This is a genomic window from Pantoea sp. 9140 (assembly GCF_000745295.1).
GTDB lineage: Bacteria > Pseudomonadota > Gammaproteobacteria > Enterobacterales > Enterobacteriaceae > Pantoea > Pantoea vagans.
Map to the genome: position 1 here is coordinate 1,024,599 of NZ_JQNO01000001.1, position 115,343 is coordinate 1,139,941.

A 115,343-nucleotide genomic window follows, 5' to 3' on the forward strand; every position below is an offset into this window, starting at 1 on the left:
CTGGGCCTATGGTCTGCGTAATCCGCAGGGACTGGCGCTCAACCCCTGGACCGGCACGATATGGGAAAATGAACATGGCCCGCGCGGTGGCGATGAAGTGAATATCATGAGCCGTGGCAAGAACTACGGCTGGCCGCTGGCGACATACGGCATTGATTACAGCGGCGATAAAGTGCCGGAATCAAAGGGCACCCATGCTGCAGGCACCGAACAGCCGCTTTATCACTGGAAGGATTCTCCGGCCATCAGCGGCATGGCGTTTTATAACAGCGCCCGTTTTCCGCAGTGGAAGAATTCGGTGTTTATCGGGGCACTGAAAGAGAAAAACCTGATCCGTCTGAGTCTCAACGGTGAAAAAGTGGTGGAAGAGCAGCGACTGCTGGGCGATCAGAAGGCGCGAATCCGCGATGTGCGGCAGGGACCGGACGGCTGGCTCTATGTGCTGACCGATGAGGCCAATGGCAAGCTGCTGAAAGTGGGATTAGCGCAGGACGCTGGCGCGTCCCGCGGCTAAGGAGCTGGCCTGGCAGACGATTTTATTTGTCAGTCTGGACCTGAGCCGTGCTCACAATCTTCACGTACTCCATGTATGCGCCGGTTGCTGCGCGCAGACCGTGTCCCAACTGCCCGAAATAATGATGCCTGCCGGTAAAGGCGCTGAGTCAGCGTGCCCAGTGGTAAACCTGCCAGCCGCGGTTTAGCGCTTCCTGGTGCAACTGTTCATCCGGGTTGATAACGTGGGCATGATCGGCCTGCTGGAGGAGCGGCAGGTCGTTCATGGAGTCGCTGTAAGCCCAGGTGCGGTCAAAGTTCTCCTCCTGCTGCAGCGCTTTCCAGTCACCCAGGCGGGTCACTTTACCCTCTTTGTAGGTCATGGTGCCGTAGGTGTTGCCGCTGTAGCGCTCATCCACGATCTCAACGCCAATCGCCAGCGCGCCGCAGGCACCCAGCTTCTCGGCAATCGGCACCACCAGATGTTCGCCACTGGCGGAGATGATCATCACTCTGTCACCGCGTGCCCGGTGCCACTCAATGCGCTCGCGGGCGGCCGGATAAACGCGTGGCATGATGTCGCGATGAATGAAGCGGCGCACCCAACCTTCAACGGTCAGTGTTGCCATGCCTGCCAGCGGGGAGAGGGTTTTATTCATGTACTCTTCAATCGACAGCGTGCCGGCATAGTACTGGTTCATCAATGCCTGTTCCTGATCAATCAGTTCGCTGGGGGCGAATCCCTGTGATACCAGCCAGCGCAGCCACAGGCTGGTGCTGTCTTCACAAATCAGTGTTTCATCAAGATCAAAAAGGGCTAAGTCCATGGTCGGTCTCCTCGGCTGACTGGCTTTCAGGTTAGCCGATAATTGTGACGGGCTTAACTCTTCTGCGAAAAATCGGAATTTCACGCAGTTTTGAAAGTGACAGACGCGGGGAAAAGCGGCACGCGCGCGGCGCTTATGCCAGGGTTACTCTACTAAACTCTAAAAAACTTTACGATTCGACGGTTTTTTTCGCTGCCGGCAACGGTTAGCGTTTGAGTGAGAATTTTCTGCCCCTGGAATTTCGATTTAACAAGGACAATCCGGCCAAGCCCATGACAAACACTCGCTTCTCATCTCGCCTGCGGCACCTTGCTGCCACCTCACTACTGATTCTTGCCCCCATCAGCGTTTTTGCTGAGCAGGCGCCCGCCGCGCCCGGCATTGACGCTAAAGCATGGATCCTGATCGATTACGCCAGCGGTAAAGTGTTAACCGAATCCAGTGCCGATCAGCGTCTCGATCCCGCCAGTCTGACCAAGATGATGACCAGCTACGTGGTCGGTCAGGCGATTAAAGCGGGCAAAATCAAACCGGATGACCTGGTCACCGTGGGACAGGATGCCTGGGCGACCGGCAATCCTAAGCTGCGCGGCTCTTCGCTGATGTTCCTCAAGCCGGGCGATCGGATACCGGTTCATGAGCTGAATAAAGGGATTGTGATCCAGTCCGGTAATGACGCCTGTATTGCGCTGGCGGACTATGTGGCGGGCAGTCAGGATTCGTTTATCGGCCTGATGAACAACTATGTGAAGGCGCTGGGACTGCAGAATACCCACTTTATGACGGTGCATGGTCTGGATGCAGAAGGGCAGTACAGTACCGCGCGTGATATGGCGCTGATTGCCCAGGCGCTGATCCGCGATGTGCCCGAAGAGTACGCACTGAATAAAGAGAAAGAGTTCACTTTTAATAAGATTCGCCAGATTAACCGCAACCGCCTGTTGTGGAGCACCAACCTTAAGGTGGATGGTGTCAAAACCGGTCACACCTCCGGCGCGGGCAATAACCTGGTGGCTTCCGCGACCGAAGGCGACATGCGTCTGATCTCGGTGGTGCTCGGCACCGCCAGCGACGCGATTCGTTTCCGCGAAAGTGAAAAGCTGCTGACGTGGGGCTTCCGTTTCTTTGAAACGGTAACGCCGATTAAAGCGGATGCGCCGTTTGCGCAGCAGCGGGTCTGGTTTGGTGACAAAAGTCAGGTGAATCTGGGCGTGGCGAAAGATGCCGCGCTGACCATCCCGAAAGGGCAGATGAAGAACCTGAAGGCGAGCTTTAAACTCACGACGCCACAACTCGAAGCACCGCTGAAGAAGAATCAGGTGGTCGGCACCATCGACTTCCAGTTAGACGGTAAGACGATTGAGCAGCGTCCGCTGGTGGTGCTGCAGGATGTGCCGGAAGGCGGCTTCTTCAGCCGGATGATTGACTTCGTAATGATGAAGTTTAACGGCTGGTTCGGGAAGTGGCTGTCATAAGTGAGCAGGGACGCTGATGCGTCCCTGAGACAGTTGATTAGTGTGTTCCGTAAGCTGTAAGACAGAGCCTGCTCAGGGAACACGGTCAGATCGGAAAGACGCAAAAGCCGTCATCCCTGACATGCTCTGCCCGCGCCATCCATGGCGCGGGACGCTTTCCTCCTCTGCCCGTGTTCCCTTCGGGTTAAGCTTATCGATCGCTGTGAGATCCTGACTCAGGCTTATGAGCAGTCCCTTTCTTAATTCTGTGTCCAGCCCTTACGAATAGGCAAAGCAAACAGCGCCCGATAGAGCGGGTTTATCACCGCCAGCATCCGCTCGCCATAGAACTGCCACGCCAGATGCGACGCCAGACAACTCAGCAGACCCACCAGGAACCCACCCAGCATATCCATTGGCCAGTGAACGCCCAGGTAGACCCGCGACCAGGCGATAGCACAACCCGCTACCATCAGCACCACACCCGACCAGAGGCGATGCCAGAAAATAAATGCCAGCGCAAAGGTGAATATTGTCGTGCCGTGATCGCTGGGATAAGAGTCATCAGCGGCGTGATGCAGGAACTGATAACCGTAGCCAATAGCGAAAGGGCGGGGATGCGGCAGCAGATGACCCACACACCATGAGATCGCCAGCGCATAGATCAGCGCCATACCCGTTTTCAGTACCAGCACCCGCTGCGAAGAAACCTGATCGCGCGGTCCCCAGAGCCACATCGCGACGATTAACAGTGGCACGATGGCGATCAAATCTCTGGCAATAAAGGTCGCCAGCTGCAGCAACCAGGCGGGTGATGCCGGTGTGGCATTGATGGCAGTAAACAGTGCGTGGTTCAGCTCTTCCATATCGGGATAAATTCCTCAGCAGACAGGCCGGTCATCAGCTTCAGGCAACATCCGGTCACCCAGGCACGATAACAGCGGCAAATAAACGTTCAGCGACAGCGCGCCCGACCAATCAATCAGCACAATTTGCTAACTTAACAGAGCGCTATCCTGCTTTTTGCCGGGCAGTTCGTCTACGGAAAGGCTCTTAATCTCATAATGAGTTGCACAACTGTTTAAGTTTTATGACGGTTTGAAAGGTGATTTCAGAGTGGAAGCGCGGGATCGGACGAAAAAAAGGCATAAAAAAACCCGCCGGGAAAAAGACCAGCGGGCTCCACAATTTGGGGATTTCAAAGAAAAGCAGTGGCACTTATTAGGACTATCGCTTAACAATAAAGTTCTGGACGTCAGCAAAAAAATTTTATAGGGGCAGTATCGGCCAGATAATCACAATCAGCGTCCCCGCCAGCGTCAGTAACACGTTGGCGATCGCATAGGTCCCGGCATAGCCCAGCGCCGGAATATTACTGCGTGCCGTATCGCTGATGATCTCCATGGCCGGTGCGCAGGTTCGCGCGCCCATGATGGCTCCAAACAGCAGGGCGCGGTTCATCCGCAACACATAGGCACCAAACAGATAGCAGATGATCACCGGAATCAGGCTCACCAGCAGACCGCACAGCAGCATCAGCGCACCATCACTGCTCAGGCCGTGATTAATCCCGCTGCCGGCACTTAATCCTACGCCCGCCATAAACACCATCAGGCCAAACTCTTTCACCATGGTAAGCGCGCCCTGCGGAATATAACCAAAGGTCGGATGGTTGGCGCGCAGGAAGCCGAGCATGATACCGGCGAACAGCAGACCCGCCGCGTTACCGATTCCAAAACTGAAATTGCTGAACTGAAACGTAATCAGCCCAATCATCAGACCCACGATAAAGAACGCGCAGAAGGCCAGGAGATCGGTCATCTGACTGTGAATCGCGATAAAGCCGATGCGATCGGCCACGCTTTTCACCCGTCGCGCCTCGCCGCTGACCTGCAGCACATCACCTTTGTTAAGCATGATGCTGTCGTCGATCGGCATCTCAATCTGACTGCGTATCACCCGGTTCAGGAAGCAGCCGTGATCGGTAAGGTTTAACTTGCTGAGGCGTTTGTTCACTGCGTTGTGGTTCTTCACCACGATCTCTTCGGTGACGATGCGCATATCCAGCAGATCGCGGTCAAACACCTCTTTGCCGTTACGGAAACTGGGGTCGAGCCGGGCATGTGCATCGGGATAGCCCACGAGCGAGATATCATCACCAAGCTGCAGCACCGCATCACCATCGGGACTGGCGAGAATACCGTTGCGGCGGATACGCTCAATGTAACAACCTGTCTGACGATAGATACCCAGCTCGCGCAGGTTTTTGCCACCGCTCCACGCCACCAGTTCCGGGCCCACGCGATAGGCGCGGATCACCGGCAGGAAGACTTTACGCTGGCTGTCGGCATCCAGACCGCGTTCCCGCGCAATCTGCTGCGCACAGGTCGGCAGATCCTGATGTTGCAGACGGGGCAGGTAGCGTGCGCCGAAAATCAGACTGACCAGGCCGATCAGATAGGTCACAGCGTAACCGAGGCTCAGCTGATCCTGCATCAATCCAAGCTGCTTTGGATCGCTGATGCTTTGCCGCAGGGTATCACCTGCGCCGACCAGCACCGGCGTTGAGGTCATCGACCCAGCCAGCATGCCGGCGGTGAGCCCAATATCCCAGCCAAAGAGTTTACCCAGCCCCAGTGCCAGCAACAGCGCGCTGACCACCATGACGATGGCGAGCATGAAATAGTTTTTGCCGTCGCGAAAGAAAATAGAAAAAAAGTTGGGACCCGCTTCAACACCAACACAAAAAATAAACAGCATAAAGCCCAGACTCAACGCATCGGTATTGATCGCGAAGTGCTGCTGCCCTAATAAGAGCGAAACCACTAATACGCCAATCGAATTTCCCAGCTGAACCGAGCCAAGACGCAACTTGCCCAGACAGAGGCCGAGCGCCAAAACGACAAATAATAACAAAATGTCATTTCCGCTTAACAATCCTGCGACGTTAATATTCACTGTTTAACTTCTTGTTTACGTGTAACCTGTTGAAGAGTGGCCTGTTTTTCGCTATCGTGATCAGGCCGTTGAGGTTCTGTTGTATCAACACTGCAAATGGAACCGTTATCGCGGCGCTATTCTAATCACAAATATCTTATACAGCTATTAGCTGTTTTCATTCGTTGCCATAACGAACTGTTTCTTTTTATTTCCACCAGAACGTATCAGGGATATCAGCAGGTTATTGTCGGGGTTACTTTTAATCAGTGGGGTGGTATGCCGCAGCGTTCTTATCTCTGGACTACCCGCCTGTGCGGCGTGGTGTTGTACAGTCTGGTGTTTGTTTTTACCTGTCATTTCTGGCAGGTCGGTCCCGGCCCGCTTCGTGGTCAGCCCGAATTACTGCTCTTTATGTTACCTGGCATTGTGATGGCGTTGATGCAGGTGGAAAGCCCGTTAAAAAGCACGCTGCTGATGGGGCTCTGGGGAACGTTGCTGGCAGCACTGCTGCTCAATAACAGCCTGTTTATTCACAGCAGTGGACTGTTTGCCATCGCGTGGAGTCTCAGCGCGCTGTTCTGGGCTGGCTGCGGGGCGTTGCTGGTGCGGTTAATGCAGATTGTGATGGCGTCACTCAACTAACACGGTGCCTGATGGCTGACGTCAGCCATAAAGCAAAAAGGCGAGACAGGAAAATCCTGTCTCGCCTTTTTCATTCCGGTTATCTGCGCTTACGCGACAAATCCCAGATTCTCTTTGGTCCAGGCCGCAAACTCGGTGTAACCACCGATATGTTTTTCGTCCACGAAAATCTGCGGTACGGTGCTGACCGGTTTACCGGCGCTGGCTTCCAGGTCGGCTTTAGTAATGCCTTCTGCATTAATATCAACATACTGATAGCTAAAGTCATCGCGCTCCGCGGTCAGTTTGTCGGCCAGTTCATGGGCACGGACACAGTAGGGACAGCCCGGACGACCAAAAATAACAGCAATCATTGAGAACTCCTTGCAGCGACGATTATGTGATGTGTATCACATAATCAAACAGAGAATGGCAACCATCATGCCCGCTCGTATCGCTTAAGGAAAGCAGGATTTGCCTGTTAGTCTGATGCCCGCACGCTATTGCCGCCGTTCAGGAAGCGTCTGAAACAAGGGCTTTTTCACGACGGCAGCCCGTGTAACCCGCGCAATTTTTGGGTTGTTGACCATAATTGACGCTCAGTAAGCCGCAAAGGCAGGAGGATATGATGCAGAGTGTGGCCAGATTACCCCGGTTTATCGTGGTGCTGGAAGCGGCTGGCGGCCTGTTAATTCTGGGTGCGCTGCTGCTGATTAACCACTGGCTGCCGCTGCCAGATCAGGTGGATGCCAGAACGCTGGCTACCGTGCTGTTCATCGCTGGCGTGGTGCTGATGCTGCCTGCTGCCTGGCTATTGATGTGGCGCACCGCGAAAGCTATCGCGCCACAGCTGTTCAATCAGATTGATAAAAAAAGATAATGTTGCTGGAGACTTTATGACACCGACCATTGATTTACTGTGCAGCCACCGTTCAATCCGCGCCTTTACTGACCAGCCGGTCAGCGAAGCCCAGCGTGAAGCGATTATTAATGCGGCGCAATCGGCGTCCACATCCAGCTTTTTACAGTGCTCTTCTATTATCCGTATCACCGACAAAGCGCTGCGTGACAAGCTGGTAACGCTGACTGGCGGACAGACGTGGGTCGCAGATGCGCCTGAGTTCTGGGTTTTCTGCGCGGACTTTAATCGCCACCTGCAGATTTGCCCGGATGCGCAGCTGGGCCGTGCCGAGCAGCTGCTGCTGGGCTGCGTCGACACCGCCCTGATGGGACAGAACGCGATGGTCGCAGCAGAGTCGCTGGATCTGGGTGGCGTCTTTATCGGCGGAATTCGTAACAGCATCGCAGAAGTGACCGAACTGCTGGGCCTGCCGAAATTTGTGCTGCCGCTGTTTGGTTTCTGTCTGGGGCATCCGGAGTCAAAGCCGGACGTTAAACCGCGTATGCCGCATGCGATGCTGGTGCATGAGAACCGCTATCATCCTCTGGATCCGGCGGTGCTGGCAGAATATGACAGCCGCACAGAACTCTACTATCAGCAGCGCGACAGCAACCAGCGCAGCGAAACCTGGAGCGAGCTGATCCAGCGGCTGATCATTAAAGAGACGCGTCCGTTTATGCTTGATTATCTGCATCAGCAGGGCTGGGCCACGCGTTAATTCACAAAGGGAGAGCTGCGATGAAGATAGCCATTCTGTCGCGCGATGAGACGCTCTACTCCAGCCGGCGATTGCGTGACGAGGCCGCCGCGCGCGGCCACGTGGTACAAATCATCGATCCGCTCTCCTGCTATATGAATATCAATCCCGCCTCACCGGCGGTTCACTACTGTGGTGAACCGCTGGGCCATTTCGATGCCGTTATCCCGCGCATCGGCAACGCCATTACCTTTTACGGCACGGCAGTGCTGCGACAGTTTGAGATGTGCGGCAGCTATCCGCTGAATGAGTCCGCCGCCATTACCCGCACCCGGGACAAATTGCGCTCGCTGCAGCTGCTGGCACGGGAAGGCATCGACATGCCGGTCACCGGCTTTGCCTCCTCGCCCGATGATACTGACGATCTGATCGCCATGGTCGGCGGCGCGCCGCTGGTGGTTAAGCTGGTGGAAGGGACGCAGGGCATTGGCGTGGTGCTGGCGGAAACGCGTCAGGCGGCAGAGAGCGTCATCGATGCCTTCCGCGGCCTGAATGCCCATATCCTGGTGCAGGAGTTCATTAAAGAAGCACAGGGTCGTGATATTCGCTGTCTGGTGATCGGCAATCAGGTAGTGGCTGCGATTGAGCGGGTGGCGAAAGAGGGCGATTTCCGCTCTAATCTGCATCGCGGCGGCAAAGCGTATCCGGTAGCGATCACGCCACAGGAGCGGCAGATCGCCGTGAAAGCAGCGGCCACGCTCGGGCTGGAAGTCGCCGGTGTCGATATTCTGCGTGCCCATCGCGGTCCGCTGGTGATGGAAGTGAACGCCTCGCCCGGGCTGGAAGGCATCGAAACCAGCAGCGGCCTTAACATTGCTGCGCTGATGATTCAGTGGATTGAGCAGCAGGCCATCCCCGGGCTCCGTCCTAAAACCGCTGGCTGACACGCGCTTTTCAGCAGTTTTCATGGCATCGCCGCGCATTTTTCCGTAAGCTAAGTCGCCTGTTTATCACCCCACTGGGATTTTACGATGGATTCTCTTGTCGTTCCGGATATCGACCTGCTGCGTCGCTGGCTGGATCAGCAAAATATCACCTGGTTCGAATGCGATGCCTGTCAGGCACTTCATCTGCCGCACATGCAAAACTTCGATGGGGTGTTTGACGCCAAAATCGATCTGGTCGACAACGTCATTCTGTTTTCGGCGCTGGCTGAAGTGAAGCCGACGGCGCTGATTCCGCTGGTCGGCGATCTGTCGCAAATTAATGCCAGTTCACTGACGGTGAAAGCCTTTATCGACATTCAGGATGATAATCTGCCGAAGCTCATTGTCTGTCAGTCAATGACCACTACCGCCGGATTAACCTTTGGTCAGTTCTCACACTTTATGAAACAGAGTGAAGAGCAAATCTCCATGGTGATTCTGGAGGCCTTTGCCAATAATCTGCTGATTGTGGGTGAAGAAGAAGAGCATGTTCCGGTGACCAGCGTTCATTCTGTGCTGCACTAAGCCCGATAGGGTCGCCCACTAAGCCGTCCCTGAGACGGCTTTTTTATGCCCGCGATTTGCCTCCGCCTTTTTTTATTCTGCATTTTGCCCTTTACCGCCAGATATTTGTCGTGGTTTATGCCATGAAAGCCGAACCTCATAGCTCAGACATGCATAAAATATCGCTTTCAGGCGTTTTTTACGCTGGGGTCTGGTGAAGCCTGAGCGGGGGGGCTATGCTTGCGGGTCTGTAACAGACGTGTAACTGCGTCCCAGCTATAGGATTTTGCTATTAAACTCCCGCTGAATAATGATTCATTGTGTCACTGACGTCTTGTACAGAACGCAATGCAGGGATCTCAGGTTTGCAGCGTTGAAATGACCCGCTCAGGAGGATGGAAAAATATGTTCAACTCACGTCAGAAATGGCTGTCAGCTGTGGTAGCTGCTGCGCTGATGGCCGCGTCGGCCAGCAGTATGGCGGAAGATAAAACGCTGCACGTCTACAACTGGTCCGATTATATTTCGCCAGATACCGTGCCGAACTTTGAAAAGCAGTCCGGCATTAAAGTGGTCTACGATGTGTTTGACTCCAACGAAGTGCTGGAAGGCAAACTGATGGCGGGCAGCACTGGCTACGATGTCGTGGTGCCATCTTCCAGCTTCCTGGCGCGTCAGCTGCAGTCCGGCGTATTCCAGCCACTGGATAAGAGCAAACTGCCGAACTACAAAAACCTCGATCCGGCGCTGATGGAAAAAGTGGCGCAGCACGATCCGGGTAATAAATATGCCATTCCTTATCTGTGGGGCACCACCGGTATCGGTTACAACATCGACAAGGTTAAAGCCGCACTGGGCGCCGATGCGCCGGTCAACAGCTGGGATCTGGTGCTGAAGCCGGAAAATCTGGAGAAGCTGAAAAGCTGTGGCGTCTCCTTCCTGGATGCACCGGAAGAGATCTTCGCCACCGTGCTCAACTATCTGGGCAAAGATCCGAATACCTCGGATGCTAAAGAGTATTCCGGCGCAGCGACCGACCTGCTGCTGAAACTGCGTCCGAATATCCGCTACTTCCATTCGTCGCAGTACATCAACGATCTGGCTAACGGCAACATCTGCGTCGCCATCGGCTGGTCGGGCGATATTCTGCAGGCGAAAAACCGTGCCGATGCGGCGAAAAACGGCGTGCATCTGGGCTACAGCGTGCCGAAAGAGGGAGCTCTGGCCTTCTTCGATATGATGGCGATCCCGAAAGATGCCAAAAACCTCGACGGTGCCTACGCCTGGCTGAACTACATCATGGATCCGAAAGTGATCGCTGATGTCTCCAACAAAATGAACTACGCCAACGGCAACAAAGCGTCGCTGCCGCTGATCAATGCCGACGTCCGCAACAACCCGGGTATCTTCCCGACGCCAGAAGCGATGTCGAAATTGTTCGTGCTGAAAGTCCAGGATCCGAAACTGGATCGTGTGCGTACGCGCGCATGGACTAAAGTAAAAAGTGGTAAGTAGTTCGTCCCTAACGGATTGACCTGTCACGCATCAGCAACAGAGGCGCAACCCCGGCCTCTGTTGTGCCATTTTTAGCGGCGGATTTTGCCGCCATGTTCCGCCTGGCTCCGGAGAGAACCCTTTGTGAACGATGCCATTCCCCGCCCTCAACATAAAACCGCAAAGGCTTTAACGCCGCTGCTGGAAATTCGCAATCTGACCAAATCCTTTGACGGCCAGCACGCCGTGGATGATGTCAGCCTGACTATCTATAAAGGTGAAATCTTCGCTCTGCTGGGCGCATCGGGCTGTGGCAAATCCACGCTGCTGCGCATGCTGGCCGGTTTTGAGCCGCCCACCAGCGGCCAGATTGTGCTGGATGGACAGGATCTGTCGCACGTTGCTCCCTATCAGCGTCCGATCAATATGATGTTCCAGTCCTACGCGCTGTTTCCGCACATGACGGTGGAGCAGAACATCGCCTTTGGTCTGAAGCAGGATCGGCTGCCGAAAGGGGAGATCACCAGCCGCGTCGCCGAAATGCTGGCGCTGGTGCATATGCAGGAGTTTGCGAAACGCAAACCGCATCAGCTTTCCGGTGGTCAGCGTCAGCGTGTGGCGCTGGCCCGCAGCCTGGCGAAACGGCCCAAACTGCTGCTGCTGGATGAGCCGATGGGCGCGCTGGACAAAAAACTGCGCGACAGGATGCAGCTGGAAGTGGTCGATATTCTGGAGCGAGTGGGCGCGACCTGCGTGATGGTAACGCACGACCAGGAAGAGGCGATGACCATGGCGGGCCGTATTGCGATTATGAATCGCGGTAAGTTCGTGCAGATTGGCGAGCCGGAGGAGATTTACGAGCATCCGACCAGCCGCTACAGCGCCGAATTTATCGGGTCGGTTAACGTCTTTGAAGGCTTATTGCGTGAACGTCAGGCAGATGGCCTGGTGATCGACAGTCCCGGCCTGATGCATCCGCTGAAAGTCGACTCCGATGTTTCGGTGGTGGATAACGTGCCGGTGCATGTCGCGCTGCGTCCGGAAAAAGTGATGTTGTGCGACGAAGTGCCTGCCGATGGCTGTAACTTTGCGGTGGGCGAAGTGGTTCACATCGCCTATCTCGGCGACCTCTCGATTTTCCATGTCCGTCTGCACAGCGGGCAGATGATCAGCGCACAGTTGCAAAACGCGCATCGCTACCGCAAAGGGTTGCCGACCTGGGGTGATGAAGTCCGCCTCTGCTGGGAAAGCGACAGCTGCGTGGTGTTGACGGTTTAAGGAGCGGCTATGAGCCAGATTTTCCAACGCGCTAAAGCGCCCGCCCGCCTGGTCGGTACGCCGCTGCAACGCTGGGCCACGCGTGTAAAAATGCAGCATGGCCGCAAGCTGGTGATCGCACTGCCTTATGTCTGGCTGGTGCTGTTATTCCTGCTGCCGTTTCTGACGGTACTGAAGATCAGCTTCGCGGACATTGCGCGGGCGATCCCCCCTTACACCGAGCTGGTGAGCTGGGCCGACGACCAGTTCAGTATTGTGCTCAACTTCGGCAACTACCTGACGCTGACCGACGATCCGCTCTACATCGACGCCTATCTGCAGTCGCTGAAAGTGGCGGCGATCTCCACGGTAATCTGTCTGCTTATTGGCTATCCGCTTGCCTGGGCCGTGGCGCACAGCAAGCCGTCGATGCGCACCATTCTGCTGCTGCTGGTGATCCTGCCGTCGTGGACCTCGTTTCTGGTGCGCGTCTACGCCTGGATGGGCCTGCTGAACAACAACGGTATTCTGAACCGCTTCCTGCTGTGGCTGGGCGTGATCGATCATCCACTGGTGATCCTTTACACCAACACCGCGGTCTATATCGGTATCGTCTACTGCTATCTGCCATTTATGGTGCTGCCGATCTACACCGCGCTGACCCGTATCGACTACTCGCTGGTGGAAGCCTCACTGGATCTGGGGGCGCGTCCGCTGAAGACCTTTTTCAGCGTGATTGTGCCGCTCACCAAAGGCGGCATTATCGCCGGATCGATGCTGGTGTTCATTCCGGCGGTGGGGGAGTACGTGATCCCTGAACTGCTGGGTGGCCCGGACAGCATCATGATCGGCCGTATCCTGTGGCAGGAGTTCTTTAACAACCGCGACTGGCCGGTGGCCTCCGCGCTGGCGGTGATTATTCTGCTGATCCTGATTCTGCCGATCATCTGGTTCCATAAGCATCAAAACCGTGAAATGGGAGAGAAGGCATGAATAATCTGCCAACCATCCGCTCGCCCTGGCGTACCGGCATTCTGGTCTGCTGCTTCCTGTTCCTCTATGCGCCGATGCTGCTGCTGGTGGTTTACTCCTTCAACAGCTCACCGCTGGTAACGGTGTGGGACAGCTTCTCATTCCACTGGTACAAAGTGCTGTTTGAGGACAGCGCGATGATTGACGCGGTGCTGCTGAGTCTGAGCATTGCCGGGCTGTCGGCCACCATGGCGGTGGTGCTGGGTACGCTGGCGGCGGTGATCATCGTGCGCTTTGGTCGCTTCCGCGGGCACAACGGTTTTGCTTTTATGCTGACGGCGCCGCTGGTGATGCCCGATGTGATCACCGGCCTGTCGCTGCTGCTGCTGTTTGTGGCCATGGGCAACGCTTTTGGCTGGCCGAGTGAGCGCGGTATGCTGACCATCTGGCTGGCGCACGTCACCTTCTGTACCGCCTATGTGGCGGTGGTGATTAACTCGCGTCTGCGTGAACTGGACCGCTCAATCGAAGAGGCGGCGATGGATTTAGGTGCGACGCCGCTGAAGGTCTTCTTCGTCATTACCGTGCCGATGATTGCGCCGGCGATTGTGACCGGCTGGCTGCTGGCATTTACCCTGTCACTCGACGATCTGGTAATCGCCAGCTTTGTGACCGGTCCGGGCGCCACCACGCTGCCGATGGCGATCTTCGCTACCGTACGCCGCGGCGTGAACCCGGAAATCAACGCGCTGGCTTCCCTGATCCTGTTTGTGGTCGGTTTAGTCGGTTTTATCGCATGGCGATTCATGGCGCACGAAGAAAAACAGCGTTTAAGCGATATTCAGAAAGCTAAACGTGGCTGAAATACGTAACCTTTGCCACTATATGAACGGGCCGGTTTAACCGGCCCGTTTTTCGATCGGGTGGAGTCAGGGACTATGTCAGAAATCTTCAAAAGCAGTGCAACGCTTTCAGACGCACCGGTTCCGGTGACGGTTGCGGGCATTGCCATTATTGCGACCCGCTGCCTGAGCGTACTGATGCTGGCCAATGAGCTGGGTTACAGTGAAATCGCCAACTTTGTTCACCGCAGCGCCCAGTCCTGGGACTCGACGCTTATCTTTATCGCCAGTCAGCTGATCTTCCTGTTCGAACTGCGCTGCGCCTTTACCCTGATGCGCGGCAGTAACCGTGGCCGCTGGGGCTATGTAGCCACGCAGGGGGTTGTGCTGATCTATATGCTGTTTGCCTCGCTGGGCGGGATCTACCCCGAGATTTTCAGCATTGATGGCGACAACAACGTCCAGATTATCCACCATACGCTGTCGCAGAAAATCCCCGATCTGGTCGTGTTGATGCTGCTGTTTCTGCCTGCCAGCAGCCGCGCTTTTTTCAGAAAGCGGTGATACAATCGCGCTCCGCCCGACCCCATCGTTAAGGCTTTACCATGCACTGCGCGCTTTATGACGCTAACCGTTGCCGCTCCTGTCAGTGGCTGGAAAAACCCTATCCCATTCAGCTGAACGACAAACAGTCGCAGCTGGAACAGCTACTGGCTGAACAGCCGGTTGCGGACTGGTTACCGCCCGTCACGTCAGCGCAGCAGGCATTTCGTAACAAAGCCAAAATGGTGGTCAGCGGTAGTGTGGAGCGTCCGGTGCTGGGTCTTGTTCACCGTGATGGTGAGCCTGTCGATCTCTGCAACTGCCCGCTCTATCCCGCCAGCTTCCAGCCGGTGTTTGCAGCGCTTAAGCCTTTTATCGCCCGCGCTGGCCTGACGCCCTACAACGTGGCGCGCAAACGCGGCGAACTCAAATTTCTGCTGATCACCGAGAGCCAGCAGGGCGGCGTGATGCTGCGTTTTGTCCTGCGCTCAACCGCCAAACTGGAACAGCTGCGCGCGGCATTGCCGTGGCTGCAGCAGCAGTTGCCGCAGCTGGCGGTGATCTCCGCCAACATTCAGCCGGTGCATATGGCGATTCTGGAGGGGGAAGAGGAGATTGCGCTGACGCCCGATCAGTCGCTGGCAGAGAACTTCAATGGCGTGCCGCTGTGGATCCGCCCGCAGAGCTTCTTTCAGACCAACCCGCAGGTTGCCAGCGCGCTCTATGCCACTGCGCGCGACTGGGTGCGTGCGCTGCCGGTTAACAGCATGTGGGATCTCTTCTGCGGCGTAGGCGGTTTTGGCCTGCACTGCGCGACACCGGAAATGGAACTGACCGGCATCGAGATTAGCGCTGAGGCGATTAAATGCGCCCGACGCTCTGCTGAGATGCTGGGGCTGGAAAAAGTGCAGTTTGCGGCGCTGGATTCGACGGCGTTTGCCACCGGACGCGACGCAGTGCCGCAGCTGGTGCTGGTGAATCCGCCACGCCGTGGGATGGGTGAGGCGCTGTGTGACTATCTCAGCCAGATGGCCCCGGATTATCTGCTCTATTCAAGCTGTAATCCGCAGACCATGGCGCAGGATATTGCCCGGCTGAATGACTATGAGGTTACAAAAGTGCAGCTGTTCGACATGTTCCCGCACACCGCGCATTTTGAAGTGCTGACGCTGTTAACCCGACGTCAGCACTAAGTCCGGAGCTTCAGCCGGTCATTACTCCGGGAACCATTTCTGATTGAGCTGCTGCCAGCTGCCGTTGGCTTTCAGTTCAGTCAGTGCCTGATTGAACCGATCGCGCAGCGCCGTATTGCCTTTGCGCACGGCAATGCCGAGGCCGGTACCAAAGTAGTCTGCATCCGTGACATGTTCACCGACCGTCGCGAGATCCGGATTGGCCTTTAGCCACTGATTCACTACCGCGCTGTCGCCAAACACGCCATCCAGCCGGCCACTCTTCATATCCAGAATCGCATTCTGATAGCTGTCATACGCCACCACTTTCACTTCCGGATGCTTATCCTGCAGGTACTTCTGGTGGGTGGTGCCGTTTTCAACGCCGATGCGCTTTTCTTTCAAATCACCGAAGCTGCTGAACCGGCCTTTCGGCGCGATCACGATGGCGGAATTAGCGTAATAGGGCTGGGTAAAATCGACCTGCTTGCTGCGCTCGGTGGTGATATCCATACCGGAAATCACGGCGTCATAGCGGCGAAATTTCAGTGAGGGAATCAGGCTGTCGAAGGCATTGTTAGTGAAGGTACACTCCGCTTTCATCTGCTGGCACAGCGCTTTAGCCAGATCGATATCAAATCCGACGAGGTTATTTTCCTTGTCCAGAGATTCAAAGGGCGGATAGGTTGCTGAAGCAGCGAAACGAATCGTTTCCGCGGCCTGCGCGGTCACCGCTAGCGAAGCCAGCGCAGCAGCGATAATCCATTTTTTCATTTTATGATTCCTGTGATGTGGTCAGCCAGAGAAGGCGATACCCTGCCATAAAATGAATTTTTATGCAATTAGTGTGATTTTTCAGGCGAAAAAGGCGAGGGGCTCGCCCGGTATTCAGTTACGTCGTTCAAAGGCCAGGGCGCGTTTTTCGATCAGGCGCATCATCAGCGTCAGCAAACCGTTAACGCAGAGATAAATCAGACCCGCCGCGGCATAGACCGTAATGTCATAGGTGCGACCATAGAGCAGCTGGCCGTGGCCCATGACTTCCATCAGGGTGATGGTGTAGGCCAGCGAGGTGCCTTTAAACACCAGCACCACTTCATTGGAGTAGGAGGAGAGGGCGCGTTTAAATGCATAAGGTAGCAGAATGCGCAGGGTGTCTTTGCGGCTCATTCCCAGTGCCGCGCACGACTGCCACTGTCCGGAAGGAATCGCCCGGACCGCACCGTAAAATAGCTGCGTGGTGTAAGCCGCACTGTTCAGCGATAGCGCCAGCATCGCGCACAGCCACGGCTGCGACAGTAAATGCCACAGCCAGGGAATCTGCTGGATCGAGGGGAACTGTCCCGGACCGTAGTAGATCAGGAAGATTTGCACCAGCAGCGGCGTACCGGTAAACAGCGTGATAAACCCTTTTACCAGCGGATTCAGTACCGGCGTCTTCAGCGACAGCACCACGGTGAAGAGCAGCGCGAGCAGCAGTGCTACCACCAGCGAGGCCGCCGTCAGCGTCAGGCTGGTGTGCAGCCCTTTCATGAGTTCGGGCAGATAGGCCAGCATTAGCTGTTCCCCCGTTCAAAGCGGGTGGTGCGCAGTTCGATGCGGCGTAACACCGCCTGGCTGAACAGCGTAATCACTAAGTAGATCGCGGCCGCCACCAGGAACCAGGTAAACGGCTCCTGGGTACGTGTTGCGATACTTTTGGTTTGCAGCATCAGGTCATTAACGCTGATTAGCGAAACCAGTGCGGTATCTTTCAGCAGTACCAGCCACTGATTACCCAGACCGGGCAGGGCATGACGCCACATCTGCGGCATAATCAGCCGGAGAAAAATGGCCGACTTTTTCATGCCCAGCGCCTGCCCCGACTCCCACTGACCGACCGGCACCGCTTTGAGTGCGCCGCGCAGCGTCTGTGAGGCGTAGGCGGCATAGAGCATCGCCAGCGCAATCACACCGCACAGGAACGGACTGACATCGAAGTTCTCAATCTGCATCTGAACCGGCAGCGTAAACAGCCCGAAGTTCAGCGTGAAACCGTCAGAGAGGGTGAGCAGCAGCTGTGAGGCGCCAAAATAGATAAACAGCACCACCAGAATTTCCGGCAGGCCACGGATCAGCGTCACCAGACCGGTGCCAATCCACGCCAGCGGTCTCAGGCGCAGTGACTCCCAGCCAGCGAATATCATCGCCAGCACCAGGCCTGCGATGAGAGCACAAACAGCAAGGCCGACGGTCATCCCGGCGGCGCTTGCGAGGGTCATCATTTCATTCATCAGAGATTACTGCTGGAACCATTTGCTGTAGATGGTTTTGTACGTGCCATCTGCTTTGATCTTATCCAGCGCGCCATTGAATTTAGTCTGCAGATCGGTGTTACCGGTGCGTACCGCAATGCCCAGGCCAGTACCAAAGTAGGCTTTATCCGTCACTTTGTCGCCGACGGCAGCCAGCGCAGCATTCTGCTTCAGCCACTCGTTAACCACGGCGGTGTCACCGAAGACAGCATCAATACGGCCGTTTTTCAGATCCAGCACCGCGTTCTGATAGCTGTCGTAAGGCACGATGGTGATGTCGCTGTGTTTATCCGTCAGGTATTTCTGGTGAGTGGTGCCATTCTGAACGCCAACCCGCTTGCCTTTCAGCGCTTCAACACTGGCAACTTTGCCTTTCTGAGCAACAAACAGCGCCGAGTTGTCGTAGTAAGGCTTGGTGAACAGGACCTGTTTCTCACGATCCGGCGTGATATCCATGCCCGCCATCACCGCATCAAAACGACGGAACTTCAGGCTTGGGATCAGGCTGTCGAACGCCTGGTTAGTGAAGGTGCAGGTTGCGTCGATCTCTTTACACAGCGCGTTAGCCAGATCGACATCAAAGCCCTGAATTTTGTTGTCCGCATCCACAAACTCAAAAGGAGGATAAGAGGCTTCGGTCGCAAAACGAATTGTCTGAGCCGCGGTAGCGCTCAGGCTAAAACCGGCAAGCAGTGCAGCAAGTACCATTTTTTTCATTTTTAGCATCCTGACTTAGTGCGAAAGATAGTGAGCAAACGCCTCGGTTTGCGGCTGTGTAAAGCGGCTGGCATCGCCCTGTTCCACAATGTGACCGTTCTCCATGTAAACAACGCGGCTGGCCGTTTTACGTGCCACCTCCACTTCATGGGTCACAATCACCTGGGTAATGCGGGTCTGCGCCAGTTCGCGAATGATACTGACAATCTGTGCGGTAATTTCAGGGTCCAGCGCGGCCGTCGGCTCATCGAACAGCAGCACCTGCGGCTCCATCATCAGCGCGCGGGCAATGGCCACACGCTGCTGCTGACCCCCGGAGAGATGCAGCGGAAAGCGATCGCTATAGGGCGTCAGGCGCAGTCGGTCAAGCAGCTTATCGGCACGGGCACGGGCGTCGCTTTTACTGAGGCCCAGAACCCGGCAGGGCGCTTCGATCAGATTCTGCAGCACGGTCAGATGTGGCCAGAGATTATATTGCTGAAACACCATGCCGACGTTCTGACGCAGTTCGCGAATCGCGGCATCAGACGGTTTCTGCGTGAAGTCGAACTGATTGCCGGCAATCTGCAACTGACCTGAACGTGGCTGCTCCAGCAGGTTAAGTACCCGCAGTAACGAACTCTTGCCCGCACCGCTGGGCCCCAGCAGCACCAGAGTCTCGCCTTGCGGACACTCAAGGTTGATGTCGAACAGCGCCTGATGAGCACCGTAGAAGCAGTTTATTGCGTTTAGTTGAATACTCATGCGCCAGATTTGAATAGCTATTAGTGTCGCGGATTTTAACGTCACCAGAATAGTTATGCAATTAAGGTGGGTTAAAATTTGTAAAACAGCAGGTAAACAGCAAAAGCTTAGCACAATATCATGCGCTGTCTGCGGTCAGTGAAAGGCCTTGTGGCGGGCAGCGGCAATAAAAAAAGCGCAGTCACCTGCGGTGGCTGCGCTTTTCATAACCGTTGAACCTTAATTATTTTTTTGTTTTTTCAAGCATCTGGCTCAGGCTGCCACCCTCGGCATGCGCAGGGTTCGCCATGTAGCGCACGTCATCAACGACCCAGCAGGTACCCTGGTGGATCATCAGCACTTCATCCTGCCACTGTTTGCCATCGCGGCTCAGATCGACCCGCAGCGGTATGTTGCGTGCATCACGGTTCGGAATGGTGGAGGCATCGGCAACGCTGGCAGCCGTCGGACCCTGTGACAGGCTGGAGAAGAGATCGCCATTGCGCCACTGTGAGCCGGCATTGCTGCCGCTGGCCGCCTGCAGGGAGTGATAAAGCGCATCACTCAGGTAAGGGCGATATTTTGCCAGCGTGTTGCTGTCGGGCAGACCCTGCACAGGCTGTTCGACGCGCAGGTCGTAAAACTTCTGGGCTACCTGGTCAGGACCGCCGTCAATGCAGGGGGCGGTTCGCGGGCCATTATCCTTAATGACTGGCTCAACGGTGGTACAGGCGCTGAGCAGCAGGGCCGCCGGGATCATTAGCGCAAACGCGTTGTTTCTCATCTCGATTTCCTTATGGTTCTCTGGCAAGGTGCCCTTTTTAGCATAGAGTATAGCCGTGCTTTTTAGTCGAAAGAGCCTTAGCCCGGTTTTCAACAAGGAGAATGCGATGAAATTTTCAACAACCCCAACGCTGGAAGGTCACAGCATCAGTGAATATTGCGGCGTGGTTACCGGAGAAGCGATTCTTGGGGCCAACATCTTCCGCGATTTTTTCGCGGGCATCCGTGATGTGGTCGGTGGCCGTTCCGGCGCGTATGAGAAAGAACTGCGTAAAGCGCGGGAGATCGCGTTTGAAGAGCTGGAAGAGCAGGCAAAATCACTGGGTGCCAACGCGGTGGTCGGTATCGACATTGATTACGAAACGGTCGGCAAAGATGGCAGCATGCTGATGGTCAGCGTCAGCGGTACGGCGGTGATCATTCGTTGAAACGCGGGCTGCTGCTGATACTGGCACTGCTGCTGGCGGGCTGTCACTTCGGTATGGAGTCCCGTGACGGCTACTGGGCCGATCTGCGGCATCCGGCGCAGGGCGCACGACCACGGGTGAAGGTGATTGTGGTCCACTACACCGCCGAAGATTTTTCTTCGTCGCTGGCGACGCTCACCGATCGGGAAGTCAGCGCCCACTATCTGATTCCCCGCCAGCCGCCACAGCGCGCCGGTAAAGGCGTTATCTGGCAGCTGGTGCCAGAGCAGCAGCTTGCCTGGCATGCCGGTCCCAGCTTCTGGCGTGGAGCCACCCGCATCAATGACACCTCAATTGGCATTGAGCTGGTGAACCGGGGTTATCGCCGGACGCTGACCGGCCTCGAATGGCAGCCCTTTACCGCCGCGCAGATCACTACGCTGGAGGCGCTGGTGCGGGATATTGCACAGCGTTATGGCATCCCACCAGAAAACATTGCCGGTCACAGTGATATCGCGCCGCAGCGTAAGCAGGATCCTGGCCCACTGTTCCCGTGGCAGCAGCTCGCACAGCGCGGACTCGGTGCCTGGCCCGATGCCGGACGGGTGCAGTTTTATTTAGCGGGTCAGGATCCGCATGCGCAGGTACCTGTACAGCCGCTGATGGAAAGTCTGCAACGCTACGGTTATGCAGTGACAGCGGGGATGAGTGCGCGTGAACAGCAGAAGGTGATTACCGCGTTTCAGATGCATTTCCGGCCTGCGGATTATCGCGGTCAGCCCGATGCCGAAACCGCCGCGATAGCTGCCGCGCTACTGGAGAAGTATGGCGCGGCGGAATAGCGGATTACTGTTGGAGAAACGCCTTCCAGTGGGCGACAACCTGCTCCAGCGCCGCACGGTCCGCATCCAGATGAGTAACCAGTCGGGTGCGTGTTCCCACGCTGATTAACACGCCGCGTGCCTTCATCCACTCACCTAAGGGTTTGACCTGGGCTTCCGGCACCGCCACAAACAGCATGTTGGTCTGCTGATCGATGACGCTGACGCCCAGCTCATGCAGCTGCTGACCCAGCCAGGCGGCATTGTCATGATCTTCCTGCAGTCGCGCCACGTTGTGTTGTAACGCGTAGAGACCTGCCGCGGCCAGAATACCGGTCTGGCGCATACCGCCGCCGGTCATTTTACGCCAGCGACGGGCGCGCTCAATCAGCGCCGTGTCGCCGCACAGCAGCGAACCGACGGGCGTGCCCAGACCTTTAGAGAGACAGATGGTGAGGGTGTCGCAGTAGCGGGCAATCGCCACCAGCGTGGTCTTCTGTGCCACCACCGCGTTGAAAATGCGTGCGCCATCAATGTGCAGCGCCAGCTTGTGCTCGCGGGTAAAGGTCCAGGCCTGCTCCAGGTAATCCAGCGGCAGCACTTTTCCGTGATGGGTGTTCTCCAGACACAGCAGGCGGGTGCGGGCAAAGTGAATATCATCCGGCTTAATGGCCGCTGCCACCACATCGAGCGGCAGGGTACCATCGTCGGCGGCCAGCACCGGCTGCGGCTGAATACTGCCCAGCACCGCTGCGCCGCCCGCTTCATATTTGTAGTTGTGCGCCTGCTGACCGACGATATATTCATCGCCGCGCTCGCAGTGGCTGAGCAACGCCACCAGGTTTGCCTGGGTGCCGGTCGGGAAAAACAGCGCTGCGGCTTTGCCGCTCAGGCGTGCGGCTTCCGCCTCCAGCGCATTCACGGTGGGATCGTCACGGTAGACGTCATCACCGGTTTCGGCTGACATCATCGCGCTTAACATGGCGGCGCTGGGCCGGGTCACGGTATCACTGCGTAAATCGATCACCTTATGCTCCTGAACGTGGCGGAAGACAAAAAAAAGGCGGGCATCGCGCCCGCCTGGATGGAACCTCTGTTTTACCGCAGCCAGTTGGTTTTCGCCAGTTCTACCACCTCATCCCCGCGACCGTTCATGATGGCGCGCAGCATGTAGAGGCTGAAGCCTTTGGCCTGCTCCATTTTGATCTGCGGCGGCATCGCCAGTTCCTCTTTGGCGGTAATGACATCCACCAGCACCGGGCCATCATGGGCAAACGCCTGCTCCAGCGCGCCATTCAGTTCCGACGCTTTTTCTACCCGGATGCCACGGATGCCGCAGGCCTGGGCGATAGCGGCAAAGTCAGGATTCTCCAGCTCGGTGCCGTCAGTGAGATAGCCACCGGCCTTCATCTCCATCGCCACGAAGCCCAGTACGCTGTTGTTAAAGATCACCAGTTTTACCGGCATTTTCAGCTGCGCCAGCGAGATAAAATCGCCCATCAGCATGCTGAAACCGCCGTCGCCGCACAGCGCGACGACCTGACGGTTGCGATCGATCGACTGCGCGCCCAGCGCCTGTGGCATCGCATTCGCCATTGAGCCATGGTTAAACGAACCCAGCAGGCGGCGTTTGCCGTTCATCTTCAGGTAGCGCGCCGCCCAGACGGTCGGGGTTCCGACATCGCAGGTAAAGATAGCGTCGTCGCTGGCGTAGTGGCTGATCTGCTGTGCCAGATATTGCGGGTGGATCGGCTGCTTATCGTTGGGCTGCGCCAGTTCGTCCAGACTTTTGCGCGCCTCGCCATAATGCTTAACCGCGCTATCCAGATGTTTGCGATCGCTTTTGGGCGTCAGTTGCGGCAGCAATGCCTGTAGCGTGCTTTTCACATCACCGACATAAGCCTGATCGACGTGACAATGTGATCCCAGGCTGCCCGGATTGATATCGATCTGGATGATCCTAGCCTTTTCGGGATAGAAGGCGCGGTAGGGGAACTGGGTGCCGAGCAGTACCAGCGTCCCGGCATTCATCATGGCGTGGAAACCGGATGAGAAGCCAATCAGGCCGGTCATGCCGACATCATAAGGGTTGTCATACTCGATGTGCTCTTTACCGCGCAGCGCATGGACGATAGGCGCTTTCAGCGCTTCGGCCAGCGCGACCACTTCCTGATGCGCACCGGCGCAGCCACTGCCGCACAGCAGCGTAATATCGGTGGCGTCGTTCAGCGTCTGAGCCAGCCGCGCCAGTTCGGCGGGCTGCGGCAGGACCTGCGGCAACTGCGGCGGATACCACTCAGTGCTGGCGCTTTCCGGTGCCAGTTTCAGCGCCACGTCACCAGGCAGTACCACGACCGAGACGCCACGATTCAGAATCGCTTTACGCATGGCGATGCCCAGCACCTGGGGTAACTGCTCAGGATTCGAGACCAGCTCACAGTAGTGGCTGCATTCGCGGAACAGCTCCTGCGGATGGGTTTCCTGGAAATAGCCGCTGCCGATTTCGCTGGAGGGGATATGCGCCGCGATCGCCAGAACCGGGACGCGGTTGCGATGGCAGTCAAACAAACCGTTGATCAGATGTAAATTGCCTGGCCCGCAGGAACCGGCGCAGACCGCCAGTTCGCCGCTGATATGGGCTTCCGCGCCCGCCGCAAAGGCAGCCACTTCTTCATGGCGCGTCGGCATCCATTCGATGGTGCCCATGCGATTGAGACTGTCGCTCAGGCCATTAAGGGAGTCCCCGGTGACACCCCAGATGCGTTTGACGCCCGCGCTTTCCAGCGTTTTGGCGACCAGCGCCGCCACGGTTTGTTTCATGCTCTTCTCCTTTGTCGGCCCGTACTAAAGAGTGACGTGACCAGAACCGAAAAAAGAAGCGTAGACGACACGGCAGAAAAACAAACGTGAAAAAATGCGCTGGCAGAGCTCAGCGCATCTCAGACAGGATTCAGGCAGAGAAGAGGGCGATCAGAATCGGGGCCAGCAGACTCATGACAAAGCCGTGCACAATGGCGGCCGGGACAATCTCATTGCCGCCCGCCCGCTGCAGTACCGGCAGGGTAAAGTCCATTGAGGTGGCTCCGCACAGGCCCAGTGCACTTGAACGATGACGGCCAATCAGTGCCGGGATCAGCATGATGGCCACCAGTTCACGCACCAGATCGTTGAAGAAGGCGGCGCTGCCGATGACCGGGCCAAAGGCTTCGGTCATCAGAATGCCGGAGAGGGAGTACCAGCCAAAGCCGCTGGCCAACGCCAGACCGGTCTTCAGAGGGATGCCCAGTACCAGCGCGGCAAGCATGCCGCCGATCAGCGCGCTGACCAGCACGACAACGGCCACCAGCATGCCACGACGGTTCAGGATGATTTGCCGCAACGTCATGCCGCTGCCGCGCAGCTGAATGCCCACCAGAAACAGCAGGAAGATCAGCGCATATTCGCTTGCGGTTGAGGCGTGATGCAGCAGTGGCCACTGGGTCAGCCCAAGCAAAAAACCAAGGACAACGACGCCGCACAGCTTCAGGGAGTCCAGCGCCATATGCAGTCGCGATGGAAGTTTCTCCTGTCGGTGCGCATGATGCCAGGGGGCATACTTTTCCAGTCCGCGCAGTGCCAGCAGATTGCACAGCAGAATACAGAACGCCGCCACCAGTGCGGTGTAAAAAACCGCCAGCAGGTTGCTGCTCAGATTGTCGAGAAAGGCCAGACTGATGCCCATAAAGAAGAGGATCACGTAAACCATCCAGCCCAGCAGCTGATTTACCCGGCGCAGGGTGTCGGTTTTGCGGAAAGGTAGCAGCCAGCCGGCGATCAGCGGCAGCAGAATAATCAGAAGTCCGGAGTACATATCAATGCCATCCATGGGGGAAGAGGCAACACGCTAGCGAAAAAGCGTATCGGAGTAAACCCCATCGCAGCTTGACCGGTTCGCTGGCGGCAACCATGCTGTTTATAACCTGAGGACGGACGCCTATGATTCTGGAACATATCGATATTCGCGGTTTCCGCGGCATCAACAAACTCTCACTCCCTCTAACCCGGACCAATCTGCTGATTGGTGAGAATGCGTGGGGGAAATCCAGCCTGCTGGATGCCCTGAGCCTGCTGCTTTCGCCCCATGAACCAGCCTATGATTTTACCCAGGCTGATTTCCATTTCACGCCAGGCGATGTGACCGATCCTATGCGCCGTCTGTCAGTAGTATTTCATTTTCGCGATGACGGCAGCGACCCGGATGCGGTGCTCTCGGCCTTCTGGCAGCACGATGCTCAGGGTCAGCGTCGGCTTTATTACAGTGTTAGTGCCACCTGGCGTGACAGCGGCATCGAGACCCGACGCCGTTTCGTTGATGTGAACGCACAGCTGTTGCCTGAGCAGCACTGCGCGGCGGCCATTGATCTGCTGCTGAAACGCTATCCGGTGCTGCGACTGCGCGATGCGCGCTTTAGTAAGCGGACGCAAAACAGTGCGCCGGTGGCGACTCCCCATCCTGAGCTGCTGGCGGGCATGGAGTCGCTGGCGCGCGATCTGGAGCATCATCCCCAGCAGCTCAGTGATGAGGTGCTGCGACAGGGGCTGAAGACCATGCAGCAGCTAATGCAGCACTACTTTCTGGTGCAGTTGCCCGATGCGGGCAACGAACTCAGGTCACGGGATGCGCAGACACGCGACGGGGAAAAGGGATGGCGGGCGCTGGATCATCTCAATCAGCTGATTGCGGGAACCGACTCCCGCAGCCGTCAGCTGATCCTGCTGCAAATGTTTACCCTGCTGATTGAGGCGCGAGGCGATGTCCCGCTGGCCGCTGATGCCCGGCCGCTGCTGCTGATTGAAGATCCTGAAACCCGGCTGCATCCGATTATGTTGTCGGTAGCATGGAACCTGCTGAAGCTGCTGCCGTTGCAAAAAATCGCCACCACCAATTCCGCTGAGCTGCTGTCTCAGGTGCCTGTAGAGAACGTCTGTCGTCTGGTACGCGGCCCCTCGCGCGTGGCCGCCTGGCGTATTGGTCCGGAGGGATTGAGTGCCGAAGAGAGCCGACGCATCGGCTTCCATATTCGTGTCAACCGGCCTGCAGCGCTGTTTGCCCGTTGCTGGCTGCTGGTGGAGGGGGAAACCGAAGTCTGGATCATGAATGAGCTGGCACAGCAGTGCGGTTACAACTTCGCGGCTGAAGGGGTAAAAGTAATTGAGTTTGCTCAGTCGGGCTTAAAGCCGCTGCTGAAGTTTGCCCGCCGCATGGGCATTGCCTGGCATGTGCTGACAGACGGCGATCAGGCGGGTAATAAATATGCCAGCACCGCACGCACACAGTTACAGCCCGGCGATCCTGAGCCGCGTTTTCTGACGCAGCTACCGGCGCTGGATATGGAGAATTTTCTCTATCACCAGGGTTTCCAGGATGTCTATCATCAGATGGCGCACCTGCCGTTAAACGTTCCGATGAGTTCCAGGCGTATTATTACTAAAGCGATTCACCAGAGCTCCAAGCCAGAACTGGCAATCGCAGTGGCGACGTCGGCGGCGGAACGCGGGCCGGAGGCCATCCCGCCGTTAATACGGCAGATGTTTGCCCGGGTGATTGGGCTGGCGCAGCGCCAGGCAGATTAAGTCTGCTTCGGAAAGAAAAATGCCAGCGGCACTGGCTGGCATTTTTGCGTCACTGTTCAGAGGTGGGGTAAGTATCACGCCACGGCCTGTATCTCAACCGGCACGATGAGGCTAGCGTGATTGCCTTTCGGACCTTCATGAACGTCGAACTGAACCTGCTGGCCTGCCTTTAGCGTGCGGTAGCCTTCCATCTGGATGGTGGAGTAGTGTGCAAAAATATCGTCGCCACCGCCAACCGGACAGATAAAGCCAAAGCCTTTGGAATTATTGAACCATTTAACTGTGCCCGTCTCCATGCTTTTACTTCCCTCGCAAGACATTTTATAAGTAGGTGAGGTCTTACAGGCTGTGAGTCGGATTTGATTAAAACTCAATCAGCGTGTGCAGGTAGAATGTAGAGAAAGCGCCGCTGGCGTCAAGCAAACCACCGGGCCAGGTGGGGAAAAAATCATCAAAATTTGAGGTAGTTAACGCTATTGCAAATTTTGTGATGCAGGTCGCGCAAGGGAATTTCTGAATAAATTTTCAGCAGCGACCAGGAGCTTGACAGGCATGTTAAACTCTCAACATGTAGCCATTAAAAGGCTCAAAGCAAAATCTCAACGGAACACTATGGCAAACACAAACGACTGGCTTAACTTTGAACATCTGGCCGAAGACAAAGTACGCGAAGGGTTAAAGCCGCCTTCTATGTATAAAGTCATTCTGAATAATGACGATTATACACCTATGGAATTTGTTATTGACGTCGTACAAAAGTTCTTTTCTTATGATGTTGAACGTGCAACGCAGCTGATGTTGAAAGTTCACTATCACGGCAAGGCGATCTGTGGTGTATTTACTGCAGAAGTCGCCGAAACAAAAGCGGCCCAGGTGAACAACTATGCGCGGGAAAACCATCATCCGTTGCTGTGTACGCTGGAAAAAGCCTGAACCCGTCTCCATATAGGAAACTGGTAAGGGCGATAATTGGGGGAGGTGCCTAATGCTCAATCAAGAACTGGAACTCAGTTTAAATATGGCTTTCGCCAGAGCGCGTGAGCACCGTCATGAGTTTATGACCGTCGAGCATCTGTTACTGGCGTTGCTCAGTAACCCGTCGGCCAGAGAGGCACTGGAAGCCTGTACGGTGGACATTGTGGCTCTGCGGCAGGAACTCGAAGCCTTCATCGAACAAACCACGCCGGTGCTGCCCGCCAGTGAAGAGGAGCGCGATACACAACCGACGCTCAGCTTCCAGCGCGTCCTGCAGCGTGCGGTTTTCCATGTCCAGTCATCCGGTCGCAGCGAAGTCACCGGGGCAAATGTGCTGGTCGCCATCTTCAGCGAGCAGGAGTCGCAAGCGGCCTATCTGTTACGCAAACATGAAGTCAGCCGCCTTGATGTGGTGAATTTCATCTCTCATGGTACGCGCAAAGACGAGCCGGGCCAGGCGCCAGGCGCTGAAAATCCGGTTAACGAAGAGCAAGCAGGCGGGGAGGAGCGTATGGAAAACTTCACCACCAATCTTAATCAGCTTGCTCGCGTCGGTGGTATTGATCCACTGATTGGTCGCGATAAAGAGCTGGAACGTACCATTCAGGTGCTGTGCCGTCGTCGTAAAAACAACCCGCTGCTGGTGGGTGAATCGGGTGTGGGTAAAACCGCCATTGCAGAAGGTCTCGCCTGGCGTATCGAGCAGGGCGATGTACCGGAAGTGATGAAAGACTGCACCATCTACTCGCTGGATATCGGTTCACTGCTGGCGGGCACTAAATACCGTGGTGACTTTGAAAAACGTTTCAAAGCGCTGCTGAAGCAGCTGGAACAGGACGAACACAGCATTCTGTTTATCGATGAGATCCATACCATCATCGGTGCGGGTGCCGCGTCCGGTGGCCAGGTTGATGCCGCTAACCTGATCAAGCCACTGCTTTCTTCGGGCAAGATTCGCGTGATGGGTTCCACCACGTATCAGGAATTCAGCAACATCTTCGAAAAAGATCGTGCTCTGGCGCGTCGTTTCCAGAAGATCGATATCACGGAGCCTTCTGTTGAAGAGACCGTGCAGATCCTGAATGGCCTGAAAACCAAGTACGAAGCGCATCACGATGTGCGTTATAACGCGAAAGCGGTGCGTGCAGCCGTGGAACTGGCGGTGAAATATATCAACGATCGTCATCTGCCTGACAAGGCGATTGATGTGATTGATGAAGCCGGTGCGCGTGCGCGCCTGATGCCAGCCAGTAAGCGTAAGAAAACTATCAATGTCTCTGACATTGAAACCGTGGTGGCCCGTATTGCCCGTATCCCTGAGCAAAGCGTGTCGGCAACCGATCGCGATACGCTGAGAAATCTGGGTGATCGCCTGAAGATGCTGGTGTTTGGTCAGGACAACGCCATTGAGGCGCTGACGGAAGCGATCAAAATGAGCCGCGCCGGTCTGGGTCAGGATCGTAAGCCGGTCGGGTCCTTCCTGTTTGCCGGACCAACCGGTGTTGGTAAAACGGAAGTCACCGTGCAGCTGGCGAAAGCACTGGGCATTGAGCTGCTGCGCTTTGATATGTCTGAGTATATGGAGCGTCATACCGTCAGTCGTCTGATTGGTGCGCCTCCGGGTTACGTCGGATTTGATCAGGGTGGCCTGCTGACGGATGCGGTAATCAAGCATCCTCACGCGGTCGTGCTGCTGGATGAGATTGAGAAAGCGCACCCGGATGTCTTTAACCTGCTGCTGCAGGTGATGGATAACGGCATGCTGACCGACAACAACGGTCGTAAAGCAGACTTCCGTAACGTGGTGCTGGTGATGACCACCAACGCCGGTGTGCGTGAGACAGAACGTAAGTCGATTGGCCTGATTCATCAGGACAACAGCACCGATGCGATGGAGGAGATCAAAAAGATCTTTACGCCAGAGTTTCGTAACCGTCTCGACAACATCATCTGGTTCAGTCACCTGTCACCAGAGGTGATCCATCAGGTGGTCGACAAGTTTATTGTCGAGTTGCAGGCGCAGCTGGATGCGAAAGGCGTGTCGCTGGAAGTCAGTGATGAAGCGCGTGACTGGCTGGCTGAGAAGGGCTACGACAAAGCGATGGGCGCACGTCCGATGGCGCGCACCGTGCAGGACAGCCTGAAGAAACCGTTAGCTAATGAACTGCTGTTTGGTTCGCTGGTGGATGGCGGCTCAGTATCAGTCGCGCTGGATCGTGAGAAGGGTGAACTGACCTATCACTTCCTGAGTGCTGAAAAACGCAAAACCGAAGGCACTGTGCATTAATCACCTGCTACAGATGTGAAAAAGGCCGGATTAAAATCCGGCCTTTTTTTTCGCTGCAATATGCAGAGCGATGAGATTACTGCAAATTAGCGACTACGGAAGACAATGCGGCCTTTGCTCAGGTCGTACGGGGTCAACTCAACGGTCACTTTGTCACCCGTCAGGATACGGATGTAGTTTTTGCGCATTTTACCGGAGATATGAGCAGTGACCACGTGTCCGTTTTCAAGTTCTACGCGGAACATGGTGTTAGGTAACGTATCCAGTACGGTACCTTGCATTTCAATATTGTCTTCTTTGGCCATCGAATCCTCTGGGTGTACTACCTTTCAGTTGAACCGGCAAGATAATGCCCAATTCAACGATTTATGTAAAGAACCGTCGGCGATTTTGCCAACGCTTTGCTGGGGTGCACGTCAGTTGCGCGCATCCGGTAAAATTAGGGTGTTTAAGGTGACGTCTGCAGGGGATTAGCGGGCTAAGAATCTGAATCAACCGGTTACATGCGCACGATTGAAAACAGTTCCGAGAGTGCGTTGAGATTCCCAGCCTGGCAATTCCGGCTCGTTATAGCGAAGCGCGGACGACATACCAAACTCGACTATTATACCACTTATGCGCCTTTATGTGTGCAAAACATCTCTGCACGGCTAAAAAAGCGTTTGTGTCTGCCAGCAGCCATCGCTGACCGGCTGGTCAGCAAGGCGTTGTACATATTGCAGATAATCAGCGCGCGGGATCTCCTGCGCGCCCAGCGAGGCAGTATGGGGATTAAGTACCTGACAATCTACCAGTCGGCCCTGATGCCGGATGAAATGCTGACAAAAGACCCATAGTGCGGTTTTGGATGCATTCTGCTGACGACTGAACATCGACTCACCGCAGAAGATTTGTCCCATCGCCAGCCCATACATGCCACCCACCAGTTGATGTTCATCCCACACCTCGATGGAGTGCGCGTGGCCAAGTTCATACAGTCGCAACCAGGCACGCTTCATCTCAAAGGTAATCCAGGTGCCTTCCTCGCGACCGCTGGCGCAGCCCTCAAGCACCTCGGCAAAGGACTCGTTCATTGTCACCCGATAGGGTGAGCGATTGTGAAAACGCTTCATGCTACGGCTGAGATGAAACTGCTCTGGTAACAGAACGGCCCGGGGGTCGGGCGACCACCAGAGAATGGGATCGCCGGGCGAAAACCACGGAAAAATACCGTGCTTGTAAGCGTTAAGTAACCGGGCAGGGGAGAGATCACCGCCCATTGCCAGCAGGCCGTTTGGCTCACGCAGTGCCATCTCAGGCGGGGGAAAGAGCAGAGATTCCCGTGACAGTTGTACCAGTCTCATCGCGTTATGTTACTCATCGGCATTTCGCTAAGACTATAACGCAATACGCTGCCGGAAACGCCAGTAGCGCCCCGCTTTTGAGATTAATTCCGTATGACTGCCCTGTTCAACAATCGCGCCATTATCCATCACGCAGATACGATCCATGCGCTCCAGGCCACTCAGCCGGTGAGTAACCATGATCGTGGTTTTTCCGGCGGTCAGCCGTTGCAACAGGGCGAGAATATGTTGCTCGGTGGTCGCATCAAGCCCTTCGGTGGGCTCATCCAGCAGCCAGAGATCGCCGTCGTGCAGTAACGCACGCGCCAGCGCCAGCCGGCGCAGTTCGCCGCCGGAAAGCGGGCGACCCCCTTCGCCCATCCAGGCGTTTAATCCTTCCTGGTTCTCAAGCAGGCGCTGCAGGCCAACATCGTTCAGTACGCGGCATAGCTGTTCATCAGTGGCATCGGGACGAGCCAGCAGCAGGTTATCGCGCAGGCTCTGACTGAAAAGATGAACCCGCTGCGTCACCACGCTGATACGCTGGCGCAACGCGGACTCTGACCAGGCGGTAATCGGCAGATCATTCAGGATGATGACACCGTGCTGGCTCTCCCTGGCGCGGGTCAGCAGCGCAAGCAGCGTCGATTTTCCGCAGCCGGTCGGTCCCAGTAGCGCGATATGTTCACCTGCGGCGACCTGCAGGGTACAGCTGTTGAGTACCTTATCCGGACGGTCGGGGTAGCTGAAGTCGAGCCGATCGATACTGACGTTGAGCGGTCCTGACCGGGCATCTGACTGTGCCGGAAAGGTGATAGCGGGTGACTGATCGATAATGTCATTGACCCGTTGCGCGGCGGTTGTCACCTGCGACATAGGCAGAAAAGCGCCTGCAACCGGTGCCAGCGCCTCAAAGGCGGCCAGGGCGCAGAACACCACCAGCGCAATTAGCGACCCGGGTAACTGCTGTTCACTGATTGTCGCAGCACCAAGCCAGAGCAGCAGGGTTACGGTTACGCCACTGATCAGCAGCAGCAGGCTCTGGGCGGCGGCCTGTAAACGCTGTTGCTGGCTTTGTGCCTGCTGCCAGCGCTGTTCATCCTGGTCAAGTTGCTGACGCCAGCTCTGCGAGGCACCATATAACGTCAGTTCAGCCTGCGCCGCCAGCCACTGCATCAGCTGCTGACGCCAGCGAGCGCGTCCATGGGCAATTGCAACGCCTGCCGGTGAGCCCAGACGATAAAACAGCGACGGCATCAGAACCAGCGTACTCAGCATGATACCGCCGAGCGTCAGTGCCAGCGAAACATCAATAAAACTCATCCCAAGGGTAACGACCACTATCATCACAAATGCGCCGAGCAGCGGCGAAATGACGCGCAGATACAGATGGTCCAGCGTATCAACATCGGCGACAAAACGGTTGAGCAGGTCCGCCTGGCGCAACTGTGACAGCTGTCCCGGCGAAAGTGCCATCAGGCGGCTGAAGGTGTGGACACGCAGATGCTGAAGCACCCTGAACGTCGCATCATGGCTGACCAGACGTTCAGCATAGCGTGCGGCAGTGCGGATGATCGCAGCGCCACGGACGCCTGCCGCGGGCAGCATATAGTTGAAGGTATAGAGGCCCGCTACGCCTGCCACTGACGATGCGGCGAGAAACCAGCCTGACAGGGTCAGCAGGCTGATGCTGGCCAGCAGGGTAACAATCGCCAGCACAATGCCCAGCGCAAGACGGAATGGGTGGCGCAGCCAGAGACGAAGAAAAGGACGCAAGGCTGACATCAGCGGATCTCCTGTTGACGATGCTTCAGCATCTCGCTGAAGGCACCCGGCTGTTGCGATAGCTGCTGCCAGTTACCCTGTTGCACCAGTTTACCCGCCTCCATTACCCAGAGGGTCTGCCAGCGACTCAGCGTATCAATCTGATGGGTAATCATCAGGGTGGTCTGGCGGGCAGCCGCCTGGTTCAGGGCCAGCATCACATGACGGTCGCTGAGTGCATCCAGGCTGGCTGCCGGCTCATCAAGCAGCAATAAATGTGAGGATTTATAGAGCGCGCGTGCGACCGCGACCCGCTGTGCCTGACCCACTGACAGCTGATTACCATCATCGCCGGGCTGAGTTTCAATCCCCCTGGGCAGACGAGGCATGAACTCGTTAATGCCACATGATTCCAGCAGCATCGCAAAGCGCTCGCTATCCCAGACCGCATTCATCACGATATTGTCGCGTAAGGTGCTGGCCGGTAACTGAGGATTCTGTCCTACCCAGCTAAGCTGCTGATGCCAGTCACTCCGCCGTATATCACGCAGTTCGACGCCATTCGCTTTCAGCGAGCCCTGATAAGGCAGGAAGCCAAGCAGGGCGTTCATCAGTGCCGTTTTCCCGGCTCCGCTTTGACCGACCAGCGCAATCTGCTCGCCATGGGCAATAGTGAAAGTGAGCGGGCCACACAGCACCTGACCATCAGGCGCGCAGACCCGCAGATCATCGGCGACAAGCGCGATGGAGCGGTCGGCTGTGAAAGGTAACCGACCCTCCTGCGGCGCGGCGTCAGGTGTCGCCTGCATAAATGTTTCAAGTGCATCGGCACCGCCGACCGCCTGGGCTTTGGCATGATAGAACGCGCCGAGATCGCGCAGTGGCTGGAAAAACTCCGGGGCGAGGATCAGTACCAGGAACCCGGCAAACAGCGTCACGCCGTGGCCATAATCACCGAAATGTAATTCGCCCAGATAGGAGAAGCCAAAATAGACGGCTACCACAGCAATGGCTAACGAGGCAAAAAACTCCAGCACGGCGGAGGAGAGAAACGCTAAACGCAGCACGTCCATGGTGCGCTGGCGAAAATCAGTGGTGGCGTCGGCAACCGCCTGCTGCTCTGCTTCACCACGATGAAACAGCCGCAGCGTTTCTCTGCCGCGCAGACGGTCGAGAAAGTTACCGCTCAGGCGGGCCAGCACCAGGAAGTTGCGGCGATTGGCCTCGGCCGCACCCATGCCGACCAGCGCCATAAACAGCGGAATCAACGGCGCAGTGGCAAACAGGATCAGACCTGCGGTCCAGTTCAGCGGAAAAACAGTCAGCAGAATGCAGCAGGGGATCAGCACCGCCAGCGTCATCTGCGGCAGGTAGCGGGCGTAGTACTCCTGCATCTCTTCGATCTGCTCCAGCAGCAGGGTTGCCCAGCTCCCGGCTGGTTTTCCCTGAATCCACGCCGGGCCCAGCGCAGACAACCGGTCTAAGACCTGCTGACGTAACGCCTGACGGATAGCCTGCCCCGCCCGATAACCGGTCAGTTCGCGGGCATAGTTGATCAGGGCGCGCAGTGCGAAGCAGAGCAGTAACAGCAGGATGCTAACCGTCAGGGTTTCACGCGGCTGCTGGTCAATGATCAGCGCCTGCAGCAGCGAGGCCAGTAAACCCGACTGGGCAATGATCAGCAGGGCACTTACCATGCCCAGCAGCGTGTTGAGCCGCAACCAGCGACCGGCGAAACGACGTTGCTGACGAAGCCAGCGGGTAAGATGCTGCTGCCGCGATTTGTCCATGCGAGACCATGCTAAATGTCGGTGACAGGGGAAAATGGAAAGACATTTCCATCTCTTCAGGCGCCAGAATCTAGCATGAGAGCCATAAAAAAGGCGACGGAAAAACCGTCGCCTGGAACATTTGAGATCAGAGGGTTAACAACTTACCGATCGTTTTTAACCAACCCGTCAAGAAAACGCTCAGCGTCTAACGCGGCCATGCAGCCGGTGCCTGCCGAGGTGATCGCCTGACGATAGATATGGTCCATCACATCGCCTGCCGCAAAGACGCCTGGGATGCTGGTCTGAGTGGCGTTGCCGTGCAGACCCGACTGAACTTTGATGTAACCGTTCTCCAGCGCCAGCTGACCTTCGAAGATAGCCGTATTCGGACTGTGTCCGATAGCAACAAACAGACCCGCGACTTCCAGCGCTTCTGTTTCATCACTGTTCTGGGTAGAACGCAGTGTCAGACCGGTCACACCCATCTGATCGCCTGTGACTTCTTCCAGCGTACGATGGGTGTGCAGCACGATATTGCCATTGCGCACTTTTTCCATCAGCCGGTCGATCAGGATCTTCTCTGCGCGGAAGCTGTCACGACGGTGAATCAGATGCACTTCAGCCGCGATGTTCGCCAGATAGAGCGCCTCTTCAACGGCCGTGTTACCCCCGCCAATCACTGCGACTTTCTGGTTGCGATAGAAGAAACCGTCACAGGTTGCACAGGCAGAGACACCTTTGCCCTTGAACGCCTCTTCAGACGGCAGACCCAGGTAACGAGCTGACGCACCGGTGGCGATGATCAGGGCATCTGCCGTGTATACGCCGCTGTCGCCAGTGAGGGTGAACGGACGGTTCTGCAGATCAACGGTGTGGATGTGATCGAAAATGATCTCAGTATTAAATTTTTCGGCATGCTCGTGCATGCGCTCCATCAGCGATGGACCTGTCAGATCGTGCGGGTCGCCCGGCCAGTTCTCCACTTCAGTGGTAGTGGTCAGCTGTCCGCCTTTTTCCAGACCGGTGATCAGCACCGGGTTCAGGTTGGCGCGTGCAGCATAAACGGCTGCGGTATAACCCGCTGGGCCGGAGCCCAGAATGAGTAACTTACTGTGTTTGGCCGTACTCATGCGTTCCTCAGTTTCATTCGGCTGACATAGCCTGCGATTGTAGGGAATATCCGGCGACAATAACAAGACTTAGCCAATTTTGTTAACGATAGCTGCAAGTGGCGTAGACGATGAGCGGCGGTTTTGCCTGGTCAATGCGCCAGAATGGGGCAAAAATCGGCTTTAAAGGGTGCAAAAGTGGAAAAATACTCATTTAAAAACAGATACCCAGCGGTCTGTCTGGCATCTTGTCCTGAATTTGGTGATTTTACTTTGACAATCGCCTGCGCTTTTGCGAAAACATTATCAGAAGCGAATAACATTTATCGGAACAAAACAGGTTTTCGTCGCCTGTTTTGCGTGTAACGCCGAATAAAAGCAGCCTGATATGGATAATGACGCATGATGTGGACAGACAACATGCGTCATATCGATAGGTGTCAGATCACAGGCTCTGTTAGCTCACTTCAGAAATGCCCCGAACATTGAGCGTTTTCAGGGCGTGGCAGGTAAAGGGAAGGAATTAAGAGAGACAATAATAATGGTAGACAATAAGAAACGCCCCGGGAAAGACCTCGACAGAATTGACAGGAACATTCTGAATGAACTTCAGAAAGATGGTCGCATTTCAAACGTAGAGCTTTCCAAACGCGTAGGCTTATCGCCTACGCCATGTCTTGAGCGTGTACGCCGTCTCGAACGCCAGGGATTTATTCTTGGTTACACTGCGCAGTTAAACCCGCACTATCTGGATGCCTCTCTGCTGGTATTCGTTGAGATTACTCTGAATCGTGGTGCGCCGGATGTGTTTGAGCAATTTAACGCCGCTGTGCAAAAACTTGAGGAAACTCAAGAGTGTCACCTCGTTTCCGGCGATTTCGACTACCTGCTGAAAACGCGCGTACCTGATATGTCTGCCTACCGTAAGCTGCTGGGCGAAACCCTGTTGCGCCTGCCGGGCGTAAACGACACGCGAACTTATGTGGTGATGGAAGAGGTCAAACAGAGCAATCGACTGGTGATCAAAACTCGCTGATGCGGGGCAGGTGCAAAACCTGTGAGATTTCGGTACACTCCTGTGCATTCATACAGGATCAGCGTCGGGCTTGCCCGACGCTGTTGCTTCTTACTTTACAGGCACCTGGAGAGTCCTCTTGAGCCAGGAATATACAGAAGATAAAGACGTTTCGTTACAATCGCTGAGCAGTGGACGTCGTCTGCTGGAAGCGTTGCTCATTCTGGTGGCGCTGTTTGCCATTTACCTGATGGTTTCACTGGTCAGTTTTAACCCTTCCGATCCGAGCTGGTCGCAAACGGCCTGGCATGAACCTATCCATAATATCGGCGGCAGCGTCGGTGCCTGGCTGGCTGACACCTTACTCTTCATCTTTGGTGTGATGGCGTACGCCATTCCGCCCGTCATTCTGGGTTTGTGCTGGATTGCTTTCCGTCAGCGCGACAGCCAGGACTATTTTGACTACTTTGCCGTCGGGTTACGCTTAATTGGCGTTCTTGCGCTGGTGGTAACGACCTGTGGTATGGCAGCGCTGAACGCTGATGATATCTGGTACTTCGCTTCAGGCGGCGTGATTGGTAGCCTGGTCAGTAATGCTATTGCCCCCTGGTTCAGTCCGGCTGGCGGCACGCTGATGCTGCTCTGCGTCTGGGCGGCGGGGATAACCCTGTATACCGGCTGGTCCTGGCTCACCATTGCAGAAAGAATTGGTGGTGTCGTCATGGGCGTCCTGACGTTTGCCAGCAACCGCTCACGTCACGATGAACCCTGGCAGGAAGAGGATGACGAACGCGACGCGCAAGATTATGCGGATGTCCCTGCATTGCATGCCGCCGATCAGGATGATGACGTGCTGCTGTCTGCGCCACGTGCTGTCGATCAGGAATATGATGTGCTGCTTGCCGCGCCACGCGCTGCCGCTCAGCCTGTGCCGACACAGCCGGATCCGCTACTGGCGAAAGCGGCAGCCGCAACCAGTGCGGCGGTAGCCGCCACTGCGGAAGCTGCAGAGGTGACCATTGCTCCCGCAGCGCCGGTTACCGCGGCACCTGCTGCAGCGGCCTTTACTGCATCGGCACCTGCCGCGTCAGCAGCAATACCTGCATCGTCGACGGCACAACCTGCTCCAGCATCTGGACAGAACATCCCTGCATCTTATGGTGCAACGACGGCTCCGGCGCAGAGTGCTTCTGCAGCCGCAGCTTCACCACCGCTTTACCACTTTGAAATGCCAGACGAAGCTCCGGCTGCGCCATCGTTCAATGCTTACGACGATGACGAACCTAAAATGGGTAACTGGCGTGACACATCAGCGATCCCTGCGGCCGCAACAGCCGCCGCTGCCGGAACGGCGGCCACACGTACTGCGCCTGTTTTCGACTTAGCCCCTGAAACCAATCTGAATCCTCAGGTTAAGCAGGGTATCGGACCGGCGCTACCGCGTCCTAATCCGGTAAAACTGCCTACGCGTCGTGAGCTGGCTTCTTATGGCATTAAGTTACCTTCTCAGCGCATGGCTGAAGAGAAAGCCAAAGCGGAAGAGAGCGAAACGGCATCGGCTACGTCGGTTTCCACTGCACCTGATGCTGAAGAGGCATTGCAGCAGGCTGAACTGCGTCAGGCCTTCCAGTCTGAACAACAGCAGCGTTACGGCACCAGCTGGCAGCAGGACGAAGAAGAGGAGCAGGATGCGCAGCAGCAGGATGCACTGGCGCGTCAGTTCGCCGAGCAGCAGCAGCAGCGCTATGAACCTGAAGTGAGAAAAGAGCCGGTATTGAATATTGATACTGCCTCCGCGTTCGATTTTTCACCGATGAAAGATCTGGTGGATGACGGCCCGTCTGAACCGCTGTTTACCATTGCTGCGACGCCGGAGCCGGAAGCGCCTGCGGTTTCACACGAACCGTGGCAGCAGGTAAGTGAGGTCTCTATTCCTCAGGCACCGGCTCAGGTGCCTGCACCTGCCCGTTTTGCACCGGCAGAACCTGCCTATAGTGCCCCAGTGACGCCTGCGGCTCCCGCAGAACCTGCCTATCATGCACCAGCGGCACCTCAGGCCCCGGCTTATTCTGCGCCAGCTTACGGTACGCCAGCAGATCCTGAAGCGGGTTATGCCGCGCCGTCTGCCCCTGTCTATGCTGCACCAACGGCGCCTCACGCCCCGGCTTATTCTGCGCCGTCTTATGGGACGCCAGCCGTTGAGCCGGTTCAGCCAGTTGAAGAAGCGAAACCTTCACTGCATGACAGCCTGATCCATCCGTTCCTGATGCGCCACGAGCAGCCGCTGGAGAAACCGTCCACGCCACTGCCTTCGCTGGATCTGCTGACGGCGCCTCCTGAAGAGGAAGAGCCGGTTGATATGTTCTCGCTGGAGCAGACTGCCCGTCTGGTGGAGTCACGCTTAGGCGATTACCGCGTTAAAGCCGAAGTGGTTGGCATCTCACCTGGCCCGGTTATCACCCGTTTCGAGCTTGACCTGGCACCGGGTGTAAAAGCAGCACGTATCTCTAACCTGTCGCGCGACCTGGCACGATCACTCTCGACTGTCGCGGTTCGCGTGGTGGAAGTGATCCCTGGCAAACCTTATGTGGGCCTGGAACTGCCAAACAAACATCGTCAGACCGTTTATCTGCGTGAAGTCCTGGATTGCCCTAAATTCCGCGACAACCCGTCGCCACTGGCCGTCGTGCTGGGTAAAGACATTGCCGGTCAGCCGGTCGTGGCCGATCTGGCGAAAATGCCGCACTTACTCGTTGCCGGTACGACCGGTTCCGGTAAGTCCGTGGGCGTGAACGCTATGATCATCAGCATGCTCTACAAGGCGACACCAGAAGAAGTTCGCTTCATTATGATCGACCCGAAAATGCTGGAGCTGTCGGTTTACGAAGGCATTCCGCACCTGCTGACCGAAGTGGTCACCGACATGAAGGACGCCGCGAATGCGCTGCGCTGGAGCGTCGGCGAAATGGAGCGTCGCTATAAGCTGATGTCGGCGCTGGGCGTGCGTAACCTGGCGGGTTACAACGAGAAAGTGGAGCAGGCCGAAGCGATGGGCCGTCCGATTCCTGATCCGTTCTGGAAACCGGGCGACAGCATGGATATGACGCCGCCGGTTCTGGAGAAACTACCTTATATCGTGGTAATGGTCGATGAGTTTGCTGACCTGATTATGGCAGTGGGTAAAAAGGTTGAAGAGCTGATTGCGCGCCTGGCACAGAAAGCCCGTGCTGCGGGTATCCATCTGGTGCTGGCAACACAGCGTCCATCCGTAGATGTGATTACTGGCCTGATCAAAGCGAACATCCCGACACGTATCGCCTTTACCGTTTCGAGCAAGATAGACTCCCGTACCATTCTCGATCAGGGCGGCGCGGAATCCCTGCTGGGTATGGGTGACATGCTTTACATGCCACCCAACTCCTCCCTGCCGGTTCGTGTTCACGGTGCCTTTGTGCGTGACCAGGAAGTACATGCGGTGGTTCAGGACTGGAAAGCACGTGGTCGTCCGCAATATATCGACAGTATTACGGCAGGCGAAGAGAGCGAAAGTGCCGGTGGCATCGATAGCGATGAAGAACTTGATCCGCTGTTCGATCAGGCAGTCGGCTTTGTGGTTGATAAGCGCCGTGCTTCGATTTCAGGCGTTCAGCGTCAGTTCCGCATCGGCTATAACCGCGCGGCACGTATCATTGAGCAGATGGAAGCGCAGGGCATCGTCTCTGCACCAGGACACAATGGTAACCGTGAAGTGCTGTCGCCACCGCCTCACGATATGTAGCGGTTAAATGTTTTGAAACACTACTTGATGAGCCAGTTCCGACTGGCTCATTGTTTTTACGCGGTTAACCCCCCATATCTGGATCAGCTTTCGGCTTTTTCCTCTGTTCTGATGACGGAACGGCGACCAGGCTTAATGCAGTTATCGATGGGAACGTTTAAATAAGGAATTGAAGCAGATGAAATTACGCGTAATCGCTCTGGGCCTGTTGGCCACCTTTTCTTCGGCCAGCGTTCTGGCTGATGCTTCCAGTGATCTGCAACAGCGCCTGAACAAGGTCAGCAGCTTCCACGCCAGCTTCACGCAAAAAGTGACCGACAGCAGCGGTGCCAATGTGCAGGATGGTGAAGGCGAATTGTGGGTTAAACGTCCCAGCCTGTTTAACTGGCACATGACCGCGCCGGACGAAAGCATCATCATCTCTGACGGTAAATCGCTGTGGTTCTACAATCCATTTGTTGAGCAGGCGACCGTTAGCCTGCTGCAGAATGCGACCAGCAACACGCCGTTTATGCTGATTGCCCGCAACCAGTCGAATGACTGGAAGCAGTACAACATTAAACAGCAGGGTGACAATTTCGAGCTGACACCGAAAAACAGCGATGGCAACCTGAAACAGTTCACCATTCAGGTGACCTCCAGCGGCACCATTAACCGCTTCAGCGCTATCGAACAGGATGGCCAGCGTAGTGATTACCAGCTGAAAAGCCAGCAGAATGGTGCTATCAGCCCGGATAAATTCACGTTCACACCGCCTAAAGGCGTGACGGTGGACGACCAACGTCAGTGAGGTCACGGTGAGTAACCTGTCCCTGGATTTTTCCACCGAAAATTTCAAACCTCTGGCCGCGCGTATGCGGCCAGAAACATTGAAACAGTACATTGGTCAGCAACATCTGCTGGGTGCGGGCAAACCGCTGCCGCGCGCGATTGAAGCAGGGCACCTGCACTCGATGATCCTGTGGGGACCACCCGGGACCGGCAAGACGACACTCGCTGAAATTATTGCGCATTATGGTAACGCCGATGTGGAGCGTATCTCAGCAGTCACTTCGGGTGTGAAAGAGATTCGTGAGGCGATTGAGCGTGCCCGCCAGAATAAACATGCCGGGCGACGCACCATCCTGTTTGTGGATGAGGTCCATCGGTTCAACAAGAGCCAGCAGGATGCTTTTCTGCCGCATATCGAAGATGGCACGATTACCTTTATTGGTGCGACCACCGAAAACCCCTCTTTTGAACTCAACTCCGCATTGCTGTCACGCGCCCGCGTTTACCTGCTGAAATCACTGACGACCGAGGATATTGAGCAGGTGCTGGATCAGGCGATGCAGGATAAAGCGCGTGGGTATGGCGACAGTGACATCGTGCTGCCGGACAATACACGTAGGATGATCGCTGAACTGGTTAATGGCGATGCACGCCGGGCGCTGAACACGCTGGAAATGATGGCGGATATGGCTGAAGTCACCGCCTCGGGTCAGCGTGAACTGACGCCGCAGTTGCTCAACGAAGTCTCGGGTGAGCGATCCGCGCGTTTTGACAACAAAGGCGACCGCTTTTATGACCTGATTTCGGCTCTGCACAAATCCGTGCGCGGCTCGGCACCCGACGCGGCGCTTTACTGGTATGCACGCATTATTACCGCAGGTGGCGACCCGCTCTATGTCGCACGCCGGTTGCTGGCTATCGCCTCAGAAGATGTCGGCAATGCCGACCCACGCGGCATGCAGGTGGCGATTGCGGCGTGGGATTGCTTTACGCGCGTCGGGCCGGCAGAAGGGGAGCGTGCCATCGCTCAGGCCATTGTTTATCTCGCGTGCGCGCCTAAAAGTAATGCAGTCTACAACGCGTTTAAAGCCGCCATGCGTGATGCGCGCGACCATCCCGATTACGATGTACCTGAGCATCTGCGTAATGCGCCGACTAAGCTGATGAAAGAGATGGGCCTGGGCAAAGAGTATCGTTATGCCCATGACGAAAACAACGCCTATGCCGCCGGTGAAGTCTATTTTCCGCAGGAACTGGCCAGCGCGCGCTATTACACCCCAACCCAGCGTGGGCTTGAGGGTAAGATTGGTGAAAAGCTAAGCTGGCTCGCTGAGCAGGATCAAAATAGCCCGACAAAACGCTACCGCTGAAACAGACGTTACGGTAATGTGGGCAATGTTTTCAACGCATTCCGCGGGAATGCGTCCCTTCTTTCAACCAACTTTTTATACACAGGATAAGCATGCTCGATCCCAATCTGCTGCGTAACGAGCCAGACGCAGTCGCAGAAAAACTGGCACGCCGGGGATACAAACTGGATGTGGAAACGCTGCGTTCGCTTGAAGAGCGTCGCAAAGTACTGCAGGTGGAAACCGAGAATCTGCAGGCAGAGCGTAACTCCCGATCCAAATCCATCGGTCAGGCCAAAGCACGTGGGGAAGACATCGAGCCGCTGCGTCAGGAAGTGAACGCGCTGGGCGAACGCCTGGATGCCGCAAAAGCAGAACTGGATGAACTGCAGAATCAAATCCGTGACTTTGCGCTGGCGCTGCCGAACATTCCGGCAGATGAAGTGCCGCTGGGCAAAGATGACAGCGAAAACCAGGAAGTGAGCCGCTGGGGTACCCCGCGCGAATTCAGTTTCCAGGTTAAAGATCACGTTGAGCTGGGTGAAGCGGCGAAAGGCCTGGATTTTGCGGCTGCCGTGAAACTGACCGGTTCACGCTTTGTGGTCATGCAGGGGCAGATTGCCCGCCTGCACCGTGCACTGAGTCAGTTTATGATTGACCTGCACACTGAGCAGCATGGCTACCTTGAAACCTACGTGCCTTACCTGGTTAACCATGAAACGCTTTATGGCACCGGTCAGCTGCCTAAGTTCGGCGAGGACCTGTTCCACACTCGCCCGCTGGAAGAGCAATCGGATAGCAGTAACTATGCGTTGATTCCTACTGCGGAAGTGCCGCTGACCAACATGATGCGCGATGAGATCGTGGAAGAGGATAGCCTGCCGGTTAAACTGACCGCGCATACGCCATGCTTCCGTTCTGAAGCGGGTTCTTACGGTCGTGACACGCGCGGCCTGATCCGTATGCACCAGTTCGACAAAGTTGAAATGGTGCAGATTGTCACTCCGGAACAGTCAATGGATGCGCTGGAAGAGCTGACTGCTCATGCGGAGAAAGTGCTGCAGCTGCTGAATCTGCCGTATCGTAAGGTTTTACTCTGTACCGGCGATATGGGCTTTGGCTCGACCAAAACCTACGATCTGGAAGTCTGGCTGCCAGCGCAGAATACCTATCGTGAAATTTCATCCTGTTCCAACATGGGTGATTTCCAGGCGCGTCGTATGCAGGCGCGTTACCGCAACAAACAGGAAAAGAAACCGCGTCTGGTTCATACCCTGAATGGTTCAGGACTGGCCGTAGGCCGCACTCTGGTCGCGGTGCTGGAAAACTATCAGCAGGAAGATGGCCGCATCACCGTGCCTGAAGTTTTACGTCCCTACATGAATGGCGTCGATGTCATCGGCTAAACGATTCACCATTCTTAAACCCGGCCATGGCCGGGTTTTTTTATGCGTAGTTTTTGAAAAAAGGATTTACTGAGACCGAATTTAATCACAAATAAACGTTATCGATATCAGGTGCGTCGTAACGCTTAAAAATCTAATTTTTCATAGAGATAGCGCTCAGCAATATGCCGCATAACACAATTGTAACCCACTGAAGATTAGTAAATTAAATTGTCCCGCAGCAAAATGTGCTGCTATCAAATTCAGCCCATTGACTTTAAAAAAGCCAGTGGCAAACTGCGCGCAATTTACTTCATTTTGCTCTGGTTTCTATCCCCTATGCCAACCTGGTCACGCCCCGTGATATTGCTGCTTTGCGGCCTGATGTTAATGACTGTCGCCATTGCCGTGCTGAATACGCTTGTTCCACTGTGGCTGACGCATGACTTATTGACAACCTGGCAGGTGGGCATCGTAAGTTCCTCTTATTACACCGGCAATCTGGCAGGTACATTACTGGCTGGCTGGTTAATCAGACATTACGGGTTTAATCGCAGTTATTATCTGGCAACCGGGCTCTTTGCCGTGGCAACGATTTGCCTGGTAACGATGGAAGGTTTCTGGGCGTGGAGTTCGCTTCGTTTTGTCGCGGGGGTAGGCTGTGCGCTGATGTGGGTCGTGGTTGAAAGCGCACTTCTCTGTAGCGGAACCGTCCGAAATCGTGGACAGCTACTGGCTGCCTATATGATCGTTTATTATCTTGGCACTGTAACCGGTCAGTTACTGGTCAGCACCCTCTCTACAGAATTACTGAGCGTAGTACCCTGGGTCACTTCACTGGTGTTCTGTGCAGTACTGCCTCTGGTCTTTACACGAGTATCAGCCACCGGTGAAGCGGCTGAAGCGGCACCGGCTCGCATCTGGCCGATGCTTCGTCGTCGCAGCTCACGTCTCGGCATCAATGGCTGCATTATCTCCGGTATCGTTTTAGGTTCGCTTTATGGCCTGATGCCGCTTTACCTGTCGCATCAGGGAATGAGTGATGCCAATGTCGGCTACTGGATGGCGTTACTGGTCAGCGCCGGTATTGTCGGGCAGTGGCCAGTTGGTCGCCTGGCCGATCGTTTCGGTCGCCTGCTGGTGCTGCGGGTGCAGGTCTTTGTCGTTATCCTGGGTGCGATGGCCATGCTAACCAATGCCGCAATGGCACCAGCACTGTTTGTTCTGGGGCTGGCGGGCTTCACACTCTATCCGGTGGCCATGTCCTGGGCTTGTGAGACGGTTGCACATCATGAACTGGTTGCGATGAATCAGGCGCTGCTGATGAGTTATACCGTTGGCAGTCTGGCTGGACCGGCAATGACCTCTGTTCTGATGCAGAATTATTCTGACCGGCTGCTGTTTGTGATGATCGCTGCAGTAGCGCTGATCTATCTGCTGATGCTGCTGCGTAAAGCGGACCAGCAGGCGACGCCAGTGGCACATGCCTGATCGCTGAACAGTAAAAAGGGAGCGTTAAGCTCCCTTTTTTGTGACCGATTCTCTAGTACATCACTTCGTGGCCGTAGCTGGCGAGAATATTCTTAACGCGTTCCATCGTCTCTTTCGCCGGTGGTTTTACGCCATCCAGCTTGTACTCTTCACCCATCGCAATCCATTTATGCTTACCCAGTTCGTGATAGGGCAGCAATTCAATCTTCTCGACGTTGTCCATGTCATGTGTGAATTCACCCAGCCGATGCGCGGTGTCATCATCGTCGGAGTAACCGGGTACGACGACAAAACGGATCCAGGTCCGCTTGCCTTTTTTCTGCAGGTAGCGGGCAAAATCCAGGGTACGGTGATTTGATACCCCCACCAGAATTTGATGCACATCGTCATTCATCTGTTTGAGATCGAGCATCACTAAGTCAGTCACGTCGAGCAGTTCGTCGATTACCGGATCGTAGCGGCGTACGAAGCCATTGGTGTCGAGACAGGTATGGATGCCTTCGGCCTTGCAGGCGCGGAACCAGTCACGCACAAATTCAGCCTGAAGAATCGCTTCACCGCCTGACGCAGTAACACCGCCGCCAGAGGCATTCATAAAGTGGCGATAGGAGAGCACATCCGCCATCAGCGCGTCGACGCTGATCTCTTTGCCACCGTGGGTATCCCAGGTGTCGCGGTTGTGACAGTAGAGGCAGCGCATCAGGCAGCCCTGGAAGAAAGTAATGAAACGGATGCCGGGACCATCGACGGTGCCGCAGGATTCAAATGAGTGGATACGACCGTTAACTGACATTGCGATGTTTCTCCAGTGAGTCTGCCGGGACAGACGGCGCAATCTCTGTTGCGCTCAGGGCAGGAAATCGATTCTGGTGGGAACCTTGATGAAGATGACCATCAGAACAGACTTTTAAGGAAAAGGCTCCGCGAGGAGCCTTTTTATCGGGTTTATCCGTGATTACAGTGACTGTGTGAAGGTACGGGTAATCACATCCTGCTGCTGCTCTTTAGTCAGTGAGTTAAAGCGTACAGCGTAACCAGAAACGCGAATCGTCAGCTGCGGATATTTCTCTGGATGCTCCATCGCGTCCAGCAGCATTTCACGGTTCATAACGTTGACGTTAAGATGCTGGCCGCCTTCGATGCTGGCTTCGTGATGGAAGTAACCATCCATCAGACCGGCAAGGTTGGTTTTGCGCACGTTATCATCTTTGCCCAGCGCGTTTGGTACGATTGAGAAGGTATAGGAGATACCATCTTTCGCATAGGCAAACGGCAGTTTAGCGACAGAAGTCAGTGAAGCCACCGCACCTTTCTGGTCACGACCATGCATCGGGTTAGCACCAGGTCCAAACGGTGCGCCAGCGCGACGTCCATCCGGCGTATTACCGGTTTTCTTACCATACACCACGTTCGAGGTGATGGTCAGAACAGACTGAGTCGGCACGGCATTACGATAGGTAGTCAGCTGCTGAATTTTCTTCATGAAGCGTTCAACCAGATCGCAGGCCAGGTCATCAACACGGGCGTCGTTGTTACCGAACTGTGGATATTCACCTTCGATGTCGAAGTCAATCGCCAGACCATCTTCGTCACGAATCGGTTTCACTTTGGCGTATTTAATTGCAGAAAGTGAATCCGCAGCAACAGAGAGACCGGCGATACCACAGGCCATGGTGCGATAGACATCCCGGTCATGCAGAGCCATCAGTGCCGCTTCATAGCTGTACTTATCATGCATGTAGTGGATGATGTTCAGCGAAGTCACATACTGTTTTGCCAGCCAGTCCATGAAGTGATCCATACGCTCCATGACGGTGTCGAAATCCAGCACGTCGTCGCTGATTTTGTCGCCTTTCGGTCCGACCTGCATTTTCAGTTTTTCATCCACGCCGCCGTTGATTGCGTAAAGCAGCGTTTTCGCCAGGTTGGCACGTGCGCCAAAGAACTGCATTTGTTTGCCGACAATCATCGGACTCACGCAGCAGGCGATGGCGTAGTCATCATTGTTGAAATCAGGACGCATCAGGTCATCGTTCTCATACTGCAAAGATGAGGTATCGATAGAGACTTTAGCAGCGTATTTTTTGAAATTAATGGGCAGTTTTTCTGACCACAGAATGGTCATGTTTGGCTCAGGTGAAGGACCCATGGTGTAGAGGGTATTCAGGAAGCGGAAGGTGCTTTTTGATACCAGTGTGCGACCATCAACGCCCATACCTGCCAGTGATTCGGTTGCCCAGATTGGGTCACCAGAGAACAGCTCATCATATTCCGGGGTACGCAGGAAGCGAACCATGCGCAGTTTCATGACCAGATGGTCAATCAGTTCCTGAGCCTGTTCTTCCGTCAGCTTACCGGCTTTAAGGTCACGCTCAATGTAAACATCCAGGAAGGTTGAGACGCGGCCAAACGACATGGCAGCACCGTTTTGTGATTTAACGGCAGCCAGATAACCATAGTAAGTCCACTGCACAGCTTCCATTGCGTTGGTAGCCGGGCCGGAAATGTCATGACCATACTTTGCAGCCATCTCTTTAATCTGGGCCAGCGCATGATGCTGATCGGAGATCTCTTCACGCAGACGAATGGTTGCTTCGAGATTCACACCGTTCTCTAAATCTTCCTGCAGTGATGCGAACTGAGCGAATTTATCCGCCATCAGGAAATCGATGCCGTATAACGCCACACGACGATAGTCACCGATAATACGGCCACGGCCATAAGCATCAGGAAGACCGGTCAGAATACCTGATTTGCGGCAGCGCAGAATGTCCGGGGTATAAACATCGAATACACCCTGGTTGTGTGTTTTGCGGTATTCAGTGAAGATTTTTTTCAGAGAAGGGTCGAGTTCACGGCCATACACTTTGCATGAACCTTCGACCATTTTGATGCCGCCATAAGGAATGATGGCGCGTTTTAATGGCGCTTCAGTCTGCAGCCCAACAATTTTTTCCAGAAACTTATTAATGTAGCCCGCGTCGTGCGAGGTAATCGTGGAGGCGAGATCGGTGTCGAAGTCGACTGGCGCGTGGGTGCGGTTCTCAATTTTGATGCCTTCCAGCACGCTTTCCCACAGTTTGGTGGTCGCTTCAGTGGCGCCCGCCAGGAATGACTCATCACCTTCATAGGGGGTGTAGTTTTTCTGAATGAAGTCGCGCACATTGACGCTGTTCTGCCATTCGCCTTCAGCAAATCCTTCCCATGCTGAAGCCAGTTTTGCATTAAGTTCGGTCATAATATACCTGCCTTATATGAAGAGACTTTACGGTCGGGCACAGTCAACGTCCTGTGCCGTCAAAAATGCGTTTAATGTACCTGGTCACCTTTGCGGAGATAGATAACCCAGTAAGTCAGCCCAACCAGAACGCCACCGCCGATGATGTTACCGATCGTTACGGGAATCAGATTGTGGAGAATAAAGTTACTGACGGTCAGCGCGTGAAACTGTGCAGCCGTGGTGCCAGCAGCCTGCCAGAACTCAGGTGTTGCGAAGTCGCGAATAGTAATGGCATAGGGAATGAGAAACATGTTGGCGATGCTGTGTTCGAAACCGCTGGCGACAAACATCCCAACAGGCAGAATCATCACGACCAGCTTATCGGTCAGGCTGCGACCGGAATAGCTCATCCAGACGGCGAGGCAGACCAGCAGATTAGCTAATGTACCCAGACAGACTGCTTCTATAAAGGTGTGATGCATTTTGTGATCGGCGGTTTCCAGGACATTTAAGCCCCAGGCACCATTCGCAACCATATGCTGTCCGGCAAACCACATCAGGGCGACAAAGAAGAGTGCACCTGCCAGGTTACCGGCGTAGACGTTAAACCAGTTGCGGGCCAGTTGACCCCAACTGATGCGACCACTGGCTTTAGCCACGACGATTAATACCGTCGAGGTAAAAAGGTCGGCGCCACACACCACGACCAGCATCAAACCGAGTGAGAAACAGATACCGCCAATTAGTTTGGCTATGCCATAGGGCATCGCGCCGCTGCCGGTAGTCGCTGTAATATAAAAAACGAATGCGATTGAGATGAATACGCCAGCGTTTATTGCCAGAAAGAAGGTAGTAAATGGATGTTTGGTTGCTTTATAGATACCGGCCTCTTCGGCCACTTTCGCCATTGCGGCTGGTAATAAAAGATTAAAAGGGTTGTCAGTTTTCACACTAACTTACTCCTGAAGTTGTCTGAAAAAATACTAACAAAGGAGTATAGGTCAGCAATTGATGTGGATCATGTTTGCCGAAATGGTCGCCATCATCTCGCATGGAAATGAAAAAATAATCGCGTAAATTATTGAAATTTTAAGTTTAAATTAATTTTAAAAATACAAATATATTTTAATGTGATGCGGTTGCTCGCACTTTTAATTCAATCTATGTTACGAATTAATATCTTATATGTTAAGTGAAATGATGCAATGTGGCGGAAGGTATTTTTATTACAGCTAATGTTTCATTGAGATAGAGGGAAATTATGGCACCAGATAAATCCAGTGCCATGTTGAGCTATCTGTTTCCAGCTACAGGCGTTATGCCTTACGCTTTTTTCCAGTAATGACGTTTAGCGGCCTGCAGTTTTTCGTAGGCAGCAAGTAGGGATTGATGGGCCGGGAATGCCTGCAACTCTTCATCCACAGCCTGAAGCCCGTTAAACGGATTCTCACCACTAATAGCAGCGGAAGCCGCTTCCATTGCGTTCTCACCATACATACGCAGGAAGGCGTGATGATACTGCAGCGGATCGCGCTCATCTTCCATTGCCAGTAATAGCAGGGTCTGCAGGCAGCGATAGTAATTAGCCCGCTCTGGCGTAAAGATTGAGCTGTTAAACTCCATTGTCCACTCGGTCCAGATCAATGCCTGATCCAGATCTCCGCCCGCCAGCGCCAGCATCGCTTTTAATTCGCCAATACGCAGCGTGTACCAGCCGTTGTCTTTACCGGTTGCCAGGCCCAGCAGCTCGCGAACGCGGGTGAAGTCGTCAAAACCTTCATCATCCAGCTGTCCAATCAGATCCAGATACTCTTCCGGATTCCAGTTGCTGTCAGGCAGGGCAAGCAGGGTTTCACGCATGCCAGCACCCATGCTGTTATTTGCCAGGAACAGATCTTCCGCCGGGTAGATATCAGACATGCCAGGTACGATGATGCGGCAGGCATAGACGCCCAGGTGCTCGTAGTCAGCGATATAGACCTCCTGATCTTCTGAAGCGAAGATCGCCATCAGCGTAGCAAATTCCTGCTCGGTGCTGCCTGCGAAAGACCAGTCGACAAAGGGATAATCTGCCGTCTCTTTAAACAGATCCCAGGAGATCAGACCGCTTGAATCGATGAAGTGTGTTTCAAGGTTGGCATGTTCAGCCACTTCTTCGTCATCAAAGGTTGGTGGTGTAAACACATCCAGATCTTTGAGGCTGCGACCCTGCAGCAACTCAGTAACGGTACGCTCCAGCGCCACACCGAAATCAGGGTGCGCACCAAAGGAAGCAAAACAGGTGCCATTGGTCGGGTTAAACAGCACCACACAGATAACCGGATATTTGCCGCCCAGCGAAGCGTCATAGGCAAAAATCGGGAAGCCTTCCGCTTCAAGGCGCGCAATCGCCTCAATGACGTCAGGATAACGCTGCATCACCGTATCAGGAATCGCTGGCAGGCTGATTGCTTCAGCAATAATGCGATTTTTAATGTAGCGCTCAAACACTTCTGACAACCCCTGAACACGCGCTTCATTCGCGGTGTTGCCCGCCGACATGCCATTTGAGACATAGAGGTTGCCGATGATGTTCATCGGGATATAGACAGTTTGCTGATCAGACTGGCGGGTAAAGGGCAGAGCGCAGATACCACGCTCAGCATTGCCGGACTGCAAATCAATCAGGCCGGAAGCCGTCAGAGCATTGTCGGCATCGTAAAACGCATGCAGGCGCGCATCCAGAATGCCTTCAGGTAAGGAATCATCCTCTGATAACGCAAACCATTTTTCATTGGGATAGTGAACAAAATCACCGTTAGCGATCTTTTTCCCCAGCCAGAAGTCAGCAAAAAAATAGTTAGTAGAGAGACGCTCAAAATACTCGCCCAGTGCAGAGGCCAGTGCCGCTTTTTTACTGGCGCCTTTACCATTGGTAAAGCAGAGCGGGCAATCGCGGTCGCGGATATGCACAGACCAGACATGGGGAACAGGATTAAGCCAGGAGGCTTCTTCAATATTAAAGCCAAGATCCTGCAGCTTGTTCTGGAAACGCGCGATGGAGTCTTCCAGTGCGGCATCTTTGCCCGGGATAAATGTTTGCGTCATAGTGCCGCTCTCTCTGTTGTCATAGGGTGCGTAAAGCGCGCCATGATACGGATTTTGCTAACTGACCGCTATCAGGGCGGGACATTTTTACCGGCTTAGTTTACCGGCATAGTTTTCATTGCCGCGGCACTCAGGCCAAATGCGGATTGGTGGGGCTGGATAGAGCCTCACAAAATTCCGTTCAGATTTGCATTGGTAACATAACCTCCGGCGAGCCGGATTCAGAAAATGTGACCGCACCCTGATTTATGATTGCAGCTATCAGAATGCAGTGATAAAACCGGATGGTTATTCATAACCGTTCGATATGACAGTGGTGAGGGGAAATGACGCAAGTTTATAATTTTAGCTCTGGCCCGGCGATGCTACCGGTTGAAGTCCTTCGTCGTGCAGAACAGGAGCTGACGAACTGGCGCGGTCTGGGTACCTCTGTAATGGAGATCAGTCACCGCAGTAAAGAGTTTATTCAGGTGGCTGAGGAAGCGGAGCAGGACTTCCGTGATCTGCTAAAAATACCGGCTAATTACAAAGTTTTATTCTGTCATGGCGGCGCGCGTGCTCAGTTCGCTGCTGTACCGGGTAATCTGCTCGGGCAAGCGACCAGCGCCGACTATGTCGATGGCGGCTACTGGGCACACAGTGCAATTAAGGAAGCGGAAAAGTATTGCTCCCCTCGCACGCTGGATGTGAAAACCACCCGCGATGGTAAACGTGCCATTCTGCCGATGAGCGAATGGCAGGTGAGTGAATCGTCTGCTTACCTGCATTTCTGCCCGAATGAAACTATTGATGGCATCGCCATTGATGAACAGCCCGATTTCGGCAGTAAAACGGTTGTCGCTGACTTCTCATCTACCATTCTGTCACGTCCGATCGATGTGAGCCGCTATGGCGTGATTTATGCAGGCGCGCAAAAAAATGTCGGCCCGGCCGGATTAACGCTGGTTGTCGTTCGCGAAGATCTGCTGGGTCAGGCGCACGCCTCTGTACCTTCAATTCTTGATTACAAAGTGCTGGCCGATAATGATTCGATGTTTAATACTCCGCCAACATTTGCGTGGTATCTCTCAGGCTTAGTGTTTAAATGGCTGAAAGAGAAGGGTGGCGTAGCCGAAATTGATCGTATCAATCAGGCAAAATCTGACCTGCTTTATGGCGTTATCGATCACAGTGGCTTCTACCGTAACGATGTGGCTAAAGAAAACCGCTCACGCATGAATATTCCTTTCCAGCTGGCGGATGCGTCGCTCGATGCGCTGTTCCTGGAAGAGTCATTTAAGGCAGGATTGCATGCGCTCAAAGGCCATCGTGTAGTAGGCGGTATGCGCGCCTCTATTTATAATGCGATGCCGCTGGAAGGTGTGAAGGCGCTGACCGATTTCATGGTCGACTTTGAACGCCGTCACGGCTGATTACTAAGATATCAGCATTGATGCTGATGCCAGACCTCGCCATAGGCGAGGTCTCTGTATTTTTTGAGGATTTTGTTTCACATGCAGGACTCCCTGACTCTCCAACCGATCGCGCGCGTTGATGGCACCGTAAATCTGCCCGGTTCAAAAAGCGTTTCCAATCGCGCATTGCTGCTGGCTGCGCTGGCTAAAGGCACCACCCGTCTGACTAACCTGCTCGACAGCGATGATGTAAAGCACATGCTGAATGCGCTGACTGCGCTGGGCGTAAACTATACGCTTTCCGGCGATCGCACCGTGTGTGAAGTGACGGGAAATGCCGGGCCGCTGCGCTCCTCTCAACCGCTGTCGCTGTTTCTGGGCAATGCCGGAACCGCAATGCGTCCTCTGGCTGCAGCACTTTGTCTGGGTGAGCACGATATCGAACTGACTGGCGAACCCCGCATGAAAGAGCGTCCCATCGGCCATCTGGTTGACGCGCTTCGTCAGGGTGGCGCAATCATTGATTACCTGGAAAATGAAAACTATCCGCCGCTGCGTTTACGCGGAGGTTTCACCGGGGGTGACGTCAGCGTGGATGGCAGCGTCTCCAGTCAGTTCCTGACGGCACTGCTGATGACCGCGCCGCTGGCGCAGCAGGATACCTGCATTACCATCAAAGGTGATTTGGTTTCCAAACCTTATATTGATATCACTCTGAATCTGATGCAGTGCTTTGGCGTCGACGTTGAGAATCAGAACTATCAGCGCTTCCTGATCAAGGGACAGCAACAGTATCAGTCACCGGGCGATTACCTGGTTGAGGGCGATGCCTCTTCCGCCTCCTATTTCCTGGCTGCTGCTGCCATAAAAGGCGGGACGGTTCGCGTCACCGGTATCGGACGCCAGAGTGTGCAGGGCGACATCCGTTTCGCTGACGTGCTGGAAAGGATGGGTGCTGTGATTGAGTGGGGCGATGATTACATTGCCTGCACAGCCGGAAAACTGCAGGCTATCGATATGGATATGAACCATATCCCTGATGCTGCAATGACCATTGCGACCACCGCGCTGTTTGCAGAGGGCACTACCCAGTTACGTAATATTTATAACTGGCGGGTAAAAGAGACCGATCGACTGAGCGCAATGGCCACGGAATTACGTAAATTAGGGGCGGAAGTCGAAGAAGGTCATGATTTCATCCGTATTACACCGCCAGCATCGCTGATTCATGCAGATATTGGCACCTACAATGACCACCGCATGGCGATGTGTTTTTCTCTGGTTGCACTTTCTGATACGCCGGTAACCATTCTTGATCCTGGCTGTACAGCGAAAACCTTCCCGGACTATTTTGTTCAACTGGCTAAAATCAGCCAGCACGCCTGATATTGCCTTTCCGGTGCGGTTCCGCACCGGATCTCTCCCTGATTTAATCTGGCTGCAATCGCACCGATATCCTCTGAATTGACTAACATTTCGAACCCCGTCAGTGCGAAAGGGTAACCAAGCCTTGCTATGCAGCGTATAATGCTAAGCATTAAGGGTGGCCTGAAGGTCATAATGCACGCAGCAACAGGAGGGAATAATGACAGTAACTGCCCCGGTCATAACTATTGATGGGCCAAGTGGAGCGGGAAAGGGAACCCTGTGCAAAGCGATGGCAGAATCGCTGCAGTGGCATCTGCTGGATTCCGGTGCTATTTACCGCGTGCTGGCGTTAGCCGCATTGCATCATCAGGTGGACATTGAATCTGAAGAGGCGCTGGTGCCGATTGCTGCGCATCTTGATGTGCGCTTTTTGTCACAAAACGGTGAAATGCAGGTCATACTTGAAGGTGAAGATGTGACCGGTGAAATCCGCACTCAGGAGGTCAGCAATACCGCATCACGTGTCGCTGCGTTTCCACGGGTGCGCGAAGCGTTATTGCGCCGCCAGCGCGGTTTCCGCGAGATGCCGGGCCTGATTGCTGATGGCCGTGATATGGGCACCGTGGTTTTCCCGGATGCGCCAGTAAAGATTTTCCTTGATGCCAGCCCGGAAGAGCGTGCTCAGCGACGTATGCTACAGTTGCAGGGAAATGGCTTTAATGTTAACTTTGACCGCCTTTTAGCCGAGATAAAAGAACGCGACGACCGCGATCGTAACCGCGCAATTGCGCCTCTAGTGGCTGCTGCCGATGCACTGGTTCTGGACTCTACAGAGATGTCTATCGACCAGGTCATTGAAAAAGCGCTACAATATGCCCGCGAGAAGCTGGGCATCCCGGCTTAACTGAATTTATCACCCTGTACCACGGATCCGGTGCCGGGCATGTGAAACAACCCCATCCGACATGAAGTCAGATGGACGTTAAATTGAAGAATCCTGAAGATTATCAATATGACTGAATCTTTTGCTCAACTATTTGAAGAATCCTTAAAAACAATCGAAACCCGCCCGGGTTCTATCGTTCGTGGCATCGTCGTTTCTATCGACAAAGATGTCGTTCTGGTTGATGCGGGTCTGAAATCTGAATCTGCAATTCCTGCAGAGCAGTTCAAGAACGCAGCCGGCGAACTGGAAATCCAGGTTGGCGACGAAGTTGATGTTGCTCTGGATGCAGTGGAAGACGGCTTCGGTGAAACCCTGCTGTCCCGTGAGAAAGCTAAGCGCCATGAAGCATGGATCACGCTGGAGAAAGCTTACGAAGACGCTGAAACTGTTACCGGTGTTATCAACGGCAAAGTTAAAGGCGGCTTCACAGTTGAGCTCAACGGTATCCGTGCGTTCCTGCCAGGTTCACTGGTAGATGTGCGTCCGGTGCGCGATACGCTGCATCTGGAAGGCAAAGAGCTTGAGTTCAAAGTCATCAAGCTGGATCAGAAACGCAACAACGTCGTGGTTTCACGTCGTGCGGTTATCGAATCCGAAAACAGCGCAGAGCGCGATCAGCTGCTGGAAAACCTGCAGGAAGGCATGGAAGTTAAAGGTATCGTTAAGAACCTCACTGACTACGGTGCATTCGTTGATCTGGGCGGCGTTGATGGCCTGCTGCACATCACTGATATGGCATGGAAACGCGTTAAGCATCCAAGCGAAATCGTTAACGTTGGCGACGAAATCACCGTTAAGGTGCTGAAGTTCGACCGCGAGCGTACCCGTGTTTCTCTGGGTCTGAAGCAGCTGGGCGAAGATCCATGGGTTGCTATCGCTAAACGCTATCCGGAAGGTACCCGCCTGACCGGTCGTGTTACCAACCTGACTGATTACGGCTGCTTCGTGGAAATCGAAGAAGGCGTTGAAGGTCTGGTACACGTGTCTGAAATGGACTGGACCAACAAAAACATCCATCCGTCTAAAGTTGTTAACGTAGGCGATGTTGTTGAAGTTATGGTTCTGGACATTGACGAAGAGCGTCGTCGTATCTCCCTGGGTCTGAAGCAGTGTAAATCTAACCCATGGCAGCTGTTCGCTGAGACGCACAACAAAGGCGATCGTGTTGAAGGTAAAATCAAGTCAATCACTGACTTCGGTATCTTCATCGGCCTGGATGGCGGCATCGACGGTCTGGTTCACCTGTCTGACATCTCCTGGAACGCGACTGGCGAAGAAGCCGTTCGTGAGTACAAAAAAGGCGACGAAATCGCTGCCGTTGTACTGCAGGTTGATGCAGAGCGCGAGCGTATCTCTCTGGGCGTTAAACAGCTGGCAGAAGATCCGTTCAACAACTACATCACTCTGAACAAGAAAGGTGCCATCGTCACCGGTAAAGTGACTGCAGTTGATGCTAAAGGTGCTACAGTTGAATTAGCAGACGGCGTTGAGGGTTACCTGCGCGCTTCTGAAGCTTCACTGGACCGCATTGAAGATGCAACTCTGGTTCTGAACGTTGGCGACGACGTTGAAGCTAAGTTCACCGGCGTTGATCGTAAAAACCGTGTCGTAAGCCTGTCTGTCCGTGCGAAAGACCAGGCTGATGAGAAAGAAGCTATCAATACTGTTAACACCAAACAGGAAGAAAGCAATTTCTCTAGCGCTATGGCTGAAGCGTTCAAAGCGGCTAAAGGCGAGTAATCGACCTGAAGCACCGGGTGGGCAACCACCCGGTTTCGGTAAAAGCTGTCATACATTCCCACAGGGATAAACCGGAGGTTACATGACCAAGTCAGAACTGATCGAAAGACTGGCGGGACAGCATACTCATATACCGGCGAAAGTCGTTGAGGATGCAGTAAAAGAGATGCTTGAGCACATGGCCACTACGCTGGCACAGGGCGAACGCATCGAAATCCGGGGATTCGGCAGCTTTTCTTTGCACTATCGCGCTCCGCGTACTGGACGTAACCCGAAAACGGGTGACAAAGTGGATCTGGAAGGTAAATACGTTCCCCACTTTAAGCCAGGCAAAGAGCTGCGCGATCGCGCAAATATCTACGGCTAAGCCGATACCGAACCAGATAAACGACATCTCCGGATGTCGTTTTTTTTGCCTGTTATTCAGATTCAGAACTGACATCCGGAATGCTGTGCCCAACACTGCAATCCGTTATTCTTTTTGCGAGACCGCCCGCGCCTGACTGATCCTCTCCTGTAACTTTCACCTGATTTGCCCAGAATAATCGTACTGAAATAATGGACACGATTATGCTGACATGGACCGTTCTGGCGCGACTGGCGATCGTTGCAACGTTACCGCTACTGCTGATGGCCCGACTGCCTTCCGGTGAGGCGATAGTGGCCCTGCTCTTTGTGGGCGTGGCTCTGCAACATTGTCCTTATCAGCCCGCTCGTCTGACGGGTATTACTCTGTTGTTTCTGGCATGGGCCTGTCACGATGCCCGCATGATGGTGCAGGATATTGAACGGCTCTCCGCACGTCCCGCCACCTTCACTCTTCAGATTAATGAATTGCGACAAGAGCGAAAACAAATCCGGGTTCGTCTGCTGGAAGAGGAGGGTAGGATGATATTTCCGCCCCGCTTTGCCTGGCTCTATTTCGATGCTGACCCAACGATTTACTGCCCTGGACAACGCTGGACGATGCAGCTGCGCTTACGACCGGTTCATGCTCGCCTGAATGAAGGCGACTTCGATGCCCAGCGTTTTGCACTCGCGAATAATACGCCGCTTCAGGGGCGGATCCTTAAACAGCATGCTGTCAGCGATCGCTGTGATGGCCGCTGGCGATTTATTGTATGGCACCGTGACAGAACCCGCGAAATGCCTTTTCGAGGCACGCTGGAGGCACTGACATTTGGCATCAGAGATGAGATGAGCCAGCAGACACGTCAGCTACTGCGAGATACCGGCACGGCGCACCTGATGGCGATATCGGGCATGCATATTGCCCTGGCCGCCAGCACCGGCTGGATGATGGCACGTGGGGTGCAATTTATCCTGCCAGCCCGCTTTATCGGCTATCTTTTTCCCCTCATCGTGAGCTGGCTATTTGCTGCAGTGTATACGTGGCTCTCCGGGGCTCAGCCGCCCGCAGCCCGTTCACTGCTGGCCCTGACGCTGTGGGCAATAACCCGGTTTGCGGGTGTTCAGCTGAACAGCTGGCAGATCTGGACGTTCTGTATTGCATTGCTGCTGGTGACGGATCCGCTGACGGTGCTCTCTGACAGCTTCTGGCTCTCGGTTCTGGCTGTCGGCATGCTGCTGGTCTGGTACCACTGGTTCCCGCTGCCTGCGCGGTTCCGTCATCAACGGCGCTGGATTCCGTTACAGCTGCTGCATTTGCAGGCGGGCATGATGATTTTGATGGTGCCGTTACAGGTGGCGATATTCAACGGGATCAGCCTGACCGCGCTGGTGGCCAATGTTGTCGCAATCCCGGTCGTCTCATTTATTACTATGCCCCTTGTAACACTTGCCATGCTGCTGCCGGTAGCGCATTTATCTGCCTTCTTCTGGGGTGCGGCCGATCTCTCTTTACGCGCACTGTTTTATTGCCTGAAGTTGCTGCCGCCGGGCTGGTGGCCGCTGAATGGCACAGTCTGGTTTACGGTCATGGTATGGGGTGGCCTGATTCTCTGGCGTGCGCAGTTCTTCTTCTCCCTGCCATTAAGCAGCTGCGCGCTAGCGCTGACGATGATACTGAGTCGTCAGCCAGAACCTGAGCAGGGCTGGCGCATCGATATGCTGGATATTGGGCATGGCCTGAGCATAGTGCTCACTCAGGGTCACGAAGCGGTGATGTATGACACAGGACCACGCTGGCAGAACGATAATGCGGGGAACCGGGTGATCATTCCCTGGCTGGAGCGCAGACAGTTACGTTTAAAACAGGTCATCCTCAGTCATCACCATCTGGATCACACTGGTGGGCTGCAAGCGATTAAGCAACGCTGGCCCGCGGTTGAAGTGAGAAGCGCACTGGCGGATAAAACGCACTTACCCTGTGTACGTGGCACGCAGTGGCGCTGGCGACAGCTCCATTTCCGGGTTGTCTGGCCGCTGACGAACCCTTTAGCCGGTGGGAACAACGACTCCTGTGTCATCATCGTCGATGACGGTCAGGTCCGGCTACTGTTAACCGGTGATATTGAAGCTAAAGCGGAACGTCAGCTGGTGGCGCTGGAGAAGCAGGGGCTGAAGGCCGATATCCTTCAGGTACCGCACCACGGAAGCCGTACTTCGTCGACCTCCCTGCTGCTGCGCAAAACACAAGGACACACCGCGATTGCCTCTCTGGCACGCTACAATGCCTGGCGCATGCCTGCGAAAAATGTGCTGGAAAATTACCGAACGGCTGGATTTCAGTGGCTGGACACGGGCCAGTCAGGACAAATCAGTATCAGGATAGAGCAGGGCAGAGTGCAGGTTTTCACCCTGCGGGAACAATTAATGCCCCGTTGGTATCATCAGTGGTTTGGCGTCAAACGCGAATCCAGGTAGAATGGCCGGCTATTTCCAACAGCGTGAATAAATAATGCATCAAGATAAAGATCTCTCTACGTGGCAGACGTTTCGCCGACTCTGGCCGATGATCGCGCCTAACAAAGCGGGATTAATCGTGGCCTCTGTTGCCCTGATTATTAATGCTGCGGGCGACGCCTTAATGCTCTCCCTGTTGAAACCGTTACTGGATGATGGCTTTGGTAAAGCTGACAGGTCAGTAATGCTTTGGATGCCATTAGTCGTTATTGGCCTGATGCTGGTTCGCGGAGTCACCAGTTATATCTCCAGCTACTGCATCTCCTGGGTCTCTGGCAATGTCGTGATGAATATCCGTCGTCGCCTGTTCAGCCATATGATGGGCATGCCGGTTTCATTTTTTGACCAGCAGTCAACCGGTACCCTGCTGTCGCGCATTACCTACGATTCGGAGCAGGTTGCTTCTTCATCTTCGGGCGCACTGGTCACTGTCGTGCGTGAAGGTGCCTCGATTATTGGCCTGTTCATCATGATGTTCTACTACAGCTGGCAGCTGTCGTTAATCCTGATTGTCCTGGCGCCTGTCGTCTCATTTGCCATCCGTACCGTATCTAAGCGCTTCCGCTCGATCAGCAAAAGTATGCAGAACACCATGGGGCAGGTGACAACCAGCGCCGAACAGATGCTGAAGGGGCACAAAGAAGTGCTGATCTTTGGCGGTCAGGAAATTGAGTCGGAGCGTTTTTCCCGCGTCAGTAATCGTATGCGCCAGCAGGGTATGAAACTGGTCTCAGCCTCTTCCATTTCTGATCCGATTATTCAGCTGATCGCGTCGCTGGCACTGGCTTTTGTCCTTTATGCTGCCAGCTTCCCAAGCGTAATGGATACGCTGACAGCCGGTACGATCACCGTCGTCTTCTCCTCGATGATTGCCCTGATGCGTCCGCTCAAGTCTCTGACCAACGTCAATGCCCAGTTTCAGCGTGGCATGGCGGCCTGTCAGACGCTGTTCTCTATTCTGGATAGCGAGCAGGAAGTGGACAACGGCACGCGCGAAATCACCCGTGCTAAAGGGGATATCGAATTCCGGGATGTAACCTTTACCTATCCAGGTCGTGAAATTCCGGCACTGCGTAATATCAATCTGTCGCTGCCGGCAGGAAAAACGGTTGCGCTGGTGGGCCGTTCAGGTTCCGGTAAGTCTACGATGGCGAGCCTGCTGACCCGCTTTTACGACATTCAACAGGGTGAAATTCTGCTGGATGGTCATGATCTGCGTGAGTACAGCCTGCGTGCTTTGCGTAATCAGGTGGCGCTGGTGTCGCAGAATGTGCATCTTTTCAACGACACCATTGCTAATAACATCGCCTATGCTCGCAGTGAGCAATATAGCCGTGCAGAGATTGAGCAGGCGGCCACCATGGCGCACGCCATGGACTTTATCAATAAAATGGATAAAGGCCTGGATACGGTGATTGGCGAGAACGGCGTGCTGTTATCTGGCGGCCAGCGTCAGCGTATCGCCATTGCCCGTGCGTTGCTGCGAGATTGTCCGATTCTAATCCTGGATGAAGCGACCTCTGCGCTGGATACCGAATCAGAACGCGCCATTCAGTCGGCACTGGATGAGTTGCAGAAGAACCGTACCTCGCTGGTAATTGCGCACCGCCTCTCTACCATTGAGAAAGCCGATGAAATCGTGGTGATCGAAGATGGTCAGATTGTTGAACGCGGAACGCATCAGGTGCTGTTAGCAGAACGTGGCGCCTATGCACAACTGCATAAGATGCAATTCGGCCAATGATTGAACGTATCTGGAGTGGTCGCTCCCCGTTATGGATTCTGTTATGGCCATTCAGCCTGCTGTATGGTGCGATCACGGCCCTGATACGTTTCAGTTACAGGCGCGGCTGGCGTAAAAGCTGGCGTGCGCCTCTGCCGGTCGTGGTGGTGGGTAACCTCACTGCCGGTGGCAATGGAAAGACGCCGGTCGTGATCTGGCTGGTCGAGGCGCTGCAGCAACGTGGCCTGCGCGCTGGCGTCGTCTCCAGAGGATATGGCGGCAAGGCGGACCACTATCCCTTGCTGGTCTCGGCGCAGACCCCCACACAACAGGCCGGTGATGAACCAGTACTGATCGCCCAGCGCACCGGAGCGCCGGTTGCGGTTGCGCCCAAACGGCGACAGGCGATTGAGGCGTTACTGAAGCAGGGGCCGCTGGATGTGATTATCACTGACGACGGCCTGCAACATTATGCGCTGCAGCGCGATCGCGAGATCGTGGTGGTGGATGGTGTTCGTCGCTTTGGCAATGGCTGGTGGTTGCCTGCCGGTCCGATGCGTGAACGTGCCGATCGTCTCCACCAGGTCGATGCCGTCATCATTAATGGCGGTGAGGCCCTGGGTGACGAGATTGCAATGCAACTTCAGCCCGGACTCGCCACCAATCTGCTGACCGGGGAAACCCGCGCACCTGAGCAACTGGGTGCCGTGGTTGCCATGGCCGGTATTGGTCATCCTCCGCGTTTTTTCACCACGCTTAAACAGCAGGGCATAACGCCAGTCGCAGAGATCGCCTTTGCTGACCATCATGCCTACAGTGAGGATGAGCTGACACGATTATTACAGTTGGGTCAGCAGCTACTGATGACTGAAAAGGACGCAGTGAAATGCCGTCACTTTGCGCAGCCTGACTGGTGGTATCTGCCGGTTGATGCCCATTTATCCGGTAAAGCCGTAACGCCGTTACTGGACGACATTGAACAACGCTGCCGTCGCCCGCTCTGATACCTGCACCCATTCAGGTGAAGCCTGATAAGGAAGAGGATGAACACCCCGCATTCACTTTCGTTACAGCAAGCACGTCACCTTCATCTCGCCGCGCAGGGCCTGCTGCGCCCTCCGGCAAAACGCGCAGTTTATCAGGATCTGATTAACTGCATCTCCCGCATGTCACTGCTGCAAATCGACACCATCCATGTCGTGGCCCGCAGTCCTTATCTGGTGCTGTTCAGTCGCCTGGGAAACTACCCTCAGGCATGGCTGGAACAGGCGCTGGCCCAGGGCGAGCTCTTTGAGTACTGGGCGCACGAAGCCTGCTTTATTCCCCGCGCCGATTACAGACTTCTTCGTCATCGCATGCTGTCGCCTGAACGCCTTGGCTGGAAATACAACGCGCAGTGGGTCGCTGAACACCAGCAGGCGATTACCGAATTACTGCAGCAGATTCGGGAAAACGGCCCGGTGCGCGCCGCCGATTTCACCCATGCCGGTAATCCGAAATCAGGCTGGTGGGACTGGAAACCACACAAACGCCATCTGGAAAATCTCTTCAGCGCCGGTGAGCTGATGGTCACAGAACGCCGTAATTTTCAGCGCGTCTACGATCTGCGCAGTCGCGTCATGCCCGACTGGCAGGATGCGGTGCATGGCATCAGCGAAGCAGAGGCCACCCGACAGATGCTGATGAACAGCGCCCGTAGCTTAGGGATTTCCCGCGCGGCCTGGCTGCCGGACTACTATCGCCTTAAACGGGCACCCCTGAACGATTTTATCTCTGATGCCCAGGCTGCGGGCGATCTGGTCGCCGTCAATACAGAGGGGCTGGGTGAGATGTGGCTGCATCGTGACTACTTACCGTTGCTGGAGACGCCGCTGCAGGCAACGCACAGCGCGCTGCTGTCACCGTTTGATCCGGTGGTCTGGGATCGCAAACGTGCGCTGGAGCTGTTCAGCTTTGACTATCGTATCGAGTGTTACACCCCCGAGGAGAAGCGCAAGTTTGGCTATTTCGTTTTGCCCATCCTTCATCGTGGGCAGATAAAAGGGCGGCTCGATGCCCGCATGCTGCGTCAGGCCAAACAGCTGGAGATTAAAAAACTCTGGCTGGAAGAAACGACCCGCGTCACGGCGCGCTTTGTGGTGGATATCCGGCGTGCGATTGAACGCTTCGCAGCCTGGCAGGGAGCAGAAAGCGTTTCTATTCTGCAGGCACCCGATGCACTCAAAGACCACTGGCCAGCCCGGTGGCAGCTGGATTAATCAATTTTGCGGCAGCCGCTGCGGGAAGGCGTTTTACCTCATCCCGCCTGCGCCGCGCTATGGTATGCTTGATGCCTTAAGCATTCGGTTCCTGATGGAGGACATATGGATCATCGTTTACTCGAAATCGTTGCCTGCCCGGTGTGCAATGGCAAACTTTACTTCAACAATGCGCAGCAGGAGCTGATCTGCAAGCCTGATGGCCTGGCTTTCCCGGTTCGTGACGGTATTCCGGTGCTACTGGAAACCGAAGCCCGCACGCTGTCAGTGGAAGAGATTCATCCATGAGTTTCACTGCCATCATTCCTGCGCGCTATGCGTCAACCCGCTTACCCGGCAAGCCGCTGCTCGATATTCACGGTAAACCGATGGTCGTGCATGTGATGGAGCGCGCCCGTGAATCGGGTGCCAGCCGGGTCATTGTTGCCACCGACCATCCTGACGTAGCCAGTGCAGTGGAAGCGGCAGGCGGTGAAGTCTGCATGACGCGCGCCGATCACCAGTCCGGCACGGAGCGGCTGGCGGAAGTGATCGAAAAATATCAGTTTGCTGATGACGAAATCATCGTCAACGTGCAGGGTGATGAGCCGATGATCCCGGCAGAGATTGTACGCCAGGTGGCGACCAATCTGGCGGGCTCAGCGGCCGGGATGGCAACGCTGGCGGTGCCAATCACCGATGTGGAAGAAGCCTTCAATCCGAACGCGGTGAAGGTGGTCATGGATGCGAAGGGCTATGCGCTCTATTTCTCACGGGCCACCATTCCCTGGGATCGTGAACGCTATGCTGCCTCACGCGAACAGATTGGCGATACGCTTCTGCGACACATTGGCATCTATGCCTACCGTGCCGGTTTTATTCGCCGCTATGTTGCCTGGGCGCCTTGTCCTCTTGAACAGATTGAGCTGCTCGAGCAACTGCGTGTCTTATGGTACGGCGAAAAAATTCATGTCGCCGTAGCAAAAACCATTCCCAGCGTGGGTGTAGATACGCCAGACGATTTGCAACGCGTCCGCGATGCCATGCAGGCCTGATACACGGGGAGTCAGTCTCCCCGTTTCAGCGCAACGTTATTGATCCGCCGCTAAACTTATCTCCAGTACTTCCTTCAGGATATTGTGATACTCATCTGAGGAGGATGCCGCATGGAACAGCTTAAATCGGAACTCACGCTGGCGCTGGGTGAAACCATCAGCCGCCTCGAATTAATCAGTGAACATCCGCCCACCCGACTCTATGCCCTGTACGATCGGCAGGGGCACCCCATGCCGATGGTGGCAAAATATTTTCGTCATCAGGGGCGGGCAGCGCTGGAAGCCAGAAAGCTGGCATTACTGGGGCAGGCCGGATTCATCCCTGTGCCAGCGGTCTATGGTCTGGTGCTGAGCCAGCAGCCTCCGGTGCATGAAATGCTTCTGATGGCGCGACTGAATGGCGTGACGGCGGAGGCGCCTGCGCGGGATGCTCAGCGCTGGCAACAGTTTCGCGAGCAGGCAGTCGAGGGGCTGCTGGCCTGGCACCGGCTCGACAGCCACGGCCTGGTCGGAACGGTAGACAGCACCCAGCAGAATCACTGGCCGGCCTGGTATGCACAACGGGTTGAAGTATTGTGGTCGACCCTGAGCTATCTGCGCCCACCTGCCTTCACGCTGGAAGATCGTCAGATTCTGTTCCGCTGTCGGTCGCGTCTGGCACATCTTTTTCGCGACTTCGATGATCCCTGTGTGATGGTTCACGGCAACGTGCGGCTGCAGAGCATGCTGAAAAACAGCCGTAGCGACCAGTTAGTCGCGATGACACAGCCGGGCACGATTCTATGGGCGCCCCGTGAATATGACCTGATCCATCTGGATACCTCACCCGCCGAGACAGCGCTGCTGCACGACTACCTGCAACGGGCACCCGTCTCTGAGGGCTTTGTCTGGCGCCGATGGGTTTATCAACTGTGGGACTGCATCGAGCATCTTGTGCAGACCGGCACGTTTAATCGTCCGCGTTTTGACCATGCCTGCACGCAACTACTTCCCTGGCTCGGCTGAGCCGGGTTCCTCACCTTTAAGTCGCTGCAGTAACGTGCCCAGCGTCTCATACACTGCCCGTTCGCTGTGACTCAGCCAGATCGATGACGGTATCGCCCGTTCCCAGCCGTTCAGCGGCGAGGTAATCGCCAGCTGATTAGCAGGCGCAGCAATCGGCTTCAGACCGACCGCGTGGAAAAAGCGTATCGCCCGCGGCATATGATTCGCTGAGGTGACCAGCAGCATCGGGCGATCGCCGACTACCGTTTTGACCGCCTGCGCTTCATCCGCAGTATCACGAGGCTGGTCCAGAATCTGAATATGTTCGCGCGGCACGCCCAGACTTTCTGCCACCTGAGCGGCTACCCAGGCGCTGCTCTTCGGATTGGTGCCACCGGCAGCGCCGGTAAAAATCAGGGTCGACTGTGGATTGCGTTGCCATTGACGAATACCTTCTGCCACGCGTGGCAGACTGTTATTCAGCAGGTTCGAGCTGGGTGCCCAGACCGGATTGAAGGTATAGCCTCCGCCCAGCACCACAATGTAGTCCACCTTCTCTGCGCCGTTCCAGGTCGGATAACGGTTATCCAGCGGCAAAAGCAGCCGATCGGCCAGCGGTTGCAGGCTCAGCAGCAGCAGTAACAGCCAACTGACGGAGATCACGGTTTTGCCACTTTTTTGCCAGTCAGTAAACCAAAGCAGTAAAATGCCCAGCGCCATCAGCAAAAGCAGAAACGGCAAGGGTAAAAGCAGCCCGCCAATCACTTTTTTCAGGGTAAATAACATCGAAAACGCGTCCTGTTGTCCGAAAATAGAGCACCCGGAAGGGAAGATGGGGATGAAAGGTTCATTCTTCTGGTGCCTGTGACAAAATAGCACAAGTCTCACCGCAGCATACCGGAGCGCATGCCATGCAGGATCGTAACTTTGACGATCTCGCGGATAAATTTTCGCAAAATATTTACGGCACCACCAAAGGGAAGATACGCCAGGCCATCCTCCGGGATGAGCTGGAGAAGATAGTACCCGGGCTGTCGCCCCATCCGCTGTCAGTACTGGATGCCGGCGGCGGTGTCGGACAGGTCTCCAGCGGACTTGCTGCCCAGGGCCATCAGGTTCTGCTGTGCGACCTCTCTGCTGAGATGCTGCGTCGGGCCGCCGAAAATGCGGCGGCGCAAGGTGTGAGCCACAACATGCAATTCAGACAAATTAGCGCCCAGCAGGTGGGCGAACATTTGGATAAGCCGGTGGATCTGGTATTGTTCCACGCTGTGCTTGAGTGGGTCGCTGAACCGGAGAAGGTGCTCAAAGCGCTGTTCGATCTGCTGCGTCCGGGGGGCGTCATGTCGCTGATGTTTTACAATCTGCACGGCCTGACATTGCGCACCTTAACGCTGGGTAACTTCGGCTATCTGCGCACCAACCTGACTAAACGCAAAAAGCGAACCCTGTCGCCTGACTATCCGCGCGACCCCGAGCAGGTCTATCGCTGGCTGGAGGCGTGTGGCTTTGTGATTGAGCAGCGTGCCGGGATCCGGGTATTCAGTGACTACATGAAACCGCCGAAGGGCGAGCCAAAAAGCGACGACGAAATTATTGAGATGGAGCGGCGTTATTGCCGTCAGGAACCCTTTTTAAGCTTAGGGCGCTACATCCATGTGACCGCGCGTAAACCGGGGCAGAAGGACGAATTATGAGTGAATTTTCCCAGACGGTACCTGAACTGGTATCCTGGGCGCGCAAAAATGACTTTTCCCTTGCGCTGCCAGTGGAACGTCTGGCCTTTTTGCTGGCTATCGCCACCCTCAACGGTGAGCGGATGGATGGCGAAATGAGCGAAGGCGATCTGATTGACGCTTTCCGTCATGTCAGTAAAGCTTTTGAACAAACCCATGAAACCGTGTTGGTTCGTGCCAACAACGCCATCAACGACATGGTGCGTCAGCGCCTGCTCAACCGCTTTACCAGTGAACTCACCGAAGGCAACGCTATCTACCGCCTGACGCCGCTGGCGATCGGCATCACCGACTACTACATCCGTCAGCGTGAGTTTTCAACGCTGCGTCTGTCGATGCAGCTGTCGATTGTGGCCAGCGAGCTCAAGCGGGCAGCCGATGCCGCGCAGGAAAACGGCGATGAGTTTCACTGGCATCGCAATGTTTTCGCGCCGCTGAAATATTCGGTGGCGGAGATCTTCGACAGCATCGATATGACCCAGCGTCTGATGGATGAACAGCAGCAGGCGGTGAAAAACGACATCGCTGAACTGCTGAATAAAGACTGGCGCGCGGCGATCTCCAGTTGTGAAATGCTGCTCTCTGAAACCTCCGGGACGCTGCGTGAACTGCAGGATACGCTGGAAGCGGCGGGCGACAAACTTCAGGAAAACCTGCTGCGCATCCAGGATGCCACGCTGGACAGCCCGGACCTGGGCTTCGTCGATAAACTGGTGTTTGACCTGCAAAGCAAGCTCGACCGTATTACCAGCTGGGGCCAGCAGGCGATCGACCTGTGGATCGGCTATGACCGCCACGTCCATAAATTTATTCGTACCGCCATCGACATGGATAAAAACCGTGTCTTTGCCCAGCGTCTGCGGGTATCGGTACAAAATTACTTCGACGCGCCCTGGGCGCTGACCTACGCCAATGCAGACCGCCTGTATGACATGCGCGATGAGGCGCTGACGCTGCGGAATGATGAAGTGATGGGCGAACTGCCGCCAGAGATGGAATACGAAGAGATTAACGAAATTCGCGAACAGCTGGCAGCGATGATTGAAGAAGCGCTGCAGGTCTACAAATCGCAACAAAAACCGCTCAACCTCGCGTCAGTGATGCGTGACTACCTGGCCCAGTATCCACGCGCCCGCCATTTTGACCTGGCGCGCATTGTGGTGGATCAGGCGGTACGCCTTGGCGTAGCGGAAGCTGATTTAGCCGGTTTGCCTGTGGAATGGCAAGCCATCAATGATTACGGAGCCAAGGTGCAGGCACATGTCATCGACAAATATTGAACAAGTGATGCCGGTTAAGCTGGCACAGGCACTGGCCAACCCGATTTTTCCCGCGCTGGACAGCCAGTTACGCGCCGGACGCCATATCGGAATTGAAGAGCTGGATAACCACGCTTTTCTGATGGACTACCAGTCATTTCTCGAAGAGTTTTACACCCGCTATAACGTTGAGTTAATTCGTGCGCCGGAAGGCTTTTTCTATCTGCGACCGCGTTCAACCACGCTGATTCCGCGTTCCGTGCTCTCTGAGCTGGACATGATGGTCGGGAAGATTCTCTGCTACCTCTATCTCAGCCCGGAACGCCTGGCGAATGAGGGGATCTTCACCCAGCAGGAGCTCTATGACGAGCTGCTCTCGCTGGCCGACGAGAACCGTCTGCTGAAGCTGGTTAACCAGCGTTCAACCGGTTCAGACCTGGATCGCACCAAACTGCAGGAGAAAGTGCGCGCCTCTCTGAGCCGCCTGCGCCGTCTTGGCATGGTGTGGTTTTTCGGCAACGACAGCAGCAAATTCCGTATCACGGAATCGGTGTTCCGCTTTGGTGCCGACGTGCGCGGCGGTGATGATGCCCGTGAAGCGCAGCTTCGCCTGATTCGTGATGGCGAGGCCATGCTACTGGAAAATGCGACTGCACCGATCGACACCGATGAAAGTGAAGGGCAGGAAGGCGACGCGAGTGAGAACGCAGAGGAAGAACAGGCATGATTGAGCGCGGAAAGTTTCGTTCGCTTACGCTGATCAACTGGAACGGCTTTTTTGCCCGTACCTTTGATCTTGATGAATTAGTGACCACGCTGTCAGGCGGTAACGGCGCGGGTAAGTCCACCACCATGGCGGCCTTTGTCACCGCACTGATCCCCGATTTAACGCTGCTGCACTTCCGTAACACCACCGAAGCGGGCGCCACGTCGGGATCCCGTGACAAAGGTCTGCACGGTAAACTGCGGGCAGGTGTCTGCTACTCCATGCTGGATGTGGTGAACTCACGCCATCAGCGTGTGGTAGTCGGTGTACGTCTGCAGCAGGTCGCCGGACGCGATAAAAAGGTCGATATCAAGCCGTTCAGTATCCACGGTCTGCCCACCGATACCAACCCGACCGATATGCTGACGGAAGTGCTTAACAGCCGTCAGGCACGCGTCTTACCACTGAATGAGGTAAAAGATCGGGTTGAGGCACAGGAAGGCGTGCAGTTCCGCGCTTATAACTCGGTGACGGATTATCACGCCATGCTGTTTGATCTGGGCGTGGTGCCGCGTCGTCTGCGCTCTGCCAGCGATCGAAGCAAGTTCTATCGTCTGATCGAAGCCTCGCTCTATGGCGGTATCTCCAGTGCCATCACCCGATCGCTGCGTGATTACCTGCTGCCTGAAAACAGCGGCGTGCGTAAAGCGTTCCAGGATATGGAAGCTGCGCTGCGGGAGAACCGCATGACGCTGGAGGCGATCCGCGTTACCCAGTCTGACCGCGACCTCTTTAAGCATCTCATCTCCGAGGCGACCAGCTACGTGTCGGCTGACTACATGCGTCACGCCAACGAGCGCCGTGGACATCTCGACAGCGCATTACAGCTGCGCAATGAACTGTTCAGCAGCCGTAAGCAACTCGCCACTGAGCAGTATCGTCACGTGGAGATGGCGCGCGAGCTGTCAGAGCACAGTGGCGCAGAGAACGATCTCGAAGTCGATTATCAGGCTGCCAGCGATCACCTGAATCTGGTGCAGACGGCGATGCGGCAGCAGGAGAAGATTGAGCGCTACGACGCCGATATCGAAGATCTGACGCTGCGTCTGGAAGAGCAGACCGAAGTGGTTGCCGAAGCGCGCGAAATTCAGGAAGAGAATGAAGCGCGTGCCGAAGCGGCTGAACTGGAAGTGGATGAGCTGAAAAGTCAGCTGGCCGATTTCCAGCAGGCACTCGACGTGCAGCAAACGCGCGCCATCCAGTATCAGCAGGCCCTGCAGGCGCTGGAACGCGCCCGTACGCTCTGCCAGTTGCCCGATCTGACCATCGATAACGCTGCAGAATGGCAGGAGAGTTTCCAGGCGAAAGAGGAGGAGGCGACAGAACGCCTGCTGCGCCTGGAGCAGAAGCTGAGCGTGGCCGAAGCCGCGCACAGTCAGTTTGAACAGACGCTGGCGCTGGTGACCAGCATTGCTGGTGACGTGACCCGTCAGGATGCGTGGCAGACCGGCCGCGAACTGCTGCGTGATGCCAGCAATCAGCGTCATCACGCCGACCAGCTCTCGTCGCTGCGTCTGCGTCTCAATGAGCTGGAACAGCGTCTGCGCGAGCAGCATGAGGCGGAGCGTCTGCTGGCCGAGTTCTGCAAGCGTCAGGGGCAGCAGTACGAAGCCGATGCGCTGGCGGGCCTGCAGCAGGAGCTTGAAGCGCAGATCGAACAGCTGAACAGCAGCGTCTCGGACGCCGGTGAGCAGCGCATGATGATGCGTCAGGAGCTGGAACAGCTGCGCGAACGCATCACCAGCCTCACCGCCAGAGCGCCACACTGGCTGGCGGCGCAGGAGATCCTGACGCAGCTCAGTGAACAGACCGGCCAGGCGCTGAACAGCAGCCAGGACGTCACCGAATTTATGCAGCAACTGCTTGAGCGCGAGCGTGAAACCACCGTCGAGCGCGACGAAGTGGCGGCACGCAAACGTGATATCGAGCAACAGATTGAGCGGCTCAGTCAGCCGGGCGGGGCGGAAGATGCGCGCCTGACTCAGCTGGCCGAACGCTTTGGCGGCGTATTACTGTCTGAGATTTATGATGATGTGACCCTCGATGATGCGCCGTACTTCTCGGCGCTCTATGGTCCGTCACGTCATGCAATCGTGGTGCCGGATCTCTCCCGCGTGCGTGAGATGCTGGATGGTCTGGAGGAGTGCCCGGAAGATCTCTACCTGATCGAGGGTGACCCGCAGTCATTCGATGACAGTGTCTTCAGCGTTGATGAGCTGCAGAATGCCGTCGTGGTGAAAGTGGCAGAGCGTCAGTGGCGCTACTCCCGCTTCCCGAAAATCCCGCTGTTTGGCCGCGCAGCGCGCGAAAATCAGCTGGAGCTGCTGCACCTTGAGCGCGACAAACTGGCTGAGCGTTACGCCACATTGTCGTTCGACGTGCAGAAAACGCAGCGTCTGCATCAGTCATTCAGTCGCTTTATCGGCACACATCTGGCCGTGGCCTTTGATGCCGACCCGGAAGCGCAGATCCGTCAGCTGGGCGCGCGCCGGGGTGAGCTTGAGCGGGCACTGAATCAGCATGAGAGCAATAATCAGCAGCAGCGTCAGCAGTATGAGCTGGCGAAAGAGGGCGTGTTGCAGTTAAACCGACTGCTGCCACGCGTCAACCTGCTGCTGGACGATACGCTGGGCGATCGCTGCGAAGAGATCCGTGAGCAGGTCGATGCGGCACAGGAGGCGGCGCGCTTCCTGCATCAGCATGGCGCGAAGCTGGCGAAACTGGAACCGATCATTGCGGTATTGCAGAGCGATCCGGAACAGCACGAGCAGTTACAGGCGGATTATCAGCAGGCGCAGCAGCAGCAGCGCAACGCACGTCAGCAGGCCTTTGCGCTGACAGAAGTGGTGCAGCGTCGCGCTCACTTCAGCTACGACGACTCGGCCAGCATGCTCAACGGCAACAATGACCTCAGCGATAAGCTGCGTCAGCGTCTTGAGCAGGCTGAAGGTGAACGCAGTCGCAGCCGCGATCGCCTGCGTGAACATCAGGCGCAGCTGACGCAATACTCACAGGTGCTGGCTTCACTGAAAAGTGCTTACGACGCCAAGCGCGACATGCTCAAAGAGCTGCAGCAGGAGATGCAGGACATTGGCGTCACTGCTGACAGCAGCGCAGAAGCGCGTGCACGCGTTCGCCGTGACGAGCTCTACACTGCACTGAGCCACAACCGCGCCCGCCGCAATCAGCTGGAGAAACAGCTCACCTTCTGTGAAGCGGAGATGGATAACCTGCAGAAGCGCCTGCGTCAGCTTGAGCGTCAGTATCATCAGGTGCGTGAGCAGGTGGTCAGCGCGAAAGCGGGCTGGTGTACCGTCCTGCGTCTGGTGAAAGAGAATGGCGTTGAGCGTCGCCTGCATCGTCGTGAACTGGCTTACCTGAGCGGCGATGAGCTGCGCTCGATGTCGGATAAAGCGCTGGGTGCATTGCGTCTGGCGGTGGCGGACAACGAACATCTGCGCGACGTACTGCGGCTGTCGGAAGATCCAAAACGTCCTGAACGTAAGATTCAGTTCTTTATTGCGGTCTATCAGCATCTGCGCGAGCGTATTCGTCAGGATATTATTCGTACCGACGATCCTGTCGAAGCGATTGAACAGATGGAAATCGAACTGAACCGTCTGACTGAAGAGCTGACCGCGCGTGAGCAGATGCTGGCGATCAGTTCACGCAGTGCGGCGAATATTATCCGCAAAACGATCCAGCGTGAACAGAACCGCATCCGCCAGCTCAACCAGGGGCTGCAGACCGTCAGCTTTGGTCAGGTGCGCAGCGTGCGGCTCAACGTGAACGTGCGTGAAACCCACGCTATGCTGCTGGATACGCTGTCAGAAGAGCATGAGCAGCATCAGGATCTGTTCAACAGCAACCGCCTGACCTTCTCTGAGGCACTGGCGAAACTCTATCAGCGTCTTAACCCGCATATCGATATGGGTCAGCGGACGCCGCAGACCATCGGTGAGGAGCTGCTCGACTACCGCAACTATCTGGAGATGGAAGTGGAAGTTAACCGGGGCTCCGATGGCTGGCTGCGTGCAGAAAGCGGTGCGCTCTCAACGGGTGAGGCGATCGGTACCGGTATGTCCATTCTGGTAATGGTGGTGCAGAGCTGGGAAGAGGAGTCCCGTCGTCTGCGCGGCAAAGATATTTCGCCATGCCGACTGCTGTTCCTTGATGAAGCGGCCCGTCTGGATGCCCGCTCCATCGCCACACTGTTTGAACTCTGTGAGCGACTGGAGATGCAGCTGGTGATTGCGGCACCGGAGAACATCAGCCCGGAGAAAGGCACGACCTACAAACTGGTACGTAAGGTGTTTAATAACACCGAGCATGTGCATGTGGTCGGGCTGCGTGGTTTTGCTGCCGATCCTTCACCAGTGCGTGCGGGAAGCGAAGCGGATGCGCTACCCGATCTGACTGCTGAAAAATCGCAGGCGGAAACGTAGTCAAAAACTGAACCATTGGTTAATCTGATAACGGCATTTGTCCCATGAGGCAAATGCCGTTTTTGTTTGTATACTCACATTATGAGTCACGGCGCGGTCGCAGTGGATACAGGGAACATTGCGAAGTTGAAAATTAAGGGGGCAGGGATGTTGCTGGTAAAAAAATTAAATCATCATCGCGTTTTATCATTGTTAGCGCTAGCGCTAACCGCTGTTCCATTTACGCTACCACAGGCCGCTGTCATCGCCGCGATGCCAGGGACAACGCAGACGGCTATCACGGTTTCCGAAAGTCAGCACCGCATCCGTCAGGCTTTTTCCAGTGCCGACCAGCCATTCTATCTGGGACCGCTGGCAACGCTCTATGCCTCCCGCCATATGCAGCCGCTCTGGCAGGATGCTCAGGCGGTGCAGAAATTTCAGCAGCAGCTGGCTGAGGTGGCACTTTCAGGCGTTCAGCCGCAGTTCACGCGCTGGATTGAGCGTCTGACGAATCCGGCTATTACCGGCTTTGCCCGTGATGTCGCGCTCTCTGATGCGATGCTGGGCTATCTGCAGTTTGTTTCAAATGTGCCGACGCAGGGTGAAACCTGGCTCTACAGCAACGTTCCCTACAGACTGACCCAGCCGTCAGTCGCGGTGGTGAATCAGTGGCAAAACGCAGTGAATGCGGGTTCGGCTGACACGTTTATTGCCTCATTACAGCCGCAGCATCCACAGTATCAGCCTATGCACGCCGCGCTGAAAGCGTTGCTCAGCGATAAGCAGCCCTGGCCGCAACTAAAAAGCAGTGAAACCCTGCGTCCCGGCCAGGTCAGTGATGACGTTCCTGCACTGCGTGAAATTCTGCAGCGCAGCGGCATGTTAACGGCACAGGTTAACGCGCCCGCACCGGATGACGATGCGGTGCCTGTGGCGCCAGTACCGGTGAGCCACAGCGATCAGCCGGTCGCGGTGAGTCCTTCCGCCGCGCCAGTCACCAATCTGCTTGCGCCATCACCACAATCACCGGGTAACGTCCAGACTTCGACGCTGGAAGGGAATACCGCCAATATTTATGACGAGACGCTGGTGGCGGCGGTGAAGCGTTTCCAGCAGTGGCAGGGACTGGATGGCGATGGGGCTATCGGTACCAGAACGCGGCAGTGGCTTAACGTCTCTCCGCAGATGCGCGCTTCGCTGCTGGCGCTGAATATTCAGCGCCTGCGTCTGCTGCCGGATGATATGCACAACGGTATCATGGTGAACATCGCCAACTACTCGCTGATCTATTACAACAACGGCAACAAGATTCTCTCATCGCGTGTCATCGTCGGTCGTCCCGATCGTAAAACGCCCCTCATGCGCAGTGCGCTTAATAACGTCGTGCTCAACCCGCCGTGGAATGTGCCGACAACGCTGGTGCGTAAAGACATCATTCCGAAGGTGAAGCAGGATCCAACCTATCTTTACAAGCATGGGTATACACTGCTGTCGGGCTGGAGTGCAGATGCTGAAGTGATTGATCCCAGCATGATTGACTGGCGCATGGTCTCTGCGGCGTCGTTTCCCTATCGGATGATTCAGGCTCCGGGCGTGGCGAATGCGCTGGGCCGGTATAAATTTAATATGCCGAGTTCAGATGCAATCTACCTGCATGACACGCCAAACCATAACCTGTTCCAGCGTGATATCCGTGCGCTCAGTTCAGGCTGTGTGCGGGTGAACAAAGCGTCTGAACTGGCAGGGTTATTGCTGCAGAATGCGGGCTGGAACGACTCCCGAATTTCCAGCACGCTGAAAGAGGGTGACACCCGCTATGTGCCGATTCGGCATCGCATTCCCGTCAATCTCTATTATCTGACGGCGTGGGTCGCTGATGATGGCAAACCGCAGTTCCGCACAGATATTTACAATTATGATGACACGGCCCGTTCGGGCAGTCAGGCCCTGAGTCGGGCCGGGCAATTACTGCTCTAGTAATTGATTTTAAATCGTTAGCGGCATAGCTGAAATAAATTAACATATCATCAAATGGCGATCCCTTTGGGGATCGCTTCGCAAACTCCGGGCGGATGGGTTGACGACCTTCTGAGAGAAAGTTATGGTTCGGCCTGTGCGCTTTTTGCACATTTCTATGGCTCTACTCTCAGGTAAACCGTTACATGTCTACTATCGATTCTTTTCGTCGCAAACTACTGCTGTGCAGTAGCGCCGCTGCCGGACTGGCATTATTGCCCGCGTCTGCAAGGGCCTCCCTCTCTACGTCTCGTCCGCGTGTATTGATGCTTAATAATCTTCACACCGGTGAAACCCTTAAAACTGAGTTTTTTAATGGTAAGAGTTACGACAAGGATGAGCTGTCACGATTAAATCATTTTTTCCGTGACTATCGCGCCAACAAAGTGAAAAGCATCGATCCACATCTGTTTGACCAGATTTTTCGCCTGCAGGCGCTGCTGGGCATGCGTAAACCGATCCAGCTGGTTTCCGGCTATCGTTCACTGGCAACCAACAATATGTTACGTGAGAGTGGTCCGGGAGTAGCAAAGCACAGCTATCACACCAAAGGCCAGGCGATGGATTTTCATATTGAAGGGGTTTCGCTGGCGAATGTACGCAAAGCGGCGTTATCTCTGCGTGCGGGTGGTGTAGGATATTATCCCCGCAGTAACTTTGTACATATTGATACCGGTCCGATCAGGCACTGGTAATGACACCGGCAACGCTGCGTGAGCCGGTCATGGAGCGTTATGAATTACCACATTATTCCTGTTACCGCTTTTGCCCAGAACTGCTCAGTTATCTGGTGCGACACGACTCGCGAAGCCGCACTGGTCGACCCAGGCGGCGATGCCGAACTGATCAAACAAACGCTGGAACAGCTAAAACTTAAACCTGCTCAGATTCTGCTGACACATGGACACCTAGATCATGTCGGGGCCGCTGTTGAACTGGCGGCGTTTTATCAGATTCCGATTGTCGGACCGCAAAAGCGCGATACCTTCTGGCTGGAAGCGCTGCCGACTCAGAGCCGGATGTTCGGACTTGACGAGTGCGCACCGTTTACTCCCGATCGCTGGCTGGAAGAGGGGGAGAGCGTGCAGGTCGGGCTGACCACGCTGGACGTTCTGCACTGTCCGGGACATTCACCCGGCCATGTCGTGTTCTTTGACCGTCCGGGACGATTGCTGATTTCAGGCGACGTGATTTTTAATGGTGGTGTTGGGCGTACTGACTTCCCGCAGGGCGATCATCAGCAGCTCATTGATGCTATCCGCACAAAATTACTGCCGCTTGGCGATGATGTGACTTTTCTTCCCGGTCACGGCCCGATTTCAACATTGGGGCATGAACGCATCAGTAATCCTTTCCTGCAGTAAACAATCCGTAATTTTTACTGCAATAAAAAATGGGCCGTCAGGCCCATTTTTGTTTGGTCATCTGCGTTACAGCACGGCGACAATCGCTTCGCACAGCGCCGACATGTTGTCTGGCGTCATGCCCGCCACATTCACGCGGCCTGAGTTAACGGCATAGACACCGAACTCTTCACGCAGGCGAATCACTTGGTCTTTGGTTAAGCCACTGAACGAGAACATGCCGTTCTGCTTAATGATAAAGCTGAAGTCACGCTGCGCGCCTTTTTCCGCCAGCGTGTTCACAAACAGCTGACGCATGCGCTGAATGCGCTGACGCATGTCCGACAGCTCCTGCTCCCAGATGGTACGCAGGGTATCATTGCTCAGAATGGTTGCGACGATGGCGGCGCCATGTGCAGGCGGATTGGAGTAGTTCGCGCGAATGGTGTACTTCACCTGACTGAACGCGGTATCTGCCACGCTCGCATCGGCGGCAACCAGCGTGATGGCACCAACACGTTCGTTATACAGACCGAAATTCTTGGAGTAAGAGCTGGCGACGATCAGTTCCTGATGCGAGGCGGCAAAAATGCGCAGGCCTTCTGCATCTTCATCCAGACCACGGGCAAAGCCCTGGTAAGCGAAGTCGAACAATGGCAGCCAGCCATTGGCCTGTGATAACTGCGCCAACTGTTGCCACTGTCCGGCGGTCGGGTCGATACCGGTCGGGTTATGGCAGCAACCATGGAACAGTACCACGTCGCCAGGCTGAACCTGCTGCAGTGACGCCAGCATGCCCTCGAAATCCAGCGTATGGTTTGCTGCGTCATAGTAATGATATTCACAAACTTCAAGACCGGCAGCATTGAACACGTTGTTGTGATTCGGCCAGCTCGGATTGCTGATCCAGACCCGCTTTACGGAGGTCTGCGTGGCGAGGAAATCTGCTGCTACACGTAACGCACCTGTGCCACCTGGCGTCTGAGCCGTACGCGCCCGGCCTGCGGTGATCAGCGGGCTTTGATTGCCGAACAGCAGGGCCTGTGTACAGCGGGCAAAATCAGCCAGACCATCAATGCTGAGATAGTTTTTCGTGGTTTCGTTTTCCAGCAGGTATTGCTCAGCTTTTTTTACACTGGTCAGTACCGGGGTCTTGCCGGTTTCGTCTTTGTAGACGCCGATGCCCAGGTTGATTTTTTCAGGGCGGTCATCAGCACGAAACAGATCGGCCAGTCCAAGAATAGGATCGGCGGGTGCAGCAGAGATCGATTCAAACATGTGTCAGGTCCATTAGCGTGAACTTTAGCAAGAGGGCTCTCAGGTTAGCGTCCGGCCAGGGAAATGCCAACCGTTTGCGAGACAAAATCGACTATTTTGCGGTGTTGATTTCGCTATCAGGAGAAGCTGAGGTTAACGCTGAGCAGAAGGGGGGAGAGAAACGCGGATGAGGAAAATAAAAGGCATAAAAAAACGGGGCCGTAGCCCCGTTTTCAACATGCTTAAAGCAGGATTAGAACTGGTAAACCAGGCCTACTGCTACAGTGTCATCCGTGTTCAGACCCAGACGGTTGTTGTCATCCAGCTGGTTGATCTGATAGTCCACATAGGTAGACATGTTTTTGTTGAAGTAGTAAGTCGCGCCAACGTCGATGTATTTAACCAGGTCAGCATCGCCCACGCCTTCAATATCCTTGCCTTTAGACTGAACGTAAGCAATGGATGGACGCAGACCGAAGTCGAACTGATACTGTGCAACCAGTTCAATGTTCTGAGCTTTGTTTGCAAAGCCAGTTGTAGAGAACGTGTTGCCGTTAGCCAGAGTACCGGTAGCAGTAATTGGAGTTGAGTTACGTGTCTCTCCGTACATTGCAGCCAGGTAAACGTTGTTAGCATCATACTTGATAGCTGTTGCCCAGTTTTCAGCACGTTTACCCGCACCCTGACCGGTAACAGTGGTTGTTGCATCACCGCCGCCATTCGCTTCGCTAGGTGTGACAGTAGTCTGTGCACCTGCTGCCTGAGCGTTAGTACGATCGCTGCTGCTATATGCACCAACGATACCCAGACCGATTGGTGAGGTATAAGAGGTTGACAGACCGTAGCCGTCGCCGTTAGAACGACGAATTGAGTCACGTTCGTTTTTGCCCTGATATTGAACCGCGAAGTCCCAGCCATCTACCAGGCCGAAGAAGTTGGTGTTGCGATAAGTCAGCAGGCCGGTGCTACGACCGTTCATGAAGTTATCAGAGTATCCTGAGTCGCCACCGAACTCTGGCAGCATATCGGTCCAGCCGATTGCATCATAAACCACACCGTAGTTACGGCCGTAGTCGATTGAGCCGGCATCGCCGAATTTCAGACCAGCAAAGCCCAGACGGGTTTTGTTGTTGGCTTGTGCATCAGAACCTTCAGAGTTGTTCGCCTGAATGTTGTATTCCCACTGGCCGTAACCGGTCAGCTGGTCATTAATCTGAGTTTCACCTTTGAAACCAAAACGAACGTAAGATTTGTCGCCGTTATTGCCGTCGTTATTTGGTGCATCGTTATCAGAGAAGTAATGCAGGCCAACAGCTTTACCGTACAGGTCCAGTTTGTTGCCGTCTTTGTTATAGATTTCTGCAGCATTTGCTGCGCCGGCGGCTAACAGAGCAGGGATAACCACTGCAAGAATATTGCGCTTCATCATTATTCATTACCCTCATTGGAGTTATTTGTACACCTGCCACTGCCGTCAGGAAATCTTTACAGAACCCTGAGCGAAGTTTGGTGTCTTCCTGTGTCTGCACGCATCTTTCCATCCCACCCGCCGTAATTCTAGCGCTTAAATGCTACTAAACTCGTAATCTAGTTTCTAAAGGAAAATATGTATTGCAAAATGTAAAAAATACGGAACTTTGTGAGAGAACTCAAAATTTACAAAAATAAAAAAAGGCCGGCAGTGCCGACCTCTTTATATATATGAATTTCTTATATTTAATGCTGAATTTTAGAAACTTGCATTGCGTGGCGTGCGTGGGAAGGGGATGACGTCCCTGACATTCTGCACGCCAGTCACATAGGCGATTAAACGTTCAAAGCCCAGTCCGAAGCCAGAATGTGGCACGGTACCGTAGCGACGCAGGTCACGATACCACCAGTAATCTTCTTTGTTCAGACCCATCTCTTCCAGACGTGCATCCAACACATCGAGACGCTCTTCACGCTGTGAACCGCCAATGATTTCACCAATGCCAGGCGCCAGAACGTCCATCGCCGCCACGGTTTTGCCATCCTCGTTCAGGCGCATATAGAACGCTTTGATGTCTTTCGGATAGTTTTTCACCACTACTGGCGCTTTGAAGTGCTGCTCTGCCAGGTAGCGCTCGTGTTCAGAAGAGAGATCGATACCCCAGGAAACCGGGTTCTCAAAGGTCTGACCGCAGTTCATCAGGATTTCAACCGCATCGGTATAGTCTACCTGGGCAAAATCGGTGGTGATGAAACGCTGCAGGCGCTCAACCGCGTCTTTATCCACGCGCTCAGCGAAGAACGCCATGTCATCGGCGCGCTCTTCCAGCACCGCGTTGAACACATACTTCAGCATCGCTTCTGCCAGTGCAGCCGCATCATCCAGTGACGCAAACGCAATTTCCGGCTCCAGCATCCAGAATTCAGCCAGATGGCGGCTGGTATTGGAGTTCTCTGCGCGGAACGTCGGGCCGAAGGTGTAGATCTTCGACAGGGCGCTGGCGTAGGTTTCGCCGTTCAGCTGACCGGAAACGGTCAGGAAGGCCTCTTTACCAAAGAAATCTTCGCTGAAGTCGACTTTGCCCTGATCGTTGCGCGGCAGGTTTTCCATATCCAGCGTTGAGACACGGAACATCTCGCCAGCACCTTCGGTATCCGAGGCGGTGATCAGCGGAGTAGAAACCCAGAAATAGCCATTTTCATGAAAGAAGCGATGCAGCGCCTGCGCCAAAGTATGGCGAACGCGGGCGACCGCGCCAATCAGGTTAGTACGCGGACGCAGGTGAGCGACTTCGCGCAGATACTCGATGCTGTGGCGTTTTGCGGCCATCGGGTAGCTGTCCGGATCTTCCACCCAGCCGACGACTTCCAGGCTGGTCGCCTGAATTTCAAACGCCTGGCCCTGACCTGGCGATGCCACCACTTTACCGGTAACGATAACGGAACAGCCGGTGGTCAAACGCAGCACTTCATCCTGATAATTATTCAGAGAATTATTGACGACAGCCTGAACGGGATTAAAGCAGGAGCCGTCATAGACAGCGATGAAGGAAAGACCGGCTTTGGAATCTCTTCGGGTACGCACCCAACCACGTACGGTGACTTCACTGTCAACCGCGACGCGACCGTGCAGTACGTCCGCTACAGGCACTACGCTCATAAATATCTCTCTATATAGAAGAAGTGAGTTAAAAGTTGCCCCATCCGGGGTTTTGCTATGTTACTTGTGAGTCTTCAGGAAACAAGCAAAATTCAGGGGGAAAGCGGATTTATTACAGCAGAGGCGGGGCGCATCAACGCCCCGATAAGAAGAGGTTTAACTCGCTTTTTTCACCAGCGGCAGATCAAAGGCTTTACGCAGGGCTCTGACAAAGGCTTTATCCTGGCAGATGGTTTTGCCCGGGCTGTCTGAAAGTTTCGCTACCGGCTTGCCGTTGCACTGCACCAGCTTGATAACGATGTTCAGAGGCGTTACGCCTGGAATATCACAGGTAAGACGCGTACCGATGCCGAACACCACATTCGTGCGCTGGCCAAAGTGGCGATAAAGCGCCAGTGCTTTGTCGAGATTTAAGTTGTCAGAAAAGACCAGGTGTTTACTTTGCGGATCGATACCCAGTTTCTGATAATGAGCCAGCGCTTTCTCGCCCCATTCAACCGGATCGCCGGAGTCATGGCGCAGCCCCTGGTAGCGGCGGGCAAACACCGGACCGAAATCGCGCAGGAACGCATCCATGGCGATGCAGTCGGTCAGCGCGATACCCAACTGATCGTCATACTCGTCCAGCCACGCCTGCAGCGCAGCACGCTGACTGTTGGCAAGAACCGGGCTGATCTGCTGGAAGGCCTGGAACCACTCATGCGCCTGCGTGCCGACCGGCGTCAGTGACAGACGGCGTGCCAGATCATAGTTACTGGTACCAATCAGCCACGGGAAATCCTGTTTCAGCGTGGAGACAATCGACTGCTGCACATCCTGCGAATAGCGACGACGGGTGCCGAAATCCATCAGGCGGAAGCGCGACATATCCAGGTCAGCCACCTGCGTCTTAAAGTCGCCCAGTTTCTGATGCAGGTGGTCAATCGCCTGCTGGGTGGTGACCTGCGGCGTGCGATGACGATGCACAATCTCACTGATCAGCGCCAGGAGCGGCACCTCCCACAGGATCACCTCCCGCCACGGTCCCTGGATACGAAGTTCCAGTTTGCCATGATGATTGCGCACCTCAACCTGCTCCGGGTTATAGCGGAACTGGCGCAACCAGCTGAGGTAATCCTGCTGGAAAAAGGGAAGGTGGGATAACCAGGTCGCTTCATCATCAGTCAGCGCCAGGTGTTGCATGGCAGTAATCGCTTCACGAATTTCGTCAGCGTAGAGACCCAGCAGTTCGTCGCCGCGGCAGCGAAACTCCGCCGCCACCGTTACGTCATGATAGCGGTGGAAAACGGCCTGCTGCATATGGAGCTTATAGGCGTCCGTATCCAGCAGGGAGGTCAGTATCGGGGAAGCATGTCCTGTCATGGCGCGTTTCAGCATCCTGTTCGGTGGCGCAGTGCCCGGTGTTGTACACAGTCATAAAGACGCAAAAGTATAATTCACTATCTGAAGCCAATCACAGCATATTTCAGTCGGGCGGGTCGAGGCCAATCTGTGCCATTGTTAACAAAGTGTAGCCATTTCACCCTTCAGGTGCATTGTGCGTGGCAAGCTTGTAGTAACAAGCTTAGACTTTGCCGGTAAACTTATAACAACGCGAGACGCAATATGACGCAACAGCCCCAAATCAAGTATCGCCACGACTACCGTGCGCCCGATTACACCATCACCGATATCGATTTAACTTTTGAACTGGATGCGTCGACGACCCGTGTAACGGCCATCAGCCAGGTTAAACGCGTGGGCGACAGCCAGGCTGAGCTGCGACTCGACGGCGAAGCGTTAACGCTGATTGCGCTGGAAGTCGACGGGCAACCCTGGACGGCCTTCCGTGAAGAAGAGGGCGCACTGGTCATCAGCCAGCTGCCGGACAGCTTCACCCTGAAAATCATCAATGTGATTCATCCGGATCAGAACACCGCGCTGGAAGGGCTGTACAAATCGGGCGAGGCGCTCTGCACCCAATGTGAGGCTGAAGGCTTCCGTCATATTACCTGGTATCTTGATCGCCCGGATGTACTGGCGCGCTTTACCACCACCATTTATGCCGACGGTGAACGTTACCCGTATCTGCTCTCCAACGGAAACCGCATTGACAGCGGCCGGGATGAGCAGGGCCGCAGCTGGGTGAAGTGGGAAGATCCTTTCCCGAAACCCTGCTACCTGTTTGCGCTGGTGGCGGGCGATTTCGACGTGCTGCGCGACAGCTTCACCACCCGTTCAGGACGTGATGTGGCGCTGGAGATCTTCGTTGACCGCGGCAATCTCGATCGCGCCGACTGGGCGATGACCTCGCTGAAAAACAGCATGAAGTGGGATGAAGAGCGTTTCGGCCTGGAGTATGACCTCGACATCTTTATGATCGTAGCCGTGGATTTCTTCAACATGGGGGCGATGGAGAACAAAGGTCTTAACGTCTTTAACGCCAAATATGTGCTGGCGAAAGCGGAAACGGCGACCGACAAAGATTACCTCGGCATTGAGGCGGTTATCGGTCACGAATATTTCCACAACTGGACCGGTAACCGCGTGACCTGCCGCGACTGGTTCCAGCTCAGCCTGAAAGAGGGACTGACGGTGTTCCGCGATCAGGAGTTCAGCTCCGATCTGGGTTCACGTGCGGTGAACCGCATCGATAACGTCCGTATCGTGCGCGGCGCGCAGTTCGCCGAAGATGCCAGCCCGATGGCGCACCCGATCCGTCCGGATCAGGTTATCGAGATGAACAATTTTTACACCCTGACGGTGTATGAAAAAGGGTCAGAAGTCATCCGCATGATGCACACCCTGCTGGGTGAAGAGAACTTCCAGAAGGGCATGAAGCTCTATTTTGACCGTCACGACGGCAGCGCCGCCACCTGTGATGACTTTGTTCAGGCGATGGAAGATGCCTCAAATGTCGATTTGTCGCAGTTCCGCCGCTGGTACAGCCAGTCCGGTACGCCGGTACTGACGGTGCGCGACGATTACAATCCGGAACTTGAGCAGTACACGCTGCATGTCACGCAGCACACCCCAGCGACTGCCGACCAGAAAGAGAAGCTGCCGCTGCATATCCCGCTGGATATTGAGCTGTATGACGGTGAAGGCAAGGTGATCCCGCTGCAGAATAACGGCCATCCGGTGCATCATGTGCTGAATGTCACCGAAGAGTTCCAGACCTTTATTTTCGATAATGTCTACTTCCAGCCGGTGCCGTCGCTGCTGCGTGAATTCTCCGCCCCGGTGAAGCTCGATTATAAATGGAGTGATGCTCAGCTCACCTTCCTGATGCGTCATGCACGCAACGACTTCTCCCGCTGGGATGCGGCTCAGAGCCTGCTGGCGACTTATATTCGCCTGAACGTTGCCCGCTATCAGCAGGGTCAGCATCTGTCGCTGCCGCTGCATGTTGCCGATGCTTTCCGCGCAGTGCTGCTTGATACTGACTGTGACCCGGCCCTGACCGCGCTGATCCTGACGCTGCCGTCAGAAAATGAGATTGCCGAGCTGTTTGACACTATCGATCCGCAGGCGATTGCGCTGGTGCGTGACGCCCTGCAACGCACACTGGCACGCGAACTGGCCGATGAGTTCTTTGCGATCTACAACGCCAATCAGCAGCCTGAATACCGTGTGGAGCATGACGCGATTGGTCAGCGCAGCCTGAAAAATGTCTGCCTGACCTATCTTGCATTCAGTGATGCACAGCTGGCGGACAAACTGGTGCAGACGCAGTATCACCAGGCAACCAACATGACGGATGCGCTGGCGGCGCTTTCCGCTGCTGTGGCGGCTCAGTTACCGTGCCGCGACGCGCTACTGGCGGCTTACGATGAGCGCTGGCATCAGGATGGTCTGGTGATGGACAAATGGTTTGTGCTGCAGGCAACCAGTCCGGCTGCCAACGTGATGCGCAACGTGCGTCAGCTGCTGAATCATCGCTCCTTCACTATGAGCAATCCAAACCGCGTTCGCTCGCTGGTGGGGGCCTTTGCCTCGGCTAACCCGGCCGCGTTCCATGCTAAAGATGGCAGCGGCTACAAGTTCCTGGTGGAGATGCTCATTGATCTGAACACGCGCAATCCGCAGGTTGCGGCACGAATGGTGGAGCCTCTGATTCGTCTGAAACGATATGACGAAGGCCGTCAGGCGATGATGCGTCAGGCGCTGGAGCAGCTGCTGGAGCTGGATAAACTCTCTGGCGACCTCTACGAAAAAATTACCCGGGCACTGAACGCCTGATACTAAAAAAGGGAGCGTCTGAGACGCTCCCTTTTTCAGCGCTGCTGCGCGTAACGTACCGGCTGCGGTCGTTCCGTACGCTGCATTACCCGATCCAGCACCTCCGCTTCCAGCTCGGCCAGCCGCGCCGATCCCCGACGCCGTGGTCGTGGCAGATCCACCAGCAGATCCAGACCGATCTCACCCTCTTCGATCAACAACACGCGATCCGCCATCACGACCGCTTCACTGACATCATGCGTGACCAGCAGAACGGTAAAGTGATGCTGCTGCCACAGGGACTCAATCAATCCCTGCATTTCAATGCGGGTCAGGGCATCCAGCGCCCCCAGTGGTTCATCCAGCAGCAGTAAGCCGGGCCGATGAATCAGCGCTCTGGCCAGCGCCACACGCTGTTTCTGCCCGCCAGAAAGTGCAGCTGGCCACTCATTGGCGCGATCGGCCAGTCCCACCGCCGTCAGGGCATCCATCGCCGCACTGCGCCATTCACGACCGCGCAGGCCCAGCCCGACGTTATCAATGACTTTTTTCCACGGCAGCAGTCGCGCATCCTGAAACATCAGGCGGGTATCGTCGCGCGCCGACTGCAGCGGCGCATTGCCTGCCAGCAGTTCACCGCTGGAGCTTTGTTCCAGTCCGGCCAGCAGGCGCAACAGAGTGCTTTTGCCGCAGCCGCTGCGACCCACTACCGCCACAAACTGACCCGAAGGAATATGCAGGTCGATCTTATTGAGAATGGTACGACTGCCATACTGTTTGCTGACGCCGTTAACGCCAACCGGCGTGCCGGTGTTAAGGCGGGCTGGTGAGAGAGTCTGGCTCATGCGTTCTCCTCCTTCAGTTGGTAAGCGGGGTGCCAGCGCAGCCAGACGCGTTCCAGTAACAACGCGGCGACATCCGCCAGTTTGCCGAGCAGGGCATAAAGAATGATGGCGACCACCACCACATCGGTCTGCAGGAATTCACGCGCGTTCATTGCCAGATAGCCGATGCCCGCGTTGGCGGAGATGGTTTCAGCAACAATCAGCGTCAGCCACATCAGACCGAGCGCAAAACGCACGCCGACCATAATATTTGGCAGTGCGCCGGGCAGGATCACCTGGATAAACAGGCTCCAGCCGGAGAGGCCATAGCTGCGCGCCATCTCAACCAGCCCGCGATCGATATTGCGGATGCCGTGATAGGTATTCAGATAGATCGGGAACAGCGTGCCCAGCGCCACCAGAAAGATTTTGGCGGACTCGTCGATTCCGAACCAGAGGATCACCAGCGGGATCAGCGCCAGATGTGGCACATTGCGCAGCATCTGCACCGACGTATCCAGCAGGCGTTCACCGGTTTTTGAGGTGCCGGTGATCAGCCCAAGTATCAGGCCGATAGAACCGCCAATGCTGAAGCCGATCAGCGCCCGCCAGCTGCTTATCGCCAGATGCTGCCAGAGTTCACCACTGGCAGTCAGCTGCCAGAAGGTGGTCACAATTTTCTCCGGCGCGGGCAGAATACGGTTCGATAACCAGCCGGTTTGCGAAGCAATCTGCCACACCACAACAAGCAGCGTCGGCAATAGCCACGGCACCAGCGTATCAGCAAGGCGTTTTCGGGTTCTGGCCATCATGCTCTCCTCAGCCCCGGGCGACTTTTTTCTCAGGGGTAAAATCGTTGGCTACCGCTTCACCGTGCGCCTGAACCACGCGCGGCTGAGGCACCAGTGGCACCTGCAGATCAAGATGCGGGAACAGCAGTTCGCCAACACGATAAGCCTCTTCCAGATGCGGATAACCCGACAGAATAAAGGTCTCGATGCCCAGCGCTTCATACTCTTTGATGCGTGCGGCAACGGTCGGGCCATCGCCGACCAGCGCGGTTCCGGCTCCACTGCGTACCAGACCCACACCTGCCCACAGATTCGGGCTGATTTCGAGTTTGTCGCGGCGACCACCGTGCAGCGCGGCCATCCGGCGCTGACCCACAGAATCGGCCCGCTGGAACGCGGCCTGTGCTTTCGCGATAGTGGCGTCATCCACATTGGCAATCAGCCGGTCAGCTGCCTGCCAGGCTTCTTCATTGGTTTCGCGCACAATCACATGCAGACGGATACCAAACCGCACCGTACGTCCCTGCGCGGCCGCTTTCGCGCGTACCTGTTCAATCTTTTCCCGAACCTGAGCAGGCGGTTCGCCCCAGGTGAGGTAAACATCGACCTGTTCGGCCGCCAGTTCCTGAGCCGGTTCAGAAGAGCCACCAAACCAGAGCGGGGGTCGAGGCTGCTGCACCGGCTTAAACATCAGGCGTGCGCCGCGAACCTTCACATGCTTGCCTTCGTAATCGACGGTTTCGCCTTCCAGTACCCGACGCCAGACGCGGGTGAACTCGGCAGATTCAGCGTAACGCTCACGGTGATCCAGAAAAACGCCATCGCCCGCCAGCTCTTCCGGATCGCCGCCGGTCACCAGATTGAACAGCGCGCGGCCGTTTGAGAGGCGATCCAGGGTAGCAGCCTGACGCGCCGCCTGAGTCGGTGAAATCACGCCAGGACGCAGCGCCACAAGGAAGCGCAGGCGCTGCGTCACCGGGATCAGCGAGGCGGCAACCAGCCAGGCATCTTCGCATGAGCGGCCGGTCGGGATCAGAACCCCGCCAAAGCCGAGACGGTCAGCGGCCTGCGCCACCTGTTGTAAATAGGCGTGATCAACCGGGCGCGCGCCTTCGGCGGTACCAAGATAGTGGCCGTCGCCATGCGTCGGCAGGAACCAGAAAATGGATACGCTCATTATTGCTCCTTACTGCGTTACGGTATGCGGTTGCCAGATGCGATCCTGGATCGTCACTTTGACTGGCAACAGATGATTGGCATAAAACAGGTCAGCGGTACGCTGCTGTGCGGCTGCGGTTTCAGCACTGACCGGCGAAATCCGGGTGGGTGGACGATGGCTGAGATAGCTGGCAATAACCGGTTCACGCAGGCCCATCGCCTGCGCCAGAAGTGTGGTGCTCTGCTGAGGCTGGCTGATAGTCAGCGCGTCGGCACTGCTGAAGGTGTCGAGCACCTGCTGGATAAACGCGCCGTGGGCTTCGGCATAGCTGCGCGTCGCCAGATAGAAGGACCCGGTCAGGTTCAGTGAGCTGCCATCAATCAGCAGGCGCGAATTACCCTGCAGCAGTACCGAAGAGTAGTAGGGATCCCAGATTGCCCAGGCATCCACGTCACCCTGCTGGAAGGCGGCACGCGCATCGGCTGGCGTCAGATAGACGGGTGTAATGTCTTTAAATGTAAGGCCCGCCTGCTGTAAGGCGCGCAGCAGTAAATTGTGTGAGCTGGAACCTTTCTGGAAAGCGACTTTTTTGCCTTTCAGATCGGCAACCTGTTTCAGGGCACTGTTTTTCGGCACCAGAATCACTTCTGATTTCGGTTTTGGCGGCTCCGAACCGACATAGAGCAGATCGGCGCCTGCGGCCTGGGCAAACAGCGGCGGAAGATCACCGGTACTGCCGAGGTCAATGCTGTTGATGTTCAGCGCTTCCAGCATTTGCGGGCCAGCCGGGAACTCGATCCACTTAATGTGAGTATGGGGAAAACGCTTCTCCAGCAACTGATGTGACTTCGCCAGCACCATGCTGACTGAACCTTTCTGATAGCCGATGCGAATCTCAGCCGGATCCGATTCAGCGGCCTGTACCTGAAGGCCAGCCAGTAACAGTCCTGCCACCAGCCACTTTCCTAATCTCTGCTTCATCGATCGCTTCCTTATACTGCCTGCGCAACGGGATGGTGATGACGGGTCAGCGCCAGCCAGAATGCGGAGACGGCTTCATCAAGACGCTCTGCCAGTGAATCTTCCAGTACAGGCTGACGATCGTAATGCGTGACCTGGCTGTCTTCGGCGTAGACCCCATGCAGAATTTCCTGTGCTTTTAAGGCGTTGAGAACCGGCTTCAGCGCATAGTCCAGCGCCAGCATATGCCCGACACTGCCGCCGCTGGCGAGTGGCAACACAACTTTGTGCTCCAGTGCGCGCTCAGGCAGCAGGTCGAGCAGAGTCTTCAGCGCACCCGAAAAGGACGCTTTATAAATCGGTGTCGCCACAATCAGGCCATCAGCCGAGGCCAGATCGTCACGCAGGGCCAGCAGCGCGGGCGCATCAAAGCGCGCATTAATCAGATCGTCAGGCTGAAAGTTGTGAATATTCCAGGGAATGACTTCAATGCCACGTGCCTCCAGCTTGTGCTGACACAGCGTCAGTAATGAGGTTGAGCGGGAGGGAAATCGTGGGCTACCTGCCAGCGTAATAACTCGCATCATCACTCCTTATAACTAAAAGTTATTGATTATCAAAAGTTGAGAACTTATGCCTTCATACTGTCAGAGCAGGGGAGTGGGCTTAAATGATTTATCCGGCAAAGCAAGGGTAAAAACTGCAAATAGACGTACTGGTGGCAGATAATGAAAACACCGCTTCCGATAATTCTTAAAATAAAGGCGAGCAGCGAAACCATTCATTAAGAGCAGTGATGCAAGAGAGTTAAAACAGGACGCGTGGCGGAAAAAATTATCTTTCTTCTGATTGCTTAACCATTCTGCTTGTGACTGAAACCGTGTTGAAGCGCAGCGGCGGCCTTAAACCGGAAGGTAAATCAGCCTGACATCAGCCTGTTTCAGTGGTGTTCCGGCATGGTATTAGGATTAATTGCAGATCGTAAACTGTAATAAAAATGAAGGAATGCTGAAGTTATTCACGGTTTCAGATGTTCGCTTACATATTCCTGATTCTGGTTACGCCTGCCTGGTGGGGGTAATTTAAATCGTTCCTCAACGGTTTTAACATTACAGCGGGCTATAGATGCAATTTTTTTAACAGTGATAATCAGGTGAAACGTTAAGATAATTTTTACAACTGGTCTTTTTTTGCATAACCGGTTTAAGATAATCAGGCTAAATTAAAGCCATCATAATAGTAGCGTATTACTCTTTTCGACGTTTCACCTCTGGTCAGTGCCTGCATCTGGCAGGTGAATCGTATTGTCATTTTCTAACAGCAGAGAATTGCCTATGTCTGACACCTTATTATCAGTCATTATTCCAACCTACAATGTAGAGAAATATATTGTGGAGTGCGTCGATTCGTTATTACGTCAGGTTAAATCGCCCAATGAAATAATCATTGTGAATGATGGCTCCACCGATGGAACATTAGCCTTACTTGAACAGAATTATTCTCATCTTTCCCAGGTGAAAATAATTACCACTGAAAATGGTGGGGCGGGTCATGCACGGGATGTCGGTATTGATCAGGCGCAGGGCCAGTTTCTTTTTTTCTGCGATCCGGACGACGTCGTGGCGGATGGGCTGGTGGTTGAACTGGGCATGGTAGCGGAAAAGCATCCTGAAACGGACCTGTTCTGTTTTAAATCGTGCGTCTATCGCGACGGCCAGATTGATATCACCTCGCCAAAAGTCAGACACGAACTCTTTGGTCAGCAAAAACCGCAGGAGGTCTTATTGGGCCTGCTGCGTAACGGCAGCTATACCTCGGCGGCCTGGAGCTATGTCATCAGCAAACGCGTTATTGAACAGCATAAATTACGTTTTGTTAAACGCGTTCATGAAGACCACAATTTCACGCTCTCCTGCTTTATGAAAAGTCAGCAGGCCTGGGTGAGTCATCAGGTTTATTATAAACAGCGTATTCGCAACGGCTCCCTGACGAACAGTACCAAAAGTAATGAGTTTTTCTATCAGCGTTATGATGCCTTTATGCACGCCTACAATACGCTAACCAGTTCGCTGATTAAGTCAGCGTGGCGCGATACGCTTGAAAAAGCGTATTTAGTTCACTCGTTTCGTTTGATGATCTATTTATCACTCTATAACCGTACGCCTGTGCCGGAATATGTGCTTAACGCGATTCGCTTTATGGGTCGCAATGTGAAAACAGAAAACTTTAAAGAGTGGCTATTGTTCAATCGCCCTGAACTGTTTATTGCACTTCAGCATTACAAGGTCAAAAAAGAGCTGAAAAACGCCGCCTGATTCTGAAAAGCAGCCTGATTCTGAAAAATGTGAAGCGATATTGTTTATACCTTAGCGAAATGAGAAGGTGAGACATGCAATGTGTATAAGGTTGTTGCGTCATGGCAAAAGTACTCGATAAAAGTCTGGTTATTAATATTTTCTCGCTGCTGGCCTACCGCGGCGCATCGTTCCTGTTTCCACTGGCCACGCTGCCCTATCTTGCCCGCGTTCTGGGTGTAGAGCAGATGGGTACGCTGGCGCTGGCCATCGCCTGCGTGCTCTATTGCAGCACCATCTCTGACTGGGGATTCAACGTCTTTACCACCAAAGACATTGCTCACCATCGTGATGACAAGGAACGCGTCAGCCAGCTCTTCTGGTCAACTTTTAACGCCAAGCTGATGCTACTGGTGGTGACCAGTGGCACGTTACTGACGGCGACCTGGTTTAATCCTGCCTGGCATCCGCTGTTCTTTATCATCTTGGCGAACTGCACCACGCTGATAGGCTCGCTGTTTTCATTCGGCTGGCTGATGCAGGGCTTTGAGAAGCTGGGTAAAACGGCGATGATCGCCACCTTCGGTAACTTCTGTGCGATTCCGCTGACCTTTTTGCTGGTGAAATCCCCGCAGGATACCTGGCTGGCGGCGCTGATCCCTGGCACTGTCTCCATCATCAGCGCAGCGATTACGCTGAAGTTTGTGCTGGAGATGAAAGTCATTGGTCGTTACCGCTTTGAACCGCGCGAGATCAAACAGCGCATCACCGACAGCATGGATGTGTTTATTGCTATCGCGGGTGCCAATCTGTTTAACAGCGTCAACGTGGTAATCCTGGCCTCCTTTACCTCTACCTATATGGTCGGGATCTACAACGGGGCGGATCGTCTGCGTAAAGCGGCTAATTCAGTACCCGAGCAGATCGGCAGTGCTTTCTTCCCGCGCGTCAGCCACCTGTTTGGTCGGGATAAACGTGCCGCCATTGCGGCGACGCGCAAAAGCCTGCTGCTGTCGTTTTCCCTGAGTCTGTCGATTGTCATCTTTACCTGGTTCTTTGCTGACCTGGTGGTCTCTATTTTACTGGGTAAAGACTTTATTCCGTCGGCGGATGTGCTGCGCGTCTTCGTGCTCTGTTTCCTGTTCGGTAACATTGCCTATCCGGCTGGATTACAGATTCTGATCCCGCACGGTCTGGCCCGCCAGCGTATGTGGGTGATGATGGCTGCTGGCGTGATAAACGTGCCGCTATGCTGTTTCCTGGCCTGGAAGTTTGGCGCAATCGGTGCCGCATGGTCGATGGTGGGAGCTGAAGCGTTTGTCTGTCTCGGTATCTTTGGCATCATGCAGCGTCACGGCATCCTGCGGGAGTATCTGTTTCCTTCCGAGGTGAAAAACCAGCCCGTAAACGATTCCGCCGTTTAAGATCAAAGCATTTTCATATAGTTTTCTGCATCCCCGCCGTTCGATTTACTTTTGCGCCAGAGCACTTTACCATTCTGGCGCACATTTTCCCGTGCACCGACTTTCACGATTGCTTCCGTCCTTCAGGAGAGTGCATGTTTTATCCTATCGTCCGACCGGCGCTGTTTAAACTCGACCCCGAACGCGCGCACGAACTCACCTTTCAGCAACTGCGTTTTATGAACGGCACGCCGCTGGAGCTGTTTTATCGCCAGAATCTGCCGTCGCGTCCGGTCACCTGCATGGGACTGACCTTTAAGAATGCCCTGGGCCTGGCTGCGGGTCTGGATAAGAACGCAGAGTGCATTGATGCGTTTGCGGCGATGGGCTTTGGTTTTGTTGAAGTCGGCACCGTCACGCCGCGCGCCCAGGCAGGTAATGACAAGCCGCGGATGTTTCGTCTGGTGGAAGCGGGCGGCATTATCAACCGGATGGGATTTAATAATCTCGGTGTTGACCACCTGGTTGAGAATGTAAAAAAAGCGCGTTTTAACGGCGTGCTCGGGATCAATATCGGTAAAAATAAAGATACGCCGGTTGAGCAGGGCAAAGAAGATTATCTGATTTGCATGGAAAAGGTCTATGCCCATGCCGGTTATATCGCCATCAATATTTCCTCACCCAACACGCCAGGTTTGCGTTCACTGCAATATGGTGAAGCGCTGGATGATTTGCTCTCCTCTATCAAACAGAAACAAAAAGAGCTGGAAAAGCGTCATCTGAAATATGTTCCGCTGGCCGTAAAAATTGCGCCCGATCTCTCTGAAGAGGAGTTAATTCAGGTTGCGGACAGTTTGATTCGTCATCAGATTGATGGCGTCATTGCCAGTAATACTACGCTCGATCGTTCGCTGGTAAGCGGTCTTAAGCATGCTGAAGAAGCGGGTGGATTGAGTGGACGGCCAGTGCAGTCGCGTAGTACGGCGGTGATTCAGCGCCTCTCTCAGGAGCTGCAGGGGCGTCTTCCCATTATCGGCGTTGGCGGCATCGATTCTCTGACCGCTGCGCGTGAAAAAATCGCCGCAGGTGCAACGCTGGTTCAGATTTATTCAGGCTTTATTTATCAGGGGCCAGGATTAATTAAAGATATCGTCACGCATCTCTAAGACAATTCTCACAATCATTGGCCGGGGGGTTTATTTATCCCCTCGGCTCGTTTATATTTTGTCCTGTTGCACGTTTTTTCAGCTTTTCCTTATGTTTCTTTTTTCGCTGAATTCTGCGCGATTTTTGGCGTAGCGGTAAATACAGGGCACACGATGAAAATTAAACCCGATGATAACTGGCGCTGGTATTTTGATAGCAGCCACGACCGAATGATGCTCGACCTGGCTGACGGGATGCTTTTCCGTTCCCGCTTTTCCCGCAAAATGCTCACGCCGGACGCGTTCACTGAATCGGGTTTCTGTGTCGATGATGCCGCTCTGTATTACACCTTTGAAGAGACCTGTCGTCAGTGCAAACTCAGTGGCAGCCATCGTGCTGAGCTGGTGCTGAATGCGCTGGTCGCCGCGCGCTTCCTCAAACCCCTGATGCCGAAAAGCTGGCATTTCACCTCGCATGCCCCGGCAATGCAGCCCCGTCCCGGTGAAATGGTACAGGTTACGCTGGCCGAAGAGGGGACGCTGGCACGTCTGCTGGTGGTTGAGAGTGGTAATAATGCGGCGCTTTGCCTGCTGGCGCAGCCAGGTTTAACCCTGGCCGGTAAAAATATGGTGCTCGGCGATGCCATTAAGGTGATGAACGACCGCCTGCAGCCCTGGTACCAGGATGTCGCGCACTACGCCCGCGCGGTCTGATTACTTCACTTCTATATCACCTGCCGGAATACAGCTGCAGCTTAAGAGGGTGCCGTCCTGACGCAGGGCACTCTGTTTAAGCGCTTTTACTTCACCGGCTACCAGACTCAGCTTGCAGCTACCACACAGACCTGCCCGACAGGAGTAAGGAATGCGAAAGCCCTGCATCTCCAGCTGATCCAGTAATACCTGCTGATTATCCCCGGTAAAGGTCTGACCCTGAAACGTGATGGTCACCGCATCCGGCGTCTGCTGCTGTGGTTTCAGCGTTTCGACCACTTCGCCGGCACCGTAGCTGCGCGGCGCATGACGTTTCAGGACGATCATTTCATCACCCGCACGCACCACGCCACTGTTACGCGCCACCAGGTTCAGACCGAAATCGATATCTCCACTGCCATCCTGAGCAGTGCGGAACGTCTGAAGCGTCGCCAGCGGATGACCGGTGGGATGCTTAAGTCCGGTCTCGGTGCTGACCGTGGTTAGCACACAGCGGCTGCATGGCTTTGGAGCCTCAAAGATGACGTCGCCAATCTGAATCTCTGCCCAGCTATCCTCATCCCAGGCGCCCGCGCCGCTGACGATCAGGTTCGGGCGAAACTGTTCGGCACGGACGCTGGCCGGGCAGCGCTGTTGCAGATCGTGCAGCGACGCGTTGTTGATCAGCAAAAACGGAAATCCATCGGCAAAGCTCAGCGGAATATGATCAAACTTTTTGACCCGGCGAGTCGGTTGCGGCCCGACCCAGCGCAGCTGAACGTCGCGCGGGAAGAACTGGCTCAGCCACTGATTAATCGGCTGGGGGGCAATGCGCGCAGTAAAGTGGTTGCCCCAGACTTCGGTGGGATGATCCTGCTCACTAAAATCGCTGAAGCGGATCAGGGACTGGCTGCCATCCGGTGCGGCCAGCAGCAGGCCATCCGGCAGGATCGCGGGCGTAAAGCGCACCATCTCCGGGTGCTGACGTGCAGTAATAAAGGTGCCATCGGGTTCGGTCACCATAAACAGCCGATCAAATGCCAGTCCGCTGTCAGTGACCAGCGCATGTGACAACGCTAATCCCCGCATTGACTTCACAGGATGAATAAATAAGCGGGAAAGCGTGATCATGGTGTTCTCCTTGAACCCGACGCGCGACACAAAAGAAGCTAACTTTATGACATAGGTCTCCGATTCGCTATAATGCGCGACAATTTTCTCAAGAGTTAAAAAGTGACGATATGAATTCTCTGTTTGCCAGCACGGCGCGTGGGCTCGAAGAGCTGTTAAAAAGTGAGCTGGACGCGCTGGGCGCGCAGGATTTGCAAGTGGTGCAGGGAGGCGTTCACTACGAAGCCGACGATCGCGCCATGTACCAAAGCCTGATGTGGAGTCGTTTAGCATCACGCATCCTGTTGCCGCTGGGAGAGTTTGGCGTCTACAGCGATCTCGATCTCTATCTGGGTGTACAGAGCGTGGACTGGCCTTCGATGTTCGGCAGCGACAAAACGTTCGTCGTGCATTTCAGCGGCACCAACGATTCGATTCGTAACAGCCAGTTCGGCGCGCTGAAAGTCAAAGATGCCATCGTGGACAGCTTTACCCGTCAGAATCTTGAACGGCCGAATGTTGATCGTGAGCAGGCGGATATCCGTGTTAACGTCTGGCTGAATGACGATCGCGCCAGCATTGCGCTGGATCTCAGCGGCACCTCACTGCATCAGCGCGGCTATCGCCAGCAGACCGGTCAGGCTCCGTTAAAAGAGACCCTGGCGGCGGCAATTGTGCTGCGTTCTGGCTGGGAGCCGACCACGCCGCTGATCGACCCGATGTGTGGTTCAGGTACGCTGCTGATTGAAGCGGCGCTGATTGCCTGCGATCGCGCACCGGGCCTGCTGCGTAAGCACTGGGGCTTTACTGCCTGGAACAAGTTTGATGCTGCGCTGTGGCAGGACGTGAAAACCGAGGCGCAGAACCGTGCCCGCGCGGGTACGGCGGCGACTCAGGCGCGCTTTTTTGGTTATGACAACAATGGCCGGGTGCTGGAGTGGGCGCAGGCGAATGCCCGTCGTGCTGGCGTCTTTGAACTCTTTACGTTTGCGCAACAGGACCTGCTGCAACTGACCAATCCGCTCGATCCGGCGGTTCACGGCACAGTGCTGAGTAATCCGCCATACGGTGAACGTCTGGAGAGCGAACCGGCGCTGATTGCGCTGCACAGCCAGCTCGGACGTCTGATGAAGCAGCATTTTGGTGGCTGGAACCTGTCGCTTTTCAGCGCCTCGCCTGAACTGCTGAGCTGCCTGCAACTGCGTGCCGATCGCCAGTTCAAAGCGAAGAACGGTCCGCTGGATTGCGTGCAGAAAAACTATCAGCTGGCGGTTAACAGCCATGAAAGCGCCGGACAGATTGCGGAAGATTACGCAAACCGTCTGCGTAAAAATGTGAAGAAACTGGAGAAGTGGGCGCGTCAGGAAGGCATTGAATGCTACCGCATTTATGACGCCGATCTGCCAGACTACAACGTTGCTGTCGATCGCTATGGTGACTGGGTCATTATTCAGGAATACGCGCCACCGAAAACCATCGATCCGAATAAAGCGCGTCAGCGCCTGTTCGATGTTATCAGCGCGACACTGAGCGTACTGCAGCTGCCTGCTGACCGTCTGATTATGAAAACGCGTGAGCGCCAGAAAGGCAAAGCGCAGTATCAGAAGCTCAGCGAGAAGGGCGACTATTTCGAAGTTAAAGAGTTTAATGCGCGTTTCTGGGTGAACCTGACCGACTATCTCGACACCGGCCTGTTCCTCGATCACCGCATTGCCCGTAAAATGCTCGGTCAGATGAGTCAGGGCAAAGATTTCCTGAACCTGTTTGCCTATACCGGCACCGCCAGTGTGCATGCCGGTCTGGGGGGGGCGCGTTCAACCACCACGGTAGATATGTCGCGTACCTATCTGGAGTGGGCGGAGCGCAACCTGCGTCTTAACGGACTGACCGGGCGTCAGCACCGCCTGATGCAGGCGGACTGCCTGAGCTGGCTGAATGAGAGTGATGAGAATTTTGACCTGATCTTTATCGATCCGCCAACCTTCTCCAACTCAAAACGTATGGAAGAGAGCTTCGACGTTCAGCGCGATCATATGATGCTGATGCGTAACCTGAAACGCCTTCTGCGTCGCGGCGGCACCATCATGTTCTCCAATAACAAACGTGGTTTCAAAATGGACATGGATGGTCTGAAAGCACTGGGCCTGCAGGCGCAGGATATTACCCAGAAAACGCAGTCGCAGGACTTCGCGCGTAACCGTCAGATTCACAACTGCTGGCTGATCACTCATGCCGGTAAGGAATAAGATTACATGTCATTAATCAGTATCCACGGCGCTTATCTCTCCTTCAGCGATGCGCCGCTGTTAGACAATACCGAGCTGCACATCGAAGAGAACGAACGCGTCTGTCTGGTGGGCCGTAACGGAGCGGGTAAATCCACGCTGATGAAAATCATCAATGGCGAACAGCCACTGGATGATGGCCGCATCATTTATGAAACTGACCTGGTGGTGGCGCGTCTGCAACAGGATCCCCCGCGCAATATTACCGGTTCGGTCTACGACTTCGTGGCTGAGGGCGTTGAAGAGCAGGCTGAGCATCTGAAAGCCTATCACGCCATTTCCCATGTGGTGATGGAAGATCCCAGCGATAAAAACCTCAATGAGATGGCGCGACTGCAAAGCATTCTTGACCATCAGAACCTGTGGCAGCTGGAGAGCCGCATCCATGACGTGCTGGAGCAGATTGGTCTGCAGCCCGATACCGAGCTGTCGTCGCTCTCTGGCGGCTGGCTGCGTAAGGCGGCGCTGGGCCGTGCGCTGGTGAGCAACCCGCGTGTGCTGATGCTGGATGAGCCAACTAACCACCTCGATATCGAAACGATCGACTGGCTGGAAACCTTCCTGAAGAACTTCAGCGGCAGCATCGTCTTTATCTCGCATGACCGTTCGTTTATCCGCAACATGGCGACGCGTATTGTCGATCTTGACCGTGGCAAGCTGGTCTCCTGGCCGGGCAACTACGATCTCTATCTGGAAGGCAAAGAAGAAGCACTGCGCGTTGAAGAGATGCAGAACGCGGAATTCGACCGCAAGCTGGCGCAGGAAGAGGTGTGGATCCGTCAGGGCATCAAAGCCCGCCGTACCCGTAACGAAGGTCGTGTGCGCGCGCTGAAAGCGCTGCGTCGCGAACACTCAGAACGTCGTGAAGTCATGGGCAAAGCCAACATGCAGGTGGGCGAAGCGTCCCGTTCCGGCAAGATTGTGTTCGAGCTGGAAAATGTTGACTACGCGGTGGGCGGCAAAACGCTGGTGAAGGATTTCTCTACCCAGGTTCAGCGTGGCGATAAAATTGCGCTGATCGGGCCGAACGGTTGCGGTAAAACGACCTTACTGCGCCTGATGCTGCAGCAGCTGAAAGCCGATCACGGCCGCGTACATTCCGGCACCAAGCTGGAAGTCGCTTACTTTGACCAGCATCGCGCTGAACTGGATCCGGATCGCACCGTGATGGACAACCTGGCTGAAGGCAAGCAGGAGGTGCTGGTCAACGGCAAACCGCGCCACGTGCTGGGCTATCTGCAGGACTTCCTGTTCCATCCAAAACGTGCGATGACGCCGGTGCGTGCGCTTTCCGGTGGGGAACGTAACCGTCTGCTGCTGGCGCGTCTGTTCCTGCGTCCCAGCAACCTGATGATTCTGGATGAACCAACCAACGACCTCGACGTCGAAACGCTGGAACTGCTGGAAGAGCTGATTGATGGTTATCAGGGCACTGTGTTACTGGTGAGCCACGATCGTCAGTTCGTCGACAATACGGTCACCGAGTGCTGGATTTTTGAAGGCAACGGCGAAATCGGTACCTTTGTGGGCGGTTATCACGATGCGCAGCAGCAGCGCGCCGCCTACCGGCAGCACAGGTCTGCTTCACCGGCTAAAGCGACAGCGAATAGTACGAAGCCAGCCGCCGAAAAGAGTGAAGCGAAGCGTAACGTGAATAAGCTCAGCTACAATCTGGCGCGAGAGCTGGAACAGCTGCCGCAAAAACTGGAGCAGCTGGAAGCGCGCATCGGTGAGTTACAGGCGAAGATGAGTCACCCGGACTTCTTCAGTCAGGCACACGATCAGACGCAACCGGTGCTGGATAATCTGGTGCAGGCTGAGCAGGAGCTGGAAACCGCTTTTGCGCGCTGGGAAGAGCTTGAGTCACTGAAAAACGGCGCGTAGGGCAGGGCTAACGGATGTGTTCAGCAGTGAAAAATAACGCGTGGATGCTCTGTCCACAATGCGATTTAATGATTAAGCTGCCGGACATTCCCGTTGGCAGCCGTGCGTCATGCCCGCGCTGCCATACCTCTCTGACGGCTAACTGGCACGAGCCGCGTAAACGGCCGACGGGCTATGCGATGGCGGCGCTGTTTATGCTGCTGCTGGCGAATCTGTTTCCTTTTGTCTCCATGAAAGTGGCGGGTCTGACCAGCCAGATTACGCTGTCGCAGATCCCCCAGGTCATGGTGACGGAAGATTACAGCAGCCTGGCGACACTGTTTCTGCTATTTGTGCAGGCGGTTCCGGCCTTCTGTATGGTCACCATTATTCTGCTGGTCAATCCGGTCCCTCTGCCCGTCCGCCTCAAAACTGGTCTGGCGCGTATCCTGTTTCAGCTGCGTAACTGGGGCATGGCAGAAATTTTTATGGCGGGCGTTTTGGTCAGCTTCGTCAAGCTGATGGCCTATGGTGATATCGGACTGGAAACCAGCTTCTGGCCGTGGGTGCTGTTCTGCCTGTTGCAGCTGCGCGCCTTTCAGTGCGTTGACCGCCGGGGCTTGTGGGACAGTCTTTCCCCGCGACCCGCCATCCCTCATCCACCCGAAGTGGGCATCAGTGGTTTAGAGCAGGGCCTGCGCTCCTGTCCCTGCTGTACGGCCATTCTGCCGGAAGCTGAGCACACCTGTTCGCGCTGCGGCGTCACCGCTCAGGCGCGACGTAAGCACAGCCTGCAATGGACGCTGGCGCTGCTGTTCACCTCAATACTGCTTTATATCCCGGCTAACCTGTTGCCGATCATGGTGACGGAAACCCTTGGCACGGCTTATCCCTCTAATATCATGGCGGGAGTTATTGTGCTGTGGGGCGATGGTTCCTATCCGGTGGCGCTGGTGATCTTTATCGCCAGTATCATGGTGCCGACGCTGAAGATGCTGGCAATCGGCTGGCTCTGCTGGGATGCCAGCGGACGCGGGCGGCGTGACAGTCATAAGATGCATAAAATTTATGAAGTGGTCGAATTTGTTGGCCGCTGGTCAATGATCGACGTGTTTGTGATTGCCGTGCTCTCTGCGCTGGTGCGTATGGGGCAATTAATGAATGTTTATCCCGCGTGGGGGGCAGTATTGTTTGCGATGGTGGTGATTATTACCATGATCGCTGCCATGACCTTTGACCCGCGATTAACCTGGGATCGTGTACGCGAAAACAATATGAAGGAGTCGCGCCTTGACGGAAACTAACCACGGCCATGCAAAGGTGGAACAGATTAAGCGCTGGTCGCCGGTCTGGATTGTCCCCATCGTTACGCTGTTAATTGGCGGATGGATCCTCTTTTATCACTTCAGCCATCAGGGGCCGGAAGTCACTTTAATTACCGAAAATGCCGAAGGCATTGTTGCCGGTAAAACTACGATTAAAAGTCGCAGCGTCGACGTTGGCGTAGTAGAGAGCGCGGTCTTAAGCGACGATCTTCACCATGTGGAAATCAAAGCGCGTCTGAATGCGGGCATGGAAAAACTGCTGCACAGTGACAGCGTTTTCTGGGTAGTGAAACCGCAGGTGGGACGTGAAGGGATCAGCGGACTTGGCACGCTGCTGTCAGGTGCGTATATCGAACTGCAGCCTGGCACCAAAAAGCAGCCACCCGAGCAATTTAAGCTGCTGGATGCGCCGCCGTTAGCGCCACCGGATGCCAAAGGTATTCGTATCGTACTGGACAGCAAAAAGGCAGGCCAGCTTAATCCGGGTGATCCGGTGCTGTTCCGTGGCTACCGTGTCGGTACGGTTGAGACCAGCGTATTTGATACTGACAAACGTATGATGACCTATCAGCTATTTGTCGCCGCACCCTACGATCGCCTGATTACCACCAACGTACGTTTCTGGAAGGACAGCGGCATCGCCGTGGATATGTCCGCCTCAGGGATGCGGGTTGAAATGGGATCGCTTACCACGCTATTCAGCGGCGGTGTCAGTTTTGACGTGCCGGATGGCTGGGAGCTGGGCGAGCCCGCGCAGAACAAGTCTGACTACCATCTGTTTGACGATCAGCGCAGCATTCAGGACTCGCTCTACACCAAACATATCGACTACGTGATGTTCTTCTCTGACTCGATTCGCGGTCTGCAGGCAGGTGCGCCGGTTGAGTTCCGTGGCATTCGTCTGGGTACCGTCTCGGAAGCGCCACTGATGAAAGCGGGCCTGGATCAGGCGCTGAATAATGATTACCGCGTGCCGGTGCTAATCCGCATTGAGCCGGATCGCTTTATCAGCCGACTGGGTGAGAACTTCGATCTGGAGCAGCATCTGCAGGATGGTAAAAAACGTGGTCTGCGCGCCACGCTGAAAACCGGCAACCTGTTGTCGGGCGCGCTCTATGTCGATCTCGACTTCTATGACAATGCGCCAGCCTACAAAGGTCCGCAGAAAGTTTCTGGCTATGAAGTGATCCCAACGGTCAGCGGTGGCCTGAGCCAGATTCAGCAGAAGCTGATGGCGGCGCTGGATAAGATTAACAGTCTGCCACTGAACGGTATGGTCAATGAAGCGACGGGTACGCTGAAAGAGAGCCAGAAAACGATGCGTGATCTGCAGCGCACCATCGACAACATCAACAAAGTCACCGCCAGCCCGGCTATGAAAACGCTGCCGGAAGATCTGCAGCAGACCTTGCGCGAGCTGAACCGCAGCATGAAGGGCCTGCAGCCAGGTTCGCCTGCCTACAGCAAGCTGGTCGGCGATATGCAGCGGCTGGATCAGGTGTTGCGTGAACTCCAGCCGGTGCTGAGAACGCTAAACACCAAGAGCAATGCGCTGGTATTTGAGGCGAAACCGGGACAGGATCCCCAGCCGAAGAGGGCGAAACAGTGAAAAAAGGATTAATACTTTGTGCCGCGCTGGTGTTGAGTGCGTGCAGCAGCAGCGTTGACAATACCTGGTATCAGCTGCCCTCCGGGGCGGCGTCCATGCAGGTCACCAGCAGTCAGCTGAATGAAGCGCAGCCGATGTTATGGGTGCAGCAGGTGACGGTGCCGGACTATCTGGCAGGTAATGGACTGGTTTACCAGACCAGCGATGTCAAATATGTTATCGCCGCGAATAATCTCTGGGCCAGCCCGCTTGATCAGCAGTTACAGCAAACGCTGATTACTAATCTGAGCAAGGCGCTGCCTGGCCGATTAGTGGCGGGATCACCCTTAGGCGCACAGCACGACACGCTGAATGTAACCATTACAGGCTTCCAGGGACGCTACGATGGCAAAGCGATTGTCAGTGGCGAATGGACGCTGGAACATCAGGGTCGTCTGACCAAACAGGCGTTTAACCTCGTGCTGCCGCAGACTGAAGATGGCTACGATGCAATGGTCAGAACGCTGGCGGCGGGCTGGCAGCAGACCGCACAGAAGATTGCTAATAGTGTGGTTGCGTTAAATTAAGATTGATGTGAATAAATAAGCTAAGCCCCTGAACGATTGTCGTGCTTTATCGACATTGTTCAGGGGCTTTTTTATTAGCTTATTCAGAAAGATAGTGCTGGCGTATGCATCACAAAACGTCCTTAATTTTACCGATTAAGGTCACATTTATGACACTGGCATGAAGATTGGGCATTGATCTTTGGGTGCGCAGGAGGTAGAACATAAGGGTGGTTGAACATTAATTCACCACTTTTCTTTCCACCAGATTCCACAGACCTTACATGAGGGACACGGAGTATGAAGAGACAGAAACGAGACCGCCTCGAACGCGCCCATTCACGTGGTTATCAGGCAGGCATTACTGGACGCTCAAAAGAGATGTGTCCGTATCAGTTGATTGACGCTAAGTCTCACTGGTTGGGAGGTTGGCGACAAGCCATGGAGGACAGGTCGGTAGCTGCATAACCGGATGTCACTGAAAAGGGAATATAACCTCCGCCATGCGCGGAGGTTTTTGTTTCCGGGGGAAACGCTTAGAAAGCGGCGGTATCTTTAAACAGGCCGACTTTCAGATCGCTGGCGGTATAGATCAGATTACCATCAACCAGCACTTCACCATCTGCCACGCCCATCACCAGTTTGCGATTAATGACGCGTTTGAAATGAATGCGGTAAGTGACTTTCTTCGCTTCTGGCAGGACCTGTCCGGTGAATTTCACTTCACCCACGCCCAGCGCACGACCTTTACCTTCGCCGCCCAGCCAGCCCAGATAGAAACCGACCAGCTGCCACATGGCATCCAGGCCCAGACAACCCGGCATCACCGGATCGCCAATAAAGTGACAGCCGAAGAACCAGAGATCAGGATTGATATCCAGCTCCGCTTCAACAAAGCCTTTATCATATTTGCCGCCGTCTTCGGTCATTTTGACCACGCGGTCCATCATCAGCATGTTGCCAGATGGAAGCGGCGGACCATTTTCGCCAAACAGTTCACCACGACCTGACAGAATCAGATCTTCTTTGGTATAGGATTCGCGTTTATCTACCATGTTTTCAATAAGCCTTGTTTTAGTGAATCACGAATATTAGCGAACAGTTGTACGCTGAGCAAATCGGATTAACGGTGGTTGAACCAGTTAAGCCAGCGGAGCGCCCAGGGACGTTGCGGCACGTCCGGCTGGTTAAACAGGCTAATGCGTTCCTGGATGGTATTCAGCAGGCAGTCGCCCTGACCATCTTCAGTACTCCAGATTTTACCAGTCAGGAGCGGCAGCGCTTCATCAGCACGGTCGATCGCCCAGATATGGAAGCGACCCTGTTCAACCGCTGTCACAACGGCCTGGTTAAGACTGAGATGACGCACGTTGCAGGAAGGAATAATCACACCCTGCTGACCCGTCAACTCACGCTGATGACAGATATCAAAGAAGCCTTCGATCTTCTCATTCAGTCCGCCAACCGGTTGTACGTTGCCAAATTGATCGACTGAGCCAGTCACGGCGATTTGCTGATTGATCGGCTGATTCGCCAGTGCGCTGATTAAGGCACAGAGTTCAGCCAGCGAAGCGCTATCACCGTCGACCTCGGAATAAGATTGCTCAAAGACCATCGAGGCTGAGAAGGGCAGTTGCTGATCGAGCTCCAGCTCGGCGATCAGAAATGCCTGCATGATCATCATGCCTTTAGCATGAATGTTGCCGCCCAGCTCCGCTTTGCGCTCAATATCCATGAACTCGCCATCGCCGGGATGAACCACGCAGGTAATACGAGAAGGATCGCCCCAGGCACGGGGATGACCAGGATATTCCACCACCGACAGGCCGTTAATCTGACCGACCACCTCGCCTTCGGTTTCAATCAGAATCTGTCGCAGCAGGATCTCATCACGCATCCGTTCATTGAGATAATTCTCGCGCCACAAGCGCGCTTCAAGCGCATCACGCAGCGCTTCGGCATCAAGTGCATCGCCCATCAGGGCCGACTCGCGCATCTGACGCTGCAGCCAGCGCGGGCAGAGTGGCAGCGTATCCTGATCGCCGCTGTAACGGACACCTTCTTTGACCAGCTCTGGCCAGAAGTCCGCTTCCGGCAAGGGCAAGCCCGCCTGTTGCGCCAGTTCAGTACCCCAGCGACACCAGGCCAGCATGTCATCTTCATCCAGAACCTGAATGTTCTCTTCAAATTCAGTATAGATGGCCATTTCATGCGCTTCAGGGTCGAGTTCCTGAAAATCCGCCAGCGCTTCCCGGTCGCCACACAGGACCAGGTTAAGATTGAGTGGCAACGGAGGAATCGAGACAGGCAGCGGCCGGCGTTCATCCTGAGATGTCCACTCAACATAGCCTTGCTCAATACACTTTTTCAGGCGCAGCCAGAGAATCGGCTGCGTCAGCAGGCTACGCAGTGACAGTACCAGCGTGCCGCCATTGGCGCGATGGATAAGCCCTGGCTCGAGCTGGATGCGATCTTTATACTGGCGCACGCAGCCAAATAACTGCTCCATCTCAATCCACTCAGCAAAGTGAATACCACCCTGACTGGTGAATGGGCGTTGCGGATCGGAAGGGGGCTGAAGCGTGACGTTGTCAGCCATGATATGGTAATCACCGCCGGACAGAGTGGTACTGTCAGCCATGACCCGCTGCGCGGCCTGAACGATAAAGGTCAGATAATCGCGATTCTCCTGGCTTCTAACCAGCAGTAACGGGAATCCCTGTGTCTGGTGATGTAAATGCGCCAGCGCATTCAGCAACCGGGGCTGTACCGTTGCCAGAGCATCAATTTCTTCATCAGCAATTCGGGAGAAAACGGATTGGTATTGCGCGCTATCCGGCTGTAAGGTCTGCCACGTAAGTTGAGTGCTGGTCAAAATAATCGCATTTGTCTGTTTTAAGAAAAGCGAGATTATACAGGATTCACCCTTGTTAAGCACTGCAGACTTCCTGCCGAAGATGTGATGATGGCAGCATGTTTTTCGTTGCTGCATCCAGGAAAAAAGCTGTTATTCTTAGCCCGTTACGTGATCACGATGAGATTCCGATGAAATACCAGCAACTCGAAAATCTTGAATGTGGATGGAAGTGGAAATACCTGGTGAAAAAACATCGGGAAGGTGAACTGATCACGCGTCACCTTGAGTTAAGCGCGGCGCAGGCGGCAGTGGATAAACTGCTGGCGATGGAAAACAATCCGGTGACGGTGAATGAGTGGATTGCAGAGCATATTCATTCCGATCTTGATAACCGACTGAAGCAGACCATCCGTGCCCGGCGGAAACGCCATTTCAATGCTGAACATCAGCACACCCGAAAAAAATCGATAGACCTGGAGTATCTGGTCTGGCAGCGGCTTGCAGGCCTGGCTCAGCGGCGCGGCTGCACGCTTTCAGAAACGATTGTTCAGCTGATAGAAGATGCGGAACGCAAAGAGAAATATGCTACTCAGATGTCGAGTCTGAAGCAGGATTTGCAGGCGATTCTGGGTAAATCGGGTTCAGAGAGCGAGTAAGCGGGCAGGGGATTTCAGAGTGTGTGCGCTGACGGAACGATTACTGGCATAAAAAAACCCCGCCTTAGCGGGGTTTTTTATGACGTGTGAACTTAAGCCTGTGGCTGAGTTACAACGTCTTTGATGCCTTTAACATCGATTTCTACACGACGGTCCGGAGACAGGCAATCGATCAGGGCATTACGGCCTTTCACGCTATCACAGGTGTTGCCGGTAACTGGGTTAGATTTACCCATGCCACGTGCAGAGATCTTGTTAGAAGGGATACCTTTAGATACCAGGTAATCTACGACTGACTGAGCACGTTTCTCAGACAGTTTCTGGTTGTACTGCTCTGAACCGATACGATCGGTGAAGCCCAGTACGACAACGGAACCATCTTTAGGATCCATTGAGCTCAGCTGGCTGTACAGCTGATCCAGAGCCTGCTGGCCTTCTGGCTTCAGGGTAGATTTGTTGAAGGTGAACAGAACGTCAGACTTCAGAGTGAAACGCTTGGTTTCAACAACTGGAGCTGGTGCTGGAGCCGGAGCTGGAGCCGGAGCAGCGACGTCATCCTGACCGAAGCGGTATGAAACGCCTACGCTCAGCATGCCATTGTCTGGACGGGTACCAACGGTCTGTGCATCACCGATGTTGTTAACCCACTGGTAATCCAGACGGGTAGCCCAGTTTTTGGTCAGTGCATATTCAACACCAACTGCAGCCAGCGGAGATACGCCGGTGTCGTGGTCGCTGATGCGGCCAGTAGTTGGGTTAGTCTGCGTTGCATCTGCACGCCATACCATGCCGCCCAGACGAGTATACACGTCCAGATCGTCATAGATTGGGTAGCTCAGTTTAGCAGCCAGCTGAACGCCTTGTGCTTTGAATGCGCCGTTAGTCACAGTACCTTTGTTAGGCATGCGGCCCAGCCAGTCATAGCCCAGCTCGAAGCCCAGGTATGGGTTTGCCTGATAACCAACGAACGCACCTGCGCCCAGCTGGCTTTCATGAGTTGGACCGTTGTTGTTCTCGTAACCGTTACCGTAGTAACCAGTGTCGTGATACTGAGACCAGCCCAGTTTAGCACCGGTGTACCAGGTGTCATCTTTCGGAGCGGCCTGCGCTACGGTAGCGAAGCCAGCCAGTGCCACTGCAATTGCGATAGCTGTCTTTTTCATTTTGCGCCTCGTTATCATCCAAATAGGCAATGAGCAAAAAGGTTGCTCTTGGTTTAAATCCTTCGCCGGGTCAAAACGCTCGCTTATGACTCTACCGCAAAAAACGGAGGTTATTGAGCACCCTGGCGAGATAAAGTCTACAACGAGATTGGAAACTTACAAGTATGATGTGAGGCGCTTCTGTAAAAAAACAGCGATTTATACACAATTTCTAACAATTAGCCTGGTAGTATTGTCGCGGCAAAAAGCCTTAAAAACCTGCTAAACCATTGTCACAGCTCGAACTAACAGAATCAGTGGTTTAGCGACGACAGATAAGAAAAATAGCTTGGGAAACTTCTGATTTTTACTTAATGAAACAAATCCGACTGAATTTTTATCGCACTTTGCGGTCTGAGAGGCGCTTCCGATGTGCCGCTTGCCCGCAAAATCAAACCCAGCGCCTCACCCTCTGCCGCCGCATTTTCAAGTTGACGGCGCTCATCTTCATCAAGGTCATAAGGAATCCATGCCAGAACGACACTGTAATTTCCTGTGCGTAGTGCCTTGACCATCGCCTCCACCGCATTCAGACGTTCAGAATCGGCGATATGCATACTTTTATCCAGCGGTAATCCCGACTCCTGCATCCAGGTGCGATTCAGTTTATGTGCCGGTGTTAGCCACAACTGCCAGCGTGATTGCTGACTCAGCTGCTGTAATAATGGCAACAACAGCATCTGCATCATACCGGGCTGCTCACTGCAGCGTAACTCAGTAATTCCACCGCCCTGAGAGGCCGGAACGGAAGAGGACGCGTAATGATGAGCATAGCGTGCATTATCAGGATGTTGGGTTCGCATAAGTTAATCACCAGCAGTTGACTGTATGAATATACAGTACTGTAATCCTGGATAAAGATCAACCCAAATTTCTGAAAACGCCTCGCAAAAACGCGACAAGATTAGTTGAAGCACTATTTATTCATTGAACCAGCTGACACTTTTTTCTATCTTCTAATTGCCTGATACCCAAGGCAATTTAAGAAATATTTCTGACATGGAGGTGGTGCAATGAAAAAGGTGAACCCAGTCGTAGAGCGCTCCAGAACGCGTCTGGCCTCGTTGGGGCCGATAGAGTCCCGCACCCAGTTTGGGGGGTACGCTCTGGCTGTCGAAAGTGTGGTTTTTGCCTTAATTAATAAAGACGAACTCTATCTGCGGGCCAGTGAACCCCTGCGCGAGTACATTGCCGATCGCCCGCTGCAACCCTTAATTTTTCGCAAGCGGGGAAAACTGGTCAGCCTCAATTACTTTCGTGTTGATGAGGCATTATGGCGCGATTCTGACCATCTGCTGGCACTCTCTGCCGCCTCTTTAGAGACGGCGCAGCTGGAGCTGCAGGACAGGCAAGCCTCTCCAAGGCTGAAAGATTTGCCTAATCTCAGCGTGCGCTTGGAAATGATGCTCTTTGAAGCGGGCGTGATGAGCGTCAATCATCTCTATCAGATAGGGGCCAAACAGTGCTGGCTGAAGCTAAAAGCGATCAACCAGCATGTGGGGTTTCAGACATTACTGGCACTGCAGGGGGCTATTATGGGCCACCATGCGGCTGCGCTGCCGCAAGCAACCCGGGCGGAACTGAATGCATGGTTCCAGCGCACGCTTTTATCAAACCCGGACCTCAGAAGCAGTGACAGCTAGTCACTAATAAGCGTGCGGCGCAGGCGAGCCACATCGGGCATTAATGCCACCAGCAGACCGAGTTGCTGGAGCACCAGCGGCGCACGCGTATCTGCATCTGCAGCCAGCTGGCTGATTCGCTGAGCCAGTTGCTGGCGCATCGCTTCAACATGTTCATCGCTGACCACGTCCGTCTGGAGCACATCTTCGACATAGCAAACCGTATCATCCAGTAAGGTGAGCAGGTCCGGCGCAGTAATTTTATCGCGGTGAGCGCCCAGCGCGGAAATGTAGCTCAGAAATGAGTGATTGGAGCAGAGCAACTGAAAAGCTGACTCACGCAGCTTCTGGCTGGTGCGACTTTCACTGCTCATGTTTGAGACGACAGAGGCGAGTTCAGCATCCGCATTATGCGCATCACGGCGGGCGATACGATAGGCAAGCCGGTTATCTTTACCCTGGTGATATTGCTCCATGATTGCATCCAGATAGCGACAGTTCGCTTTCAGAGTTCGCTCTGCCACCGCTGGCAGTTGACGAAAGCGCCAGTCAGGCCAGATAAAGGCGACAGCCAGCCAGGCCAGACCACAACCGAGTAAGGTATCCACGACGCGGGGCAGGGCGACTTCAAACCCTTCACCCAACAGGTTAAAGCAAAGCAGCACCAGCAGAGTGATAAACAGCGTAGCCTGTGCATACTGCACCTGTCTGAAAGCGAAGAACAGCACGCCGCTAATCACAATCAGGATTAACTGCCCTTCAATGGAAGGTACCAGCCATAAAACGGGTAAACCAATCGCAATCCCCGCCAGCGTTCCGCCGATGCGCAAGGCAAGACGTCGCTGCGTTGCGTTATAGTTGGGCTGGCAGACAAACAGGCTGGTCAGCAAAATCCAGTATCCCCGCTCCAGTCCGGTTATCTGAATGAAGCCGTATCCAATACAGAGCACCACTGACATGCGAACCGCATGCCGGAACAGCGCCGACGCGGGAGAGAGATGACGGCTGAAGCGCAGCCGGATATCACTCCAGCCACTTAACCCTTCGCGCGACAGCAAATTGTCACTGTGCTGTGGATCTTCCCCGGCCAGCGTCTGCTCTGATGCAATGGAAGCAAGCTGTGCGTCAATGGCGCGCAGGTTACGCAACAGCCAGAACAGCGCGCGGGTATGCGGGGCCTCAGGCTCATGCTGCTCAAGCCGTTCAATCGCTTTCTGCAAACGTTCGAACGCGCGCTCAAAGCGGCTGTCATGTACCCATCTTTCACGCATCAGGATGCAATGAGCCAGCTGGCGACAGGCCTGTGCCTGCATATTCAGCAGGCGCTGAAAGCGAAACAGAATTTCGTTATAGCGCCAGTCGCCGCGCAGCAGGTGATATTGCAGATGAGAAGAGCTGGCGCGTTCATGAATATCCTGCGCTACAAAGTAGTAGTGCAGACTGCGACGGGTGCCGCGCGACCCGCGATCGCCGCGCAGGCGACTCTGCAATGTCGTTTTGGTCAGGTTGAGCTGCGCCACCAACTGGCTGTTCACCATCGCTGCATCGATAAACGCCGCATCATCCTGCTCGCCCGCATCGGGATCGAACAGATTCGCCTTGGCATCAAGGTAGCGCGCCAGTTGTGAAAAGCTTCCTGCCAGCTGTTCCTGGACCGGCCGGACCGGGAACATCAGATGACCCAGCAGGGTCAGCAGGTTATACCACAGTGCACCGACCAGCAGCAGCATCGGCTGCATGTACCACTGGCTGAACAGCCCAATGCCGAGCATGGTATAGACCGCAATCAGCAGCGCACCAAAAGCGATAGTGGCGTAGCGCTGCCCCAGGGCACCCAGCAAAATAAAGCCCCAGGTCGAAATCGCCAGACCGATAATAAAAGCGAACGGCCAGGGAAACAGTAGCTCTACGGAAACCGAGGCGAAGCAGAAGCAGAGCAGGGTAATCAGCAGATTCTTCAGACGACCGGCCAGGCGATCATCAAGATCGGCCAGCGCAGCCGCGACCACCCCCAGCGTTAAGGGAATCGTCCACTCAATCTGATGCAGCCACCAGGGGATGGCAGCGCAGCCACTCAGCGCAAACAGGATCCGCAGCAGATAGCGCCAGGTACTGTTAAACAGATATTTCCGCCAGCCTGGCACGGCATCTGACATCGTATTAATAGCGACGGGCATTGGCTTCGCGCGCAGCACGCGCCTCTTCCACTGACACCACCCGGCGTCCAACCGGCCAGAGCGCGATGGCGGCGATCTTAAAGTTTGCAATCCCCACCGGAATACCAATGATGCTGATGCACTGCACAATCCCGACGGAGATATGCGAAAGGCAGAGCCACCAGCCGAAGAAAATCAGCCAGAAGATATTCAGGAAGGTCCCGCCGGTATTCATTATGTGGCTCTTACTTTCAGGGCGCAGCACATCAACATGTACTGCCTCGTTGCCAAATGGCAGCAGTGAAAGTTTGGTAATTTCCCAGCATGAGCGCGTCAGCGGCAGGGTAAAAACCAGCACGATGCTGATTAGGGTGGCAAACAGCCAGCTCAGGGTGGTGAAAAAGCCGCCCAGGACAAAATTAAGAATATTTAAAACGGTGCGCATGATCTTCTTTTCCTTTTGCATTCCGCAAGATGTGACGCCAAGTTTAGCTTGTTTTAAGGCTGGAGCGCCAAGGGTCTGACAGGTAAACTCCCCCTAATCCTGTTATCTGACGTTGGTGTCGGCGTGGAACTGAAAGCAACCTCAATGGGCAAACGGCTTGCCCAGCATCCTTATAACCGTGTTCGTCTGCTGGCAGCGGGTGTCGAAGTCAGTGGCGATAAACATGAGTATCTGATCCCCTTTAACCAGTTACTGGATATTGCCTGCAAGCGCGGGCTGGTATGGGGCGAGCTGGAATTTTTGCTGGTCGATGAAAAAGTGGTCCGGCTGCACGGAACGGAATGGCAGGAGACGCAACGCTTTCACCACTATCTGCTGCAGGCCTGGCAGAACTGGAGTCTGGAGATGAGTGCGGTGTGCCGCGAGGTGCTCCAGTCACTGCGCGACGAAATCGGAACGTTTAGCGCGCAGGATCGCTGGCTGAATCGCCACGAGCTGCAGGCGCTGAAGACAAAGATTCTCAAACAGTTCGACGCGTTACCGATGCCGCTCACCCGCTTAAACGATTTTCCTGACTGCCGCGATAATCTGGCATTTTGCCAGCGCTGGCTGGATCAGGGTGAGTCGGCCCTGAGGCAGCGAAACCGCGACTGGACTGCCGCCATGCTGACCCGCTATCAGTCGTTCTTCGCCAGCGTCGAGAGCACACCACTCAATCAGTCGCAGTGTGAGGCGGTGGTTAATGGCGAGGATTCTCTGCTGGTGCTGGCCGGTGCGGGCAGCGGTAAAACCTCTGTGCTGGTGGCCCGTGCAGGCTGGTTAATGGAGCGCAGACTGGCCAGCGCCGATCAAATTCTGTTGCTGGCGTTTGGCCGCCAGGCGGCTGAAGAGATGAACGCACGTATTCAGTCCCGGCTCTCTGCGGGTGACATCCAGGCACGGACTTTCCATTCTCTGGCTCTGCATATTATTCGTGAAGGCAGCAATAAGCAGCCGGTTATCAGTAAGCTCGAGAGCGATGCGGATGCGCGTCGTACGCTGCTACTCAGGGAGTGGCGGCAGCAGTGCCATGAGAAAAAGGCGATGGCAAACGGCTGGCGTCAGTGGCTCCGTGACGAACTAGAGTGGGAGGTACCGGAAGGGCCATTCTGGGAGGACGAGAGGCTGGCAAACCGGCTGGCGTCACGTCTGGAGCGCTGGCTCGGTCTGATGCGCATGCATGGCGGCGCACAGGCGGCCATGATCGCAGATGTGCCGGTAGAGATTCGGGATCACTTCAGTAAACGCATCAAACTGATGGCACCCCTGCTGAAAGCGTGGAAAAGCGCGCTGAAAGAGGAGGGCGCGGTCGATTTTTCAGGACTGATTCACCAGGCCATTGCGATTCTGGAAAAAGGACGGTTTATCAGTCCGTGGAAACACATTCTGGTGGATGAATTCCAGGATATCTCGCCTCAACGTGCCGCATTGCTCAGCGCACTACGCCAGCAAAATAAGCGTACCGCGCTTTTCGCTGTCGGAGATGACTGGCAGGCTATTTATCGCTTCAGCGGCGCAGAGATGACGTT

General features: G+C 54.9%; 97 protein-coding genes (2 of these 97 cut by a window edge). 57 read left to right on the plus strand and 40 right to left on the minus strand.

The window, feature by feature from the left end; genetic code table 11:
* Positions 1–514, plus strand: partial view of a PQQ-dependent sugar dehydrogenase gene (locus tag FA92_RS04820; protein ID WP_033782466.1) — the 3' portion only. It extends 623 nt beyond the left edge of the window; the window shows 514 of its 1,137 coding nt (coding positions 624–1,137); its start codon lies beyond the left edge, outside the window; its stop codon occupies positions 512–514.
* Positions 515–662: 148 nt separating this feature from the next.
* Here FA92_RS04820 and FA92_RS04825 read toward each other — a convergent pair whose 3' ends face one another.
* Positions 663–1,319, minus strand: a complete 657-nt coding sequence (locus tag FA92_RS04825; protein WP_013357271.1) for an HAD family hydrolase — start codon at positions 1,317–1,319, stop codon at positions 663–665.
* Positions 1,320–1,591: 272 nt separating this feature from the next.
* Here FA92_RS04825 and FA92_RS04830 point away from each other — a divergent pair, with 272 nt between their 5' ends.
* A complete protein-coding gene (locus FA92_RS04830) occupies positions 1,592–2,794 on the plus strand; it encodes a serine hydrolase (protein ID WP_051926453.1) in 1,203 nt (400 codons plus the stop codon).
* A 239-nt stretch (positions 2,795–3,033) separates the two neighbouring features.
* On the opposite strand, the gene ybjG is transcribed toward FA92_RS04830, so the two are convergent.
* Together ybjG and FA92_RS04840 are read right to left on the minus strand one after the other, a co-directional pair.
* The gene (gene ybjG, locus FA92_RS04835) at positions 3,034–3,639 is read right to left on the minus strand and encodes an undecaprenyl-diphosphate phosphatase (protein WP_013357273.1); all 606 of its coding nucleotides are present in this window, start codon (positions 3,637–3,639) and stop codon (positions 3,034–3,036) included.
* 403 nt (positions 3,640–4,042) lie between these two features.
* The gene (locus tag FA92_RS04840; protein ID WP_013357276.1) at positions 4,043–5,731 is read right to left on the minus strand and encodes an aspartate:alanine antiporter; all 1,689 of its coding nucleotides are present in this window, start codon (positions 5,729–5,731) and stop codon (positions 4,043–4,045) included.
* Positions 5,732–5,989: 258 nt separating this feature from the next.
* Here FA92_RS04840 and ybjM point away from each other — a divergent pair, with 258 nt between their 5' ends.
* Positions 5,990–6,355, plus strand: coding sequence for an inner membrane protein YbjM (gene ybjM, locus FA92_RS04845; RefSeq protein WP_033782470.1), 366 nt, complete (start codon positions 5,990–5,992; stop codon positions 6,353–6,355).
* Positions 6,356–6,444: 89 nt separating this feature from the next.
* On the opposite strand, the gene FA92_RS04850 is transcribed toward ybjM, so the two are convergent.
* Complete coding sequence (locus tag FA92_RS04850) at positions 6,445–6,708, minus strand: GrxA family glutaredoxin (protein ID WP_003849263.1); 264 nt, start codon at positions 6,706–6,708, stop codon at positions 6,445–6,447.
* 254 nt (positions 6,709–6,962) lie between these two features.
* Between FA92_RS04850 and FA92_RS04855 the strand changes: the two genes are divergently transcribed.
* The 10 genes from FA92_RS04855 to rlmC all read left to right on the plus strand — a co-directional run bounded on the left by FA92_RS04855 (position 6,963) and on the right by rlmC (position 15,723).
* On the plus strand, positions 6,963–7,214 hold the full coding sequence (locus tag FA92_RS04855; RefSeq protein WP_033782473.1) for a DUF1418 family protein: 252 nt from the start codon (positions 6,963–6,965) through the stop codon (positions 7,212–7,214).
* A gap of 16 nt (positions 7,215–7,230) precedes the next feature.
* On the plus strand, positions 7,231–7,953 hold the full coding sequence (gene nfsA, locus FA92_RS04860) for an oxygen-insensitive NADPH nitroreductase (RefSeq protein WP_033782476.1): 723 nt from the start codon (positions 7,231–7,233) through the stop codon (positions 7,951–7,953).
* A 20-nt stretch (positions 7,954–7,973) separates the two neighbouring features.
* Positions 7,974–8,876, plus strand: coding sequence for a 30S ribosomal protein S6--L-glutamate ligase (gene rimK, locus FA92_RS04865; protein ID WP_033782479.1), 903 nt, complete (start codon positions 7,974–7,976; stop codon positions 8,874–8,876).
* An 87-nt stretch (positions 8,877–8,963) separates the two neighbouring features.
* Complete coding sequence (locus FA92_RS04870) at positions 8,964–9,443, plus strand: YbjN domain-containing protein (protein ID WP_003849273.1); 480 nt, start codon at positions 8,964–8,966, stop codon at positions 9,441–9,443.
* Between the two features lie 384 nt (positions 9,444–9,827).
* Positions 9,828–10,937 (plus strand): spermidine/putrescine ABC transporter substrate-binding protein PotF, encoded by a 1,110-nt coding sequence (potF, locus tag FA92_RS04875; RefSeq protein WP_010669743.1) that lies wholly within the window; start codon positions 9,828–9,830, stop codon positions 10,935–10,937.
* 123 nt (positions 10,938–11,060) lie between these two features.
* A complete protein-coding gene (gene potG, locus FA92_RS04880) occupies positions 11,061–12,194 on the plus strand; it encodes a putrescine ABC transporter ATP-binding subunit PotG (protein ID WP_013357281.1) in 1,134 nt (377 codons plus the stop codon).
* A gap of 9 nt (positions 12,195–12,203) precedes the next feature.
* On the plus strand, positions 12,204–13,166 hold the full coding sequence (potH, locus tag FA92_RS04885) for a putrescine ABC transporter permease PotH (RefSeq protein ID WP_003849283.1): 963 nt from the start codon (positions 12,204–12,206) through the stop codon (positions 13,164–13,166).
* On the plus strand, positions 13,163–14,008 hold the full coding sequence (gene potI / locus FA92_RS04890; RefSeq protein WP_013357282.1) for a putrescine ABC transporter permease PotI: 846 nt from the start codon (positions 13,163–13,165) through the stop codon (positions 14,006–14,008). The genes potH and potI overlap by 4 nt, the downstream gene beginning before the upstream one ends.
* Positions 14,009–14,083: 75 nt before the next feature.
* On the plus strand, positions 14,084–14,551 hold the full coding sequence (locus FA92_RS04895) for a YbjO family protein (protein WP_013357283.1): 468 nt from the start codon (positions 14,084–14,086) through the stop codon (positions 14,549–14,551).
* Between the two features lie 41 nt (positions 14,552–14,592).
* Positions 14,593–15,723, plus strand: a complete 1,131-nt coding sequence (gene rlmC / locus FA92_RS04900; protein ID WP_013357284.1) for a 23S rRNA (uracil(747)-C(5))-methyltransferase RlmC — start codon at positions 14,593–14,595, stop codon at positions 15,721–15,723.
* Between the two features lie 21 nt (positions 15,724–15,744).
* Here the strand turns inward: rlmC and FA92_RS04905 are convergent, their stop codons facing one another.
* The 6 genes from FA92_RS04905 to FA92_RS04930 all read right to left on the minus strand — a co-directional run bounded on the left by FA92_RS04905 (position 15,745) and on the right by FA92_RS04930 (position 20,220).
* Positions 15,745–16,476 carry an arginine ABC transporter substrate-binding protein gene (locus tag FA92_RS04905; protein ID WP_013357285.1) on the minus strand — a complete coding sequence of 244 codons (732 nt, stop codon included), beginning with the start codon at positions 16,474–16,476 and terminating at the stop codon, positions 15,745–15,747.
* 114 nt (positions 16,477–16,590) lie between these two features.
* Positions 16,591–17,259, minus strand: coding sequence for an arginine ABC transporter permease ArtM (artM, locus tag FA92_RS04910; protein ID WP_013357286.1), 669 nt, complete (start codon positions 17,257–17,259; stop codon positions 16,591–16,593).
* Positions 17,259–17,975: an arginine ABC transporter permease ArtQ gene (artQ, locus tag FA92_RS04915; RefSeq protein ID WP_003849293.1), complete on the minus strand. Its 717-nt coding sequence runs from the start codon at positions 17,973–17,975 to the stop codon at positions 17,259–17,261. The genes artM and artQ overlap by 1 nt, the downstream gene beginning before the upstream one ends.
* Positions 17,976–17,981: 6 nt before the next feature.
* A complete protein-coding gene (gene artJ / locus FA92_RS04920) occupies positions 17,982–18,713 on the minus strand; it encodes an arginine ABC transporter substrate-binding protein (protein ID WP_033732083.1) in 732 nt (243 codons plus the stop codon).
* 15 nt (positions 18,714–18,728) lie between these two features.
* Positions 18,729–19,457, minus strand: coding sequence for an arginine ABC transporter ATP-binding protein ArtP (gene artP / locus FA92_RS04925; RefSeq protein WP_013357289.1), 729 nt, complete (start codon positions 19,455–19,457; stop codon positions 18,729–18,731).
* 223 nt (positions 19,458–19,680) lie between these two features.
* Positions 19,681–20,220: a lipoprotein gene (locus FA92_RS04930; protein ID WP_033782483.1), complete on the minus strand. Its 540-nt coding sequence runs from the start codon at positions 20,218–20,220 to the stop codon at positions 19,681–19,683.
* Positions 20,221–20,326: 106 nt separating this feature from the next.
* Here FA92_RS04930 and FA92_RS04935 point away from each other — a divergent pair, with 106 nt between their 5' ends.
* Positions 20,327–20,647 carry a heavy metal-binding domain-containing protein gene (locus FA92_RS04935; protein WP_033782490.1) on the plus strand — a complete coding sequence of 107 codons (321 nt, stop codon included), beginning with the start codon at positions 20,327–20,329 and terminating at the stop codon, positions 20,645–20,647.
* Positions 20,644–21,468 carry an N-acetylmuramoyl-L-alanine amidase gene (locus FA92_RS04940; RefSeq protein ID WP_033782492.1) on the plus strand — a complete coding sequence of 275 codons (825 nt, stop codon included), beginning with the start codon at positions 20,644–20,646 and terminating at the stop codon, positions 21,466–21,468. The genes FA92_RS04935 and FA92_RS04940 overlap by 4 nt, the downstream gene beginning before the upstream one ends.
* A 4-nt stretch (positions 21,469–21,472) precedes the next feature.
* Here the strand turns inward: FA92_RS04940 and ltaE are convergent, their stop codons facing one another.
* The 3 genes from ltaE to FA92_RS04955 all read right to left on the minus strand — a co-directional run bounded on the left by ltaE (position 21,473) and on the right by FA92_RS04955 (position 25,297).
* Positions 21,473–22,474, minus strand: a complete 1,002-nt coding sequence (gene ltaE, locus FA92_RS04945) for a low-specificity L-threonine aldolase (RefSeq protein WP_033782494.1) — start codon at positions 22,472–22,474, stop codon at positions 21,473–21,475.
* 71 nt (positions 22,475–22,545) lie between these two features.
* Entirely contained in the window at positions 22,546–24,267 is a 1,722-nt protein-coding gene (poxB, locus tag FA92_RS04950; RefSeq protein WP_033782495.1) for a ubiquinone-dependent pyruvate dehydrogenase, read from the minus strand.
* Between the two features lie 130 nt (positions 24,268–24,397).
* Positions 24,398–25,297: a lysine exporter LysO family protein gene (locus FA92_RS04955; protein WP_033782496.1), complete on the minus strand. Its 900-nt coding sequence runs from the start codon at positions 25,295–25,297 to the stop codon at positions 24,398–24,400.
* 125 nt (positions 25,298–25,422) lie between these two features.
* Between FA92_RS04955 and FA92_RS04960 the strand changes: the two genes are divergently transcribed.
* Positions 25,423–27,060, plus strand: a complete 1,638-nt coding sequence (locus FA92_RS04960; RefSeq protein WP_033782498.1) for an ATP-dependent endonuclease — start codon at positions 25,423–25,425, stop codon at positions 27,058–27,060.
* A 74-nt stretch (positions 27,061–27,134) separates the two neighbouring features.
* On the opposite strand, the gene cspD is transcribed toward FA92_RS04960, so the two are convergent.
* Complete coding sequence (gene cspD / locus FA92_RS04965; protein ID WP_013357297.1) at positions 27,135–27,356, minus strand: cold shock-like protein CspD; 222 nt, start codon at positions 27,354–27,356, stop codon at positions 27,135–27,137.
* A gap of 316 nt (positions 27,357–27,672) precedes the next feature.
* On the opposite strand from cspD, the gene clpS reads away from it, so the two are divergent.
* On the plus strand, positions 27,673–27,993 hold the full coding sequence (gene clpS, locus FA92_RS04970; RefSeq protein ID WP_003849318.1) for an ATP-dependent Clp protease adapter ClpS: 321 nt from the start codon (positions 27,673–27,675) through the stop codon (positions 27,991–27,993).
* A gap of 52 nt (positions 27,994–28,045) precedes the next feature.
* Positions 28,046–30,322 (plus strand): ATP-dependent Clp protease ATP-binding subunit ClpA, encoded by a 2,277-nt coding sequence (clpA, locus tag FA92_RS04975; RefSeq protein ID WP_033782500.1) that lies wholly within the window; start codon positions 28,046–28,048, stop codon positions 30,320–30,322.
* An 86-nt stretch (positions 30,323–30,408) separates the two neighbouring features.
* Here the strand turns inward: clpA and infA are convergent, their stop codons facing one another.
* From infA to trxB, 5 genes are all read right to left on the minus strand, one after another.
* The gene (infA, locus tag FA92_RS04980; protein WP_002211347.1) at positions 30,409–30,627 is read right to left on the minus strand and encodes a translation initiation factor IF-1; all 219 of its coding nucleotides are present in this window, start codon (positions 30,625–30,627) and stop codon (positions 30,409–30,411) included.
* A gap of 345 nt (positions 30,628–30,972) precedes the next feature.
* On the minus strand, positions 30,973–31,665 hold the full coding sequence (gene aat / locus FA92_RS04985) for a leucyl/phenylalanyl-tRNA--protein transferase (RefSeq protein WP_013357300.1): 693 nt from the start codon (positions 31,663–31,665) through the stop codon (positions 30,973–30,975).
* Between the two features lie 33 nt (positions 31,666–31,698).
* Positions 31,699–33,429: a cysteine/glutathione ABC transporter ATP-binding protein/permease CydC gene (gene cydC / locus FA92_RS04990; protein WP_033782502.1), complete on the minus strand. Its 1,731-nt coding sequence runs from the start codon at positions 33,427–33,429 to the stop codon at positions 31,699–31,701.
* Positions 33,429–35,198, minus strand: coding sequence for a cysteine/glutathione ABC transporter permease/ATP-binding protein CydD (gene cydD / locus FA92_RS04995; RefSeq protein WP_033782504.1), 1,770 nt, complete (start codon positions 35,196–35,198; stop codon positions 33,429–33,431). The genes cydC and cydD overlap by 1 nt, the downstream gene beginning before the upstream one ends.
* A gap of 143 nt (positions 35,199–35,341) precedes the next feature.
* Positions 35,342–36,310: a thioredoxin-disulfide reductase gene (trxB, locus tag FA92_RS05000; RefSeq protein ID WP_013357303.1), complete on the minus strand. Its 969-nt coding sequence runs from the start codon at positions 36,308–36,310 to the stop codon at positions 35,342–35,344.
* A 520-nt stretch (positions 36,311–36,830) separates the two neighbouring features.
* On the opposite strand from trxB, the gene lrp reads away from it, so the two are divergent.
* From lrp to FA92_RS05030, 6 genes are all read left to right on the plus strand, one after another.
* Positions 36,831–37,325, plus strand: a complete 495-nt coding sequence (gene lrp / locus FA92_RS05005) for a leucine-responsive transcriptional regulator Lrp (protein WP_006118610.1) — start codon at positions 36,831–36,833, stop codon at positions 37,323–37,325.
* Positions 37,326–37,443: 118 nt separating this feature from the next.
* Entirely contained in the window at positions 37,444–41,082 is a 3,639-nt protein-coding gene (locus tag FA92_RS05010; RefSeq protein WP_033782506.1) for a DNA translocase FtsK 4TM domain-containing protein, read from the plus strand.
* 178 nt (positions 41,083–41,260) lie between these two features.
* On the plus strand, positions 41,261–41,872 hold the full coding sequence (gene lolA, locus FA92_RS05015; protein WP_003849334.1) for an outer membrane lipoprotein chaperone LolA: 612 nt from the start codon (positions 41,261–41,263) through the stop codon (positions 41,870–41,872).
* A gap of 7 nt (positions 41,873–41,879) precedes the next feature.
* Positions 41,880–43,223 (plus strand): replication-associated recombination protein A, encoded by a 1,344-nt coding sequence (locus FA92_RS05020; protein WP_033782508.1) that lies wholly within the window; start codon positions 41,880–41,882, stop codon positions 43,221–43,223.
* A 92-nt stretch (positions 43,224–43,315) separates the two neighbouring features.
* A complete protein-coding gene (gene serS, locus FA92_RS05025) occupies positions 43,316–44,608 on the plus strand; it encodes a serine--tRNA ligase (RefSeq protein WP_033782510.1) in 1,293 nt (430 codons plus the stop codon).
* A 318-nt stretch (positions 44,609–44,926) separates the two neighbouring features.
* On the plus strand, positions 44,927–46,078 hold the full coding sequence (locus FA92_RS05030; protein WP_033784535.1) for an MFS transporter: 1,152 nt from the start codon (positions 44,927–44,929) through the stop codon (positions 46,076–46,078).
* Positions 46,079–46,130: 52 nt separating this feature from the next.
* On the opposite strand, the gene pflA is transcribed toward FA92_RS05030, so the two are convergent.
* The 4 genes from pflA to ycaO form a co-directional block, all read right to left on the minus strand.
* Positions 46,131–46,871: a pyruvate formate lyase 1-activating protein gene (gene pflA, locus FA92_RS05035; protein ID WP_033782511.1), complete on the minus strand. Its 741-nt coding sequence runs from the start codon at positions 46,869–46,871 to the stop codon at positions 46,131–46,133.
* 162 nt (positions 46,872–47,033) lie between these two features.
* Positions 47,034–49,316, minus strand: a complete 2,283-nt coding sequence (gene pflB, locus FA92_RS05040) for a formate C-acetyltransferase (protein ID WP_033782512.1) — start codon at positions 49,314–49,316, stop codon at positions 47,034–47,036.
* A 71-nt stretch (positions 49,317–49,387) separates the two neighbouring features.
* Positions 49,388–50,248: a formate transporter FocA gene (focA, locus tag FA92_RS05045; protein ID WP_033782513.1), complete on the minus strand. Its 861-nt coding sequence runs from the start codon at positions 50,246–50,248 to the stop codon at positions 49,388–49,390.
* 373 nt (positions 50,249–50,621) lie between these two features.
* Positions 50,622–52,385 carry a 30S ribosomal protein S12 methylthiotransferase accessory factor YcaO gene (gene ycaO / locus FA92_RS05050; RefSeq protein ID WP_033782514.1) on the minus strand — a complete coding sequence of 588 codons (1,764 nt, stop codon included), beginning with the start codon at positions 52,383–52,385 and terminating at the stop codon, positions 50,622–50,624.
* 326 nt (positions 52,386–52,711) lie between these two features.
* Here ycaO and serC point away from each other — a divergent pair, with 326 nt between their 5' ends.
* The 12 genes from serC (at position 52,712) to FA92_RS05110 (ending at position 66,718) form a co-directional block, all read left to right on the plus strand.
* Positions 52,712–53,797 carry a 3-phosphoserine/phosphohydroxythreonine transaminase gene (serC, locus tag FA92_RS05055; RefSeq protein WP_013357313.1) on the plus strand — a complete coding sequence of 362 codons (1,086 nt, stop codon included), beginning with the start codon at positions 52,712–52,714 and terminating at the stop codon, positions 53,795–53,797.
* Between the two features lie 81 nt (positions 53,798–53,878).
* Positions 53,879–55,165, plus strand: a complete 1,287-nt coding sequence (aroA, locus tag FA92_RS05060; protein WP_033782516.1) for a 3-phosphoshikimate 1-carboxyvinyltransferase — start codon at positions 53,879–53,881, stop codon at positions 55,163–55,165.
* Positions 55,166–55,364: 199 nt separating this feature from the next.
* Positions 55,365–56,051, plus strand: coding sequence for a (d)CMP kinase (cmk, locus tag FA92_RS05065; RefSeq protein WP_033782518.1), 687 nt, complete (start codon positions 55,365–55,367; stop codon positions 56,049–56,051).
* Between the two features lie 108 nt (positions 56,052–56,159).
* Positions 56,160–57,833: a 30S ribosomal protein S1 gene (gene rpsA, locus FA92_RS05070; protein WP_013357316.1), complete on the plus strand. Its 1,674-nt coding sequence runs from the start codon at positions 56,160–56,162 to the stop codon at positions 57,831–57,833.
* Between the two features lie 82 nt (positions 57,834–57,915).
* The gene (gene ihfB / locus FA92_RS05075) at positions 57,916–58,200 is read left to right on the plus strand and encodes an integration host factor subunit beta (protein ID WP_003849360.1); all 285 of its coding nucleotides are present in this window, start codon (positions 57,916–57,918) and stop codon (positions 58,198–58,200) included.
* A 203-nt stretch (positions 58,201–58,403) separates the two neighbouring features.
* A complete protein-coding gene (locus FA92_RS05080; protein WP_033784538.1) occupies positions 58,404–60,659 on the plus strand; it encodes a DNA internalization-related competence protein ComEC/Rec2 in 2,256 nt (751 codons plus the stop codon).
* Between the two features lie 34 nt (positions 60,660–60,693).
* Entirely contained in the window at positions 60,694–62,442 is a 1,749-nt protein-coding gene (gene msbA / locus FA92_RS05085; RefSeq protein ID WP_013357318.1) for a lipid A ABC transporter ATP-binding protein/permease MsbA, read from the plus strand.
* The gene (gene lpxK / locus FA92_RS05090; RefSeq protein ID WP_033782519.1) at positions 62,439–63,425 is read left to right on the plus strand and encodes a tetraacyldisaccharide 4'-kinase; all 987 of its coding nucleotides are present in this window, start codon (positions 62,439–62,441) and stop codon (positions 63,423–63,425) included. Before msbA ends, lpxK begins: the two co-directional genes overlap by 4 nt.
* A gap of 39 nt (positions 63,426–63,464) precedes the next feature.
* A complete protein-coding gene (locus FA92_RS05095; RefSeq protein ID WP_033782520.1) occupies positions 63,465–64,679 on the plus strand; it encodes a winged helix-turn-helix domain-containing protein in 1,215 nt (404 codons plus the stop codon).
* Positions 64,680–64,784: 105 nt separating this feature from the next.
* A complete protein-coding gene (locus FA92_RS05100) occupies positions 64,785–64,967 on the plus strand; it encodes a Trm112 family protein (protein ID WP_003849374.1) in 183 nt (60 codons plus the stop codon).
* Positions 64,964–65,713, plus strand: a complete 750-nt coding sequence (gene kdsB / locus FA92_RS05105) for a 3-deoxy-manno-octulosonate cytidylyltransferase (protein ID WP_033782522.1) — start codon at positions 64,964–64,966, stop codon at positions 65,711–65,713. The genes FA92_RS05100 and kdsB overlap by 4 nt, the downstream gene beginning before the upstream one ends.
* A 111-nt stretch (positions 65,714–65,824) precedes the next feature.
* Positions 65,825–66,718 (plus strand): phosphotransferase, encoded by an 894-nt coding sequence (locus FA92_RS05110; RefSeq protein WP_033782524.1) that lies wholly within the window; start codon positions 65,825–65,827, stop codon positions 66,716–66,718.
* On the opposite strand, the gene elyC is transcribed toward FA92_RS05110, so the two are convergent.
* Positions 66,698–67,483 carry an envelope biogenesis factor ElyC gene (gene elyC, locus FA92_RS05115; protein WP_013357323.1) on the minus strand — a complete coding sequence of 262 codons (786 nt, stop codon included), beginning with the start codon at positions 67,481–67,483 and terminating at the stop codon, positions 66,698–66,700. The two genes, FA92_RS05110 and elyC, sit on opposite strands and share 21 nt — an antisense overlap.
* Positions 67,484–67,608: 125 nt before the next feature.
* Between elyC and cmoM the strand changes: the two genes are divergently transcribed.
* The 7 genes from cmoM (at position 67,609) to FA92_RS05150 (ending at position 78,265) form a co-directional block, all read left to right on the plus strand.
* Positions 67,609–68,394, plus strand: coding sequence for a tRNA uridine 5-oxyacetic acid(34) methyltransferase CmoM (gene cmoM, locus FA92_RS05120; RefSeq protein ID WP_013357324.1), 786 nt, complete (start codon positions 67,609–67,611; stop codon positions 68,392–68,394).
* Entirely contained in the window at positions 68,391–69,713 is a 1,323-nt protein-coding gene (mukF, locus tag FA92_RS05125) for a chromosome partition protein MukF (protein WP_013357325.1), read from the plus strand. Before cmoM ends, mukF begins: the two co-directional genes overlap by 4 nt.
* The gene (gene mukE, locus FA92_RS05130; RefSeq protein ID WP_013357326.1) at positions 69,694–70,419 is read left to right on the plus strand and encodes a chromosome partition protein MukE; all 726 of its coding nucleotides are present in this window, start codon (positions 69,694–69,696) and stop codon (positions 70,417–70,419) included. Before mukF ends, mukE begins: the two co-directional genes overlap by 20 nt.
* Positions 70,416–74,903: a chromosome partition protein MukB gene (gene mukB / locus FA92_RS05135; protein WP_033782527.1), complete on the plus strand. Its 4,488-nt coding sequence runs from the start codon at positions 70,416–70,418 to the stop codon at positions 74,901–74,903. Before mukE ends, mukB begins: the two co-directional genes overlap by 4 nt.
* 147 nt (positions 74,904–75,050) lie before the next feature.
* Positions 75,051–76,862, plus strand: coding sequence for a L,D-transpeptidase (gene ldtD, locus FA92_RS05140; RefSeq protein WP_033782528.1), 1,812 nt, complete (start codon positions 75,051–75,053; stop codon positions 76,860–76,862).
* A gap of 185 nt (positions 76,863–77,047) precedes the next feature.
* A complete protein-coding gene (locus FA92_RS05145) occupies positions 77,048–77,596 on the plus strand; it encodes a YcbK family protein (RefSeq protein ID WP_033782529.1) in 549 nt (182 codons plus the stop codon).
* A gap of 39 nt (positions 77,597–77,635) precedes the next feature.
* The gene (locus FA92_RS05150) at positions 77,636–78,265 is read left to right on the plus strand and encodes an MBL fold metallo-hydrolase (RefSeq protein WP_033782530.1); all 630 of its coding nucleotides are present in this window, start codon (positions 77,636–77,638) and stop codon (positions 78,263–78,265) included.
* Between the two features lie 66 nt (positions 78,266–78,331).
* On the opposite strand, the gene FA92_RS05155 is transcribed toward FA92_RS05150, so the two are convergent.
* From FA92_RS05155 to pncB, 4 genes are all read right to left on the minus strand, one after another.
* Positions 78,332–79,522 (minus strand): amino acid aminotransferase, encoded by a 1,191-nt coding sequence (locus FA92_RS05155; RefSeq protein ID WP_033782531.1) that lies wholly within the window; start codon positions 79,520–79,522, stop codon positions 78,332–78,334.
* Positions 79,523–79,754: 232 nt separating this feature from the next.
* Positions 79,755–80,930 (minus strand): porin OmpC, encoded by a 1,176-nt coding sequence (gene ompC, locus FA92_RS05160; protein WP_033782532.1) that lies wholly within the window; start codon positions 80,928–80,930, stop codon positions 79,755–79,757.
* A gap of 300 nt (positions 80,931–81,230) precedes the next feature.
* Positions 81,231–82,631, minus strand: coding sequence for an asparagine--tRNA ligase (gene asnS / locus FA92_RS05165; protein ID WP_013357333.1), 1,401 nt, complete (start codon positions 82,629–82,631; stop codon positions 81,231–81,233).
* A 156-nt stretch (positions 82,632–82,787) separates the two neighbouring features.
* Positions 82,788–83,993 (minus strand): nicotinate phosphoribosyltransferase, encoded by a 1,206-nt coding sequence (pncB, locus tag FA92_RS05170; protein ID WP_033782533.1) that lies wholly within the window; start codon positions 83,991–83,993, stop codon positions 82,788–82,790.
* 243 nt (positions 83,994–84,236) lie between these two features.
* Between pncB and pepN the strand changes: the two genes are divergently transcribed.
* Positions 84,237–86,852, plus strand: a complete 2,616-nt coding sequence (pepN, locus tag FA92_RS05175) for an aminopeptidase N (protein ID WP_013357335.1) — start codon at positions 84,237–84,239, stop codon at positions 86,850–86,852.
* A gap of 35 nt (positions 86,853–86,887) precedes the next feature.
* Here the strand turns inward: pepN and ssuB are convergent, their stop codons facing one another.
* From ssuB to ssuE, 5 genes are read right to left on the minus strand one after another with little or no spacing between them, the layout of a single operon-like run.
* Positions 86,888–87,676 carry an aliphatic sulfonates ABC transporter ATP-binding protein gene (gene ssuB / locus FA92_RS05180; RefSeq protein WP_013357336.1) on the minus strand — a complete coding sequence of 263 codons (789 nt, stop codon included), beginning with the start codon at positions 87,674–87,676 and terminating at the stop codon, positions 86,888–86,890.
* Positions 87,673–88,464, minus strand: a complete 792-nt coding sequence (gene ssuC / locus FA92_RS05185) for an aliphatic sulfonate ABC transporter permease SsuC (RefSeq protein WP_013357337.1) — start codon at positions 88,462–88,464, stop codon at positions 87,673–87,675. The genes ssuB and ssuC overlap by 4 nt, the downstream gene beginning before the upstream one ends.
* Positions 88,465–88,474: 10 nt before the next feature.
* Positions 88,475–89,623 (minus strand): FMNH2-dependent alkanesulfonate monooxygenase, encoded by a 1,149-nt coding sequence (gene ssuD / locus FA92_RS05190; protein WP_013357338.1) that lies wholly within the window; start codon positions 89,621–89,623, stop codon positions 88,475–88,477.
* 9 nt (positions 89,624–89,632) lie between these two features.
* On the minus strand, positions 89,633–90,586 hold the full coding sequence (locus tag FA92_RS05195; RefSeq protein ID WP_033782534.1) for a sulfonate ABC transporter substrate-binding protein: 954 nt from the start codon (positions 90,584–90,586) through the stop codon (positions 89,633–89,635).
* Positions 90,587–90,597: 11 nt separating this feature from the next.
* Positions 90,598–91,149, minus strand: coding sequence for an NADPH-dependent FMN reductase (ssuE, locus tag FA92_RS05200; protein WP_013357340.1), 552 nt, complete (start codon positions 91,147–91,149; stop codon positions 90,598–90,600).
* A 750-nt stretch (positions 91,150–91,899) separates the two neighbouring features.
* Between ssuE and FA92_RS05205 the strand changes: the two genes are divergently transcribed.
* The 4 genes from FA92_RS05205 to FA92_RS05220 all read left to right on the plus strand — a co-directional run bounded on the left by FA92_RS05205 (position 91,900) and on the right by FA92_RS05220 (position 96,121).
* The gene (locus FA92_RS05205) at positions 91,900–92,880 is read left to right on the plus strand and encodes a glycosyltransferase family 2 protein (protein WP_033782535.1); all 981 of its coding nucleotides are present in this window, start codon (positions 91,900–91,902) and stop codon (positions 92,878–92,880) included.
* Between the two features lie 101 nt (positions 92,881–92,981).
* Entirely contained in the window at positions 92,982–94,283 is a 1,302-nt protein-coding gene (locus FA92_RS05210) for a flippase (protein ID WP_013357342.1), read from the plus strand.
* A gap of 134 nt (positions 94,284–94,417) precedes the next feature.
* On the plus strand, positions 94,418–95,428 hold the full coding sequence (gene pyrD / locus FA92_RS05215; protein ID WP_013357344.1) for a quinone-dependent dihydroorotate dehydrogenase: 1,011 nt from the start codon (positions 94,418–94,420) through the stop codon (positions 95,426–95,428).
* A gap of 153 nt (positions 95,429–95,581) precedes the next feature.
* Positions 95,582–96,121 carry a cell division protein ZapC gene (locus FA92_RS05220; RefSeq protein WP_013357345.1) on the plus strand — a complete coding sequence of 180 codons (540 nt, stop codon included), beginning with the start codon at positions 95,582–95,584 and terminating at the stop codon, positions 96,119–96,121.
* On the opposite strand, the gene FA92_RS05225 is transcribed toward FA92_RS05220, so the two are convergent.
* A complete protein-coding gene (locus tag FA92_RS05225) occupies positions 96,122–97,231 on the minus strand; it encodes an MOSC N-terminal beta barrel domain-containing protein (RefSeq protein WP_033782536.1) in 1,110 nt (369 codons plus the stop codon).
* Between the two features lie 110 nt (positions 97,232–97,341).
* Between FA92_RS05225 and rlmKL the strand changes: the two genes are divergently transcribed.
* The 6 genes from rlmKL (at position 97,342) to rmf (ending at position 105,305) form a co-directional block, all read left to right on the plus strand.
* Positions 97,342–99,456: a bifunctional 23S rRNA (guanine(2069)-N(7))-methyltransferase RlmK/23S rRNA (guanine(2445)-N(2))-methyltransferase RlmL gene (gene rlmKL / locus FA92_RS05230; protein WP_033782537.1), complete on the plus strand. Its 2,115-nt coding sequence runs from the start codon at positions 97,342–97,344 to the stop codon at positions 99,454–99,456.
* 6 nt (positions 99,457–99,462) lie between these two features.
* Positions 99,463–101,379 carry an ABC transporter ATP-binding protein gene (locus tag FA92_RS05235; RefSeq protein WP_033782538.1) on the plus strand — a complete coding sequence of 639 codons (1,917 nt, stop codon included), beginning with the start codon at positions 99,463–99,465 and terminating at the stop codon, positions 101,377–101,379.
* Between the two features lie 14 nt (positions 101,380–101,393).
* Positions 101,394–102,662, plus strand: a complete 1,269-nt coding sequence (gene pqiA / locus FA92_RS05240; RefSeq protein WP_033782539.1) for a membrane integrity-associated transporter subunit PqiA — start codon at positions 101,394–101,396, stop codon at positions 102,660–102,662.
* Positions 102,649–104,292, plus strand: a complete 1,644-nt coding sequence (gene pqiB / locus FA92_RS05245; RefSeq protein ID WP_033782540.1) for an intermembrane transport protein PqiB — start codon at positions 102,649–102,651, stop codon at positions 104,290–104,292. Before pqiA ends, pqiB begins: the two co-directional genes overlap by 14 nt.
* The gene (pqiC, locus tag FA92_RS05250) at positions 104,289–104,858 is read left to right on the plus strand and encodes a membrane integrity-associated transporter subunit PqiC (protein WP_013357351.1); all 570 of its coding nucleotides are present in this window, start codon (positions 104,289–104,291) and stop codon (positions 104,856–104,858) included. The genes pqiB and pqiC overlap by 4 nt, the downstream gene beginning before the upstream one ends.
* 279 nt (positions 104,859–105,137) lie before the next feature.
* Positions 105,138–105,305, plus strand: coding sequence for a ribosome modulation factor (rmf, locus tag FA92_RS22485; RefSeq protein WP_008925875.1), 168 nt, complete (start codon positions 105,138–105,140; stop codon positions 105,303–105,305).
* 68 nt (positions 105,306–105,373) lie between these two features.
* Here the strand turns inward: rmf and fabA are convergent, their stop codons facing one another.
* Both fabA and FA92_RS05260 read right to left on the minus strand, forming a co-directional pair.
* Positions 105,374–105,892: a bifunctional 3-hydroxydecanoyl-ACP dehydratase/trans-2-decenoyl-ACP isomerase gene (gene fabA / locus FA92_RS05255; RefSeq protein WP_008925876.1), complete on the minus strand. Its 519-nt coding sequence runs from the start codon at positions 105,890–105,892 to the stop codon at positions 105,374–105,376.
* A 68-nt stretch (positions 105,893–105,960) separates the two neighbouring features.
* Complete coding sequence (locus tag FA92_RS05260; protein WP_051926456.1) at positions 105,961–107,829, minus strand: Lon protease family protein; 1,869 nt, start codon at positions 107,827–107,829, stop codon at positions 105,961–105,963.
* 53 nt (positions 107,830–107,882) lie between these two features.
* Here FA92_RS05260 and matP point away from each other — a divergent pair, with 53 nt between their 5' ends.
* Positions 107,883–108,350: a macrodomain Ter protein MatP gene (matP, locus tag FA92_RS05265; RefSeq protein ID WP_143813132.1), complete on the plus strand. Its 468-nt coding sequence runs from the start codon at positions 107,883–107,885 to the stop codon at positions 108,348–108,350.
* A 92-nt stretch (positions 108,351–108,442) separates the two neighbouring features.
* On the opposite strand, the gene ompA is transcribed toward matP, so the two are convergent.
* Together ompA and sulA are read right to left on the minus strand one after the other, a co-directional pair.
* A complete protein-coding gene (gene ompA, locus FA92_RS05270; protein WP_013357354.1) occupies positions 108,443–109,513 on the minus strand; it encodes a porin OmpA in 1,071 nt (356 codons plus the stop codon).
* 350 nt (positions 109,514–109,863) lie between these two features.
* On the minus strand, positions 109,864–110,355 hold the full coding sequence (gene sulA / locus FA92_RS05275; protein WP_013357355.1) for an SOS-induced cell division inhibitor SulA: 492 nt from the start codon (positions 110,353–110,355) through the stop codon (positions 109,864–109,866).
* Between the two features lie 210 nt (positions 110,356–110,565).
* Here sulA and FA92_RS05280 point away from each other — a divergent pair, with 210 nt between their 5' ends.
* A complete protein-coding gene (locus FA92_RS05280) occupies positions 110,566–111,195 on the plus strand; it encodes a TfoX/Sxy family DNA transformation protein (RefSeq protein ID WP_033782543.1) in 630 nt (209 codons plus the stop codon).
* On the opposite strand, the gene yccS is transcribed toward FA92_RS05280, so the two are convergent.
* Positions 111,192–113,351 carry a YccS family putative transporter gene (gene yccS / locus FA92_RS05285; RefSeq protein WP_033782544.1) on the minus strand — a complete coding sequence of 720 codons (2,160 nt, stop codon included), beginning with the start codon at positions 113,349–113,351 and terminating at the stop codon, positions 111,192–111,194. The genes FA92_RS05280 and yccS overlap by 4 nt on opposite strands.
* Positions 113,335–113,775: a YccF domain-containing protein gene (locus tag FA92_RS05290; protein ID WP_013357358.1), complete on the minus strand. Its 441-nt coding sequence runs from the start codon at positions 113,773–113,775 to the stop codon at positions 113,335–113,337. The genes yccS and FA92_RS05290 overlap by 17 nt, the downstream gene beginning before the upstream one ends.
* Positions 113,776–113,898: 123 nt before the next feature.
* Between FA92_RS05290 and helD the strand changes: the two genes are divergently transcribed.
* Positions 113,899–115,343: the 5' portion of a DNA helicase IV gene (gene helD, locus FA92_RS05295; protein ID WP_033782545.1), read on the plus strand. 610 nt of this gene lie beyond the right edge of the window; the window shows 1,445 of its 2,055 coding nt (coding positions 1–1,445); the start codon lies at positions 113,899–113,901; its stop codon lies beyond the right edge, outside the window.

Excerpts from the sequence above, each read along its gene's own strand:
- pflA (WP_033782511.1), bottom strand. The coding sequence starts at position 46,871 with ATGTCAGTTAACGGTCGTATCCACTCATTTGAATCCTGCGGCACCGTC.
- fabA (WP_008925876.1), bottom strand. The coding sequence starts at position 105,892 with ATGGTAGATAAACGCGAATCCTATACCAAAGAAGATCTGATTCTGTCA.
- clpS (WP_003849318.1), top strand. The coding sequence starts at position 27,673 with ATGGCAAACACAAACGACTGGCTTAACTTTGAACATCTGGCCGAAGAC.
- ssuB (WP_013357336.1), bottom strand. The coding sequence starts at position 87,676 with ATGAGCCAGACTCTCTCACCAGCCCGCCTTAACACCGGCACGCCGGTT.
- FA92_RS05100 (WP_003849374.1), top strand. The coding sequence starts at position 64,785 with ATGGATCATCGTTTACTCGAAATCGTTGCCTGCCCGGTGTGCAATGGC.
- ompC (WP_033782532.1), bottom strand. The coding sequence starts at position 80,930 with ATGATGAAGCGCAATATTCTTGCAGTGGTTATCCCTGCTCTGTTAGCC.
- FA92_RS05110 (WP_033782524.1), top strand. The coding sequence starts at position 65,825 with ATGGAACAGCTTAAATCGGAACTCACGCTGGCGCTGGGTGAAACCATC.
- FA92_RS05280 (WP_033782543.1), top strand. The coding sequence starts at position 110,566 with ATGAAAAAGGTGAACCCAGTCGTAGAGCGCTCCAGAACGCGTCTGGCC.
- sulA (WP_013357355.1), bottom strand. The coding sequence starts at position 110,355 with ATGCGAACCCAACATCCTGATAATGCACGCTATGCTCATCATTACGCG.
- nfsA (WP_033782476.1), top strand. The coding sequence starts at position 7,231 with ATGACACCGACCATTGATTTACTGTGCAGCCACCGTTCAATCCGCGCC.
- cydC (WP_033782502.1), bottom strand. The coding sequence starts at position 33,429 with ATGTCAGCCTTGCGTCCTTTTCTTCGTCTCTGGCTGCGCCACCCATTC.
- ycaO (WP_033782514.1), bottom strand. The coding sequence starts at position 52,385 with ATGACGCAAACATTTATCCCGGGCAAAGATGCCGCACTGGAAGACTCC.
- poxB (WP_033782495.1), bottom strand. The coding sequence starts at position 24,267 with ATGAAACAAACCGTGGCGGCGCTGGTCGCCAAAACGCTGGAAAGCGCG.
- mukF (WP_013357325.1), top strand. The coding sequence starts at position 68,391 with ATGAGTGAATTTTCCCAGACGGTACCTGAACTGGTATCCTGGGCGCGC.
- rlmC (WP_013357284.1), top strand. The coding sequence starts at position 14,593 with ATGCACTGCGCGCTTTATGACGCTAACCGTTGCCGCTCCTGTCAGTGG.
- FA92_RS05225 (WP_033782536.1), bottom strand. The coding sequence starts at position 97,231 with ATGATCACGCTTTCCCGCTTATTTATTCATCCTGTGAAGTCAATGCGG.
- cydD (WP_033782504.1), bottom strand. The coding sequence starts at position 35,198 with ATGGACAAATCGCGGCAGCAGCATCTTACCCGCTGGCTTCGTCAGCAA.
- FA92_RS05095 (WP_033782520.1), top strand. The coding sequence starts at position 63,465 with ATGAACACCCCGCATTCACTTTCGTTACAGCAAGCACGTCACCTTCAT.
- msbA (WP_013357318.1), top strand. The coding sequence starts at position 60,694 with ATGCATCAAGATAAAGATCTCTCTACGTGGCAGACGTTTCGCCGACTC.
- potF (WP_010669743.1), top strand. The coding sequence starts at position 9,828 with ATGTTCAACTCACGTCAGAAATGGCTGTCAGCTGTGGTAGCTGCTGCG.
- potH (WP_003849283.1), top strand. The coding sequence starts at position 12,204 with ATGAGCCAGATTTTCCAACGCGCTAAAGCGCCCGCCCGCCTGGTCGGT.
- pyrD (WP_013357344.1), top strand. The coding sequence starts at position 94,418 with ATGTTTTATCCTATCGTCCGACCGGCGCTGTTTAAACTCGACCCCGAA.
- FA92_RS05205 (WP_033782535.1), top strand. The coding sequence starts at position 91,900 with ATGTCTGACACCTTATTATCAGTCATTATTCCAACCTACAATGTAGAG.
- FA92_RS04955 (WP_033782496.1), bottom strand. The coding sequence starts at position 25,297 with ATGTACTCCGGACTTCTGATTATTCTGCTGCCGCTGATCGCCGGCTGG.
- serC (WP_013357313.1), top strand. The coding sequence starts at position 52,712 with ATGACGCAAGTTTATAATTTTAGCTCTGGCCCGGCGATGCTACCGGTT.
- matP (WP_143813132.1), top strand. The coding sequence starts at position 107,883 with ATGAAATACCAGCAACTCGAAAATCTTGAATGTGGATGGAAGTGGAAA.
- clpA (WP_033782500.1), top strand. The coding sequence starts at position 28,046 with ATGCTCAATCAAGAACTGGAACTCAGTTTAAATATGGCTTTCGCCAGA.
- FA92_RS04825 (WP_013357271.1), bottom strand. The coding sequence starts at position 1,319 with ATGGACTTAGCCCTTTTTGATCTTGATGAAACACTGATTTGTGAAGAC.
- ybjM (WP_033782470.1), top strand. The coding sequence starts at position 5,990 with ATGCCGCAGCGTTCTTATCTCTGGACTACCCGCCTGTGCGGCGTGGTG.
- ybjG (WP_013357273.1), bottom strand. The coding sequence starts at position 3,639 with ATGGAAGAGCTGAACCACGCACTGTTTACTGCCATCAATGCCACACCG.
- FA92_RS04870 (WP_003849273.1), top strand. The coding sequence starts at position 8,964 with ATGGATTCTCTTGTCGTTCCGGATATCGACCTGCTGCGTCGCTGGCTG.
- asnS (WP_013357333.1), bottom strand. The coding sequence starts at position 82,631 with ATGAGCGTAGTGCCTGTAGCGGACGTACTGCACGGTCGCGTCGCGGTT.
- artJ (WP_033732083.1), bottom strand. The coding sequence starts at position 18,713 with ATGAAAAAAATGGTACTTGCTGCACTGCTTGCCGGTTTTAGCCTGAGC.
- rlmKL (WP_033782537.1), top strand. The coding sequence starts at position 97,342 with ATGAATTCTCTGTTTGCCAGCACGGCGCGTGGGCTCGAAGAGCTGTTA.
- lpxK (WP_033782519.1), top strand. The coding sequence starts at position 62,439 with ATGATTGAACGTATCTGGAGTGGTCGCTCCCCGTTATGGATTCTGTTA.
- ssuC (WP_013357337.1), bottom strand. The coding sequence starts at position 88,464 with ATGGCCAGAACCCGAAAACGCCTTGCTGATACGCTGGTGCCGTGGCTA.
- pepN (WP_013357335.1), top strand. The coding sequence starts at position 84,237 with ATGACGCAACAGCCCCAAATCAAGTATCGCCACGACTACCGTGCGCCC.
- mukB (WP_033782527.1), top strand. The coding sequence starts at position 70,416 with ATGATTGAGCGCGGAAAGTTTCGTTCGCTTACGCTGATCAACTGGAAC.
- FA92_RS05260 (WP_051926456.1), bottom strand. The coding sequence starts at position 107,829 with ATGCAGCAACGAAAAACATGCTGCCATCATCACATCTTCGGCAGGAAG.
- FA92_RS05290 (WP_013357358.1), bottom strand. The coding sequence starts at position 113,775 with ATGCGCACCGTTTTAAATATTCTTAATTTTGTCCTGGGCGGCTTTTTC.
- FA92_RS05150 (WP_033782530.1), top strand. The coding sequence starts at position 77,636 with ATGAATTACCACATTATTCCTGTTACCGCTTTTGCCCAGAACTGCTCA.
- pqiA (WP_033782539.1), top strand. The coding sequence starts at position 101,394 with ATGTGTTCAGCAGTGAAAAATAACGCGTGGATGCTCTGTCCACAATGC.
- trxB (WP_013357303.1), bottom strand. The coding sequence starts at position 36,310 with ATGAGTACGGCCAAACACAGTAAGTTACTCATTCTGGGCTCCGGCCCA.
- FA92_RS04855 (WP_033782473.1), top strand. The coding sequence starts at position 6,963 with ATGCAGAGTGTGGCCAGATTACCCCGGTTTATCGTGGTGCTGGAAGCG.
- FA92_RS05145 (WP_033782529.1), top strand. The coding sequence starts at position 77,048 with ATGTCTACTATCGATTCTTTTCGTCGCAAACTACTGCTGTGCAGTAGC.
- FA92_RS05235 (WP_033782538.1), top strand. The coding sequence starts at position 99,463 with ATGTCATTAATCAGTATCCACGGCGCTTATCTCTCCTTCAGCGATGCG.
- FA92_RS04850 (WP_003849263.1), bottom strand. The coding sequence starts at position 6,708 with ATGATTGCTGTTATTTTTGGTCGTCCGGGCTGTCCCTACTGTGTCCGT.
- cmoM (WP_013357324.1), top strand. The coding sequence starts at position 67,609 with ATGCAGGATCGTAACTTTGACGATCTCGCGGATAAATTTTCGCAAAAT.
- cspD (WP_013357297.1), bottom strand. The coding sequence starts at position 27,356 with ATGGAGACGGGCACAGTTAAATGGTTCAATAATTCCAAAGGCTTTGGC.
- FA92_RS04905 (WP_013357285.1), bottom strand. The coding sequence starts at position 16,476 with ATGAAAAAATGGATTATCGCTGCTGCGCTGGCTTCGCTAGCGGTGACC.
- pflB (WP_033782512.1), bottom strand. The coding sequence starts at position 49,316 with ATGACCGAACTTAATGCAAAACTGGCTTCAGCATGGGAAGGATTTGCT.
- FA92_RS04895 (WP_013357283.1), top strand. The coding sequence starts at position 14,084 with ATGTCAGAAATCTTCAAAAGCAGTGCAACGCTTTCAGACGCACCGGTT.
- yccS (WP_033782544.1), bottom strand. The coding sequence starts at position 113,351 with ATGCCCGTCGCTATTAATACGATGTCAGATGCCGTGCCAGGCTGGCGG.
- lrp (WP_006118610.1), top strand. The coding sequence starts at position 36,831 with ATGGTAGACAATAAGAAACGCCCCGGGAAAGACCTCGACAGAATTGAC.
- FA92_RS05210 (WP_013357342.1), top strand. The coding sequence starts at position 92,982 with ATGGCAAAAGTACTCGATAAAAGTCTGGTTATTAATATTTTCTCGCTG.
- aroA (WP_033782516.1), top strand. The coding sequence starts at position 53,879 with ATGCAGGACTCCCTGACTCTCCAACCGATCGCGCGCGTTGATGGCACC.
- lolA (WP_003849334.1), top strand. The coding sequence starts at position 41,261 with ATGAAATTACGCGTAATCGCTCTGGGCCTGTTGGCCACCTTTTCTTCG.
- infA (WP_002211347.1), bottom strand. The coding sequence starts at position 30,627 with ATGGCCAAAGAAGACAATATTGAAATGCAAGGTACCGTACTGGATACG.
- FA92_RS04830 (WP_051926453.1), top strand. The coding sequence starts at position 1,592 with ATGACAAACACTCGCTTCTCATCTCGCCTGCGGCACCTTGCTGCCACC.
- ldtD (WP_033782528.1), top strand. The coding sequence starts at position 75,051 with ATGTTGCTGGTAAAAAAATTAAATCATCATCGCGTTTTATCATTGTTA.
- potI (WP_013357282.1), top strand. The coding sequence starts at position 13,163 with ATGAATAATCTGCCAACCATCCGCTCGCCCTGGCGTACCGGCATTCTG.
- ssuE (WP_013357340.1), bottom strand. The coding sequence starts at position 91,149 with ATGCGAGTTATTACGCTGGCAGGTAGCCCACGATTTCCCTCCCGCTCA.
- kdsB (WP_033782522.1), top strand. The coding sequence starts at position 64,964 with ATGAGTTTCACTGCCATCATTCCTGCGCGCTATGCGTCAACCCGCTTA.
- FA92_RS05220 (WP_013357345.1), top strand. The coding sequence starts at position 95,582 with ATGAAAATTAAACCCGATGATAACTGGCGCTGGTATTTTGATAGCAGC.
- artM (WP_013357286.1), bottom strand. The coding sequence starts at position 17,259 with ATGCTGGCCTATCTGCCCGAACTCATGAAAGGGCTGCACACCAGCCTG.
- rmf (WP_008925875.1), top strand. The coding sequence starts at position 105,138 with ATGAAGAGACAGAAACGAGACCGCCTCGAACGCGCCCATTCACGTGGT.
- FA92_RS05030 (WP_033784535.1), top strand. The coding sequence starts at position 44,927 with ATGCCAACCTGGTCACGCCCCGTGATATTGCTGCTTTGCGGCCTGATG.
- cmk (WP_033782518.1), top strand. The coding sequence starts at position 55,365 with ATGACAGTAACTGCCCCGGTCATAACTATTGATGGGCCAAGTGGAGCG.
- FA92_RS04930 (WP_033782483.1), bottom strand. The coding sequence starts at position 20,220 with ATGAGAAACAACGCGTTTGCGCTAATGATCCCGGCGGCCCTGCTGCTC.
- mukE (WP_013357326.1), top strand. The coding sequence starts at position 69,694 with ATGTCATCGACAAATATTGAACAAGTGATGCCGGTTAAGCTGGCACAG.
- elyC (WP_013357323.1), bottom strand. The coding sequence starts at position 67,483 with ATGTTATTTACCCTGAAAAAAGTGATTGGCGGGCTGCTTTTACCCTTG.
- FA92_RS04935 (WP_033782490.1), top strand. The coding sequence starts at position 20,327 with ATGAAATTTTCAACAACCCCAACGCTGGAAGGTCACAGCATCAGTGAA.
- ompA (WP_013357354.1), bottom strand. The coding sequence starts at position 109,513 with ATGAAAAAGACAGCTATCGCAATTGCAGTGGCACTGGCTGGCTTCGCT.
- FA92_RS05195 (WP_033782534.1), bottom strand. The coding sequence starts at position 90,586 with ATGAAGCAGAGATTAGGAAAGTGGCTGGTGGCAGGACTGTTACTGGCT.
- rpsA (WP_013357316.1), top strand. The coding sequence starts at position 56,160 with ATGACTGAATCTTTTGCTCAACTATTTGAAGAATCCTTAAAAACAATC.
- FA92_RS04960 (WP_033782498.1), top strand. The coding sequence starts at position 25,423 with ATGATTCTGGAACATATCGATATTCGCGGTTTCCGCGGCATCAACAAA.
- FA92_RS05080 (WP_033784538.1), top strand. The coding sequence starts at position 58,404 with ATGCTGACATGGACCGTTCTGGCGCGACTGGCGATCGTTGCAACGTTA.
- aat (WP_013357300.1), bottom strand. The coding sequence starts at position 31,665 with ATGAGACTGGTACAACTGTCACGGGAATCTCTGCTCTTTCCCCCGCCT.
- FA92_RS05155 (WP_033782531.1), bottom strand. The coding sequence starts at position 79,522 with ATGTTTGAATCGATCTCTGCTGCACCCGCCGATCCTATTCTTGGACTG.
- ssuD (WP_013357338.1), bottom strand. The coding sequence starts at position 89,623 with ATGAGCGTATCCATTTTCTGGTTCCTGCCGACGCATGGCGACGGCCAC.
- pncB (WP_033782533.1), bottom strand. The coding sequence starts at position 83,993 with ATGACAGGACATGCTTCCCCGATACTGACCTCCCTGCTGGATACGGAC.
- artQ (WP_003849293.1), bottom strand. The coding sequence starts at position 17,975 with ATGAATGAAATGATGACCCTCGCAAGCGCCGCCGGGATGACCGTCGGC.
- artP (WP_013357289.1), bottom strand. The coding sequence starts at position 19,457 with ATGAGTATTCAACTAAACGCAATAAACTGCTTCTACGGTGCTCATCAG.
- serS (WP_033782510.1), top strand. The coding sequence starts at position 43,316 with ATGCTCGATCCCAATCTGCTGCGTAACGAGCCAGACGCAGTCGCAGAA.
- ihfB (WP_003849360.1), top strand. The coding sequence starts at position 57,916 with ATGACCAAGTCAGAACTGATCGAAAGACTGGCGGGACAGCATACTCAT.
- rimK (WP_033782479.1), top strand. The coding sequence starts at position 7,974 with ATGAAGATAGCCATTCTGTCGCGCGATGAGACGCTCTACTCCAGCCGG.